Below are 112802 nucleotides of genomic sequence, written 5' to 3'. Positions count from 1 at the left end.
GTCACGGTGCTGAGATGGTGCGTGCCACGCGGCCGGGTCCTCGGGCGTCTGTAGGTTTCCCCCAAAGGCTCCGCGTCGCCGTCTCGCCCGTCGGTCGCCGTCTGGGCAGCCCCGGGCCGTTTTGCTAGCGTCACGCACATGGTTGCCCAGGCCCGGTACTTCTCGTCGCGTCGCTACGTCGACCTGCGACGCCAGGGCACGGCCACCTGTCGCCGCCCGGTGTGAGGCGGGGCGGAGGGATCCGGCTCGCCGCACGAGACGGCGCAGTGTCGGACCGGCCTCCAGGAAGATTCCCATGCCCCGTACCGCGGCTCCCCTTCTGACGTCCCCCATCCCCCGTGTCGCCGACAGCGACCGGCGCCGTACCAGTGCGAGCGTCGTCCTGCGGTCCGTGCTGGAGCACGGGCCCGTCGCCCGCAGCACCATCGCCCGGCTGACCGGCCTGTCACCGGCGTCGGTGACCGACTACTGCGCCCGGTTCGCCGAGCGGGGGCTCATCCGCGAGTCCGCCGTGCCGCGGCGGTCCAAGGGCGTGGGGCGGCCGCATCTGCCGGTCGACCTGGACGACTCCCGGTTCGTGGTGGGCGGCGTGCATGTGGCGGTGCCGTACACCACGGTCGCGCTGCTAGACCTGCGGGGGCGGGTGGTGGCCCGCTGCGAGGTCGCGCACCAGAGGACCGAGCCCGCGCGGGTGCTCGCCCGGGCCGCGGACGCGCTGGCGGCGCTGCTCGCCGGGGCCGCGGGTGGCAGGGCGCTGGGCGTCGGGTTCGCCGCGGGCGGCTGGGTGGACCGGGACTCGGGCACCGTCGTGGAGCATCCGCTGCTGGGCTGGCGCGAGGTGGCGGTGCGGGAGGTGCTCGGGGCACGCACCGGGCTGCCGGTCCATGTGGACGGCCACGCGCGGGCGTTGGTGAACGCGGAGCGGCTGTTCGGCGGTGTGCGGGGCAGCGGCAGTGTGCTGCACCTGTTCGCGGGCAACATGGTCGACGCCGCGTTCACCACCCACGACGAGGTGCACCACGGGCCGCGTTCCCAGGCCGGGAGGATCGCCCATCTGCCGGTGCCGGGCGGCACGGAGCCCTGCGCGTGCGGCCGGGTGGGCTGCCTCCAGGCCGAGTTGAGCGAACGGACGCTGTGCCGGCGGGCCCGTGAGGCGGGCGTCGCCGACGGGACGAACCCGATGCATGTGCTCGGCGCGGCGGCGGCCGGTGACCCGGTGGCCGTGCGGCTGCTGCGGGATCGCTCGCGGCGCGTGGGGCGCGCGGTGGGGTTGCTGCTCGACGTGCTCAATCCCGAGCGGGTCGTCGTGACGGAGATCGGGGCCATGCACCGCGAGGACTGTCTTGCCGCGCTGCGCGACGAGGTGGGGCCCGCACGCGCCGCGACCGTCTCACCCCTCAGTTTTCCGGATTCCGCACTGGCCGTGGCGGGTGGCGCGGTGGCTCTCGACGTTCTCTACCGGGATCCGCTGGCCGCGTCACCTGAGGCTATTTAATTCAGAAACTCGGAATGTTGACAGAGCCGGGCGCTGACCAGGAACATCCTGTTCATGAGCCCGCTCACGAGCTGTCGCACCTTCTGTTGCTGACCCGTTGACGCGCCCCCGGCGCCCCTTCGCGGAGCGCCTTCTCCTTTCTTTGTGACATTCGCGTGAATTCCTTTTGCAGGCCTGTTCCTGCCTGAATTCCGCATGCTGTGCCGCCTTCCACACCCAGGGAGCCCCATCATGTCCTCGCCCCCCGTTCCCGGTCTCGACCGGCGTCTGTTCCTGACCTCGCTGCTCGGCGTGACGGCCGCGGCGGCCGGACTGAGCGGCTGCGCGGACGACAGCGCCGCAGCCGAGGCGGCCTCCGACGCTCCCCTGGCCTCCAAGGTGCCCGCGGGGACCAGCCTGAAGATCGCCTCGTACCAGAACGCGCAGCAACTCCAGTTCAAGCTGGCGGGGTTCCGCGATCTGCCGTTCAAGGTGTCCAGCTGGCTGAACATCGGCGCGGGCCCCGATGTCATCAACGCCTTCCGCGCGAAGTCCCTGGACGTGGCCAACAACGCCGGGATTCCGCCCATCCAGGCGCATTACCAGGGCTTCGACGCGAAGATCGTGGCGATCAACATCACCCGCAAGCCCAACTACCTCTTCGCCACCAAGCCGGGCAGTGACATCCGCACGGTCGCCGGATTCAAGGGCAAGCGGCTCGCCTTCTCCCAGGGCCAGGCGCAGGGCGTCGTCCTGCTGCGGGCGCTGAAGAAGGCCGGGCTGGCCTACGACGACGTGGAGCTGGTGCCGCTGACCAGCAACCAGTTCCTCACCGCCCTGCAGTCCGGGCAGGTGGACATCGCCCCGCTCGCCAACACGCAGGCGCCCGCGTATCTCACGCAGTACAAGTCCGCCCGCACCATCACCACCGACGTGGTGGACCTGCTGAATCTGCTGTGGGCGCCGGTCTCGGTGCTCAACGACCGGGCGAAGGCCGCCGCGGTCGCCGCGTACATCCCGTACTGGGCGAAGGGCCAGGTGTGGACGTACGAGCACCCCGACGAGTGGAACGAGCAGTTCTACGTCGGGACGCAGAACCTGACCCTCGCCCAGGCCGAGGCGGTGACCGCACTGGCCAACAAGCCGCTGTTCCCGCCCCGCTGGGACGAGGCCGTCCAGTGGGAGCAGGAGACCGCCGATCTGCTCGCGGAGGGCGGCTTCGTGAAGAAGTTCGACGTCTCCGAGCTGTTCGACCACCGCTTCGAGTCCCTCGCGGCCCAGGCCGTGCCCGCGGAGTACCGGAGGTGACCGCCGTGACCACGACCACCCACACGTCGACGCAGACGTCGACCACCACGACCGCCGCCCCACCGCTCGCCCCGGTCGCAGAGGCGCACCAGGTGCGCAGGCGCCGGCGGCTGGCTCCCGGCAGGCGGTTGCCCGCCACCCGGCTCGTCGGGCCCGCGGCCGTCCTCGCGTTGTGGAGCGTCGCCTCCGCCGCCGGGCTGCTGGACCCGGGCGCGATCCCGGCGCCCTGGACGGTGCTGGAGACCGGCAGCCGGCTGTGGACGGCGGGAACGCTGCCGGACGACATCCTCACCTCGTTGCAGCGCGCGGCCACCGGGTTCGCGATCGGCCTGGTCGTGGGGATCCTGCTCGCGCTGGCGTCCGGGCTGACCCGGGTCGGCGAGGCCCTGATCGACGGGACGGTCAACCTCAACCGGGCGATCCCGACCCTCGGTCTGATCCCGCTGTTCATCCTCTGGCTGGGCATCGGCGAGACCTTCAAGATCGCCATCATCGCGATCGTCGTCTACATCCCCGTCTACCTCAACACGCACGCCGCGCTGTCCGGCATCGACAGCCGCTACGTCGAACTCGCCGAGGTGCAGGGCCTGTCGAAGCTCCGGTTCATCCGGCAGGTGGTCGTCCCCGGCGCCCTGCCCGGCTTCTTCGTCGGCCTGCGGCTCGGGGTCACCGGCTCCTGGCTGGGCCTGGTGGTGCTGGAGCAGATCAACGCCACCAGCGGACTCGGCTACATGATGTTCCAGGCGCAGAACTACGGCCAGACGGACGTCATCCTCGTCGGCCTGGTCGTCTACGGCATCTTCGGCCTGATCTCCGACAGCGCGGTCCGTATCGTCGAACGGAGGGTGCTGTCATGGCGCCGCACACTGAGCAGCTGACCCGGCCCGCCGTCCAACTGCGCGGCCTGACCAGGTCGTTCGAGGGGCGCACGGTCCTCGACGGCATCGACCTCGATCTGCCCGCCGGGCAGCTGACGGCCCTGCTGGGGCACAGCGGCTCCGGCAAGAGCACCCTGCTGCGGGCGATCGCCGGACTCGACCACGGCGTCACGGGCTCCGGGCAGCTCACCGCGCCCGAGCGGGTGTCGGTGGTCTTCCAGGACTCCCGGCTGCTGCCCTGGCTGCGGGTCCTCGACAACGTGCTGCTCGGCGCGGAGGGCAAGGACGCCGGACGCAGGGGCCGGGCGGCCCTGGAGGAAGTGGGACTGAAGGGCCGCGAGCGGGCCTGGCCGGGCGAGTTGTCCGGGGGCGAGGCCCAGCGTGCCGCCCTGGCCCGGTCCCTGGTGCGTGAGCCGGAACTGCTGCTGGCCGACGAGCCGTTCGGGGCGCTGGACGCGCTGACCCGGATCCGGATGCACGGGCTGCTCAGGGAGCTGTGGGAGCGGCACCGGCCCTCGGTGCTGCTGGTCACCCATGACGTGGACGAGGCGATCGTGCTCGCCGACCGGGTGCTCGTCCTGGACGAGGGCCGGATCGGCCTCGACCTGACCATCGACCGCGCGCACCCGCGGTCGTACCGCGACCCCCTGCTCGGCGAGTACCGGGAACGGCTGCTGGCCGCGCTCGGTGTCACGGAGGACCACCGATGACCCGCAGACAGCTCCACCTCAACGCGTTCCTGATGAACACCGGTCACCACGAGGCGTCCTGGCGGCTGCCGGAGAGCGACCCGTACGCGAGTGTCGACCTGGCCCACTACGTGCGGCTGGCGCGGATCGCCGAGCGGGGCACCTTCGACTCGCTGTTCCTCGCCGACGGCCCGCAGCTGTGGAGCAGCGTGGGACAGCGGCCCGCCGGAGCGCTGGAGCCGATCACGCTGCTGACCGCGCTGGCGACGGCGACCGAGCACATCGGCCTGATCGCCACCGCCTCCACCTCGTACAACTCGCCCTACAACCTGGCCCGCAAGCTCGCCACGCTGGACCACCTCAGCGGCGGCCGGGCGGGCTGGAACATCGTCACGACCGCCGGGGCCGAGGCCGCCCGCAACTTCGGTCTGGAAGCGGAGCCGGCGCACGCCGAGCGGTACGCCCGGGCCGCGGAGTTCCTCGACGTGGCGCTGAAGCTGTGGGACAGCTGGGAGGACGACACGATCGTCGCCGACAAGGCGGCGGGCGTGTGGGGCGACGACACGAAGATCCATCCGCCGCGGCACCGGGGGCGCTTCTTCAGCGTCGAGGGCGCCCTCAACGTGCCCCGCTCACCGCAGGGTTATCCGCTGCTCGTGCAGGCCGGCTCCTCCGAGGACGGCAAGCGGTTCGCGGCCCGTTACGCGGAGGCGGTGTTCACCGCGCAGCAGACCATCGAGGACGCGCGGGCCTTCTACGCCGACCTCAAGGCCCGGACGGTCGCGGCCGGCCGGGACGCCGACCACATCAAGGTGCTGCCGGGCATCGTGCCGGTGATCGGCTCGACGGAGGCCGAGGCGCGGGCCGGTGAGCGGGTCCTGGAGGACCACATCGTGCACGCGCACGGCGTGCGGCACCTGGAGCGGTTGCTGCACCTGGACCCGGACACCCTGGAGCTGGACGGCCCGCTCCCCTCCGGCCTGCCGCCGGAGAGCGCCATCGAGGGCGCCAAGAGCCGCTACACGCTCGTCGTGGAACTGGCCCGGCGCGAGCGGCTCACCGTGCGGCAGCTGATCGGGCGGCTCGGCGGCGGGCGCGGGCACCTCACCTTCGCGGGGACGCCCGAGCAGGTCGCCGACACCATCGAGCTCTGGTTCGGCTCGGGCGCCGCGGACGGCTTCAACATCATGCCCGCGGTGCTGCCGTCCGGCCTGGAGGCCTTCGTCGACCACGTCGTCCCGATCCTGCGCGCCCGCGGGCTGCTGCGCACCGAGTACGGCGGCACCCGCGCCACCCTGCGGGAGCGCTACGGCCTTCCCCGGCCCGCCAACCAGCACGTCGTCGCCCCCGCCCTCGTCTGACCCCTCTTCCGGTCCCTGTCGAAAGGAACCCGTCATGGCCATCGAGATCCACAAGGTCACCGCGCACATCGGCGCCCGCGTCGAGGGCGTCGACCTCACCCGGCCCCTCGACGCGGAGACCTCCACCGCCCTGCGCGAGGCGCTCAACACCCACAAGGCCCTGGTCTTCGACGCGCAGGGCCTGGACGACGCGGGCCAGCAGGCCTTCGTCCGGCACTTCGGCGACATCACCACCGCCCATCCGACGGTGGCCGCCGTCGACGGCGCCCCGAACGTGCTGCCCGTCGACAGCGAGGGCGGCCGGGCCGCCAACCACTGGCACACCGACGTCACCTTCGTCCTGAACCCGCCGCAGGCCACCAGCCTGCGCAGTGTCACGGTCCCGCCGTACGGCGGCGAGACGCTGATCGCCAGCTCCGCCGCCGCCTACCGCGACCTGCCCGCCTCGCTGCGCGCTCTCGCCGACACCCTCTGGGCCGAGCACACCAACGACTACGACTACGCGGTGCCCGAGGAGGAGGTCGACGAGGAGCAGGCAGCCCGGCGCGCCCAGTTCACCTCGATCAAGTACCGCACCGTCCACCCGGTCGTCCGCGTCCATCCGCTGACCGGCGAGCGCGGGCTGTTCATCGGCGGCTTCGCCCAGCGGATCGTGGGCCTCTCCCCGGGCGAGTCCCGCAAGATCCTCGACCTGCTCCAGGCGTACGTCATCCGGCCGGAGAACATCCTGCGCCACCGCTGGTCGCCGAACCAGCTCGTCCTGTTCGACAACCGCATCACCCAGCACTACGCCGTCGACAACTACGACGGCCTGCCGCGCCGCCTGCACCGGGTGACCGTCGCCGGGGACGTCCCGGTCGGCACCGAGGGCAAGGAGAGCTACGTCATCGAGGGCGACGCCTCGCACTACACGCCGGTAGCCGCCTAGCCACACAGAGCGACACGACTGTCCGGATGGTGGGATGCCTCTCCGTGCCGGTGGAGAGGCATCCGAGACTGGCGGCGTTTTTGCCCTCGTACGCCTCTCACCCACAGGACGAGCCGCGCCCATGCCCAGCAGCACCACCCAGGGGACGCCGACCAGTACGGACGACGCCTCCCTCTCCCATGGCCTGAAGCAGCGCCACCTGTCGATGATCGCGCTCGGCGGGGTGATCGGAGCCGGTCTGTTCGTCGGCTCCGGTGCCGGCATCGCCGCGGCCGGTCCCTCGATCGTGGTCGCCTACGCCCTCTCCGGCATCCTCGTGATGCTGGTGATGCGGATGCTCGGCGAGATGTCGGCCGCCCATCCGTCGTCGGGGTCGTTCTCGGCGCACGCGGAGCGGGCGATCGGCCCCTGGGCCGGGTTCACCGCCGGATGGTCCTTCTGGGTGCTGCTGTGCACGGCCGTCGGCCTGGAGGGCATCGGCGCCGCGAAGATCGTCAGCGGCTGGCTGCCGGGCACGCCGGAGTGGGCGTGGGTGGCGCTGTTCATGGTGGTCTTCTGCGGCACGAACCTCGCGGCCGTGAAGAACTTCGGCGAGTTCGAGTTCTGGTTCGCGGCCCTGAAGGTCGGCGCGATCAGCCTGTTCCTGGTGCTCGGCGTCCTGGCGATCGCCGGTGTCCTGCCCGGCACCGACTCCCCCGGCGCGAGCCACCTGACGGACTTCCTGCCGAACGGCGGTGAGGGCCTGGTCATCGGCCTGCTCGCGTCGGTCTTCGCCTACGGCGGCCTGGAGACGGTCACCATCGCGGCGGCCGAGTCGGAGAACCCCGTCAAGGGCGTCGCGAGCGCGGTCCGCACGGCGATGTGGCGCATCGCGCTGTTCTACGTCGGCTCGATGGCCGTCATCGTCACCCTGGTCCCCTGGGACTCCGAGGCGGTCGTGGAGAAGGGCCCGTACGTCGCCGCCCTCGACGAGCTCGGCATCCCGGGCGCCGGCCAGCTGATGAACGTGGTCGTCCTGGTCGCCCTGCTCTCGGCCATGAACGCCAACATCTACGGCGCCTCCCGCATCGCCTACTCGCTGGTGGAGCGCGGCCAGGGCCCGAAGGGGCTGGGCCGGGTCTCGGGCGGGGTGCCGCGGATCGCCGTGCTGGCGTCGTCCGTGTTCGGCTTCCTGTGCGTGCTGCTGAGCTACTGGCGGCCGAACGACGTCTTCGCCTGGCTGCTGAACATGATCGGCGCGGTCATCCTGGTCGTCTGGATCTTCATCGCCGTCTCCCAGCTGCGGCTGCGCCGCCGGCTGGAGCGCGAGGCTCCGGAGAAGCTGGCCGTGCGCATGTGGGCGTTCCCGTGGCTGACGTGGGTGGCGCTGGCTGGCATGGCCGCGGTCTTCGTCCTGATGGCCCGGGAGCCGGACACGCGCGTGCAGCTGTACTCGACGGGCGGGATGATCCTGGTCCTGGCGGCCGTCGGGTACGCCTGGCAGAAGGCCCGCGCCCGGCAGTAGGCACCTCACCCTCGAAGGCCCCCGCGACACACGCGGGGGCCTTTCACGTGCCCGGCCCGCCTCGATCATCTCTTGCTGCTAGCGTGCAGTTGCAAGTAAGTTGCAATAAGAGGTCCGGAGGGGATCCCGCCCATGCCCGTCTACACGCTGCCCGAACTGCCCTACGACTACTCCGCGCTCGCCCCCGTGATCAGCCCCGAGATCATCGAGCTGCATCACGACAAGCACCACGCCGCCTATGTGAAGGGCGCCAACGACACGCTGGAGCAGCTGGCCGAGGCGCGGGACAAGGAGACGTGGGGGTCGATCAACGGGCTGGAGAAGAACCTGGCCTTCCACTTGTCCGGGCACATCCTGCACAGCATCTACTGGCAGAACATGACCGGCCCGAAGGACGGGGGCGGCGAGCCGCTGGCGCAGGACGGGGTGGGGGAGCTCGCGGACGCCATCACCGAGTCCTTCGGGTCCTTCGCGCGCTTCAAGGCGCAGCTGTCCAAGGCGTCGGCCACCACGCAGGGTTCGGGCTGGGGCGTGCTCGCCCACGAGCCGCTGAGCGGGCGGCTGATCGTGGAGCAGGTCTACGACCACCAGGGCAACGTCGGCCAGGGCGCCACCCCGATCCTCGTCTTCGACGCCTGGGAGCACGCCTTCTACCTCCAGTACAAGAACCAGAAGGCCGACTTCGTCGAGGCGATGTGGCAGGTCGTCAACTGGCAGGACGTGGCCCGGCGTTACGAGGCGGCCAAGTCCCGGGCGGACGTGCTGCTGCCGGCGCCGTGACGACGGCGTCGTGAAGCGTCCTGCCTCGTGATCGTCTTCTCACCTTTCACGCACGGCAGGCGGAGAACGGAAGACCCCCGCGAGGACGTGACTCGCGGGGGTCTTCCGCGCGGGACGCCGGGTCGCGGCCCCGGGCTCCTCGCGCTACGGCACATCCGCCTCGCACGGCACGTTGAGCGACAGGAGTGCGGCGGACCCGTCGGGGTGCATGCGCAGTTCGCTGATCGCCGCGTTCCGCAGCCGCGGGAGCAGCCTGCGGTACTCGCTCACCGGGATCGACAGCAGCGTGCACAGCACCAGCCGCAGCAGGGTGTTGTGGGCGACGACCAGGACGCGTTGGCCCGGGTGGGCGGCCGCGATGTCTTGCAGGGCGCGCACCCCGCGAGCGGCCGCCGTCAGCGGGTCCTCGGCGCCGGGGAAGGAGTGCTCCACCGGGTCGGCACGGTAGGCCGCGGCCCACTCCGGGTCCTCGGCCTCGAACTCGGCGAGCGTACGGCCCTCCAGCACACCGAAGTCGCATTCCCGCAGGTGGGGTTCGCTCTGCGAGGTGAGGCCGAGGGCGCGGCAGGCGGGCTCGGCGGTGGCGACGGCCCGGGACAGCGGGGACGTCCAGATCGCGTCGACCGGGTGGGCGGCGGCCCACCGGCCCAGGGCCTCGGCCTGGGCGCGGCCGGTGTCGGTGAGGTCGATGTCGCTGATGCCGGCGTAGCGGTTCTCGGCGTGCCAGACGGTCTGTCCGTGCCGGACCAGCAGAAGGGTCGTACTCATGATCCGGAAGTATCCCGGCTCAGCGCGCCGAGCGCGTGCGCGGCGAGCGGGCCGGGCAGCCAGCCGCGTTCCCGCAGGGCGCCGACGAGCCGCGCGTACGGCTCGGCGAAGACCGCCGTGCGGCCCGGGCGGGGTTCCAGGACGGCCCGGACGCGGACCATGCGCTCGGCGACGTCCGCGAGCGCACCGGCCTGAGACGCCCCGTGCGCGGCCAGGGCCGCCATGCCGAGGGCCGGTTCCGTCTGCTCGGGCACCCGGGCCGGGCGGCCCAGGATGTCGGCGCGCAGCTGGTTCCAGTACGGGCTGCGGGCGCCGCCGCCCGTGAAGGTGAGCGGGCCGTCGACAGGGGCGCCGAGGTGGTGGAGGTAGTCCAGGCACAGGCGTTCGGCGAAGCCCACGCCCTGGAGCAGCGCGGCCCACAGGTCGGCGTCGCCCGCCGGGTCACCGAGGACGAACGCGGTCGCCTCGGGTGCCCGGAACGGGAACCGCTCGCCCGGCGAGACCAGGGGGTAGGCGATCGCACTCGACGGTTCGAACGTCCTGGCCGCTCCGTCCATGGCGGCGGGGTCGGCGTCCGGGAAGCGGGCGGCGAGCGCTCCGGCTCCGACGCTCGACGCCCCGCCGGGCAGCCAGGTGCCGTCCGGGGCGCGGTGGTTGTAGACCACCGCGGTGGGGTCGCGCACCGGGTCGCGGGCGGCGCCCTTGAGCACGAGCGTGGTGCCGAGCACGGAGTTCCAGGAGCCGGGCCGCAGCGCGCCCGAGGCGATCTGGGCCGCGCAGCCGTCGGTCATCCCGGCGAACACCGGCGTGCCGGCGGGGATGCCGGTGGCGTCGGCCGCGGCCGGGCAGACCTCGCCCAGGCGCGTCCCCGGGCTGACGACACCGGGCAACAGGTCGTCCGGCATGCCCAGTTCGGCCAGGGCCGCCCCGGGCCAGCGGCCGCCCTCCACGTCGTAACCCGTCTTCAGGGCATGGCTGGAATCGGCCGGGGGCGGCTCGCCCGTCAGCCGGGAGACGATCAGGTCGGGCTGGTGGGCCAGACGCAGCGAGGTGCCGCCGTACTCCCCGAGCAGCCACAGCGCCTTCGGCAGGGCCCAGGTGTCCTGGACGGCGAGCCCCGCCTCACGGGCCCGCGCGGCCTGGGCCTTCGCCCGTCCGTCGTCGTACATCAGGGCGGGGCTCACGGGGCGGCCCGAGCGGTCCGTCAGCAGCACCGTGCCGGAGGTGCCGCACACCGCGAGTCCGGCGACCTCCAGGCCCGGGGGCGCGGAGCCGAGGGCCGTCCGGGACGCCGTGCACAGCGCCGCCCACCAGCGCAGCGGGTCCTGCTCGTGCCGTACCCCGTCCCGCCGTCCGGTCAGCGGGGCCGAACCGCTGCCGAGGACCGTGCCGTCGGCGGTGACGAGCAGCACGCGGACGCTCTGCGTGCCCAGGTCCACGCCCAGCCAGCCCGCACCCTCGTCCACCATCCGGAACCTCCCGTGCCGTCGCAGCCGGAGCTGTGAACTTCTCACTGTGCCCCGATATTTTCCCGTGCGCGAGGGATTGACGCCCAACTTCAGCCGTTCCACGCTCTGTTGACGAGTCACGACTCGACGTGTTGACCAGGCTCCACGCGGAGGTACGGATGGACACGCACGTGCACGACCGCCGGCGCTTCCTCGCCCTCGCCGCCGGGGCGGCCGCGGTCCCGCTGCTGACGGCCTGCGGCGCCGGTTTCGGCGGGAACGACGACAAGGGCGACGGCTCGGCGGCGGACGACGTCACCGGTTCCTTCGACTGGAAGCGGGAGAAGGGCACCACCGTCAAGGCCCTGCTCAACAAGCACCCGTACACGGACGCCCTCATCGCCGACCTGAAGTCGTTCACCGCGCAAACCGGCATCGAGGTCGAGTACGACGTCTTCCCCGAGGACAACTACTTCGACAAGCTCACCGTGGACCTGTCCAGCGGCCGTGCCTCCTACGACGTGTTCATGCTCGGCGCGTACATGGTGTGGCAGTACGGGCCGCCGGGCTGGCTGGAAGACCTCGGGCCCTGGATGCGCAACTCCTCGGCCACGGGCGCCGAATGGGACCAGGCGGACTTCTTCCCCAACCTCCTCCAGGCCGACCAGTGGTCACTGAAGGCGGGCGCGCCGCTGGGGCAGGGCGGTCAGTACGCGCTGCCGTGGGGCTGGGAGACCAACGTCGTCGCCTACAACACCGAGGTGTTCCGCAAGCTCGGCGTGAAACCGGCCGACACCTTCGACGAGCTGGCCGAACTCGCCGGCACCATCAAGCGCAAGGCGCCCGGCGCCGGGTTCGACGGGATGTACGGGATCGCCGTGCGCGGGTCGCGGAGCTGGGCCACCATCCACCCCGGCTTCATGACGATGTACGCCCGCAACGGGCTGAAGGACTTCACCGTCGACGGCGGGAAGCTCACGCCCGCCATGAACAGCCCCGAGGCCGTGGCCTTCACCGAGGACTGGGCGCGGATGGTGAAGCAGGGCGGGCCGCCCTCCTGGACCTCCTACACCTGGTACCAGTGCTCCAGCGACCTGGGCGCGAAGAAGGCCGGGATGCTGTTCGACGCCGACACGGCCGCCTACTTCCAGGCGGTGAAGGGCGCGAGCCCCGCCTCCGGGAAGATCGCCTTCCACCCGGGGCCGAAGGGGCCGGACGGCTCACTCGCCACCAACATGTGGATCTGGTCGCTCGGCATGAACGCCAAGAGCAGGGAGAAGAGCGCCAGTTGGCTGTTCCTGCAGTGGGCGACCGGCAAGGAGCACCTGCGCGAAAGCGCCATCAGGCACAACCACATCGACCCGGTGCGCAGGTCGGTCGCCGACGACGCCGCCTACAAGGACAAGATGCGGCACCTGCCGGGCTTCCTGGAGACCTTCGAGACGGTCGTCGACCAGACGAAGATCCAGTTCACCCCGCAGGCGCAGTTCTTCGACGCGACGACCAGCTGGGCCGCGGCCCTCCAGGAGATCTACGGCGGCCAGGGCGCGAAGTCCGTCCTGGACGGGCTGGCGGACGACCTCGCCGGCAAGGTGGGCTAGCCGTGCGGCTCGCGCTGCGGCCGTACCTCCTGATCGTCCCGGCCCTGCTGCTGACCTGCGGGATCCTCTACCCCTTCGGGCTGGGGCTGTACTACACGCTGTTCGACTTCTCGGCGAGCAAACCGCAGCCGGACATGGTGCGGTTCGAGAACTACACCACCGTCTTCACCCAGGAGGCGTTCTGGAACTCGGCCTGGGTGACGGTGCTGTACGCGGTCGGGGCGGCTCTGGCGGAGACGGTGCTCGGCGTGGCCGTCGCCCTGCTGCTGCACCGGTCCACCCTGATCGGCCGGGTGCTGGAGAAGATCCTGATCCTGCCCCTGATGATCGCCCCGGTGATCGCGGCGATCATCTGGAAGCTGATGCTCCAGCCGTCGGTCGGGGTGGTCAACCACCTGCTCAAGCCCTTCGGACTGGGCGGCGTGCAGTGGACCGACACCCCGACGGGCGCGCTGCTGTCGTCGATCGCCGTGGACGTGTGGGTCTACACGCCGTTCGTGGCGATCCTCGCCCTGGCCGGTCTGCGGTCGCTGCCCGCCTCCCCGTTCGAGGCGGCGGCCGTGGACGGCGCGGGGTGGTGGTACACCTTCCGCCGGCTGACCCTGCCGATGCTGTGGCCGTACGTCCTGGTCGCGGTGATCTTCCGGTTCATGGACTCGCTGAAGGTGTTCGACATCATCTACGCCCTGACCGAGGGCGGGCCGGGTGACTCGACCGTCGTGCTCCAGATCCGGGCGTACCTGGAGGCCATCCGCTTCCAGCGCTACTCCTTCGGGATCTCCTACACGGTCGTGCTGTGGGCCGTGGTGTACCTGGCCGCGATGGTGCTGGTGAAGCACCTGGGGAAGATCCAGCGGAAGGCCGCGGAGGTCACCACATGAACAAACGCGTCCTGGGATGGCTGGGTGACGCCGCCCTGGTCCTCTACTTCGTCTTCGCGCTGTTCCCGATCGCCTGGATGGTGATCCTGTCGCTGAAACCGGCGGACCAGCTCTTCTCGACCTACTTCTCCTTCTCCCCGACCCTCGACGGCTACCGGACGGTCCTCGGCGACAGCGAGGGCATCCCGTTCGTGCGGTTCTTCGTCAACAGCCTGGTGGTGTCGGTCGGGGCGGTCGCACTGTCGCTGGTGGTGGGGCTGCCGGCCGCGTACGCCTCGGCGCGGTGGCGGTTCAAGGGCTCCGAGAACCTGATGTTCACCCTGCTGTCGTTCCGCTTCGCACCCGAGCTGACCGTGATCATCCCGCTGTTCGTCCTGTACCAGAAGCTCGGTCTCTTCGACACGTACGTCGGCATGGTGTGGGTGCTGCAACTGGTCACGCTGCCGCTGGTGGTGTGGATCATGCGGTCGTACTTCGCCGATCTGACGCCGGAGCTGGAGCAGGCGGCCCTGCTGGACGGCTACACCCGCAAGCAGGCGTTCTTCAAGGTGGCGCTGCCGCTGGTCAGACCGGGCATCGCGGCCGTGTCGCTGCTGGCGTTCATCTTCGCCTGGAACAACTTCGTCTTCCCGCTGATCCTCACCTCCAACGAGGCCCAGACGGTGACCGTCGGCGCCCTGTCGTTCCTCGGCGGGGACCGGCCCAAGTACAACCTCACGGCCGCCGCCGCGCTCGTCTCCGTCGTACCGCCGCTGCTGCTGGCCCTGACCATCCAGCGGTACCTGGTGCGGGGCCTGTCGTTCGGGGCGGTGAAGTCATGATCCGGCTGAGCGGGATCCGCAAGGCGTACGGGGGGACCGTCGCGCTCGACGGGCTCGAACTGGAGGTGGCCGAGGGCGAGTTCTTCTGCCTGCTGGGCCCGTCCGGCGCCGGCAAGACGACCACGCTCAAGACGATCGCCGGGCTCGAGCCGCCCGACTCCGGGACCGTCCTGCTCGACGGCAGGGACGTGCGGGACGTCGAGCCCTACGACCGGGGCGTGGCCATGTGCTTCGAGAGCTATGCCCTCTACCCGCACCGCTCGGCCTACGACAACCTCGCCTCACCGCTGCGCTCGCCCCGGCACCGGCTGCCCGCCGCCGAGGCCCGGCAGCGGATCGGCGCCATCGCCGAACTGCTCGGCATCTCCGGGCTGCTGGACCGGCCCGTGGGCCGGCTGTCCAACGGCCAGCGGCAGCGCGTCGCCCTCGGCCGGGTCCTGGTCCGCCCCGCCCGGGCCTTCCTGCTCGACGAGCCGCTCTCCCACCTCGACGCCAAACTCCGCCAGCAGATGCGGGCCGAGCTGAAGGCCATCGGGGCCGTGCAGCACACGACCACCCTGTACGTCACCCACGACTCGGTCGAGGCGCTCGCCCTCGGCGACCGGATCGGAGTCATCCGGGAGGGCCGGATCGTGCAGACCGGCACCCGGGAGGAGATCTGGTACCGGCCGTGGGACACCGAGGTCGCGCGGGCCTTCGGCCGGCCCCGGATCAATCTGCTGCCGGGCGTGGTGACGGAGAGCGGGGTGCGGTCGGACGGCGGGGTCGGGCTGCCGGTCCGCGCGCGGGCCGCCCCCGGCACGCAGGTGCTGGTCGGCATCCGGCCCCGGGACCTCGCCCTGCACGGCGGCGATGGCCACGAGCTGAGCGGCACCGTGTACGTCACCGAGGTGCTCGGACGGTCCGTCGAGGTCACCGTCCGGCTCGGGACCGGACAGCGGCGGGTGTCGCTGGTGGCACCCCGGACGGACGCGGCACGCCTTCGTCCGGACGATCCGGTACGGCTGGTGGTCCGGCCTGAGAACCTGCTGCTGTTCGAGGCCGACCGGCCGGAGCGACCGGGACGACGGATAGAGACACAGCCATGAGCGGCAACAGCAGTGGTGGACAGCAGGGGCCCGCGGCACGCCAGGCGGCCATGGCCGAGCAGGTGCTGGCCGACGGCTCGGCGACGGCGGCGGAGCTCGCCGAGCGGTTCGGGGTGAGCCTGATGACGATCCACCGGGACCTCGACGAGCTCGAACGGCAGGGCATCGTACGCAAGTTCCGGGGCGGGGTGACCGCGCAGCCGTCGGGGGTCTTCGAGTCGAACGTGCAGTACCGGCTGAAGACCATGCGGACCGAGAAGGCGGCTGTCGCCGAGCACGCGCTGCGGATGGTGGAGCCCGGGATGGCGATCCTGCTGGACGACTCCACGTCCGCCCTGGAGATAGCCAGACGGCTGCGCACCGCCGAGGTGACACCGCTGACGGTGGTGACCAACTTCCTTCAGGCCATCAACCTCCTCTCCGACCAGCGGGGCATCCACCTGATGGCGCTCGGCGGCGACTACGACCCGCTGCACTCCTCGTTCCTCGGGGTGTCGTGCGTGGAGGCGGTCGAGCAGCTCCGGGTGGACGTGTGCTTCGCGTCGACGTCGGCCGTGCACGGGGGATACGCGTACCACCAGGAGCAGCACATCGTGTCCGTGAAGCGGGCGATGCTCGACGCGGCGGCACGCAACGTCCTGCTGATCGACCACACCAAGCTCGGCCGGGTCGCCCTGCACCGGGTCGTCCCGCTGTCCCGCTTCGACACGGTCCTCGTGGACGACGGGGCGGCACCGGAGGCACTGCGGGATCTGGACGAGCACAAGGTCCGTTACGAGGTTTGCGCGACGAAGGGCGGCGGCCATGGCGAGCGGAACGGGACTGGAGCTACGTGAGCTGCGCAAGACCTACCGGGTGCGCGGGCGGCCCTCCGTGGACGCCGTGCGCGGCATCGACCTGAACCAGCGCTCCGGGGAACTGCTCGGGCTGCTCGGGCCGTCCGGCTGCGGCAAGTCGACCACGTTACGGATGATCGCCGGTCTGGAGTCCGTCACCGGCGGGGACATCCTGGTCGGTGGCGCCTCGGTCGTCCGACGGCCCGCGCAGCAGCGGAACATGGGCGTCGCGTTCGAGAACTACGCCCTGTACCCGCCGCTGTCGGTCGCGGAGAACCTGGCGTTCGGACTGAAGGCCCGCAGGAGGGCCGACCGCCGGGACGTCGACCGCAGGGTGAAGGAGATCGCCGAGCGGGTCGGGCTGACCGGCCTCCTCGACGCCCGCCCGGCCGGCCTGTCCAGTGGCCAGAAGCAGCGCGTGTCGCTGGCCCGGGCCCTGATCCGCGAGCCGGACGTGCTGCTCCTCGACGAGCCGCTCTCCCACCTGGACGCGGCCCAGCGGGACAGCACGCGCCGCGAACTGAAGCGCATCCAGAAGGACTTGGGCCACACCACCATCCTGGTCACCCACGACCAGGAGGAGGCCCTCTCCCTCGCCGACCGGATCGCCGTGATGAAGGACGGCGTCATCCAGCAGCTCGGCACCCCCTACGAGATCTACGACAGCCCGGCCAACGTGTTCGTGGCGGACTTCGTGGGCGAGCCCGCCGTCACCCTGCTGCCCGGCATCGCCGACGGCGACGGTCACGCCCGCCTCTCGGACACGGTGCGCCTCGCCCTGCCCGTGCCGGTCGACCCGGGCCGTGAGGTGGTGGCCGGGATCCGCCCCGAGGACGTCCGGCTCACCGGCGAAGGCGGCCTGCCCGCCCGGGTCGTGGCCCACGAGCCGCTGCTGGAGTGGGGCCTGGCGACCCTCGCCCTCGACGGGGTCGAACGGCATCTGGTCGTCCTGACCGACCCCGAGGTGCGGCTCACGCACGACGAACGGGTCCGGGTCGCCGCCGACCCCGGGCACACCCATGTCTTCGACGCCGAGACGGGAGCTTCCTTGCGATGACTGACATGAACAGCGTGCGCGTCGTGGCCGCCGGTGATCACTTCGTCCTGCCCTCGCTGATCTCACGGGCGGTGGAGCACGAGGTGGAGCGGGCCGACGTCAGGCAGCTGCGGCTCGGCTGGCCGCTGGAGCCGTTCGGGCCGGTCGCCGAGGTGCGCGAGGCCAGTGACGCCGAGGACGCGATGATCGAGGCACTGGCCGGGGCCGAGGTCCTGGTCACGCAGATGGGCCCGGTGACGGAGAAGGTCCTCGCCGCCTGCCCGGATCTGAGGCTGGTCGTGGTCTGCCGGGGCGGACCGGTCAACGTCAACCTCGACGCGGCCAGGGAGCGTGACGTGCGGGTGTGCTTCGCGCCCGGCCGCAACGCCGCCGCCACCGCCGAGTTCACCGTCGGCCTGATGCTGGCCGCCCTGCGCCGCATCCCCCAGGCCCACGACCCGCTCGTCCGGCGGGGCAGCTGGGAGGGGGCGACCTACTACACGTACGAGCACAGCGGACTGGAGCTGGAGGACCTGCCGATCGGACTGGTCGGGTACGGGGCCGTCGGCAGCCGGGTGGCGCGCGTGCTGTGCGCGTTCGGGGCGCGGGTGATGGTGTACGACCCGTATGTGCACGGCGAGATCCACGGTCTGCGCGTGGCCTCGCTCGACGACCTCCTGCGCCGCTCCCGGGTGATCACCCTGCACGCCCGGCTCACCCCGGAGACCCGGGGGCTGATCGGCGCCCGCGAGCTGGCTCTGCTGCCGTCCGGGGCGGTGGTGGTGAACGTGGCCCGGGGCCCGCTGCTGGACGAGGACGCGTTGTGCGACGCGCTGGAGAGCGGCCGGGTGTCCGCGGCGGCCCTCGACACCTACGAGCGGGAGCCGCTCCCCGCGCAGTCCCGGCTGCTGGGACTCGCCGACCGCGTGGTGCTCACCCCGCATCTGGGCGGGGCCTCACGGGCCGTCGCCGAGAAGGCGGCGCGGATCGCCGCGGAAGAGGTGGGCCGCTGGGTGCGCGGGGAGCCGCTCGCGCACTGTCTGACCTGAGGACCGGGAGGAGAGCCGCATGTACGTGGGTATCGATGTGGGCACGTCCGTGGTCAAGGCGGCGGCCTTCGACGCCGCGGGCCGTGAACTCGCCGTGGCCTCACGCCCGGTGGACCTCTCCCTGCACGGCGGAGTCGTCGAGCAGGACATGGAGGAGGTGTACGGGGCGGTCGTGGCCGTGCTCGACGAGGTCACCGCGCGGGTGCCGGGGCCGGTCGAACTGGCCGGGCTCACGGGCCAGGGCGACGGGGTGTGGCTGGTCGACGCGGAGGGGCGGCCGGTGCGGGCGGCGGCCTCCTGGATGGACGGACGGGCGCACGAACTGGTCGACCGGTGGCTGGCGGACGGCACCTTCGAGTCGGTGTTCCGGCGGACGGGCGGCGCCATGTTCCCGGGCTGCCCGGGCCCGTTGCTGGCCTGGCTCGACCGGCACGAACCGAAGGCGCTGGACGCCGCGCGGGCCGCCCTGTACTGCAAGGACGTGGTGTTCCAGCGGCTGACCGGGGCCGGTCCGGCGACGGACGTGTCGGACGCGTCGATGCCGTTCCTCGACCCGCGGACCCGGGCCTACGACGAGCAGGTCGTCGAGCTGCTGGGGCTGGCGCACCGCCGGGGCCTGCTCGCCCCGGTCAGCGACCCGGTCGCGACGGCCGAGGCGCTGGGCGAGGGCCTGCCCTCCGGGACCCGGATCGCCAACGGCCCGTACGACCTGCCGGCCTGTGCGCTGGGCGCCGGGGTGACGTCCCCGGGGGACGGACTGCTGATCGTCGGCACCTGTCTGGCCGGCCTGGTCGCCACGACCGAGCTGGACCTGACCGGGGAGCCGGCCGGCCTGTACATCTCCACCGACCGGCCCGGGTACTGGCTGCGCGCCATGCCCGCCATGGTCGGCACGGCGGCGCTGGACTGGGTGCTGTCGACGACGGGGGCGCGGCACGAGGAGGTGGACGGCCTGCTCGCCGGGACGCCGCCGGGCGCGCACGGCGTGCGGGTGCTGCCGTACTTCGCGCCCTCCGGGGAACGCGCGCCCTTCGTGGAGCCCCGGCTGCGTGCCGAGCTCACCGGCGTGTCCCTGGAGTCCACCCGGGGTGATCTGGTCCGCGCCACCTGCGAGGGCATCGGGTACGCGGCCCGGCACTGCCTGGAGGCGGCGGGCCTGACCGGGAGCCTGGCCGTGTGCGGCGGCGGCACCCGCAGCTCCGCCTGGATGCGGCTGCTGGCCGATGTGCTGGGCCGGCCGCTGCGGGTCGTCGAGGGCGAGGTGGGCGCGCGGGGCGCGGTCCTGGCGGCGGCCGAGCGGTACGGGGCCGGCCTGGACGCGCGGGCGTGGACCCGGCCGGCGGCGGTCGTCGAGCCCGATCCGGACCGGGCCGCCTTCTACACGCGGGGCTATGCGGAGCACCTGGAACGGCTCGGCGAGGCCCGGGCCCGGGCCCGTCGGTGAACCCGCCCTCGATCAAAGGGAGTCGTATGCAGCTCGGACGCAGATCCCTCCTCCTCGCGGCGGCCGCGGGACCCGCTGCTGCCGCCGTACCCGCCCCGGCGGTGGCCGGACCCGCGAGGGGCGGCCCGGTCGTCATCGGTCACCGCGGCGCGGCCGGCTGGCGCCCGGAGCACACGGAGGCCTCGTACACCTACGCCGTGCAGACCGGTGCCGACTGGATCGAGCCGGACCTGGTCCCGACGAAGGACCATGTGCTGGTGGTCCGGCACGAGAACGAGATCTCCCAGACGACGGACGTGGCCCGCCGGCCGGAGTTCGAGGGCCGCCGGACGACGAAGACGGTCGACGGGCGGGCCGTCACCGGCTGGTTCACGGAGGACTTCACGCTGGCGGAGCTGAAGACGCTGCGGGCGGTGGAGCGGCTGCCGCAGGTCCGCAACCGCAACACCGTCTTCGACGGACGCGCGGAGATCATGACCTTCCAGGAGGTCGTGGACCTGGCGCGGCGGCTGTCGCGGGAGCACGGCCGGACGGTCGCCGTCTTCCCGGAGACCAAGCACCCCACGTACTTCCGCTCGATCGGCCTGCCGCTGGAGCCGAGGCTCGGGGCCGCGATCCGCCGCAACCGGCTCGGCCGGCGCAAGTGCGTCGTGCAGTCCTTCGAGCCGACGAGCCTGCGGCGCATGACGGAGCTGGACGTACCGCTGTGGCAGGCGCTGGGGACGACGGGCGGGCCGTACGACCTGCCTTCGACGACCTACCGGGACATGATGACGCCGGCGGGCCTGGCGGAGATCGCGCGGTACGCGGACTGGATCGGGCCGGACAAGTCCTCGGTCGCCGGCACGAGCCTCGTCGCGGACGCGCACGCGGCGGGGCTGCGGATCGGGCCGTACACCTTCCGCGCGGAGAACCAGTTCCTGCCGGAACGGTTCCGGCGCGGGAGCGGAGCGAACGATTTCGGGGACGCGTTCGCGGAATACGCGCTGTACTACCGCATGGGGGTCGATGCGGTCGTCACCGACTTCCCGGACCTGGCGGTGATCGCGAGGAGGAGCGGATGACGGTGAGCCGGGCGTGCCGGACCTGCGGCACCATGCAGGAGTTCCGGATGTTCAACGCCGCCGAGCGGGCGGCGGTCCGGGCGGAGAAGGGAGCCGGGCACTTCGTGGACGACTACTGGCGCTGCACCGCGGTCGGCTGCCGGTGGTACCAGCGCTACCTCAACCGCGGCGAGGACGGCCTGCTCCCGGAGGATTTGAAGATCCAGGCCGCCCCCGCCGGATGAGCCCTACAGGTTGGAGAAGTCCGGGCCCTTGGTGCGGCTGCGCTTGATCTCGTAGAAGCCGGGGACCGAGGCCACGGCGAGGGTGCCGTCCCACAGGCGGCCGGCCTCCTCGCCCTGCGGGGCCGGGGTCACGACCGGGCCGAAGAAGGCGATCTGCTCGCCGTCGGAGCCGGGCACGGCGATGACGGGCGTGCCGACGTCCTGCCCGACCTTGTCGATGCCCTCCTTGTGGGAGGCGCGCAGCTCCGCCTCGTACGGGGTGGAGTCCCAGTGCTCCAGGAGGGAGTCGGGCAGGCCCACGTCCTTCAGCGCGGCGGCGACCGTCTCCTTGCCGGGGCCCTCGTCCCGGTTGTGGATGCGGGTGCCGAGGGCGGTGTAGAAGTCGCCGAGGATCTCGGGGCCGTGCTCCTGCTGCGCGGCTATGACGACCCGGACGGGGCCCCACGCCTTGGTCTCCAGCAGCTCGCGGTACTCCTCGGGCAGCTCGTCCAGCTTGTCCTCGTTCAGGACGGCGAGGCTCATGACATGCCAGCGCACCTCGATGTCCCTGACCTTCTCCACCTCCAGCACCCAGCGGGAGGTCATCCAGGCCCACGGGCACAGCGGGTCGAACCAGAAGTCGACGGGGGTCTTGTCCGACATGTCTCTCCTCGTGAGGGAACCGTTTCTCGGGCAACACCGGTTCGCGCTCCCGTCATTCCCGGCTGACCCGTGTCAGGTGCACGTGGCAGGATCGGTCCTGTTCAGCCGTACCCCACGACATCTGAGGAGTGCCGCCCGTGCCCGGTGAGAATCTGTCCCGCGACGAGGCCCGGGAGCGGGCCGCCCTGCTGAGCGTCGACGGGTACGAGGTGTCCCTCGACCTGCGGTCCGCGGTCGGTGAGGACCGGGGGGACGGGCCCCGCACCTTCCGCTCCGTCACGACGATCCGCTTCCGCTGCAACGAGCCCGGGGCGACCACCTTCGCCGACCTCATCGCGCCGAGTGTGACGGCCGTCTCACTCAACGGCCGCGATCTGGATCCCGGTGAGGTCTTCGACGGCTCCCGGATCGTCCTGGAGGACCTGGCCGCGGACAACGAGCTGGTGGTCGACGCCCGGTGCGCCTACTCCCGCACCGGTGAGGGCCTGCACCGCTTCGTCGACCCCGAGGACGGCGAGGTGTACCTGTACACCCAGTACGAGCCGGCCGACTCCCGCCGGGTCTTCGCCAACTTCGAGCAGCCCGACCTCAAGGCCCCCTACCGCTTCGAGGTGCGCGCCCCCGAGGGCTGGACGGTGTGGAGCAACGGGGTGGGCGAGCAGACCGACGGGGTGTGGCGGTTCGCCGAGACCAAGCCGATCTCGACGTACATCACCTGTGTGGTGGCGGGCCCGTACCACCACGTGACGGACTCCTACACGCGCACCTTCGAGGACGGCACGACGCTGGAGATCCCGCTCGGCGCCCTGTGCCGCAAGGGCCTCGCGCCCTACTTCGACGCCGACGACGTCTTCCTGGTCACCAAGCAGGGCCTGGACTTCTTCCACGACCACTTCGACTTCCCGTACCCGTTCGGCAAGTACGACCAGGCGTTCGTGCCCGAGTACAACCTGGGCGCGATGGAGAACCCGGGGCTGGTGACGTTCCGCGAGGAGTACATCTTCCGCGGGAAGGTGACGCAGGCGTCCTACGAGGCCCGGGCCAACGTCATCCTGCACGAGATGGCGCACATGTGGTTCGGCGACCTGGTCACCATGGAGTGGTGGGACGACCTGTGGCTGAAGGAGTCCTTCGCGGACTTCATGGGCGAGTTCTCGCTCGTCGGCGCGACGCGCTTCAAGAACGGCTGGATCACCTTCGCCAACCGCCGCAAGGCCTGGGCCTACCGCGCCGACCAGCTGCCCTCGACGCACCCGATCACGGCCGACATCCGCGACCTCCAGGACGCCAAGCTGAACTTCGACGGCATCACGTACGCCAAGGGCGCGTCGGTGCTGAAGCAGCTCGTGGCGTACGTCGGCGAGGAGGCTTTCCTGGAGGGCGCCCGGCGCTACTTCAAGCGGCACGCGTACGGCAACACGCGCCTCGCGGATCTGCTGTCGGTGCTGGGGGAGACCAGCGGCCGGGACATGAGCGCCTGGTCGCGGTCCTGGCTCCAGACGGCCGGGGTGAACGCGCTGACGCCGCAGGTGCTGCTCGGCGCGGACGGCCGCGTCGAGGAGCTGGCGGTGGTGCAGGAGGCGGCCGAGTCCCACCCCGAACTGCGTCCGCACCGGGTGGCGGTGGGCCTGTACCGGGTGACGGGCGAGGGGGCGCTGGAGCGGTACGCGCGCGTGGAGACCGACGTCGACGGTCCCCGGACGGTCGTGGCGGACCTGGCCGGAGCCGACGCCCCGGACCTGGTCCTGGTCAACGACGACGACCTGACCTACTGCAAGATCCGCTTCGACGAGACCTCCCTGGCGACCCTGCGTGAGCACCTGGGAGCCGTCACCGACCCGCTGGCGCGCGCCCTGTGCTGGTCGGCGCTGTGGAACATGACGCGTGACGCGCTGCTCCCGGCGCGGGACTTCGTGGACCTGGTGCTGCGCTTCGGCGGGCGTGAGTCCGAGATCGGCGTGGTGCAGATGCTGCACGCGTGGGCCGGGTCGGCGGTCACCCACTACACGGCGCCCGCCCGGCGCGAGACGGCCGCCCGGCTGCTCGCCGAGGGCGCACGGCGCGAGCTGTACGCGGCCGGGGCGGGCGGTGAGCACCAGCTCGCCTGGGCGCGGTTCTTCGCCCGGACGGCCACCTCCGAGCCCGACTTCGAGCTGCTGCGGGACCTGCTCGCGGGCACGGCGACGGTCGAGGGCCTCGACCTGGACCAGGAGCTGCGCTGGGCGTTCCTGGAGCCGCTGGCCGCGCACGGGGCCGTGGACGAGAAGGTGCTGGCCGAGGAGCTGGCGCGGGACGACACGGCCTCGGGCAAGCGCCACCACGTGCGCTGTCTGGCCGCCCGCCCGTCCGCGGCGGTCAAGGCGCAGGCGTGGGCGCAGGTCGTGGAGTCGGACGCGCTGTCCAACGCCATGGTGGAGGCGACCATCGCGGGTTTCTCGCAGGACTCGCAGCGCGAGCTGATCGCTCCGTACGCCGGGAAGTACTTCGCGGCGATCGAGCGGGTGTGGGCCGAGCGGTCGATCCAGATCGGGATGCACGTGGTGCAGGGCCTGTTCCCCTTCCTCCAGCAGTCCCGGGAGACGCTGGACGCCACGGACGCCTGGCTGGCCGCCCACGAGCAGGCGGCTCCGGCGCTGCGGCGGCTGGTCCTGGAATCGCGGGACGATCTGGCACGGGCGTTGCGTGGACAGGCGTGCGACGAGGCCGCTGACCAGTAGCTTTGGCCTGAGATCGGGGCGTTCCTCCTTCGTTACGAGATGAATGCCCCGTCAGCCGTAACCCCTGGCCCGCACCCGAACGGACCAGGGGCTTTCGGCATCCGAACATCCGTCCTTTAGGGCTGGGTTGTCCGTATTTGTCGACGGCCCTGTAACAGCGGTTCAAAGGGGGCCGGGACGCGGGAAATTGCGGGGCATGACCCACAACACCCCGCTCTCCCCCCGCCCGCTGCACGACCTGTCCGGCGGTGGCCGCCCCCGTGTGACGACGGCGGCACAGCTCCGCGCGCACGGCGTCTCCACGGCCGAGACGAACGAGCAGTGCCGTGCGGGCGGCCCCTGGCAGCAGCTCCTCCCCGGCGTCGTCCTGCTCCACCCGGGCCCGCCGACCAGCGAGGAGCGGCTGCACGCGGTGCTGATGTTCGCGGCGCGGGAGCGCGGCACCGGGGTGCCCGCCCAGCCCGGCGCGGGCCGGCCGCACGCCGGCGCCTACCCCGAGGTGATGATCACGGGCCTGGCGGCGCTGACGCTGCACGGCTTCTCCTCCACTCCCCCGCTGCCGTCCCTGGACGCGATCGACGTCCTGGTGCCGAGGCTGCGGCGGCTGCGCTCCACGGGCTGCGCGCGTATCGTCCGCACGCCCGTCATGCCCGACCCCGAGCAGGTCACCGGGGTGCCGGTGGCACCGGTCGCCCGCGCGCTGGCCGACGCGGTGGCCGAACTCGCGGACGCCGGCATCGTCCGCCGGCTGCTCACCGAGGCGGTCCGGGGCGGACACTGCGACCCGGCGGCGGTGGTCCGGGAACTGAACCAGGCACGGCTGCTGAGCCGCCCGCACGTGGTGGACGCGGTGGATTCCCTGCTCGCCGAGGGCCGGGCGATCGCCGAGAACCGTCTGTACCGGATGGTCGCCGAGTACGGTCTGCCCGACCCGGTCTGGAACGTCGACCTGCGGCTGCCCGGCGGCCCCTACCTCGGCGGCCTCGACGCGTACTGGCCCGACCAGGCGGTCGCGCTGGAACTCGACACCCGGGCGCCCCGGCAGGACGACGACGCCCTGTGGTCGGAGTACGCCCGCAAGCGCGAGCACCTGGAACGGCTCGGCATCACCGTCGTCCACATCACGCCGAGGAAGCTGCGCGACTCCCCGGAGCAGCAGGCGACGGTGATCCGCACGGCCCTGATGGCCTCGACCGACCGCGAACCGGCCGCGTACGTCGTGGTGCTGCCCCGGTAGGGCCGGACCGGGGGCGGGACCAGGAGGGGAGAGGAGGGGCCGCCGGGAAGACGGCGGCCCCTCCTCGTGCCGGAGTCACGGCGCGCTCCCTCGAGGAAGCGCGCGTCAGCCCTTCTTGAGCACCAGTTCGGTGTTGCGGTCCTCAGGGTCGCCGCCCAGGGTCGTGCTCGCGCCGGGGGCGTTGAGGGACAGCTCGCGGTAGAGGGCCGCGAGGCCGGTCTGGGAGAGGTCGGAGAAGTCGGTGCGGTGCGGGGCGGAGGACTCCACCAGCGTCGTGAACAGGGAGATCGTGCCGTCCTTGTTGTCGGTCAGCTCGATGACCCGGGCCAGCTGCGGGAAGTCGACGTGGGAGGCGGTGGAGATCTCCCAGAAGGAGCGGCCGCCGGGCGCGGAGTGCGGCGTGATGACGTTCTTGTGGATGTGGCCGTTCACCCAGGCGAGCACCCTGGGGTGACTGCCGAGCAGGGCGAGCACCTCCTGGCCGTTGTGGCGTCGCTCGTCCGGGCGGGCCGGGTCGCGGCGCAGGTTGGTCATCGTCCTGCTGGTGTGGTGGCTGAAGATCACCGCGTAGGAGTCCTTGTTGTCCCGCAGCGTCCTGTCCAGCCACTTCAGCTGGGCCGTGCCGATGGAGCCCTCGTAGTGCCCGCCGGAGTCGGTGGTGTCCAGGCTGATGCCGATGACGTCGTCGGAGATGCGGAAGGCGTAGTACTGGGTGCCCGCGTCCAGGTTGGCGGAGGAGTAGCCGTGCCCGGCCGGGCCGACGCCGCGGTAGGCCGGGTCCAGGTGCGCCTCGAGGTACTCGGCCGGGGTGAAGGGCGCGCGCCGTTCGTCGGGGGTGATGGAACGCATGCCGCGGGCGTGGGACTTCAGGAAGTCGTGGTAGGCGACGCCCCGGGGGTCCCGGGCCTTCTTGATCTGCGTCTGGAGCTCCCGGGCCTCGGCCGCGGTGACGTTCATCAGCTTCTTGCCGCCGACGGCGAGTTCGGTGAGGTACGAGTCGCCGTGCGAGGCGTAGCAGCCCATCGGCAGCGAGTCGTGGTTGCCGACCGTGGAGTACCAGGGCAGGTTGAGGCCGGGGCTGCGCACCTCGCGGATGGCCGCCTCCAGGAAGCCGTCGAGGCGGGGGAAGCCGGCCTGCTTGTCGGTGTCGCGGACGGCGGCGTCCGGCTGCCAGTACTGCTTGAGGCCGCTGTTCTGGACGCCCTCGTAGCGGCGCGGGTCACCCGTGTTGGGCGTGATGCGCCCGCCGCTCATGATCTTCAGGAACCACTCCAGCTCGGACTTGGCGTTGTTGTCCGTGTTGTCGCCGGTGGTCATGGCGAAGTGCAGCGGGGCGCCGGTGACGGGGGCGCCGCGCAGGGCGTTGATCCGTTCCACGAGCGCGATCGCGCCCTGGACGGTCAGCGCCTCGTGCGGCCGCCAGGCGTGGATGTCCGCCGAGCGCAGGTACTCCAGGCGCAGCGGGTGCTGGGCGTCGATGATGTGCAGGTCGGTGAGCTGCACGAAGGCGGCGAGCGCGGTACGGCGGGCGGCCCGGCCGGACTTGGGCGCGGCCAGCTCGGAACGGACGACCCGCTTCCAGCCGGGTCCGTCGCCCAGGCGCCGGTAGCCGGAGCTGCCGCGCGGGGCGGCGACGGACGCCACGGTGGTGCCCCTGGTGTACGGGGCCAGGGGCGCGGCCGGGGCCCGGCGCGACGAGGCGGCCACGGCGGCGTCCGCGCTCTCCTTGACGGTGGCGGCCTGGCTGTCGCTGGGCCGCAGGGCGTAGCCGACGCCCCCGGAGAGGGCGACCGCGCCGGTGGCGGCGAGGACGGAACGACGGTGGATGCCCTGGCCGGAGCCGGCGACTGAGCGTGTGCGCGACATGCGCTTCTCTCCCCGAGTGCGAACGCGTCGGCAGTGGTCGCGGGGCGTTCGTGACCCGAACTTCCCGCTCGTACTGGATCGTTGGCAGTGGGGATGACCTGTGCGTGAACGAGGCGGCAACGCGCAGCGCCGATCACCGGACGTGGATCTTGGACTACCCTGCGCGTCGTCGCCTGCTCCGGGACCGGCCCGTAACCGGTCACGCGGTGTTCATCTTCCGGGGTACCGGACCTACCGCGAGGCGTCGGCCAGCCGTCCGGTGGCCGGGCGCTCGCGCCACAGCCGCAGGGCGATGTCGACCATCGGCACCCGGACGAGACGGGGCACCGCGTCCAGGTCCTGCCAGGCGGCGAGGTCGGTGGAGCCGTTCACCTCGTTGCGCAGTTCGCCGCCGACGATCCGGCCCTCGTAGACGAACCGGACGCCGTGATGGTCGACCGGGGGCCGCAGGCCCTCGCGGAAGACGCGGTGGAAGGAGTCCACGCCGAGCAGCCCGGTCACCTCGATGCGGTACCCGGTCTCCTCCTCCACCTCCCGCACGACCGTGTCGTGGGGATCCTCGCCGTGTTCCATGCCGCCGCCCGGCACGACCCACTCGGGCGTGCCGTCCCGGGCGGGTGAGCGGGCGAGCAGGATCTGTCCGTCCCGGACGCATATGGCGTAGGCCGCCACCCTCAACTTCTGTCGCACTTGGGGACGTTAACCGATTTCTTCGTCACCTTCAGGACTGATGCTCACAAATCGCATCGCGGGTTTTCCCCATACATCCATTTCGTTTCGGTCAACCCTCCCCAAAGAACATCCCCTTGCGTAAGGCTGTGCGATCGTCCGGGCTTGCCGTTCGGACCGTCTGCGACCAGGACCGATCGGCCCCGGTCGCTTCCCGCTCGTTCCTTTACCTACAAGGGATGCCGATGACCCCTCCCACCCCGCGCGATCAGATATCGGGCCCGAGACGCGTGGCCCGCGTCGCCGTGGCCGCCGGTCTCGTCGCCGCGCTCTCCGCGGCCGGGCCCATCCCCCTGGCCTTCTCGGCCGACGCTCCCGGCACGGACGCCGCGGCCGACCCGGGCGTCAAGTCCGCGCACGCCAAGCTCGGTTCGAACGACGCGGAGCTGCTCGCGGAGGCGAAGGCCGACGGCGACAAGACCGTCACCATGATGATCGCCACCGCGCCCGGGAAGACCGAGCAGGTCGCCGGGCAGCTGGACGCGGTCAAGGGCGGCTCGGTGGGCCGGGCCGACGACAAGCTGGGCTACGTGCGCGCCACCGTCCCGACGGCCAAGGCGGACGGGGCGATCGCCGCCGCCGCCAAGCTCTCCTCCGTGCACGGCATCGACCTGCGCGAGGAGATCCCGCTGGACGACCCGACGCCGAGCGCGGACACCGCCGAGGGCGCCAAGGCCGCGAAGGGGACGTACCCGGGTCCGGGGAAGAACACCCCGGCCGAGAACCCGTACAACCCGTCCTTCGAGACGGGCGCGGTCGACTTCGTCGAGGACCACCCGAAGGCGGACGGCCGCGGTGTCACCATCGGCATCCTGGACTCCGGCGTGGACCTCGGCCACCCGGCGCTGCAGAAGACCACGACCGGTGAGCGGAAGATCGTCGACTGGGTGACGGCGACCGACCCGATCATCGACAACGACAACACCTGGCGCCCGATGGTCTCGGCCGTGTCCGGCCCGGCCTTCACCTACCAGGGCCAGTCGTACAAGGCCCCGGCGGGCTCGTACGCCGTCAGCCTCTTCAAGGAGTCGTACACCGCCGGCGGCGACGCCAAGGGCGACGCCAACCGTGACGGCGACACCACCGACGTCTGGGGCGTGCTCTACGACGCCAAGGCGGGCACGGTCCGGGTCGACCTGAACAACAACAACGACTTCGGCGACGACACGCCGATGAAGCCGTACAAGGACGGCCACCAGATCGGGTGGTTCGGCACCGACGACCCGAAGACCGACGTGGCCGAGCGCCAGCCGTTCGTCGTGGAGATCCGCAAGGACGTCCCGATGGACCCGCTGGGCGGCTCCTGGGCCGGCAAGAAGTCCGACTTCGTCAACATCGGTGTCATCGAGTCCGAGCACGGCACGCACGTCGCCGGCATCACCGCCGCCAACGGCCTGTTCGGCGGCAGGATGAACGGCGCCGCCCCCGGCGCCAAGCTGGTCTCCTCGCGCGCCTGCACCTGGTCGGGCGGCTGCACCAACGTCGCGCTCACCGAGGGCATGATCGACCTCGTCACCAAGCGTGGTGTCGACATCGTCAACATGTCCATCGGCGGCCTGCCGGCGCTGAACGACGGCAACAACGCGCGCGCCGAGCTGTACACGCGCCTCATCGACGACTACGGCGTCCAGCTGGTGATCTCCGCGGGCAACTCCGGCCCCGGCGCCAACACCATCGGCGACCCGGCCCTGGCCGACAAGGTCATCTCGGTCGGCGCGTCCGTCTCCAAGGAGACCTGGGCCGCCAACTACGGCTCGGTCGTGGAGAAGAAGTACGCCATGATGCCGTTCTCCTCGCGCGGCCCGCGTGAGGACGGCGGCTTCACGCCGACCCTGGTCGCCCCGGGCGCGGCGATCAACACCACGCAGACCTGGCTGCCGGGCTCCCCGGTCGCCGAGGCGGGCTACTCCCTGCCGGCCGGCTACTCGATGCTCCAGGGCACCTCGATGGCCTCCCCGCAGGCCACGGGCGCCGCGGCGCTGCTGGTCTCGGCCGCCAAGCAGAAGAAGATCGACCTCACGCCGGCGACCCTGCGCACGGCCCTCACCTCGACCGCCGACCACATCAAGGGTGTGCAGGCGTACGAGGAGGGCGTGGGCCTGATGAACATCCCCGACGCCTGGGACGCGATCCGCGACGACGCCACCGCGCACACGTACGCCGTGAAGGCGCCCGTCGACACGGCGTTGGACGACAAGCTCAAGACGCCCGGTTACGGCACGGGTCTGTACGACCGTGAGGGCGGCCTGAAGGCCGGGCAGAAGAAGACGTACGAGATCACCCTGACCCGTACGTCCGGCGCCGACAAGGCGATCCGGCACGAGCTGCACTTCGAGAACAACGCGGGCGGCACGTTCCGCATCGTCGGCTCCGACGAGGTGAAGCTGCCGCTGAACCAGCCGGTGACCGTCAAGGTCCAGGCCGCGCCGAAGTCCGCGGGTCTCAAGAGCGCGATCCTGGAGGTCGACGACCCGAAGACCGAGGGCATCGACGAGCAGGTCCTCAGCACGGTCGTCGTCTCCGCGCCGCTGAAGTACACCTTCTCCGCGTCGGGCTCGGTGCAGCGCAACAGCACCCAGCACTACTTCGTCACCGTCCCCGAGGGCGCCAAGGCCCTCGAGGTCGCGATGAGCGGGCTGAAGGACAAGAGCCAGACCCGGTTCATCTCCATCCACCCGCACGGCGTGCCGTCGGACCCGTCGTCGACGGTCAACTGCTACCCGAACTACGACAACCCGGCCAACACGTGCCGTCCCGACGTGCGTTCCTACGCCGACCCGCAGCCGGGCGTCTGGGAGATCGAGGTCGAGTCGCGCCGTACGTCGCCGCTGCTGGACAACCCGTACAAGCTGGACGTCGCCGTGCTCGGTGCGGCGTTCGACCCGGAGACCGTGACCGTGCCCGAGGCGAAGGTCGGCACCCCGGCCGCCGCCTCCTGGAAGGTGACGAACGGTTTCGCCGCGCTGGACGGCAAGCTGGTGGGCGGCCCGCTGGGCTCGGCCAAGGTGGCCCGCCCCTCCATCAAGCAGGGCGAGACGCAGACCACGACGGTCGAGGTGCCCGCGGGCGCCAAGTCGCTGGACGTCGCCATCGGGGGTGTCTCGGACAACGCCGCCGACCTGGACCTCGCCGTGTACGACGCGTCGGGCACGAAGGTCGGCAGCTCCGCCGACGGCGACTCGGAGGAGTCGGTCTCCGTCCCCGCCCCGGCCGCCGGGACGTACTCGATCGAGGTCGTCGGCTACTCGGTGCCGGCCGGCACCACGGAGTACGACTACCGGGACGTGTTCTTCTCCCCCTCCCTCGGCAGCATCGCCGTCGACGGGTCGGCTCCGGTGAAGCTCGGCACGGGCGACTCCGCGACGGTCTCGGGCAGCGTCACCGCCGCGGCGGCCGCTCCCGAGGGGCGTGAGTTCTTCGGCCAGGTCCAGCTGGTCAACGCGCGCGGCACGGTCGCGGGCGCGGGCAGCGTGAAGATCGAGAAGGTTCTGCCGTAGCGGTTCACGGTCACCGAGGGCGGGCGTCCGTACGGGCGCCCGCCCTTGTTGTGTCCTCTACCGGCACGGGATGGTGCGCGAGGCGGGCAGCGCCTCGGTGATCCACGCCCGTTCGCGGGCGATCTCCTTCTCCCCCGTCGTCCACACGTCCGGCTCGGCCTGTCCCTGCGGAATGCCGATCAGGACGTGGTCGCCCGCGCGCAGCCGCGGCTCCACATCGCTGCCCAGGGGGAAGTGGATCCGGTCCCGGCCCTTCGCGGGCTTGTAGTACCGGTCCACGTCCAGGGTGACGCGGTCCAGGCCGGTGCCGGGGACGGACTCGACCTCGGCGACGGTGCCCTCGACCACGAGCCGGGCGCAGGCGAGGTATCCGGCGTGACCGCGCTTGCCCCCCGCCTCGGCCTGCGGCTGCCCTGCGGAACTGTCGGCGGCGGACGAGCCGCCCCGGTCGTCCGCACTCATGCCGTCGCTGTGGACGACGAGCCAGCCCATGCCGAGGACGAGACCGGCCGCGGCGGCCGCGACGAGTCCCTTCAGGGCCACGGCCAGGGGCCCGGGGCGGGCACGGCGCGCGGACAGCGGCGTCACGGCGGCCACGCCACCGGTGCCGGGCGCGGGCGCCGGAGCCGCCGGGGGCTCGGCGAGTGCCTGCCCGATGAGCCCCAGCTGCTCGCGCAGCAGCGCCACGTCGGCGGTCGCGGTGCGGTACTCGGCCAGGAAGGCGTCGTCCGCGAGGGCCTCGCCCGCGGGCGTCTCGCCGGTGATCGCGGCCAGCAGCGCCGCCCCGTCGTGCGGGTCCCCGTCGTGCGTGTCCCTGTCGTGCTCGGCGGTCACGTCACACCACCTCGTCCTCGTGCAGGCGGGCGCGCAGAGTGCGTACCGCCGTGTGCAGCCGGCTCTTGACCGTGCCCTCCGGGACGCCGAGCTGCTCGGCGATGGACCGGACCGGCAGGTCGGCGTAGAAGCGCAGGACGACGACCTGCCGCTGGGCGTCGGGCAGCTCGTCCAGGCCCTGGGCGACGGCGACGGACAGCACACTGCTGTCCTCGCCGGAGGGGTGGGCCGGCTGGCGCAGGGCGGCCAGCCGCTCTCCGAGCCGCTCCTGGCGGCGCTTGGCCCGGTGCCAGTCCATCGCCAGGTTGGAGGCGACGACCGCCGCCCACGCCGAGACGTCCCGCGGTGCCTCCCGGCCGTCGGCGGCCCGCTCCAGCAACCGCAGCCGGACCTGCTGCACCCCGTCCGGCAGGTCCGACTGCGGCACCCCGCCGAGGGCGAGCACCGCCCGCACCCGGCGCTCCTGCGCCGGGTCCAGCGGGTCGACCTCGCCCACCGGGTCGCCGCCGGTCGCGGCGTGCCCCTCCCGGCCGCGCCGTGGCCTTCCGCGCAACAGCACAAGCCACCCCCCTCACGTCGTTTCTCCTACGACGCCGGCACGGCCCGGAACGTTCGCCCACCCGTGCGGAGACTTCCGCCGGGACGGCAGAGGCGTACATCACACTTCCGTGTGGCCGGGACCGGCATGGGCAGGCGAGCTTGCGGCGCACGACCCCCGCCGGACGAATTCCTCCAGCTCAGCGGGGTCGACACCGCAGGTCCGCAACCATGGGTCGGGACAGGCCGTCCCACTCCCCGGGCAGACCCGGGAAAGAAGTGGACAGGCGGGCCGTGGTCGGCCGCATGATGGAAAAGCCTCGGCCAAGCAACGAGCATGTGAACAGACGCAGGAGAGGGAGTCACCGTGAGGGTCGGAATCGTCGGAGCCACCGGACAGGTGGGCACGGTCATGCGCAGGATCCTCACGGAGCGGAACTTCCCGGTCACGGAACTGCGCCTGTTCGCCTCGGCCCGTTCCGCGGGCACCCAGCTGGACGGCGTGACGGTGGAGGACGCGGCGACCGCCGACTACACCGGCCTGGACATCGTGCTGTTCTCCGCCGGCGGCGCCACGTCCAAGGCACTGGCCGAAAAGGTCGCCTCGCAGGGCGCCGTCGTGATCGACAACTCCTCCGCGTGGCGCAAGCACCCCGACGTGCCCCTGGTCGTCTCCGAGGTCAACCCGCACGCGATCAAGAACCGCCCCAAGGGCATCATCGCGAACCCGAACTGCACGACCATGGCCGCGATGCCGGTCCTGCGTCCGCTGCACGACGAGGCGGGCCTCGAGGCCCTGGTCGTCGCCACGTACCAGGCGGTCTCCGGATCCGGCCTCGCGGGCGTGGCCGAGCTGCACGGCCAGGCGCAGAAGGTCGTCGCCGACGCCGAGAAGCTCACCCACGACGGTGAGGCGGTCGACTTCCCCGAGCCGGGCGTCTACAAGCGCCCCATCGCCTTCAACGTGCTGCCGCTCGCGGGCAGCATCGTCGACGACGGGCTGAACGAGACCGACGAGGAGCAGAAGCTCCGCAACGAGTCCCGCAAGATCCTGGAGATCCCCGAGCTGAAGGTCTCCGGCACCTGCGTGCGCGTCCCGGTCTTCTCCGGCCACTCCCTCCAGGTCAACGCCCGTTTCGCGCGTCCGATCTCCCCGGAGCGCGCCACGGAGCTCCTCAAGGACGCCCCGGGCGTCGAGCTCTCCGACATCCCGACCCCCCTCCAGGCCGCCGGCAAGGACCCGTCCTTCGTCGGCCGCATCCGCCGCGACGAGACGGTGGACAACGGCCTGGCCTTCTTCGTCTCCAACGACAACCTCCGCAAGGGCGCGGCCCTGAACGCGGTCCAGATCGCGGAGCTGGTGGCGGCGGAGCTGAAGGGCTAGTCCCCGGCCTGCTCGGACCCCCTGCGCACCTCGTAGAGGAAGCAGCCGTACTCGACGGCCCGGACGTGGACCAGTGCCACGGCCGGGTCGTCGAACGCTTCCCGGAGTGCCTTGCCGAAGGCGTCCGGTTCCTCGACGAGCCGCCCGCCCAGGATGTGGCCCTGCGCGGAGTAGCGGCGGACCGTGCGGTGGGCGTCGGTGAAGGGCAGGCCGTCTCCGGCCCGGCCCGCGCACGGCTCCGCGTGGATGAAGACCGGGCCCACCTCGTCGTAGGCGCCCGGAGTCGCGTGCGTCCGCGCGGCCCAGCGGCGCAGCGGGGCGTAGGACACCAGGGCGATGCGCTCGCCCGGCTCGCTGCGGCGCAGACAGCAACGCAGGGGCTCGCCGCCCTCGGTGTCGGTGAAGGGAGCCGCGGGACGGCCCGCGTCGTCCGTCGAACGCAGCTCCTTCAGGGCGTGCGGGGGGATGGCGCGTGCGGTGTACGTGGTCGTGGTCGTCGTCATGTTCCTCAGCCTCGCGCGCGCGGCGCCGGGTCACCGGCGGAATCCGGACGTCGCGTTCCCGCCCTCGGCATGGCCGGCGGCGCCGCCCCACCGCCGGCACCGCCGTGGGCCCCGGCGCGTCCGCCGTCCGGCCGCCGGTGAACGCCCCCGGCGTGACGGCCGTGTCGACGACCCCCGCGAAGAGCGCCGGTGCAGGGCCGGGCCTCGTGCTCGGTCCCGTCTTCTCCCGGCGACCGCAGACCGTCGTGGTCGCCCGGGATCACCCCTTCGCCTCCCGTACGGCCGTGACGCCGGCGGAGGGGGCCGGACGCCGCTGGTCACGGCCGCGCAGCACCGGCGCGAGGACGTGGCGTTCGTGCCGGTCGAGGGCGTGCCGCAGTCGGCGCTCGGGCTGATGCAGCACCGGGACGGGGAGTCGGCCGGGGTCCGCGCGTTCGCCCGCGCCCTCGCCTCCCGAGGGGTATCCCTAGGAGACGCCCGCGACGTCGCCCGACGCCGAGCCGCCGTGGAAAGATGGCGCAACCCACCCATAACGAGGAGATGACCGCGTGCCTGGCACAAACCTGACCCGCGAAGAGGCGCAGCAGCGGGCGCAGCTGCTCACCGTTGACTCGTACGAGATCGAGCTCGATCTCTCCGGCGCGCAGGAGGGCGGCACCTACCGGTCCGTGACCACGGTGCGCTTCGACGTGAGCGCCGAGAACGGCGCGGAGTCGTTCATCGACCTGGTGGCGCCGGCCGTGCACGAGGTGACTCTGAACGGGGACTCCCTCGACCCGGCCGAGGTGTTCGCGGATTCCCGGATCGCGCTGCCCGGCCTGCTCCACGGCCGCAACATCCTGCGGGTCGTGGCCGACTGCGCGTACACCAACACCGGTGAGGGCCTGCACCGGTTCGTCGACCCGGTCGACGACCAGGCCTACCTCTACACCCAGTTCGAGGTGCCGGACGCCCGCCGGGTGTTCGCCAGCTTCGAGCAGCCGGACCTGAAGGCGACCTTCCGGTTCACCGTGAAGGCGCCCGAGGGCTGGACGGTCATCTCCAACTCGCCCACGCCGGAGCCCCAGGACAACGTCTGGGCCTTCGAGCCGACCCCGCGCATCTCGTCGTACATCACGGCGCTGATCGTCGGCCCGTACCACTCGGTGCACAGCGTGTACGAGAAGGACGGGCAGAGCGTGCCGCTGGGCATCTACTGCCGTCCCTCGCTCGCCGAGTACCTCGACGCGGACGCGATCTTCGAGGTGACCCGGCAGGGCTTCGAGTGGTTCCAGGAGAAGTTCGACTACGCGTACCCGTTCGAGAAGTACGACCAGCTGTTCGTGCCGGAGTTCAACGCGGGCGCGATGGAGAACGCGGGCGCGGTGACCATCCGCGACCAGTACGTGTTCCGCTCGAAGGTGACGGACGCGGCGTACGAGGTGCGCGCGGAGACCATCCTGCACGAGCTGGCCCACATGTGGTTCGGCGACCTCGTGACCATGGAGTGGTGGAACGACCTGTGGCTGAACGAGTCGTTCGCCACGTACACCTCCATCGCCTGCCAGGCGCACGCGCCCGGGTCGCGCTGGCCGCACGCGTGGACCACGTTCGCCAACTCCATGAAGACCTGGGCGTACCGGCAGGACCAGCTGCCGTCCACCCACCCGATCATGGCCGAGATCCGGGACCTGGACGACGTCCTGGTCAACTTCGACGGCATCACGTACGCCAAGGGCGCCAGCGTCCTGAAGCAGCTCGTCGCCTACGTGGGCATGGACGAGTTCTTCCGGGGCGTGCAGGCGTACTTCAAGCGTCACGCCTTCGGCAACACACGGCTTTCGGACCTGCTGGGCGCGCTGGAGGAGACCTCCGGCCGCGACCTGAAGACCTGGTCGGAGAAGTGGCTCCAGGCGGCCGGCATCAACGTGCTGCGCCCGGAGATCGAGACGGACGCCGACGGGGTCGTCACCTCCTTCGCCATCCGCCAGGAGGCCCCGGCCCTGCCCGCCGGCGCCAAGGGCGAGCCGACGCTGCGCCCGCACCGCATCGCCGTCGGCCTGTACGAGCTCGACGAGGCGAGCGGCAAGCTGGTCCGCCGGGAGCGGATCGAGCTGGACGTGGACGGCGAGCTGACGGCCGTGCCCCAGCTGGTGGGACAGCGCCGCCCGGCCGTGATCCTGCTCAACGACGACGACCTGTCGTACGCGAAGGTCCGCCTGGACGAGCAGTCGCTGGCCTTCGTCACGGAGCACCTCGGCGACTTCGAGTCCTCGCTGCCGCGCGCCCTGTGCTGGGCGTCTGCCTGGGACATGACCCGCGACGCCGAACTCGCGGCCCGCGACTACCTGTCGCTGGTGCTGTCCGGCATCGGCAAGGAGTCGGACATCGGTGTCGTGCAGTCGCTGCACCGCCAGGTGAAGCTGGCGATCGACCTGTACGCCGACCCGGCCGCCCGCGAGACGCTGCTGGCCCGCTGGACCGACGCGACGCTGGCGCACCTGCGGGCGGCGGCCCCGGGCAGCGACCACCAGCTGGCGTGGGCGCGCGCGTTCGCGGCCACGGCCCGCACGCCGGAGCAGCTGGACCTGCTGGACGCGCTGCTGGACGGCTCGCAGACCATCGAGGGCCTGGTCGTCGACACGGAGCTGCGCTGGGCGTTCGTCCAGCGGCTCGCGGCGGTCGGCCGGTTCGACGAGGCCGAGATCGCGGGCGAGTACGAGCGGGACCGCACGGCCGCCGGTGAGCGTCACGCGGCCACGGCCCGGGCGGCCCGTCCGACCCCGGAGGCCAAGGCCGAGGCGTGGGCGTCGGTCATCGACTCCGACAAGCTGCCGAACGCCGTGCAGGAGGCCGTCATCGGCGGCTTCGTGCAGACCGACCAGCGCGATGTGCTGGCCCCGTACGCGGACCGGTACTTCGAGGTGGTCAAGGACATCTGGGAGTCCCGCTCCCACGAGATGGCCCAGCAGATCGCCGTCGGCCTCTACCCGACGGTCCAGGTCTCGCAGGAGACCCTGGACAAGACGGACGCCTGGCTGGCGTCCGCCGGGCCGAACGCGGCCCTGCGCCGCCTGGTCTCGGAGTCCCGCGCGGGCGTCGAGCGCGCCCTGCGGGCCCAGCGGGCGGACGCGGCGGCGGCCGGGGAGTAACCCGGCGGCTCTTCCCTCGCCGACAGAAGGGGCGTCCGGTGCACCGGACGCCCCTTCGTCTGCCCTCCCCGGTGCAGATGACGTCGCCCCACGGGACCTTGCGGCGCGAGAACTTCACTGACACAAGATGTCAGCGAACCTCTGGACAGTGGTGCCATGATCCTCAGCCACCACTCCCGCCGCGCCGAGCGGCTGCTCGTGCCCGCCGCTTTCGCCACCGCTCTGGGCAACAATGTCCAGCTCATCGTCGGGGCGCTGCTCATGATCAGGGAGCAGCGGACCATGATGGCTGTCGGCTGGCTGTTCGTCGCCGTCGCCGGGCCACAGGCGCTGCTGTCGCCGTTCTTCGGCCGGCTCGCCGACCGCTTCGACCGACGAGCCCTGTGGATCGGCTGCGATGTCACCAGCGCGGCGCTGGCCCTCGGGCTACCGCTGTGGCTGGCCTGCGGCGGCGCCCCGGGATCCGGAATCTACAGCGCCAATCTGGCGCTCGCCGTGGTCGGTGCCCTGTTCTTCCCGGCCAGCTCCGCGCTGATCAAGGAACGGGTTCCGGCGGACAGGCTGCGGCGGTTCAACGCCCGCTACGAGATGGCGACCCAGGCAGGGATGCTGCTCTCGGCGACGGTCGGCGGGCTGTGCGTCCAGGCGTTCGGTGCCGTACCGCTGCTGGTGTTCAACGCCGGAACTTTCATGGTCTCGGCGCTCTGCGTCGCTGCGGTGGGGCGTTGCCCGGACCGGGTGCCGACGGCCGCCGTCGCCGGGGAGCAGGCTCCTGCCCGGGCGGGCGCGCGTGGGCCGCTGCGGATGCGCCGCTTCATCCTGCTCTACGCCCAGGGGAGCGTGGTCGTCACGGTCTTCAACGCTCTGCTGCCCACCGCCGTGATCGGTGAACTCCACTTGGGCGCGGGGACGTTCGGTGTCGTGGACGGCCTCGGGTGCCTCGGTTTCCTGGTGGCCGCCGGTGCCTACCGGATCGTCGGCAGACGCAGTACGGACTTTCGCATCGCCGTCGTGGGCTTTCTGCTCTGCGATGTCTGCCTGGTGCTGCAGAGCCAGTTCGGGATCGCCGGATACCTCGTCGGGGTGCCACTGGGTGCGTTCTTCTTCGGGCAGGCCCGGATCGCCTCCCGCACCATGCTGATGGCCTCGGCAGACGATGCCTCGGTGGGCAGGGCCTTCGGGCTGGCGAACGGTGGCGGGCTGGCGGCCACGGTCGGGGTGATGTTCCTGGTCGCGATGGTCACCGACCACAGTGACACGCGCTACGGCTTTGCGGTCCTTGCCGCCCTTGCGCTGTCGGCGACCCTGTCCGCCGGACTGCTGCTGAGGTCGCCGGCCCCCGCCCCGTCTGATGTGTCCGCCGGTCGGTACCGGTCGAGCACGGCCGCCGCCGTCTCCGCGATCCTGCGGCGTAGCTCCTCGGGGGCGAGCACCTCGATGTCCGGCCCCAGTGACAGCAGTAGGGGCACCGCCAGGTCGACCGATTCCAGCGGTACCGTCGCTGTCACCCAGCCGTCGCCGTCCGGCGGGCCTCCCGAGGCTTCGACGGCACGGACGAGTGCCGCGTCCAGGCGGTCCGGCAGTGCGGTGAGCAGGGCCGGAGCGATCCGGAGGGAGGCCTGAAGCCGCAGCCTGCGGGCGTCGTAGGCGGTGAGGTAGTCCTGCCAGTGGGCGGCCAGGTCGAAGCCCTCGGGGCGCTCGAAGCCGTCCTCCCCGACGGTCAGGCGGAGGATCGACGACACCCGATAGGTCCGCACCGCGCCGTCCACCGCTGCGACGAGGTACCAGACGCCCGCCTTGAGGACCAGGCCGTAGGGGTGGAGTTCGCGCTCGACCTCCTGCGGCTCGGCCCAGCGGCGGTAGCGCACCTGGATTCGCCGCTGGTTCCACACGGCATCGGCGAGCGCTACGAGAACGGGTGGGGAGTCTTGCGCCCGGTACCAGCCGCGAGCGTCGAGGTGGAAGCGCTCTCGGATCCGGTCGGCTCGGTCCCGCAGGGGGGTCGGGAGCGCCGCAGCCAGTTTCAGCTGTGCCGCCGCGAGCACCTCGCCCAGCCCCAGGTCGTCCGCCGCACCGGGCAGCCCGGCCAGGAACAACGCCTCGGCCTCGTCGGCGTGCAGTCCGGTGAGCCGGGTCCGGTAGCCGCCGAGCAACTGGTAGCCGCCACGGTGCCCGGCGTCCCCGTAGACCGGAATGCCCGCGCTGCTCAGTGAGTCGATGTCCCGGTAGACGGTCCGGGTCGAGACACCCAGCTCCTCCGCGAGCTCGTCGGCCGTCAGCCTGCCCCGGTTCTGCAGCAGGAGAACGAGGGAGAGGAGCCGGGCGGCGCGCATGAACCGATCATTCCAAAGCCCCACCCCTACCGCCGCAGCGCCCCGCCCCGCACGTGCATCGGCCCGGTGTGGACGTTCCTGCCGGTGATGCCGACCGTCCGCGACGGCCGGGTGACGAACTGCCCCGCCACCGTCGCCCCGAACGCCAGCCCCATGCCCACCAGTTGCACCGGTGTCAGCGCCTGCCCGAGCGCCGCCCAGCCGACGACGGCCGCGGTCAGCGGCGAGAGCGGCCCGAGGAAGGTGACCTGGGTCGCGGTCATGCGGCCGATGCCGCGGAACCACAGCCAGTACGCGACCGCCGTGTTGGCGAGGGCGAGGTAGAGGTAGCCGCCGACCGCCGGGCCGTCCAGCGCCGGCGGAGCGCCCTCGACCAGGAAGGCGAGCGGCGCGATGAGCAGGCCGCCCGCGGTCAGCTGCCAGCCGGTCAGCGCCAGCGGTCCGACGCCCTCGGGACGGCCCCACCGCTTCGTGAGCACGGTGCCGGTCGACATCGACGCCGTGGAGGCGACGGCGGCCAGCAGGCCGAGCATGTCCAGGGCCCCGGCCGCCCGCAGGACGACGAGGCTCACCCCGAACGCGGCCACGGCCCCGGTCGCCAGCGTCCGCGCCGACGGCCGCTGCCCGAGCAGCAGCGCCGAGAGCCCGGCCACGAACAGCGGGCCGGCCGAGCCGACGACCGCCGCCAGACCCCCGGGCAGCCGGTACGCGGCGAGGAACAGCAGCGGGAAGAAGGCGCCGATGTTCAGCGCGCCGAGGACCGCCGCCTTCCACCACCAGGCGCCCCGCGGGAGCACCCGGGCCAGGGCGAGCAGCAGCAGACCGGCGGGCAGGGCGCGCACCAGGGCGGTGAACAGCGGCCGGTCGGGCGGCAGGAACTCGGTCGTGACCGCGTACGTCGTGCCCCAGGAGACGGGCGCGAGGGCGGTGAGGGTGATGAGAGCGGCGCGGGAGGCGGCCATGGCGGGCACCCTTCAAGTAGGTCGGTAGAAAGTAGCTTAGCGCTAAGCAACTTTCAGTCAAGCTACTTTCTTGCGGGTGACCGAGCGGCGGCCGATACTCGGGGCATGAGCGAACGCCCGCAGCAGCACAAGGACCCCGTCGACGCGATCATCGGCCAGTGGGCGACGGTCCGGCCCGACCTGGACACCGCGGCCATGGAGGTCTTCGGCCGGATCAGCCGGCTCTCCCACGCGATCGGCGAGCGGGTGGGGCGGGCGTACGCGGCGTTCGGCATCTCCCGCGGGGAGTTCGACGTCCTGGCGACCCTGCGCCGCTCCGGCGAGCCCTACACGCTCTCGCCCCGGCAGCTCTCCGCGACGCTGATGCTCACCACCGGCGGCATGACGGGACGCCTGGACAAGCTGGAGCGGGCGGGGCTGCTGCGCCGCTCCCCCGACCCGCACGACCGGCGCGGGCTGCACGTCACGCTCACCGACGAGGGACTGAGCCTGGTCGACGAGGCGGTCGGCGCGGGGCTCGCGGTGCAGACCGAGGCGCTGTCCGCCCTGGGCACGCGGCGGTCCGGGCAGCTCGCCGATCTGCTGCGGGACCTGCTGGCGGCGACGGACAGGTCCTGACACGCCGAGGGCGCCGCCGCGGTGATCGCGACGGCGCCCTCGGTGAGGAAACGCCGGTCAGGCCTTGACTTCGCTCTTCGCGTCGGCCTTGGTCGTGATGTTGGAGCTCGTCGGGTCCTTCTTCTTGTGCGTCTTGTCGCCGATCATCACCAGTCCGGCGATGACCAGGTAGAGCACGATGGGGGCCACGACGAAGAGGCCCAGCGTCTCGATGACGCTCAGGCCCGGGCCGGGGTCGTCACCGTCGTCGCGGGTGAGCGCGCTCGCGGGGGACGACATGAGCAGCATCATCAGCGTCGTACCGGCTGCCAGGGCGCCGGCGCGCAGGGCGTTCTTCTTGTCCACGGTGTCAAAGTATCCAACGCCGCCCGGGCACGCGCGCCCGGGGTGCCGTAAGAGGCCCTCGCCTCATGAGCCGCCCTCCCTGAGCACGTCCATCAGGGCGTGCAGCCGCGGCGAGGCCGCGAGGTCCTCCAGGGTCACCGGCCGCCCCCGCGCGTCCGCGATCGGCAGGCGCCAGTTCGGGTACTGGTCCCAGGTACCGGGCAGATTCTGCGGGCGCCGGTCGCCCACGCAGTCCGGGAGCCAGACGCCGACCATGCGGGCCGGGGTGCGCAGCAGGAAGCGGTGGACGGCCTGGATCTCGGCCTCCTCCGAGGAGGTGTCACCGCCGCCGCCCGTGCCGTGCAGCAGGCCGAGCCGGGACAGCAGGGCCAGCCACTCCCCCGTGTCGGCGGCGGCCTCGGCGCGCTCCTCCTCCAGGGGGCGGGTCAGCAGGCCCAGGCCGTCGCGGAGCTCGACGTGCTCGCCGGTGAGGCGCGCGGCCGTGGAGGGCAGGTCGTGGGTGGTGGCCGTCGCCAGGCAGTCGGAGCGCCAGCTGTCGGGGGGCAGGGGGCGGCCGTCGCCCTCCCAGTCGCGCTCGAACCACAGCACGGACGTGCCGAGCACCCCGCGCTCGCGCAGCGCCTCCCGCACGCCGGGCTCGACGGTGCCGAGGTCCTCGCCGATGACCGGCGCCCCGGCCCGGGAGGCCTCCAGCACGAGGACGGCGAGCATGGCCTCGGCGTCGTAGCGGACGTAGGTGCCCTCGGTGGGCGGGTGGCCCTGCGGGACCCACCAGAGGCGGAACAGGCCCATGACGTGGTCGATGCGCAGGGCGCCCGCGTAGCGGAACAGGGCGCGCAGCAGCTCGCGGAACGGGGCGTAGCCGGACGCGGCCAGGCGGTCGGGGCGCCAGGGCGGCAGGCCCCAGTCCTGGCCGCGGGCGTTGAAGGCGTCCGGCGGGGCGCCCACCGACATCCCCGCGGCGAAGTACTCCTGCTGCGCCCAGGCGTCGGCGCCGCCGGGGTGGACGCCGACCGCGAGGTCGTGCACGATCCCGACGGCCATCCCGGCCTCGCGCCCGGCGCGCTGCGCGGCGGTCAGCTGGGTGTCGGTGAGCCAGGCGAGCCGGGACCAGAACTCGACCCGGTCCATGAGGCCGTTGCGGGCCCGGACGGTCTCGGCCGAGCGCGGGTCGCGCAGGCCGGTCGGCCAGCGGTGCCAGTCGGAGCCGTGCACCTCGGCCAGCGCGCACCAGGTGGCGTGGTCCTCCAGGGCCTGGCCCTGCTCGGCGAGGAAGTCGCAGTAGGCGGCGCGCCGGCCGGGGCCTAGGGGGACGTCGCAGAGCAGTTCGAGCGCCTCGCGCTTGAGCTCCCATACGGCGTCCCGGTCGATCAGGGCGCCCTCGTCCAGCACCGCTTCGCGCAGCCGGCCGGCCCTCTCCAGGAGGGTGCGCAGGCGTTCGGGGTCCTCGACGTACGCGGCCTCGGGGACGTCCTCGATGCGCAGGTGCACGGGGTCGGGGAAGCGGCGCGAGGAGGGGCGGTAGGGGGAGGGGTCGGTGGGGGCGCCCGGCACGCCCGCGTGCAGCGGGTTGACCTGGACGAACCCGGCGCCGAGCGAGCGCCCGGCCCAGCCGGCCAGTTCGGCGAGGTCACCGAGGTCGCCCATGCCCCAGGAGCGGCGGGACAGCAGCGAGTAGAGCTGGACGAGCAGCCCGTGGGAGCGTCCGGCGGGGGTGGGCAGACGGGTGGGGGCGACGATCAGGTGGGCGGTGGCGGTGCGGCCGTCGGGGGTGGTGGCGGTCAGCCGGTGGACGCCGGGCGGGAGACCGTCGGCCGAGGTGCGCCGCTCGCCCTGCTCGGTGTCGATGCGCAGCCGGGTCCCCTCGGGCAGCGCGGCCAGGGCGGCCGGGGGGCTGCCGCTCCAGCCGACCACGGTCGGCGGCAGCAGCCGTTCGGCGCGTTCCCGCTCGTGGGCCGCGAGCGCGGCGCGGACGGCGCCGGGCGTGCTCGCGTCCACGCCGAGAGCGGCCAGGGTCAGGGCGACCGCGGCACCCGAGGCCGCGACCGTGCGGTCCGGGGACGGGCTGTAGGAGGTCGCGACGCCGTGCAGGGCGGCGAGGCGGGACAGGTCCTCGGAAGGGGGGTCGGCCGGCCGGGGTGCGGTCATCTACAACCTCGCGCAGTCCGGGACGAAGGCAGGGGGCTCGCTGGTCAGGGGGGCGGCTTCGGCGAGCGGCGGCTCACTGGTGAGGGGCTCGGCGTCGGGCAGCGGGGGCTCGCTGGTCAGCGGCAGTTCGGTGCAGGTGCTCTCGGAGCTGAAGACGCAGTACTGCGGGTCGTCGTAAGAGGGGTCGTCGAGGTCGGCGGACGGGTCCGCCACGGGTTTGGACGGGGCCGGGAGCGGAAGGAAAGTCATCGCAGCCACGGGGGCCTCCTTGTCGGGTACGGCGTGCAACGGGTCATCGCAGCCCTACCCAGTCGAGGCGAAGGCAGACGCCCCGGGCCGGACATCGTGTGCCTGCTCACAATTCGCTCCCCTCCACACAGTCCAGATTCCGGCATTTCCACCACAACGGCCACTCTCGTTGACACGTTCACCGGACGGGTGGTGGGCTCGTCCTGCCGGTCGAACGCATGTGGAGGGGCCCGTGGGACTGCGGCGTGGGAAGCGGGCCGCGGCCCTGGCGGTCGCCGTCGTCGCCGGGAGCCTGGTGGCCCAGCCGGCCGCGACGGCCGCTCCGCCGACTCCGGGCCGGGCGGCGGCACCGGCCCCCGAGTCCGCCGCCGGACCGGATCTCTCCGTCTGGCCGCGCCCGCAGTCGCTGCGCGCCGACGGCGCCCCGGTGCCGGTGCCGGACGACGTGGCCCTGATCACCGGCCCGGAGGCGGATCCGTACGCCGTACAAGCCCTGCGCGCGCTGCTGCGCAAGGCCGGAGCCCGCCGGATCACGGACACGGCCGGACCGGGCGCGCTGATCGTCCGGGCCCGCACGGAGCCCGTCCGCCGCGGCGACCGCCACGCCCTGCCCTCCGGTGGATACGAGCTGTCCGTGGGCCGCGACGGCGTCGCCCTCACCGGCACCGGCGAGGACGGGCTGTTCCACGCCGTGCAGACGCTGCGGCAGCTCCTGCGCCCCGACAGCACGATCGCGGCGGCCGTGGTCCGCGACTGGCCCGGCACCGCCGTGCGCGGCATCACCGAGGGTTTCTACGGCACCGCCTGGACGCACCGGCAGCGGCTGGCGCAGCTCGACTTCATGGGGCGCACCAAGCAGAACCGCTATCTGTACGCCCCCGGCGACGACCTCTACCGGCAGGCCCGCTGGCGTGAGCCCTACCCGGCGCGGCAGCGGGCCGAGTTCCGGGAACTGGCCGAGCGGGCCAGGAGCCGTCACGTCACGCTCGGCTGGGCGGTGGCCCCGGGCCAGGCGATGTGCTTCGCGTCGGACGCCGACGTGCGGGCGCTGGCGCGCAAGCTGGACGCGATGTGGGCGCTGGGCTTCCGGGCGTTCCAGCTCCAGTTCCAGGACGTCAGCTACAGCGAGTGGCACTGCGGGGCGGACGCCGACCGGTTCGGCTCCGGCCCCGATGCGGCGGCGCGGGCACAGGCCCGGGTGGCGAACGCGGTGGCCCGGCATCTCGCCCGGCGGCACCCCGGCGCCGCGGCGCTGTCCCTGATGCCGACCGAGTACTACGAGGACGGCGCCACCGCCTACCGGCGGGCCCTGGCGAGCGACCTGGCGGCGGACGTCGAGGTGGCGTGGACGGGCGTCGGGGTGGTGCCCCGCACCATCACGGGCGCCGAACTGGCCGAGGCGCGCGAGGCGTTGCGGCATCCGCTGGTCACCATGGACAACTACCCGGTCAACGACTACGACCCCGGCCGCATCTTCCTCGGACCGTACCGGGGCCGGGAGCCGGCCGTCGCGACCGGCTCGGCCGCCCTGCTCGCCAACGCGATGCAGCAGCCGGAGGCGTCCCGCATCGCGCTGTTCACCGCCGCCGACTACGCCTGGAACCCGCGCTCCTACCGCCCCGGGGAGTCCTGGCGCGCCGCGATCGCCGACCTGGCGGACGGGGACCACGGCCGCGAGCAGGCCCTGGCGGCGCTCGCCGGGAACGACGCGTCGTCGGTGCTCGGCGAGGAGGAGTCGGCGTATCTGCGCCCGCTGGCCGAGGCGTACTGGCGGTCCCGCACGGCCGGTGGCACCGGCACCGGCGGGGACGCCGCGCGACGGCTGCGCGAGGCGTTCACCGTGCTGCGCGAGCTGCCCCGGCGGCTGGCCGGCACCGGAGTCGGCTCCGAGGTCGCCCCCTGGGCACGGCAGCTGGCGTCCTACGGCGAGGCGGGTACGACCGCGCTCGCCATGCTGGACGCGCAGCGCGCCGGGGACACGGCGGCGGCCTGGACGGCGTACCGCAGGCTCGGGGCCCTGCGGGACCGGCTGGAGTCGGCGCCGGTCGAGGTCGGCACGGAAGTGCTGGACCCCTTCCTGCAACGGGCGCAGAAGTCGTACGCGGCCTGGTCGGGCATCCATCACGAGCCGCCCCGCAACCCGGGCGACGGCCGCACCCTGCGCCTCGCGCGGCCCCGGACTCTGACCGCCGTGACGGCCCTGACCGAGCCGGGCACCGAGGGCGGCATCGAGGTGCACGTGCCGGGGCGGGGCTGGCGGGAGGTGGGCCGGCTCGACCGGTCCGGGGCGAGCGAGGTGCGGCTCTCGGCGCACGCCGACGCGCTGCGCGTCACCGGCCCCGCGCCCTCCCGCGTCCACCACCTCATCCCCTGGTTCACCGACTCCCCCGCCACCTCCCTCGGCCTGCCCCGCGACCGCGCTCACGTCGAGACCGGCCGTACGGAGCGGCTGACGGCCCGGCTGAGCTCGCTGCGCCCCGCCGACGCCCACGGCAGGCTCACCGCCGAGGCGCCCGAGGGCGTCCGGGTCCGGGTGCCGCGGGCGGAGCTGACCGTGCGGCGCGGCACCACGGTGGAGGTCCCGGTCGAGGTGACCGTGGAGCGCGGCACCCCGATGCGGTCGTACGAGGTCCGGCTGGGGTTCGCGGGAGCGGGCCGCACGCTCACCGTCCGCGCCGTCCCGCCCACCGGCGGGCCCGACCTGGCCCGCACCGGCACCGCCCGTTCCTCGGGCGACGAGACGCCCGGCTTCCCCGCGTCGGCGGCGAACGACGGCGACCCGGGCACCCGCTGGTCCTCCCCCGTCGACGACGGCGCCTGGTGGCAGGTCGAGCTCGCCCGCCCGGCGCGGCTGGGACGGGTCGTGCTGCACTGGCAGGACGCCCACCCCTCGGCGTACCGCGTCCAGGTCTCCCCGGACGGCCGCCGCTGGCGCACCGCGGCCACCGTCCGCGACAGCCGGGGCGGGCGGGAGGACGTCCGCGTGGACGAGCGGGACGTGCGTTTCGTACGGGTGCAGGGCGACAGGCGGGCGACCCCGTACGGGTATTCGCTGTGGTCGGTGGAGGCGTACGCCGTCACGGACTGAGGCCTTCGAGGGCTCGGCGGCGAACCGGCCCCACCTCACTATTCACTCAGTACATGTACTCAGTGCATAATGATCGCCATGAGCACCCGCCACATCCTGCTGGGCCTGCTCGCCTCGGGTCCGAGCCATGGCTACGACCTCAAGCGACGCCACGACGAACGCTTCCCGCAGGCCCGCCCGCTGGCCTACGGGCAGGTCTACACGACCCTCCAGCGCCTCGTGCGGGACGGCCTCGCCGAGATCGACGGCACCGACTCCGACGGCGGCCCGGAGCGCACGACGTACCGGACGACGCAGGACGGGACGCGCGAACTGGCCCGCTGGGCCCGGGAGATCGCGCCGCCCGCGCCTTTCGTGGCGAACGAGATCTTCGCCAAGGTCGTGGTCGCGATCCTCTCCGGCGGCGACCCGGCCGGATACCTGGACGCCCAGCGCGCCGCGCACATGGAGCGGATGCGGGAGCTCACGGCGGTGAAGGCCGCCAAGGGAGCGGACCTCGCGACCGTCCTCTCGGCGGACTACGCCCTCAACCACCTCGACGCCGACCTCCGCTGGATGAACACCACGGCGGCCCGGCTCACCACTTTGACCGCGGAGGTCGACGCAGCATGAGCAGACCCGTGCCCCTTCTCACGGCCGGTGGTCTCACCAAGGCGCACGGCCGGACCCCCGCCCTGCGCGGCGCCTCGGTCACCCTGCACGCCGGCGAGATCCTGGCCGTGACCGGCGCGAGCGGCAGCGGCAAGTCGACGCTGCTGCACTGCCTGGCCGGCATCGTCCGCCCCGACTCCGGCTCGGTGACGTACGACGGCGCGCGGCTGGAGGACCTGTCCGAGAAGCGGCTGAGCGAGCTGCGGCGCACCGAGTTCGGCGTGGTGTTCCAGTTCGGGCAGCTCATCCCCGAGCTGACGGTCCTGGACAACGTCGCCCTGCCCTTGCTGCTGGGGGGCACCGGCCGGGCCGAGGCCCGGGCCCGGGCGGGTGAGTGGCTGGAGCGGTTCGGGGTGCGGGGCCAGGAGGACCTGCGGCCGGGCGAGCTGAGCGGCGGCCAGGCGCAGCGTGCCGCGCTGGCCCGGGCCCTGGTCACCGGCCCGAGGGTGGTCTTCGCCGACGAGCCGACGGGCGCGCTGGACTCCCTGGCCGGCGAGCAGGTCATGACGGCCCTCGTCCACACGGCCCGCGACGCGGGCACGGCCGTCCTGCTGATCACGCACGACGCCCAGGTGGCGGCGTACGCGGACCGCGAGGTCCGGCTGCGGGACGGTGCCGTGGCGGCGCTGGGGGTGACGGCGTGACATCGCTGAGAGCCGACCTGCGGCTGGCCTGGGACCTCACCCGGGGTTCCGACCGCGGTGAGTGGTGGCGGGTGAGCCTCACGGCGACCGGTGCGGCGCTCGCGACCGGGTTCGCCCTGGCAGCCGTCACCCTGGCGTCGCTGCGCGGCCAGTACCACGTGCCCGTGGCCGCGGGCCTGCTGGACCAGCCCGGCACGCGGGCCGGTGTGATCGTCACGCTCCTGCTCCTGCTCCTGCCGGTCCTGGGGTTCCTCGGCCAGTGCGCCCGCATCGGGGCAGTGCACCGCGACCGGCGGCTGGCCGGGCTGCGGCTGGCCGGGGCGGCGCCCTGGCAGGTGCGGCGGATCGCCGCGCTGGAGACCGGACTGGCCTGTCTGCTGGGCTCGGCGGTCGCCACCGTCTTCGCCGTGCTGCTCCTGCTGCGCCTGTGGCACCGGCCGACCGCCCTGGCCTGGGCGGGCATCGCCCTGGTCGCCGTCGCCGTACCGCTGCTGGGCGCGGCGGCGGGCGCGCTGGCGCTGCGCCGGGTGGTGGCCTCGCCACTCGGCTGGGTCCGCAGGGTGGCGCCGCGCACCGGGCGGGGGCCAGGGCTGCTGTTCCTGGCCGGAGTGTTGCTGGTCGGAATGGTGGCGCTGCTCGCCGTCCTCCACACGTCCTCGGCCGGCGCCCACCGGCCGAACGCCGGGATGCCGCTGGCGATGGTGGGCGTGGCCCTCGCGACCGGCGCGGGCGCGGTGTGGCTCTCCGGGGCCATGGCCATGGTCACCGGACGGATCCTGGCGGCCCGGGCCCGGTCGGCGGCGGTCCTGATCGCGGCGGAACGGCTGCGCGAGGACCCCTGGGCGGCTGCCCGTACGCACGCGGCGGTTCTGCTGGTGACGATCGTCGGGACCGGTTTCCTCGGTGTCCGAGAGGCGTTCCTCGGGCGGATGCGCTCCGGCAGGCACCTCGCCGAGAGCACGGACTACTACATCACCGGATTCGACCTCACCGGCACCGCCATCGCCGTCGCCTTCGCGATCACCGTGTCCGGTCTCGCCGTCGGCACCGCCGAGGCCCTGGTCACCCGTCGCCGGGGCCTGGCCGCGCAGGCCGCGGCGGGGGTGCCGCACGCGGTGCTGGGCCGGGCCCTGCTGCTGGAGAGCGCGCTGCCGCTGGCGCCTGCGGTGCTGCTCGCGGGCACAGGGGGCATGGCCGTCGGCACGCTGTACGCCTCGCTCGCCGACGGCGGGGGCCGGCCGGTCCCCTGGGCGGCGCTCCTGGTGCCCCTCGCCGTCTACGCCGCCTGCCTGCTGGCCTCGGCCACCGCGCTGCCCTTGCTGCGCCGATCGGTGCACCCGGGAGAACTGCGCTACACGTAGCCGCTCCCGCCCAGGGCGGACCGGCCCGGGGGAACGGGGGTTCCCCGGGCCGGCCGACAGGCCGCACGCGGCAACACGAAGGCCCGGATCGTCAGGCGGAAATGCCGTCGATCCGGGCCATGGCGTCCTCCGCGCCGTACGGCTGCAAGTACGGCAGCCAGCGCGGATCCCGGTGACCGGTCCCGATGATGCGCCAGGCCAGGCCGGACGGCGGGGCGGGTTTGTGGCGCAGCCGCCAGCCGATCTCGAAGAGGTGCCGGTCGGCCTTCACGTGGTTGCAGCGGCGGCAGGACGCCACCACGTTGTCCCAGACGTGCTTGCCCCCGCGACTGCGCGGGATGACGTGGTCGACGCTGGTTGCGACGCCACCGCAGTACATGCACCGGCCCCCGTCGCGGGCGAACAGCGCCCGGCGGGTCAGAGGAACGGGCCCCCGGTAGGGAACCCGCACGAAACGCTTGAGCCGGACCACGCTGGGTGCGGGGACTGTGACGGTCGCGCTGTGCAGATAGGCGCCGGACTCCTCGAGGCAGACGGCCTTGTTCTCGAGGACGAGGACGAGCGCGCGGCGGAGCGGTACGACGCCTAGTGGCTCGTACGACGCGTTGAGGACCAGGACATGCGGCACGGATGCCTCCTTGGACGCCGGCGGCGCGTGGCTCGCGCCGGGACGATTCGTAGTCAGTTTCCCCTCATGCCTGGTGGAAGCGCCACCATGTCCCCGTAACGGGCTGGGAGTGTTTTCGACCACATCCCATTCATCCCCAGGATCATGGCCGGTTCAAGCCCAGGTGAGCACGGTCTCTCCTTCACACATCCCGAGGGACCACACACAATGCCCCGTTAGTGTGGTGGTTCTGCCCCTTCGGTGACCCAGTCGTGACCTTGACCCCCCGAACCACCTCGCCGGGGCAGACCGCTGCACCTGGAGGTACCTGCCGTGTCCTTGTCCCTCGCGGACGCCGTCCTGATGGCCGCCGACCCCTCACCGTCACCGACCCCCTCGGTGACCGAGGTCCCGAGAGTGCCTTCGCTCGAGGACGCCCAGGAGAGCGCGACGAACGCCGCCGGCTGGGTCGAGCAGAACTGGTCGACGTGGCTCGCGATCGGTCTCCAGGTCCTGCTGATCGTGGTGATAGCCGTGGTGCTGCGCGTCGCGGTACGCCGGGCGATCACCAAGCTCATCGACCGGATGAGCCGCACCGAGCAGACGGTGGACGGCACGCCCCTGGGCGGCCTCCTGGTCAACCTGGAGCGCCGTCGTCAGCGCTCCCAGGCGATCGGCTCGGTGCTGCGCTCGGTGGCGAGCTTCCTGATCGTGGGCACCGCGGCCCTGATGATCCTCTCCGCGTTCAACATCAACCTCGCCCCGCTGCTGGCCTCGGCCGGTGTCGCCGGTGTCGCGATCGGTTTCGGCGCCCGCAACCTCGTCACCGACTTCCTCTCCGGCGTCTTCATGATCCTGGAGGACCAGTACGGCGTCGGCGACACGATCGACGCGGGGGTCGCCTCGGGCGAGGTGATCGAGGTGGGCCTGCGCGTGACCAAGCTGCGCGGTGACGGCGGCGAGATCTGGTACGTCCGCAACGGCGAGGTCAAGCGCATCGGCAACCTCTCGCAGGGCTGGGCCACGGCCAACGTCGACGTCACCGTCCACGCCGGCGAGGACCTCGACAAGGTCAAGGCCACCCTGGACGAGGTCGCCGAGAAGATGGGCGCCGAGGAGCCCTGGAACGAGCTGCTGTGGGGCCCGATCGAGGTCCTCGGCCTGGACAGCGTGCTGCTGGACTCCATGGTCGTGCGCATCACGGCCAAGACGATGCCCGGCAAGTCCCTGACCGTGGAACGCGAGCTGCGCTGGCGCATCAAGCGGGCCTTCGACGCGGCGGACATCCGCATCGTCGGCGGCGCCACGGCCCCGCTGGAGGAGCAGCCCGCGGACCCGACGGCGGGGATGGCCGCGCCGTCGGCGTACGCGAACGCCTCGTCCCCGCAGTCGGCCGCGGCCTCCCCGCTCACACCGCCCGCCCCGACGAGCACCACGAAGTAGCCCCTCGCATCGAGGAAGAGGGCGGCACCCGGTCCGGCCGGGCGCCGCCCTCTTCGCATGCCCGGACGACGACGGGCCGCACCCTCTTGACGTCCGGCCGGCCCCGGGCCTACGTTCCTCCCACCGATAGGAAACTTTCCTAACAGTGGTCGGAAGGCGCTGCGGGAGGGCCGTCCGATGGACTTCCCCGCCTGATCACTGAGAAGCTGAGCAGCCGAAGGGCAGGTGTGGACACGCATGGCAGGAACCGCCGGCACGCCGGGCACCCCGCGCGTCCTGCGCGCCATGAACGACCGGGCCGCCCTGGACCTGCTGCTGGAACACGGACCGCTGTCCCGCACCCGGATCGGCAAGCTCACCGGCCTGTCCAAGCCGACCGCCTCCCAGCTCCTGGCCCGTCTGGAGGCGGCGGGGCTCGTCCTGGCCACCGGCACCACCGAGGGCCGTCCCGGCCCGAGCGCCCAGCTCTACGCGGTCAACCCGGCGGCCGGTCACGCCGCCGGACTCGACGTCACCCCCGAGCGGATCCTCGCCGCGGTCGCCGACCTCACCGGCCGCACGGTCGGCCGCCACGAGCTGCCCACCCCCGGCAGGCGCACCGGCACCCCGGTCGTCCAGCAGGTCACCGAGGCGCTGGACGGCGCGGTCAAGGCGGCCGGTCTCGCCCGGGACGACATCCACCGCCTGGTCATCGGCACCCCGGGCGCCTTCGACCCCACCACCGGCCGGCTGCGCTACGCCTCCCACCTCCCCGGCTGGCACTCCCCCACGCTGCTGGAGGAGCTCGCCGCCGCGCTGCCGATGCCGTTCGAGTACGAGAACGACGTCAATCTGGTCGCGCTCGCCGAGCAGCGCCTCGGGGCGGCCAGGGGCCACGCGGACTTCGTGCTGCTGTGGAACCAGGAGGGCCTGGGGGCCGCCCTGGTCCTCGGCGGCCGGCTGCACCGCGGCTGGACCGGCGGCGCCGGCGAGGTCGGCTTCCTGCCGGTGCCGGGCACGCCCCTGGTCCGCCAGGTCACCAAGGCCAACAGCGGCGGCTACCAGGAGCTGGCCGGCTCCCAGGCCGTCCCGCGCCTGGCCCGCGAACTCGGCATCGAGGACATCCCGCCGGGCCCGTACGCCGAGGCCGCCGCCCGGCTGATGGCCAGGGCGGCACAGACCGGCGACGACGCCCACCGGCGTCTCCTCCAGACCTACGCGACCCGGCTGGCCACCGGTCTGGCCTCCCTGGTCTCGGTCCTGGACCCCGAGCTCGTCGTACTGAGCGGCGCGTCCCTCACCTCGGGCGGTGAGCCGCTGCGCGCCCTCGTCCAGGCCGAACTGGAGGAGCTGGCCGCCTCCCGTCCGCGTCTGGTCATGGGCGACGTGCGCGAGCACCCCGTGCTGCGCGGCGCCCTGGAGAGCGCGCTCGCGACGACGCGCGACGAGGTCTTCGACACCTCCCGCTGACCCACCCCCCTCTCGCCTTTCCCCTCCCCTCTCTTCTCTCTCCCCTCTTCCCCGTCCTCAGGGAGCTCCGCCATGCCCGGAATGTCCAGCAGAACAGCCGTCGCGCTCGCCTCCTGCGCCTCCCTCGCCCTCCTGGCCACCGCCTGCACCGGCCGGCCGGACACCGGCGCGCACGACGACGCGTCCAAGGAGACGACCCTCACCTTCTGGCACGCCTGGAGCGCGCCGTCGGAGGTGAAGGCCGTCCAGGACCTGGTCAGGGGCTTCGAGAAGGCGCACCCCAACCTCCACGTCGAGGTCGTCGGCAACATGACGGACGACAAGATGAACCAGGCCCTGCGCGCCGGCGGCGCCAAGGCCCCGGACGTGATCTCGTCGTTCACCACCAACAGCGTCGGGAAGTTCTGCTCCTCGGGCGCCCTGGTGGATCTGAACCCGTTCTTCGAGAAGTCGGGCATCGACCCGCGGCGGACCTTCCCGAAGGCCATGAACGAGTACACCCAGTTCGAGGGCAACCGCTGCGCGGTCCCCCTCCTCGGGGACGCATACGGCCTCTACTACAACAAGACGGCGTTCAAGAAGGCCGGCATCACCGCTCCTCCCAAGACCTGGTCGGAGTTCGAACGGGTGGCGAAGAAGCTGACCATCCCCCGGGGCGGCACGTACCGGCAGCTCGGCTTCATGCCGAACTACCACGGCTGGGAGACCACCACCGAGCACTACCTCGGCCAGTTCTCCCCGACGTACTTCGACAAGGACGGCACCTCGAACGTCGGCAAGGACCCGGCGTTCGCCAAGGCCTTCACGGTCCAGAAGAAGCTGGTCGACGCACTCGGCGGCTACCGCAAGCTGGAGAGGTACCGCTCCGGGCTCGGCGACGAGTGGGGCCCCGAACACCCCTTCCACACCGGCAAGGTCGCCATGCAGCTCGACGGCGAGTGGCGGCTGGGCATGGCCCTGGACGCCAAGCCGACGTTCGACATCGGCGTGGCCCCGCTGCCCGTCCCCGACGACCGGGCCGACCGGTACGGCATGGGCTACATCACCGGCACCATCGCCGGCATCGCCGCGACCAGCAGGAAGCAGAACGCGGCCTGGGAGCTGGTGAAGTACATGACCACGGACACGGACGCGGTGGTGGACTTCTCCAACGCCATCCACAACGTGCCCTCGACGCTGGCGGCCCTGAAGTCCCCGAAGCTGACGTACGACCCCCGCTTCAAGACGTTCCTTCGGATCGCCGCGCACCCGGACTCCACCACGGCCCCCGCCTCCGTCAACGGCGGTGTCTACCTCACGACGATCCAGCAGTTCGGCTACGACTACGAGAGCGGCAAGGCGACCGACCTGAAGAAGGGCCTTCGGGAAACCGCCCGGCAGATCGACACGGACATCGCACAGGCGAAGTAGGCGACGAGCACGATGAGCATCTCCACGCTGCGGGCGAAACACCGCCGCTCGGCCCTGCGCACCCTCGCCTTCCTCTCCCCCTGGCTGATCGGCTTCACGGTCTTCTTCGCCTACCCCCTGCTCTCCACCCTCTACTTCTCCTTCATGCGCTACGACGGCTTCAGGCCGCCCGTGTGGAGCGGCACGAAGAACTGGGTGTACGTCGTCGAGCACTACCCCCTGTTCTGGCCCGCCCTGCGCAACACCCTGTGGCTGGTCGTCGTCATGGTCACGCTCCGGGTCGTCTTCGGCCTGGGCGTGGGCCTGCTGATCACCAAGGTCAGGACGGCCAAGGGCGTCTTCCGCACCCTCTTCTACCTGCCCTACCTGGCCCCGCCGGTGGCGGCCACGATGGCCTTCGCGTTCCTCCTCAACCCCGGCACGGGCCCGGTCGACTCGATCCTGGAGCGGGCCGGCCTGCCCGCCCCCGGCTGGTTCAACGACCCCGCCTGGTCCAAGCCGGCCCTGACCCTGCTGGCCCTGTGGGGCATCGGCGACCTGATGGTCATCTTCATGGCGGCGCTGCTCGACGTGCCGAAGGAGCAGTACGAGGCGGCCGAACTGGACGGGGCGGGGCCGTGGCAGCGCTTCCGCTATGTGACGCTGCCGAACATCTCGCCGATCGTCGTGTTCGCGGTCGTCACCGGCGTGATCCAGACGATGCAGTACTACACGCAGCCCCTGATCGCCGGGAAGGTCGCCTCGGGCGTGATCCAGGGCGCGGGCACGCAGTTCGAGCCCGGCTACCCCGACAAGTCGACCCTCACCCTCCCCCAACTCGTCTACAACCTGGGCTTCCAGCGCTTCGACTACGGCTCGGCCTGTGTGGTCGCCCTGGTCCTCTTCGCCCTCTCCATGGCCTTCACGGCCCTCCTGATGCGCCGCAAGGGCGGTCTGATCCAGGCAGGTGAACGATGACGCAGGTGCTCGACAAGCCCCCGGAGCTGAGGACGCCCCCCTCGCCGGCGCAACGCACGGCCCATCGCAGGGCCCTGCTGGAATGGGTCGCGATCCACTCCCTCGGCATCGCGGCGGCCCTCTTCTTCACGCTCCCCTTCGTCTTCGTCTTCCTCACCTCCCTGATGAGCGACAGCCAGGCGCTCAGCCGCGACCTGGTCCCGCACACCTGGCAGTGGGGCAACTACGCCCGGGTCTTCGACACCCCCGGCTTCCTCACCTGGTGGAGGAACACCCTGATCTACGCGGGCCTGGGCACGGTCCTCACGGTCGTGTCCTCGATCCCCGTGGCCTACGCGCTGGCCAAGTTCCGCTTCCGCGGCCGCAGGACGGCCCTGATGCTGGTGATCTCGATGATGATGCTGCCGCCGCAGGTGGTCGTCATCCCGATGTACCTGTTCTGGGCGAAGCAGCTGGACCTGTCCGGGACGCTGTGGCCGCTGATCATCCCCATGGCGTTCGGCGACGCGTTCTCGATCTTCCTGCTGCGCCAGTTCCTCACGACGATCCCCGACGAGTACGTGGACGCGGCCAGGGTGGACGGCTGCGGCGATCTGCGCACCCTGCTGAAGGTGGTGCTCCCGATGGCGAAACCGGGCGTGGCCGCGGTGGCGCTCTTCCAGTTCTTCTACGCGTGGAACGACTACTTCGGCCCCCAGATCTACGCCTCGGAGAACCCGGGCGCCTGGACGCTCTCCTACGGCCTGGAGTCGTTCAAGGGCGCCCACCACACCGACTGGAACCTCACCATGGCCGCCACCGTGCTGGTCATGGCCCCCGTGATCCTCGTGTTCTTCTTCGCCCAGAAGGCGTTCGTGGAGGGTGTCACGCTCACCGGAGTAAAGGGTTAGACCTGTATGAAACTCACTGTGGTCGGCGGAGGCTCGACCTACACCCCCGAACTCGTCGACGGCTTCGCCCGCCTGCGCGACACCCTGCCCGTCGAGGAACTGGTCCTGATGGACCCCGCCCAGGACCGCCTGGACCTGGTGGGCGGCCTGGCCCGCCGTATCCTCGCCCGTCAGGACCACCCGGGCCGCGTCATCACGACCGGTGACCTCGACGCGGCGGTCGACGGCGCGGACGCGGTTCTCCTCCAACTGCGCGTCGGCGGCCAGGCGGCCCGCGAGCAGGACGAGACGTGGCCCCTGGAGTGCGGCTGCGTGGGCCAGGAGACCACCGGTGCCGGCGGCCTGGCGAAGGCCCTGCGCACGGTCCCGGTCGTCCTGGACATCGCGGACCGCGTGCGCCGCACCAACCCGGGCGTCTGGATCATCGACTTCACGAACCCGGTGGGCATCGTGACCCGCGCCCTGCTCCAGGCGGGCCACAAGGCGGTGGGCCTGTGCAACGTCGCGATCGGTCTGCAGCGCAAGTTCGCGGCCCTGCTGTCCACCGAACCCTCCGGGATCCACCTGGACCACGTGGGCCTGAACCACCTCACCTGGGAGACGGCCGTACGCCTCGGCGGCCCGGAGGGCGAGGACGTCCTGCCGGAACTGCTGGGCGAACACGGTGACACGATCGCGGCCGACCTCCGCCTGCCCCGCCCCCTGCTGGACACCCTGGGCATGATCCCCTCCTACTACCTGCGCTACTACTACGCGCACGACGAGGTCGTACGGGAGCTCGGGACCAAGCCGTCCCGCGCGGCCGAAGTGGCGGCGATGGAGCAGCGGTTGCTGACCATGTACGCCGATCCGGCCCTGGACGAGAAGCCGGAGCTGCTCGCCCGGCGGGGCGGCGCCTTCTACTCGGAGGCCGCGGTGGACCTGGCGGCGGCCCTGCTGGGCGGCGGCGGCTCGCCGTACCAGGTGGTGAACACCCGCAACCGGGGCACGCTCCCCTTCCTCCCCGACGACGCCGTGATCGAGGTGCAGGCGGCGGTGGGGACCAAGGGCGCGTCCCCCCTCCCCGTCCGGCCCGTGGACCCGCTGTGCGCGGGCCTGATGGCCGCCGTCACGGCCTACGAGGACCTGGCCCTCCAAGCCGCCCTGCGCGGCGGCCGGGACCGCGTCTTCCGCGCCCTGCTCTCCCATCCCCTCGTCGGCCAGTACGCGTACGCCGAGACGCTCACCGACCGGCTGATCGCACACAACCGGGAGCACCTCGCGTGGGCCTGACCGCACGAGTCCTCGCCATCGACGCGGGCAACAGCAAGACGGACGTGGCGATCGTCACGGCGGACGGGGACGTCCTCGCCACGGCACGCGGGGGCGGCTTCCGTCCCCCGGCCGTGGGCGTCGGCACGGCGATGGACGCCCTCGCCGAACCGGTGACACGGGCCCTCGCCGCCGCCGGACTCACCTCGGTCACGCACGTCTCGGCGTGCCTGGCCAACGCCGACTTCCCCGTGGAGGAGGACCGGCTGGCGGCGGCGCTGCGGGACCGCGCCTGGGGCACGACGGTGACGGTCCGCAACGACACCTTCGCCATCCTGCGGGCCGGTGTGACCGAACCCCGGGGTGTGGCGGTCGTCTGCGGCGCGGGCATCAACTGCGTGGGCATGCGCCCCGACGGCCGCACGGCCCGCTTCCCCGCCCTGGGCAGGATCTCGGGCGACTGGGGCGGCGGCTGGGGCCTGTCCGAGGAGGCCCTGTGGCACGCCTCCCGGGCCGAGGACGGCCGCGGCGCCCCCACCGCCCTGTCGCGCACCCTCCCCGCCCACTTCGGCCTGCCGTCCGTGTACGCCCTGGTCCAGGCGCTGCACCTGGGGGACGTCCCGGCACTTCGGCGCCACGAACTGGCCCCGGTCCTGTTCGCCACCGCCGCCGGCGGCGACACGATCGCCCGCACGATCGTGGAACGCCAGGCCGAGGAGGTGGTCGCCATGGCGGTGGTCGCCCTGACCCGCCTGGACCTCCTGGACGAGCCGGCACCGGTCCTCCTGGGCGGTGGCGTCCTGGCGGCCCGGCACGCCCAACTGAACGGCCGCATCGAGCACTTGCTGACGACCCGCGCCCCGAAGGCGACGCCGCGGGTGGTGACGGCCGCCCCGGTGCTCGGCGCGGCGCTGCTGGGCCTCGACGCCGTCGGGGCCGGGGAGGAGGCGCAGCGGAGGCTGCGGGCGCACCACGGGGTGTGAGCCGGTCGGGGCGTGCGGACCGGTCCGCGGTCCACGCGCCGCGCCCGCCTTCCGGGCGGGGCGGTCAACCTCCGTACGTGGCCTCGGATTCGCCGAGCACGGTGACGAAGTCCGAGGCCAGCCGGACCGCCTCGGCCGGTTCCAGGCCGGCGGTGGAGATCCGCACGCCCGGTGCGGCCGACAGCCTGAACCGCGCTCCGGCCGCGACCCACCAGCCGTGCGTGCGCAGCCCGTTGACCACGGCCGATTCGTCACGCACCGGCACCCACACGTTCATGCCGCTGTTCCCGTGTCCCGTGACGCCGCGCGTGCGCAGTTCCCCGATCAGCGCGTCACGGCGTCGCGTGTACGCCTGTCTCGCGCGGTCCACCAGCGCGGTGGTGCCGTCGTCGGTCAGGAGCCGGTACACCGCTTCCTGGAGCAGGTGACTGACCCAGCCCGAGGTCAGCAGCAGCCGCCCGTCGTGGCGCGCCAGGGTGACCGGGTCGCAGGCCGCCGCGGCCCACCGCAGGTCCGGGCCCAGGAACTTGCTCACCGTCCGCACGTGCACCCAGCGCGTCAGCTCCCCGGTGGCCAGCGAGTGCAGGGACGCGCCGGCGACCGCGGAAGCGTGGTCGTTCTCCACGACCAGCACATCGGGTTCCCCCCGCAGCAGGTCGACGAGCTCCGCGCGGCGCTCGGCGGAGAAGCAGCCGCCGTACGGATTCTGCGCCCTGGGACTGCACACCACCGCCCGCACACCGGCCCGCAGCGCCGCGCGCAGGGCGTCGGGGCGCAGACCCTGGTCGTCCACGGCCACGGGCACCGCCCGCAGCCCCAAGGCCGTGACCAGGTCCAGCAGATGGTGGTAGCCGGGGTCCTCCATGGCGACGGCGTCACCGGGCCGCAGCTCCACGGACAGCAGCCGTGCGATCAGGTCCAGCGCCCCGTGCGCGAAGGTCACATGGTCCACCGGCACGCCGTCCCGGCCGAGCCACTCCCGCACGGTCTCCTCCAGCCGCGCCGTCCTGGGCGTCGCGCGGTGCGAGCGGGCCACCGGGATCACCCGCTCCGACGGCAGGTGACCGGGAAGCAGCCGGTGATCCGGGTGGCCGCCCGCCAAGTCCCGCAGGCCGGCGGGGACCTTCGGCGGTCTGCGGGACGCGACCGCGGGCGCGGAGGCCACGACCGTGCCGCCCCGGCCGCGCGTCACCACGATCCCGCGGCGGCGCAGCTCCTTGTACGCCGCGCCGACCGTCCCCGGGCTCACCGAGAGCTCGTCCGCCAGCCGCCGCACCGGGGGCAGAGCGGCGCCCGGCCCCAACGCCCCCTCGACCACGGCGCGTTCCGCGGACGCGGCAATCGCCTTGGCTGTCGTCCCACTGATCCCATACTGTGTTGCCACATTCGAAATTATGTACCAGTACATAATGGCCCGCAAGGGGGAGCAGTGTTACGGATGCGCCGTGTGACCGCCTGGACGACGCGCATACCCGGCGGTCCGGACGGACGCAGAATCGTCGTGGCCGCCCTCGTCGACCGCATCGGCAGCGGGCTGTGGGCATCCGTCTCCGTCCTCTACTTCACCTACGTCTCCGGCCTCACCGTCGGCGAGATCGGCACCCTCGCCGCCACCGCCGGAGTCGTCGGCATCGCCGGAGCGCCGCTGGCCGGCCGGGTGGCGGACCGGCTGCCCCTCACCCGCGTCCTGATCGCCACACAGCTCCTGCGGTGCGCGGCCTCCCTCGCCCTGCTCACCACCGACCACTTCGCCCTGCTCCTGGCCTACTCCGCCCTCGGCAGCCTGGGAGACCGGGCCTCCAGCACCCTCACCAAGATCTACGCCATCCGCGTCGCCGGACCGGAACGCGTCCGCTACCAGGCCCTGCACCGCACCGTCGCCAACGCCGGCTGGGCCCTGGGCGGTCTCGTCGCCGCCGGCGCCCTCGCCGCCGGCTCGGTCGACGTTTACCGGTGGCTCCTCCTGGGCGACGCGCTCTCCTTCCTCGCCTGCGCCCTGACCACCCTGCGCTGCGGCGAACCGCCGTCCCCGTCCAGGACGGTCGCCGCCTCCGGCGACACCCCGGCCCCGGCCGCACCGGCGAGCCCCTGGCGCGACCGCACCTACCTCGCCTACGTCGCCACCGAGACCGTCCTGTTCGTCGACGACGCCGTCTTCAAGATCGGCCTGCCCCTGTGGATCGCCCACGCGAGTGACGTCCCGCACGGCCTCGCACCGCTGCTGATGGTCCTCAACAACGTGATGGTGGTGGGGTTGCAGGTCCCGCTCGCCCGTTTCGGCGCCACGACCGCGGCCGCCCGCTCCCTGCTGCTCCCGCTCTCCGCCACCTTCGTGCTCGGCGGAGCCGCCATGGCCCTCTCGGCGACCGGGGGCCCGGTCAGCGCCGTGGCGCTCATGACCGCCTCGGCCGTCCTGTTCACGCTGGCGGAGATGCTCCACGCCACCGTCTCCTGGGAACTCTCCGTCGCCCTCGCACCCGACGCGGCGCAGGGCACCTACCTGGGAGTCCACGGCATGGCGCAGTCCGCCCAGCGCAGCGTCGGACCCCTCGCGGTCACCGCCGCCATCGCCGCCGGGCCGCTCGGCTGGGCCGTTCTCGGTAGTGCCGTCGCCCTGACCTGTCTCGGCCAGCACCGCCTGGTCCGCGACCGCCTCGGCAAGCCCCTGATCGTGCTGGACGCCCCCGGCCGGGGCTGACCGGGCCGGGCCGGCCGGGCAGCCGCACGGGAACCGAACCCGCTCGCCGTACGTGTTCCTGAGGGGGGACGAGGGGTGGTGCGCCACGCTGCGATCCGATCAAGATCGAGGCAAGGCCGGTGCGGATGCCGGTCCCGGCAGCGATACTTGCGGCGACGGATGACCATGGGGGAGGTCACAGTGACGTACACACCGAAGAGCAGCCCGCCACCACCGGGGCCGGGGCTGCCCGTTCTGCCGGCGGTACCGGCACAGGCGGCGCCCCCGGCCCGGCCCCCCGCACACGCTCCCGCGCCCTCCCCCGCCCCGACGGGCCCCCGCCGCACCGCCTTCGCCGAGGGCGTCGACCGGCTCCGCTCGGCCGCCACCACCGAACCGGGCCGTCTGCGCATCATCGGCGCCCTCCTGGCCCTCCTCGTCGTCGCCTTCGGCGCCGTCACCGCCTGGCAGATGACCGCCCGCGCGGCCGCCGCCGACGACGTGCTCACCCGCAGCCAGCCCCTCAGTTCGGACGCCGCCGACATCTACCGCTCCCTCGCGGACGCCAACACCGCCGCCTCCAGCGGCTTCCTCGCCGGCGGCCAGGAGTCGGCCGCCAGCCGCGACCGCTACGAGCGGGACATCCGCACGGCCGCGGCGAAACTCGTCAACGCCGCCGCGAACGCCGACCCGGACTCGCCGTCCACAGCCACGATCGCGAAGCTCAACCGGCTCCTCCCGGAGTACAAGGGCCTGGTGGAGCGCGCCCGTACGTACAACCGGCAGGGCTTCCCCGTCGGCGGCGCCTACCTCCGCTACGCCAACGAGAAGATGCAGCGGCAGATGCTCCCGGCGGCGGAGGACCTCTACACGAAGGAGAACCAGCGCCTCGGCGCGGACTACGCGGCCGCCACGCCCTACCCCTGGGCGGCCATCGGCCTCGGCGTCGCCGCCCTGGCCGCCCTCGCCTGGGCCCAGCACCGCAACTACCGGCGGACCAACAGGGTCCTCAACCACGGCCTGGTCGCCGCGACCGCCACGGCGACGGTGGTGCTGCTCTGGCTGGTCGTCGGCCACACCCTCGCCCGCGCGGGCCTGAACGACTCCTTCGACCACGGCGTGCGCTCCCTGAACGTCCTGCACGACGCGCGCATCGCCTCCCTCAAGGCCCGGGGCAACGAGAACCTCACCCTGGTGGCCCGCGGCGCGGAGACGAAGAAGGTCGGCAAGGACACGTACGACGCCTACGACTACGACTTCGGCACGGACGTCAAGGCCCTCGCCACCCACCTGGCGGCGGCCGAGAAGCTCGCCGACGACACCTCGGGCGAACGCCCCGTCACCGCCGCCATGGGCAACATGCAGGTGTGGAAGAAGCGCCACACCGCGGCCCGCGAGCAGGACGAGAACGGCAACTACCAGCAGGCGCTGGACAGGGTCATCGGCGCCAAGGGCGCGACCGGCGAGTGCTTCGACAGCATCGACGAGAACCTGCGCACGGCACTCGCGCACGAGGAGACGGAGTTCAAGCGCGCGGCAGCCGACGGCCGTGACGCGCTGACGGGCATGCCGGCGGGCGTGGCCGTACTGGCGGTGCTGGGCGCCGCGGGCGCGGTCCTGGGCATCGGCCGCAGGCTGTCGGAGTACCGATGAACGGGCCAGGGGCGAAGGGAGGAACGACCGTGCGAAACCCGCTCAGGGGATGGGGCGGAGTGACCGCGATGGCGGTCGTCTGCGCCCTGGTGGCGCTGGTGGCCCTCTGCCTGCCGCTCACCACGAGCACGAAGACCGCCCAGAACACCGACGCGACCACCCACACCGCGGAGACCTGGGCGGCGGAGGAGGAGTGCGAGGCCCCCGAGAAGCAGACCCTCTCCCCCTCCTCCGCCGACGGCGACACGATCCGGGCGATCAAGGACCGCAAGGGCGAGAAGCGCAAACTGGTCGTCGGCGTCGACCAGAACAGCTACCGGTGGGGCTACCGCAACCCCAACAGCGGCAAGACCGCCGAGCTCGAGGGCTTCGACATCGACCTGGTCCACCGCATCGCCGAGGACATCCTCGGCGACCCCGACGCCGTCCAGTTCAAGGCGATCCCCACCAACCAGCGCATCCCGGCCATCCAGGACGGCACCGTGGACATGGTCGTCCGCACGATGACGATCAACTGCGCCCGCATCGCCGACGTCGCGTTCTCCGCGCCCTATTTCAAGACGGGCCAGCAGGTCCTCGCCCCGAAGTCCTCGCCCGTCAAGGGGTACGACGACACGCTCGCGGGCCGCAAGGTCTGCACGGCGGCCGGTTCCACGGCGTACTCCACGCTGGAGGCGGACCAGAAGGCCGGCGAACTGCCCGCCAGCACCGACATTTCCACCACGGTCCCGAACCAACTCGACTGCCTGGTGCGGCTCCAGCTCGGCGAGGTCGACGCCGTGGTCACCGACGGCGCCCTCGCGGCGAGCCAGGCGGCACAGGATCCGACGGTCCAGCTCAAGGGCGACGCCTTCACTGCCGAGTACTACGGCGTGGCGATGAAGAAGGACGCGGACGATCTGGTACGCCGGGTCAACCAGATCCTGGTGGACTACCGCAAGGACACCGCGAACGGCTGGCAGGCGTCCTACGACCAATGGCTGTCGGCGACTTTGGGCAAGGATGCGAAGAAGTCGGAACCCCCGGCACCGCAGTACCTCCGCACAAGCTGACGACCCGACCACGACCGGACCACGACGAAGAACCCCCCGACGGGCACAACCGCAGCGAGAGGTGATCGATGGGCGTCACGGGATCCACCGGGCCGGTGATGGACCGGGACGAGGTGGACCGTGCGCTGGCGCGGCTCGGCGCGGAGCACGAGGCGATCGAGACCTCGCTCCTCGCCCTGCAGGACCACGCGGGCCGCAGACTCCTGGAGGGCGCCGAGCTCACCGGCGTCACCAAGGAGCGCTGGACGTCCACGGAGGCGTCGATCACGCTGCTGTGGACGTATTTCGACGCCTACACCGACGCCCTGCGCACCGCCCGCGACATCCGCTCGCGCCGCCGCTGGTCCAGCCGCGAGGACCTGGTGGAGCTGACGGAGCTGCTGAACGGCGACTCGGTCACCGTCGCGGGCAGCGCGTCGGCGACGGCCAACGCCCCCACCCTGCACGGCGGTCCGACGAAGCTGAGCGAGCGTTACTCGCTCACCGCCCTCGTCGACCGCATGAACGAGCTGTACGCCACGAGCCTGGACATGGTGGTCGCCGCGGACGCGGTCTGGTCGGCCCTGCCGGCCCGGATCGACCTGCTCGCGGCGGAGCTCCAGCGCACCCGCCGGCTCGCGCACTCCGTCGGCGTGCGCCCCGGCGAGCACCCGGCCGGTGACGACCTGGAGCGCATCACGCGGATACTGACCAAGCTGCGCGAGCAGGTGGTCTCGGACCCGCTGGCGTTCTGGCTGGCCGCGGAGGGCAGTTCGGCGCCGGGCGGCGGCAGGCCGGACACGACGGTGTACGACCGCGAGGCGCGTGCCCTGGAGGAGGTGCGCCGCGAGATCGACGCGGTGCTGACGGTGCGGCAGGACGCCGAGAAGCGGATCGTGCGGCTGCGGGACCTCCTCAGCCGCGCCGACCGCACGCTCGCCGAGGCGCGCACGGCACGCGGCGAGGTGCTGGCGAAGATCGCGGCGACGGAGGTGCCGGTCGTCAGCGGCCCGCCGACCGTGCTCCAGGAGCAGGTGGCGGCGGCGGTGGAGTACCGCAGGCAGGCCCAGTGGCACCGGCTCTCCCCGCTGCTGGAGTCGCTGGAGCAGAAGGCGGAGGACGAACTGCTGCGGGCCCGCGAGTCGTTGACGGCGGTCACCGCCCCGCTGGCGGTCCGCGCCGAACTGCGCGGCCGGCTGGACGCGTACAAGGCGAAGGTCGCCCGGCACGGCTTGGCGGAGGACACGCTGCTGGTGGAGCGGTACGAGAAGGCGCGCCGCATGCTGTGGAGCGCCCCCTGCGACCTGCGCGCCGCCGAGCAGGCGGTGCTGCGCTACCAGTACGCGGTCGCCGAACTGCTGGGCGGCGGCCCTCGGGTGCCGGACGGGCCGGCGCCCGAGGACGACCGGCGGGGTCCGGGCGCATGAGTGACGAGGGGGAGTCCATGAGTCAGGCACCGCAGGAGCCACCCGGCACGGCAGGCCGCGCCTGCCAGCGCCCCGCCTGCGGCGGCAGCTACGAGGACGTGGGCGGCGGGGAGTTGTACTGCGACACCTGCGGCCTCGCCCCGGTCGTCGCGGCGGGGGGTCCCCTCTCGGGGGCAGGCATGGTGAGTTCACCGCCCACCGGCATCACCGCGGGCGGCAAGGGCGGCTCCCGCGGGTCGGCCGGCAGCGGCAGTTCCCGCTCCAGCGGCCGGAGTTCACGCACGTCGTCCCAGTCGTCGAAGTCCCGCCGCTCGGTGTCGGGGCGCCTGTCGCGGTCCCTGTCGGGGAAGTCGACGGGCCGGTCGGTGTCGGTGCGCAGCTCCGGCTCGACCACCGGTTCCGCCTCGCGGGGGCGGCTGGGCGCCGGGCTGGTGCAGGTGCCGCCGATCCCGCGGCCGGACCCGCGCGAGATGGTCCTGGACAACCCCGAGGTGCCCGAGCGGAAGCGGTTCTGCTCGCGCTCCGACTGCGGCGCCCCCGTGGGCCGGGCGCGCGGCGACCGTCCGGGCCGCACGGAGGGCTTCTGCACCAAGTGCGGCCACCCGTACTCGTTCGTGCCGAAGCTGAAGACCGGCGACGTGGTGCACGGCCAGTACGAGGTGGTCGGCTGTCTGGCGCACGGCGGCCTCGGCTGGATCTACCTCGCCGTCGACCGGGCGGTCTCGGACCGCTGGGTGGTCCTCAAGGGCCTGCTGGACACGGGCGACCAGGACGCGATGGCCGCGGCGATCTCCGAGCGGCGCTTCCTCGCGGAGATCGAGCACGCCAACATCGTGCGGATCTACAACTTCGTGGAGCACCTGGACCAGCGCACGGGCTCGCTCGACGGCTACATCGTCATGGAGTACGTCGGCGGCAAGTCCCTCAAGGAGATCGCCAACGCCCGCCGCACCGCGCAGGGCAGACGGGACCCGCTGCCGGTGGAGCAGGCCTGCGCGTACGGCATCGAGGCGCTGGAGGCGCTCGGACACCTGCACAGCCGGAACCTGCTGTACTGCGACTTCAAGGTCGACAACGCGATCCAGACCGAGGACCAGCTGAAGCTGATCGACATGGGCGCGGTGCGCAGGATGGACGACGAGGAGTCGGCCATCTACGGCACGGTCGGCTACCAGGCCCCGGAGGTGGCCGAGGTGGGCCCGTCGGTGGCCAGCGACCTGTACACGGTGGCCCGCACCCTCGCCGTCATGACGTTCGACTTCCAGGGCTACACGAACGTCTACGCCGACTCCCTGCCCGACCCGGACCACATCGAGGTGTTCCGGCAGTACGAGTCGTTCTACCGGCTGCTGGTCCGTGCCACGGATCCCGACCCGGCCCGGCGGTTCGCCTCCGCGCAGGAGATGACCGAGCAGCTGACGGGTGTGCTGCGCGAGGTCGTCTCCCTCCAGACGGGCCGTGCCCGTCCCGCCATGTCCACGCTGTTCGGGCCGGAACTGCGGGTAACGGACACCGAGTTGTTCCCGACGCTGGACGGCGAGGTGTCCCGCCTGGGGGCCCGGGCGGTGAGAACCAGGCCTCGCTCGGGTGCTGTCGCGGCGCCGCCCGTGCCGCGGTGGCCCGAGGGCCCGCACAGCCTCGTCAAGCCCGTCGACACCCCCGCCGCCGCCTTCGCCCTGCCCGTCCCCCGCGTCGACCCGGGCGACCCCAACGCCGGTTTCCTGGCGGGCCTGATGACCTCGGCGCCCGCCGAGCTGCTCGGCGCCCTGTCGGCCGCTCCGGCCCCGTCGATCGAGACGCGCCTGAGGCAGATCCGGGCCTGGCTGGAGACCGGCGATCCGGCCGCGGCGCTGGAGACGCTGGTCGCCCTGGAGGGCGAGCGGCCCGACGACTGGCGGGTGGTCTGGTACCGGGGCCTGGCCGCGCTGGTCACGGGTGACGACGAGGGCGCCGCACTCGCCTTCGACGCGATCTACGACGCCTTCCCGGGCGAGATCGCGCCCAAGCTGGCGCTGGGCCTGTGCGCGGAGGTGCTGGGCCAGCTGGACAACGCCGCCGAGTACTACCGGCTGGTGTGGTCGACCGACCCGAGCTATGTGAGCGCCGCGTTCGGCCTGGCGCGCGTCCAGCTGGCGACCGGGGACCGGCGCTCCGCGGTGCGGACGCTGGAGTCGGTCCCGGAGTCCTCCATCCACTACACGGCCGCGCGGGTGGCGGCCGTCCGGGCGCGGCTGCGGCAGCGCGCGGCGACCGCCTCCGACGCGTCGTTCCTGGAGGACCTGACGGCCGCCGCGGCGCAGGTGGAGGCGCTGGAGGCGTACGGTCTGGATCCGGCACGCCGGGAGCGGTTGTCGGCCGAAGTCCTCGGTTGCGCCCTGGACTGGGTACTCTCCGGGGGCCAGGGTTCCGCCCCTCCCGCCGCCGGGGGACGGACGCTGCTCGGCAGCGGCCTGGACGAGCGGGGCCTGCGTTTCGGTCTGGAACGCTCGTACCGCATGCTGGCCCGGCTGGCGCGGGGCGGCGAGGAGAGGATCGACCTGGTGGAACGTGCCAATCGTTACCGCCCCCGGACGTGGGTGTAGTTGATGTCGCAGATGCCCCAGCAGGCCGCTCTGTCGAAGTGTCCGAGCTGCGAGGAACCCCTCGAGTCGGGTGACCGTTTCTGCGGCGCGTGCGGATACGACCTGTCCGCCGTGCCGGCACGGCCTCAGGACAACCCGACCATCACCATGAACGGCTCGGTGCCCGCCCAGGGCGCGCCGGCCGGCGCGTACGGCGAGGCCCCCTCGGCGCCGCCCGCCGCCGCTGCCTGGCCCGCGCCCGAGCCGGACGGCGCGGGCGCCCCGGAGGCGGCGCACCTGCCGACGGACCTGCCGGGCACGGACTCCGGCGGTTCCGCGCTGCCGCCGCAGACACCCCCGCCGCCGAGCGCCCCACCGGCCGCGGGCGTGCGTTTCGACCGGCCGTCGCAGCCCGACGGGCCCGCCGCGTCGCCGGAGATCTACCAGACACAGCCCGACGAGTACCTCCTCCAGGCACCGGACCCACGGGTGTCCGCCGAGCCTGCGGCCCAGGCCGCGGGCACCGGCGGCAAGGTCTGCGTCGCCTGCCGGGCCGGCCGCGTGGACGACGACGGCTACTGCGAGAACTGCGGCCACGCCCAGCCGCGCGAACGGGACCACATGGAGCAGGAGTCCGGCCCGGTGGCCGCGGTCAGCGACCGCGGCCTGCGCCACCACCGCAACGAGGACGCGTTCGCCATCGGCACCACCGCCCTGCCCGACGGCTCCCCCGCGTCCGTCGCGATCGTCTGCGACGGCGTCTCCTCGGCGACCCGGCCCGACGACGCCTCCGCGGCGGCCTCGAAGGCGGCGGGCGAGGCGCTGCTGGCGGCCCTGCCGCGCGGCACGCACCCGCAGCAGGCGATGCACGACGCGATCCTCGCCGCCTCACGCGCCGTCAACTCCCTCGCCGCGGAACCCGCCACGGCCCGCGAGCAGGCCCCCCACCAGAACGCGCCCGCCTGCACCATCGTCGGCGCCGTGGTGACCTCGGGCCTGCTGATCGTCGGCTGGGTCGGCGACAGCCGCGCCTACTGGGTCCCGGTCGACCGCAGCGCTCCCCCGGCCCGGCTCACCGAGGACGACTCGTGGGCCGCGCAGATGGTCGCCGCGGGCCTGATGAACGAGGCCGAGGCCTACGCCGACGAGCGCGCCCACGCCATCACCGGCTGGCTCGGTGCGGACGCCTACGAACTGGAACCGCACACCGCCGCGTTCAAGCCGGACCGGCCCGGTGTGGTGGTCGTCTGCACCGACGGCCTGTGGAACTACGCGGAGGGGGCCGAGGACATGGCCCGGGTGGTCCCGCTCGACGCCGCCGCGCATCCGCTGCACAGCGCCCGGGTGCTCCTCGGCCACGCCCTGGACGGCGGGGGCCACGACAACGTAACAGTGGCGCTCGTGCCGTTCCCGGCCCTGCCCCAGGGGGCAGGATCGGCCTGAGGCCACGTACGAGGACGCCTCGGCGGACCGGAGGGGAACGGGTCCGCCCACCGTCATCACCCCGCCGCGGCGGGGGCTTTGGAGGGGGATCGAAGCAGGCATGGCCAATTTCTCGAAATCGAACGTGCCCCAGTTCTCGGTGGACGTCTACCAGAACGAGTACCTGCCGGAGGGCGCCGGCGAGGTCAACGCCATCGTCACGGTGACGGCGACCGGCGGCGGCACCATCGGCAGCGCGTCGACGGCGCCCCACCTCTACTCACCCGGCCAGGGGCCGTCCGCGGCCGTGGCGATCATGGTCGACTGCTCCGGGTCGATGGACTACCCGCCGACCAAGATGCGCAACGCCCGCGACGCCACGGCCGCGGCGATCGACACCCTGCGCGACGGCGTCCACTTCGCCGTCATCGGCGGGACGCACGTGGCGAAGGAGGTCTACCCGGGCGGCGGACGCGTCGCGGTCGCCGACGCCACCACCCGCGAACAGGCCAAGCAGGCGCTGCGCTCGCTGAGCGCGGGCGGCGGCACCGCCATCGGCACGTGGCTGAGACTGGCCGACCGCCTGCTGTCCTCCGTGGACGTCGCGATCCGGCACGGCATCCTGCTCACCGACGGCCGCAACGAGCACGAGTCGCCCACGGACCTGAAGGCCGCGCTCGACGCGTGCGCCGGGCGCTTCACCTGTGACGCACGCGGTGTGGGCACCGACTGGGAAGTGAAAGAAGTCACAGGGATCGCCTCCGCCCTGCTCGGCACCGCCGACATCGTCGCCGACCCGGCAGGACTCGCCGCCGACTTCACGCAGATGATGGAAACGGCGATGGGCAAGGAGGTCGCGGACGTCTCCCTGCGGCTGTGGACGCCGGTCGACACCACCGTGAAGTTCGTCAAGCAGGTCGCGCCCACGGTCGAGGACCTGACCGGCCGGCGCACCGAGGCGGGCCCCCGCGCCGGCGACTACCCCCTCGGTTCCTGGGGAGACGAGTCCCGTGACTACCACGTCTGCGTCCAGGTCCCGGTCGCCCACATCGGGCAGGAGATGCTGGCGGCCCGGCTCTCCCTGGTCGTTCCGCAGCCCGACGGCAGCGTCCGCAACCTCGGCGCGCAGGGCCTGGTGCGGGCCGTGTGGACGGACGACATGGTCGCCTCGACGTCGATCAACCCTCAGGTCGCCCACTACACCGGGCAGGCCGAACTGGCACAAGTGATCCAACAAGGGCTGGATCTACGCAAGTCCGGAGATATGGACGGAGCAACGGCCAAACTGGGCCGGGCCGTTCAGCTCGCGAGTGCCTCCGGGAACGCCGATACTGCGAAACTGCTTGCGAAGGTGGTGGACGTGGTCGATGCCGCGACCGGTACTGTGCGACTGAAGGCGAAGGTCGCGGAGGCTGACGAGATGACGCTCGAAACCCGGTCCACCAAGACTGTTCGTGTCAAGAAGTGATCTAGAAGAGATCGAAGGAGGGACGCGCCGACATGCCGACCTGCCCGAACGGACACCAGTCGGGTTCCGACGACTGGTGCGAGGTCTGCGGTCACCGCATGGCGGGTGCCGTGCCTCCGCCTCCTCCCCCGCCGCCGCCCGGCGGCTACGGCTTCCCGCCCCCCGCAGGCGGCCCGGGTGGCCCGCAGGGCCCCGGCGGCCAGCCCGGCGGGCGCCCGCCGCACCTGTCCGCCGTGCCCAACGCCGAGCCGGAGCTCTGCCCGCAGTGCCGTACGCCGCGTGAGGGCGGCGCGCCGTTCTGCGAGGAGTGCCGGTGGAACTTCCTGACGAACACGGCGACGTCGTACACGCCCGCGGCCCCGCCGCCCGGCCCGGGTGCGCCGTTCCAGCCACCGGGGCGGCAGGGCCCGCCCGGACCGTCGTACGGCGGCGGTGACTCCTACGAGTACCAGGGTTCGCGTCCGTCGCAGGTGAACCGTCCTGCCGAGCCGATCCCGCCGTTCGGCGGCGACTCCTCCGGCCGTCCCGGCCCGGGCGGTCCCGGCGGACCCGGCGGCCCCGGCGGCCCGCAGGGCGGTGGCTACGGCTACCCGCAGCCCGGCGCCGCGCAGACCTCGCCCGGCCCCGGCAGCCCTGGCGGCCCCGGTGGATTCGGCGGGCCCGGTGGACCGGGCGGCCCCGGTGGACCTGGCGGTCCCGGCGGCTTCGGTCCCGACCCGTCGCGACCCGGCCCTCCCGGACCCGGTGGACCCGGTGGCCCTGGCGGCTTCGGTCCCGACCCGTCGCGACCCGGCCCTCCCGGACCCGGCGGCCCCGGCGGCCCCGGTGGCCCTGGCAACCCCGGTGCTCCGCAGGCGTTCCACCAGTCCGGTCCGCCGGCCCCGCCCGGTTTCCCGCAGGAGACCCGGCGGCCCGGGCAGCAGGGCGGTCCGTCCTTCGGTGGCGGTGAGGACGACTGGGTGATCTCCCCGCCGTCGTCCGGTCCTGGCGGCCCCGGTGGTCCTGGCGGCCCCGGCGGCCCCGGCGGCCCCGGTCAGGGTGGCGGCTACGGCTACCCGCAGCCCGGCGGGACCCAGGCCCCGCCCGGCCCCGGTGGCTTCCCGCAGCAGCCGCAGGCGCCCCAGGGACCGGCGACGTGGACCGCGACCATCGGCCCGGACCGCGACTACTTCATGGCGATGATGCAGCGCTCCGGCCCCGAGGCCGCGGGCCTGAACCTGCCCGCGTACTCGCCCGAGCAGCAGCGCCGGCTCACCGGCAACCAGCTCACCATCGGCCGCCGCCGGCACTCCACCGGCGACACCCCCGACATCGACCTGTCGGTGCCGCCGGAGGACCCGGGCGTCTCGCACCAGCACGCGGTGCTGGTCCAGCAGCCGGACGGCAGCTGGGCGGTCGTCGACCAGAACTCCACCAACGGCACGACGGTCAACGGCTCGGACGAACCGATCCAGCCGTTCGTCCCCGTCCCGCTCCAGGACGGCGACCGGGTGCACGTGGGCGCCTGGACGACGATCACCATCCGGCGCGGCTGAGCGGCCTTCACGACGGGAGGGGCCAGGCGTACGGCCCCTCCGGGTCGTCCAGCCAGGCCCACTCCCGCTCGCCCCTGACCGTGACGCCGTAGCGTTCGCGCTGCGGCCTGCCTTCCTGCTCCCACAGCGCGTGCGCGTCCTGCGGATCGAGGCTGCCGCGGGTCAGGGCCAGCAGGAAGCGGAACAGGTCGTCCTGCCGGGCCCGGTGCGGCACCCCGGCCGGCTGGGCCGGCTCGCCGCCGGGCCGTCCGGTGCCGCGCAGCGGGACGAAGTAGGCGGGCGTGTGCAGGAAGCGTCCCTCGGCGTGCCCGGCACCGGACACCGTCAGCACGATCAGACCGGTGGCCAGCGGCACGAGGATCCGGCCGCCCGGGCGGCACTGGGCGATCCAGGCGCGCGGGACCGTGTTCAGGGCGCAGGTGGCGATGATCCGGTCGAACGGCGCGCGCTCCGGCACGCCCCGCGCCCCGTCCCCGGTGACGACGACCGGGTGGTGGCCGGCCGCGGCCAGGTGCCTGCGCGCCGACTCGGTGATCTCCGGGTCGAGGTCGACGGTGGTGACCTTGTCGTCGCCCAGCCGGTGCGCCAGCAGCGCCGCGTTGTAGCCGGTGCCGGCGCCGATCTCCAGGACCGTGTGGCCGTCGGCGACGCCCAGCGCCACCAGCATGTCCGCCATCAGGGACGGCTGGCTGCTGGAGGACAGCAGCTCGCCGTCGCGCAGCCGGGTGGCCAGCGGGGTGTCCTCGTAGGCGCCCCGCAGCCACCGCTCCCGCGCCCCGGGGTCGGGACTCTCACCCCAGCGGCGTTCGTAGCCGCGGGCGGCTCCGACGTAGTAGTACGGCACGAACAGGTGCCGCGGGACCGTCGCGAAGGCCGCCCGCCAGACCGGGTCGGCGGCCCACACGCCGCTCGCCTCGATCCGCCGCACCAGCGCGGCCCGCGCGGCGGTGGCGAGAGCGTCGAGTTCCGAGCCGGATGCGTAGCCGCCCATGTGTCCACAGTAGGGGCAGCGTCCCCGGGTCCTAGGTCTTGAGTCCTATGCCGGGGCGTCTGAGACCATGGAGCGCGTGAATGAGATTCGGCGCGGCACGCTTCAGGAGCAGACCTTCTACGAGCAGGTCGGCGGGGAGGAGACCTTCCGTCGGCTCGTCCACCGTTTCTACGAGGGAGTGGCCGAGGACCCGCTGCTGCGGCCCATGTACCCCGAGGAGGACCTGGGCCCGGCCGAGGACCGCCTGACCCTGTTCCTCATCCAGTACTGGGGCGGCCCCACGACGTACAGCGAGAACCGTGGCCACCCGCGTCTGCGGATGCGGCACGCGCCCTTCGCGGTCGACCGCGCGGCGCACGACGCGTGGCTGAAGCACATGCGGGTCGCCGTCGACGAGCTCGGCCTGTCCGAGGAGCACGAGCGCACGCTGTGGAACTACCTGACGTACGCGGCGGCCTCGATGGTCAACACCGCGGGCTGACGCCTGCGGCGGGTCGCCGGCAGGCGCTGCTCAGCGGACGCTGACGTCCAGCGCCCCGAGCCCGGCCCGCCGTACGGCGACGGACCCGTACGGGGTGCGCAGCCGCAGCCACGCCCCCGACGAGAACAGCCCCAGAGGCACCCCGGGCCGCAGGAACCCCAGGGACTGCGCCGCGTGCACGGCCCGCACGGGCAGCCGGGTGTCCCCGACCGTGCGGGACCAGATGTCCGCGCCGATCCGGTCCAGCTCGGCCCGCGTCCGCCGCTCGGCGGGCAGTTCCTGCGTCCGGGACCGGAACTCGGTGACGACGGCCGCGACCAGGGCCCGCAGCGCGTCCGGCTCCGGCAGGCCCGGCTCGGCCCGCCAGCCCCCGCGGGGCGGCAGCACACCGGCCCACGGCGGCCCCGTCACGGCCTGCGGCACGGTGGCGGTGACGGCCTTGTCGTCCACCGACTCCAGGAACTCACCGGCCGAGACGGTCACGTCCAGCGTGGCCTCCAGCCCCTTCTCGTACGGCTTCGCCAGCCGCACCGCCCGCACGGCGAGCACCTCGAAGGACGGCGGCCGGCCGAAGACGGCGAGCGCGGTGCCGGCGGCCTGAAGGCGCACGGCGGCTCCACGGTCGTAGTGGAGCAGCCGGGAGAGGAAGGCGGCGAGATCCGCCGCCTCCCCCTCGTCGGCGAGGTGGAGGACCGTCATGCCGCGACGGCCCCCTCCTCCGCGTCGTCCATGTACTCACGCAGGAACTCCCGTTCCTCCGCGGTGATCCGGCGCGGGCGCTGTGCCTCGAAGTCGAACGGCACGATGACCGTGGACGCCCGCACGTAGATCTGGTCGCCGTCCTTCACCTCGTAGGTGAGGGTGAAGGACGCGGCCCTTATCTCGGTGACCCACAGCTCGATGTCGACCGGGTGGTGCCGGTGGACGAGCTGCCGCTTGTAGTCGATCTCGTGGCGTGCCACCACCGACCCCTGCTTGAAGTCCTTGTCCGGCCGGAACAGGAAGTCGATACGGGCTTCCTCCAGGTAGCGGAGGAACACCACGTTGTTGACGTGGCCGTACGCGTCCATGTCCGCCCAGCGCAGCGGGCAGCGGTAGATGTGCCGCAAGATCGATCAGCCCCGGGTCAGCTTCTTGTAGGTGGCGCGGTGCGGACGGGCCGCGTCCGCCCCGAGCCGCTCGATCTTGTTCTTCTCGTACGACTCGAAGTTGCCCTCGAACCAGAACCACTTGGAGTCACCCTCGTAGGCGAGGATGTGCGTGGCGACGCGGTCCAGGAACCACCGGTCGTGGGAGACGACCACGGCGCAGCCGGGGAACTCCAGCAGCGCGTTCTCCAGGCTGGAGAGGGTCTCGACGTCGAGGTCGTTGGTCGGCTCGTCGAGGAGCAGCAGGTTGCCGCCCTGCTTGAGGGTGAGCGCGAGGTTCAGCCGGTTGCGCTCACCGCCGGAGAGCACCCCGGCCGGCTTCTGCTGGTCCGGCCCCTTGAACCCGAAGGCGGAGACGTACGCCCGCGACGGCATCTCGACCTGGCCCACGTTGATGTAGTCCAGCTCGTCGGAGACGACGGCCCACAGCGTCTTCTTGGGGTCGATGTTCTCGCGGCTCTGGTCGACGTAGGAGATCTTGACGGTGTCGCCGACCTTGATGGCGCCGGAGTCCGGCTCCTCGATGCCCTGGATCATCTTGAACAGGGTCGTCTTGCCGGCGCCGTTGGGGCCGATGATGCCGACGATGCCGTTGCGCGGCAGCGTGAAGGAGAGGTCGTCGATGAGCAGCTTCTCACCGAAGCCCTTGCTGAGGTTGTTGACCTCGACGACGACGTTGCCCAGGCGCGGCCCCGGCGGGATCTGGATCTCCTCGAAGTCCAGCTTCCGCATCTTGTCGGCCTCGGCCGCCATCTCCTCGTAGCGGGCCAGACGCGCCTTGGACTTGGCCTGCCGCCCCTTGGCGTTGGAGCGAACCCATTCGAGCTCCTCCTTCAGCCTCTTCTGCCGCTTGGCGTCCTTCTGGCCCTCGACCTTGAGGCGGGCGGCCTTGGTCTCCAGGTACTTGGAGTAGTTGCCCTCGTAGGGGTAGAGGCGACCGCGGTCGACCTCGCAGATCCACTGGGCGACGTTGTCCAGGAAGTACCGGTCGTGGGTGACCGCGACGACGGTGCCCGGGTACTTGGCCAGGTGCTGCTCCAGCCAGTTCACCGACTCGGCGTCGAGGTGGTTGGTGGGCTCGTCGAGCAGCAGCAGGTCGGGCTGCTCCAGCAGCAGCTTGCACAGCGCGACGCGGCGGCGCTCACCACCGGACAGGTTGGTGACGGGCCAGTCGCCGGGCGGGCAGCCCAGGGCGTCCATGGCCTGCTCCAGCTGGGCGTCCAGGTCCCACGCGTTGGCGTGGTCGAGGTCCTCCTGGAGCTTGCCCATCTCCTCCATGAGCTCGTCGGTGTAGTCGGTCGCCATCTGCTCGGCGATCTCGTTGAACCGGTCGAGCTTGCCCTTGATCCCGGCGACGCCCTCCTGGACGTTCTCCAGGACGGTCTTGTCCTCGGTCAGCGGGGGCTCCTGGAGCAGGATGCCGACCGTGTAACCGGGCGTGAGGAAGGCGTCACCGTTGGACGGCTGCTCGATGCCGGCCATGATCTTCAGGATCGTCGACTTGCCGGCGCCGTTCGGGCCGACGACGCCGATCTTCGCCCCCGGCAGGAAGCTGGTCGTCACGTCGTCGAGGATCACCTTGTCGCCGTGCGCTTTGCGCGCCTTGCGCATGGTGTAAATGAACTCAGCCAAGAGAAACCGTCCGGCAGCTTGAAACTGGCAGTGGGCAGATACACCCCATCTTGCCGTACCGCTAGCCCTGGGTGGAAACGCGTATGGGTGGGGGGCTGTGACCTGGGGGTTCGCGGTGGGTGGCTAAGGCTCGACTGTCACTGTCGGTCGCCGTTGGCCGGCCTCGGGCACCCTCGCACGGCCCGGGGGCGGCTCAGGGGGTGATCACCTGAGGCCGGCCTGCACCTAGTCAGCCGCCACCGGCGGCTCGGCGACAGTGCGCCCGCGTCGGTCTGCTTGGATACCGCGGATGACGACGAGTGCTCCCGCTCCGCACGCGGACGACGCCGATGCCGACCGCCTGAAGACGCTGCTGGAACGTGCCTCCACGGGCCGGGACAGTCAGGCTTGGAGCGACCTGTGGACGGAGCTCTACCACAACGGAACTCTGGATGCCGCCGACCCGCTGGTGCTGCGCACGCTCGCCGACATGGCGGAGGCCGAGGAGGCCGACGCGGCGGCTTCGGCCCTCCACCTGGCCGGCGCCCTGGTCGTCCAGGCCGACCAGCGCCACGAGACCCGGAATCTGCGGCACCGGTACGCGCCGGAGATCGCCCGCCTGCTGGGCTCCGCGAACCGGTGGCGGCGGCTCACCTCCGGCCGGAACGACTACTGCCACCTGCTCGAGGCGGTCCTGAACCTGGAGGGCGACATCCTCTGGGCGGAGGAGTTGATCTGGGGCGTGGTCAGCGAGGAATACGAGCTCGAGTGCCCCGACCCCGAGGGGTGCACGTCGCTGTGGGTGGTGATCGGAGAGCGAGGCTTTTTCAGCGTGGCGGAGGACTACGCCCTCTCGGACGACGTCGAGACCTTCCCTCTCCACCCGGCCGATCCCCGCGCCCTGGAAGGCCTCGGCCGGCGCCTCCATGACCTTGCTCTGGCCGACGGCCATGAGGACGTCGCGCGCGCCCTGACGTATGCCTTCGGTGAGGCGACGTGCCCGGAGTGTCGGCGGCGCTTCTCCGTCGTCGGACAGGTCGCCGCCGCTTTCGGCTGAGCGGTCGCCTGGGCGGAACAGGGGCCTGGGAGGACCTGGAAAAAGGACGATGCCGATGCGGCAGCACGGTCCTGACAGGTGTCAGGACCGTGCGGTGCGGGGCCCGGCCTAGTGTCGAGTCCGGTCAGCAGGGGGGACGCTCGCGCGGACGGCCGAGTGCTGCCGCGGCGCCACCCCGTTCCCGTACGCCAACGAGGAGCATCATGACAACTGCACGTCGTACGGCGCATTCCCTCGCGATCGCCGCCGCACTGATCGTCGGCAGCACCGCCCTGGCCACCGCGCCGGCTTCCGCGAAGGGAGAAGGCGCAGCCGCTCCGGCCCAGGCTCAGGCCGCCACCTGGGACGGCAACGTCTACCTCTACTACAGCGCCTCCAGCAACAGCTCCTGGAGCAAGTACGGCACCGGGGTCAACGACTTCGCGGGGCACACCTTCGCGGCCGGCGGCGAGGGCCACGGCCAGTACGTGAAGAACAACGTGTACCGCGCCTGGAACAACGACCAGAGCTTCAGGGCCCGCATCTTCTACAACGAGAACCAGAACGCCAGCGGCGACGCTCCCTACGACGACGTCTGGCCCGGAGAGTCCCGCGCGCTGAACACCGGAGTACGGAACAACAACGCGTCGCTCGGCTGGTACTACGCCGGCTGATGCCTGTCCGGGCCCGCCCGCGCACCGGCGGGCGGCCCCGTGCCGTCACCCCGCCTCCGCCTCCGCACGCCGGAAGGGATACGACGACATGTCGGCGCGAAACACACACAGGGCCCGGCGTCTCGGGGCGGCCGCCATCCTGCTCGCCGTCACAGCGGGGTGCGCACAGGGGCGGGCGGCGGAGCCGACACCGGCGGCCGCTCCATCCGGGACGCCGACAGCTTCCGGGCCGCCGCCCGTCACCGCGGTGCCGAAGATGCTGGACGTCACTTCCCTGGTACTGCCCGTCGAGCGCTACCTGTTCACTGATCACCAGGTCGGGCGCCTGTTCCGGGCAAAGGCGGTACTGACCGAGTCGTGCATGCGCCGCTTCGGTCATTCCTGGCCCGCACCCACCGGCCCCATCCCGAAGACGGGCACGCTGAACCCGGCCAACACCGCGCACCGGTACGGCATCACGGACGCGGCCAAGGCAGCGCGCTACGGCTACCACCCGGTGCCCGGCTCGATGCCGCCGCAGGTCAAGGACAAGCCCACGAGGGCCCAACCGGACGCGGAGGCGGCACTCGTGCTGCGCGGGGTCAAACAGGACGGCACACCGGCGCGCACTGACTCACGCGGTCGTCGGCTCCCGGCGGGCGGTTGCCAGGGCGAGGCCACGAAGGCGCTGTCGGGGGACCCGCAGAAGCTGGGGAACCGGGAGCTCGTCAGCGCGATCAACATCGGCAGTTACCGTGACTCACAACGCGATCCCCGTGTGGTGGCGGTCTTCCGCGCCTGGTCACAGTGCATGAAACGGCAGAACTACACCTACGCCGACCCGACCCGAGCCCCCGGCAAGGACCCCGAGTTCAGCGGTCCGACGGCCGGCCGGGCCGAGCTCGCGCTGGCGAGCACGGACGTGGCCTGCAAACGGAAGACCAACGTCGTCGGCGTCTGGTCGTCGGTCGACGCGGCGTACCAGCGGCGGGCGATGGCGGAGAAACAGCGGGTGCTCGCCGCGGTCAAGAAGGACATGCGTACTCAACTGGCCAACACCGACCGGGTACTGGCCGGGCGACGCTGACCGGGCAGGTCGAGGAGAGCCCGCGCGGGCTGCACTGGAAGACCCGCCCCCTGGTCCCGTGGGCACAAGGCCGGTCGTTCATCTGGATCGACGACGAGATCAGTGCGACGGACCGTTCGTCCGGGGTCACTCCCCCGCCGCCGCCTCCTTGCGCCGCAGCACGATCAGCGTCGTCCCGCCGATCACGACCAGGCCGATGGCGATTCCCGCGATCAGCGGCGTGATGCCGGAGCTGCCCGTTTCGGCGAGGTTGGTGTCGGTGGCCGTGCCGCCCACGGTCATCGGGCTCGGTTCGCTGAGGGTCTGGGTGGTGGTGCCGGTGTCACTGCCGCGGGTCGCGCAGTCCAGCGTGCCGGTGAAGCGCTTCTCGAAGCCGCCGGGTCCGTGGATCGTGAAGTCGTAGGCCTGGTCCTCCTGGAGGGGGACCGTCACCGTGCGGGACTCGCCCGCGGCGATAGTGTGCTCCAGACCGGCCAGTTCGAAGGTGAACGGCTCGTCGCCCTTGTTGGAGGCGATGATGTCGACCCCGCCCTCGGCGCAGTTCTTCGCCGCCGTCAGCGCCGGGACCGGCCCGTGCTTCGCCCACGTGGCCCCGGCCGTCGCGGACACCGTCGACTCGCTGGAGCCGGCCAGGATCTGCGTCTGGCTGCGGCTCTCGGAGGTGAAGGCCCGGCCGACCGGAACGGTGGTCGAGGCCTGCACGGTCAGCTCCGCCGAGCCCGCCGCCGCGTCCTCGGGCACGTCGAAGAACACCTGCCCACCGTCGGACGTGGTGGTGACGGCCTTGCCCTGCTTGTCGACGATCCGCACCCCGCTCGTCGCGGCGTCCGCGGGCGGGGTCACCGTCGCACTGCCGGCGTTGGTGCGCACCGTCACCGGCCCGAGCCGCTCACCCGGCCGGCCGGACACCGCGGGCGGCTCGAGGGTGAGCGAGGCCCGGGGCTCGGGCAGACTGCGGGCGCTCTTCTCCAGGTAGTCGGCGAGCTGCTCGGCCTGCGGGTCGAGGGCGTCGACGGAGGCGTCGTCCGAGTAGCGCCAGATCGCCACCTGTGTGCCGGCCGCCGCGTCCTGCTCGGTCAGCGCACCGCGCACACCCGCCTTCCGCGCCAGCGCGGCGAGGTCGTTCACCTGCGGGTAGGAGTTCTGCAGGATCCAACGGATCCTGCCGGCGTCCTTGTTGGCGCCCAGGGATGTGCCGCTCCAGGGCGTCTCGCGGTACTTGGCGTCCCGCTGGGTGGGGTTGTGCAGGTCGACGCAGTACGTCTGCAGCATGCCGCCGTCGTCGACGGACATCTCGAACAGGCCCGCCGAGATCTGCTGATCGCCGGTGCCGGCGTGTATCACGGCGGCGCCGTACGTCTTCAGGCCGTCTATCGTCGCGGCCGCGCCACCCTGGCTCTGCGTCGTCTCGTCAGCGGCCGCCCGGCCGGCACCGGCAAGCCCGCCCGCGGCGACAAGCCCGGACACCACCGTCGCGGTGGCGAGGCGGGTTGCCCCTCGCCTGCGTACGAACAGCTCAGAGAACGAAGCAAACACAAATTCCCCTTCGAGCAGGACCCGTTGTCGTGGGGGGACGGTCCCACCAGCAGAATCAGAGGACTCGCGAGGCACAGCAGCCTCGAGAGCCATGTCCGGCATCCTAGGGACGCGCGGGACGCCGCCCGCCGGTCAGACGGTCGGACGAGTGATCCGACTCGGAATCGTTATCGCCGAGCCCCAGGTGAGCAGGGCTTATCGACAAATCCACCGCTGGGCGTTCGGCGCGCATTCATCGATAAGCCACACTTCGGGCGGACCGGCCGATGACCGCCGTCACGTCAACGCGGCCGCCTCCTCGCGCTGTTGCGAAGGATGCTCCGCCTCTTCCCCCGAACCTTCGGGCGGAGTCTCCCAGTTGGGTTCCGGCTGCGTCGGCGACGGTGCCGTCTCCGTCCTGCCCGCGCGCCGGAAGGCCGAGGTGCCCCAGGCCAGATCGTGGCCGATCGCCACCGCGTCGATGTCCGCCGACGTCCAGCTCTGCCCCTCACGCACGTCGGTCCGCACCTTCAGCCTGCCCTGCACGATCACGGGCTCGCCCACCGTCAGCGAGGCGGCCGTGTTGGTGGCCAGCTGGCGGTTGGCCCACACGGTGAAGAAGTTGGTGTGCCCGTCCGTCCACGTGTTCTTCTCGCGGTCCCAGTAACGCGCGGTCACCGCCAGCCGGAACCGCGCCGACGGGCCGGACGCCACCTCCCGGTACACCGGCTGTGTCGCCACCCTGCCGACCGCGCAGACCATCGTCTCGTTCATCGCGAACCCTCCCTCACCCGGATCACGGCGTCCGCGCCGGGCCGACACGCGTACGGGCCCGTCCCGTACGGCTGCGTCTGCCAGACTGCCGCCGCCGGGCCGAGCCCGCTGAGCGCTGTGGACCGCCCCGGCCCTGTGGACAACGCCGCCACTCCCAGGGGTGACACAGGGGCGCCGTCGGCGTCATCGGCGTCATCGGTCAGGTGCTGCGGGTGTGCGTGGGAGGGGGAGAGCGCGCCCGCAACCCCCGCCCCGCCTCACCACTGCCTCACCGCCCCGCCACCACCCTCCCGAACTGCTCCCGGACCTCCCGGTACCGCAACAGCTCCGCCGCCACCGGATCCAGCACCCTGGCCCTCCCGCACCCGGCCGCCGCCTCCCGCAATCGGCGTTCCGCCTCCAGGCCGTAGCGCCGGGCCGGGCCGCGGGCCGCCATCCGGCAGCTCCACTCGATGAGCGGACCGCCGACGATGCCGATCACCATCAGCAGCACCGGCACTCCCAGGTTCGGCGCCATGACCCCGACGATCTGCCCCAGCAGCCACAGCCCGCCCAGGAACTGCAGGATCGTCATGGACGCCTGGATGAGGACGGCCACCGGCCACCACCCGGGCCGCGGCGGACGCCCCGTCGGCACGCCCGCCCGGGCGGTCAGCTCGTCCAGCGCCTCGGGCAACCCCTGCGCGCCGCGGACGGCCGCCTCGCGCACCGCCTGTGCCCAGGGCGCGGGCAGCCCGGCCGAGGCCCGGTCGGCGACGGTCCGCACCGCCTGTTCGACCCGCTGACGGGCGGTGGCCTCCTCGTCGGCCTGCGCGCGTGAGGGAAGCCGGCCCGTGCTGGGCTCACCGCGGTCCTGGTACCAGCGCCACAGCCGCAGCCAGGGCGTACCGCAGGCGCGGTTGGCGTTGCGCAGCCAGGCGCGTTCGGCCGCCTCGCCCGCCGCCGTGGCGCCCACCGCGTCCGCGAGCCGGTCGGAGAACTCCTCGCGGGCCTGTTCGCTGAGCCCGGTCCGCCGCTGCGTGGCGTAGACGGGCCACAGCCGCGCCGCCGCGATGTCGACGTCGGCCGAGATACGGCGGGCGGGCGCCCCCCGCTCGGACACGAACTGGCCGAGCGCCTCGCGCAGTTCGCCCACCCCGTCCCCGGTGAGGGCGGACAGGGCGAGCACGGTCGTGCCCGGTTCGCCGTACTCCCCGAGGGCGATGCCGTCCTCGTCGAGGAGCCGCCGCAGATCGTCGAGGACCTGCTCGGCGGCCTCCCCGGGCAGCCTGTCGATCTGGTTGAGGACCACGAACATCACTTCGGCGTGCGCCGCCATGGGCCGCAGGTAGCGCTCGTGCAGAACGGCGTCGGCGTACTTCTCCGGGTCGACGACCCAGATGACCGCGTCGACGAGCGCCAGGATGCGGTCCACGTGCTCGCGGTGCTGTACGGCCGCGGAGTCGTGGTCGGGCAGGTCGATCAGGACCAGTCCGCGCAGCGGCGACTCGCCGTCCCCGGTCGGCAGCGGCCGGCGGCGCAGCCGGGGCGGGATGCCGAGCCGTTCGATGAGACCGGCCGCCCCGTCGCTCCAACTGCACGCGATGGGCGCGGCGGTGGTGGGGCGGCGTACACCGGTCTCCGAGATGGTCACCCCGGCGAGCGCGTTGAACAGCTGTGACTTGCCGCTGCCGGTGGCGCCCGCGATGGCGACGACGGTGTGCTGCCCGGAGAGCCTGCGGCGCGCGGACGCCTCGTCGAGGACCCGGCCGGCCTCGGACAGCGTCCGGCTGTCGAGGCGGGTGCGGGAGAGTCCCACCAGTTCGCGCAGCGCCTCGAGCCGGGAGCGCAGCGGTCCTTCGAACACCAGGGGGGTCACCGTCGGCGGGACGGCGGAGCGGTGGTCCGTCATGGGGAGCCGGTCTCCTTCGGCTGTCTCGTTGACCCGTCGCGCGATGAGCCCGTCGTCCCAGGACTCCGCGGAGCAGGTACGCGCCGCGCGTTCGCCGGCCGAGGCGCCTCGGGAGCGGGTCCCGGCGCTGCCCGCCCGGCCGGTGCCGTCGTCCGGCTGGTCGGCGTGCTCGGTGGGGTCCTGGTCAGTGACGGCGGTCACCGGTCACCTCTCCTTCTGCAGTACGGACAGCGCGGCGATGAGTTCGGCCTGGGGTTCGGGGTGGACGTCGAGCGCGTCGAGCGGGGCGAGGCGGCGCTCGCGTTCGGCGTGCAGCACGCGGTCCACGTGCTCGGTGAGCAGCCGTCCGGCCCGGTCGCGCAGCCGCAGCGCGCCGTGGGCGCCGATCCGCTCGGCGAGTCCTTCCCCGGCCATCCGGCCGCGGCGGCCGCCCAGCAGGGAGGTGGCGACCAGGGCGGCCACCAGTTCGGGGTCGGGTGCGAGGGTGCGGTCGAGTTCGCGCACCTCGTCCTCGGCGTGCTCCTCGAGTTCCCGGCGCCAGCGCCGTACGGCGAGCCCGATGCGGTGTTCGGCGCTGTCCGCGCCGGTTTCGCGGGCGGCGAGTTCCGGGGCGGCGGAGGCCGGTTCGCGCCGCCAGGCGTCGTCGACGCGCTCGTCGGCGGCGGTGACGGCGCACAGCAGCAGCGCGCTGAGGCTTTCCACGAGCGCGTCGAGGAGTTCGGAGGCGGTGCAGTCCAGGGGGAAGGCGCGCCACCGCTTGAGCGCGTCCCCGGCGAGGACCGCCCCGTTCTGCAACCGGCCCCGCACGCGCGCGTGCTCGCTGTCGTACGCCCCTTCCACGGCGGAGGTGAGACGCAGGGCGGCCGCGTACTGCGCGGCGGCGGCACCGGCCAGCTCGGGCATCCGGGACTTCAGGGAGTCGAGGACGCCGTACGCCGTACGGGCGAGGACCTGCTGCCGGGCCGCGGGGTCCTGCACCTGGTGGATCAGCCAGGTGCGCAACTGGGCGACGGCGGTGGCCGGCAGGAGCCCGCCGCCCCAGGCGGACTCGGGCAGCTCCGGCACGGTGAAGCGCGGCACCTCGCCCAGTCCGGCCTTGGTGAGCAGGGCCCCGTACTGCCGTGACACCTCGTTGACGACCTGGTGGGGCACCCGGTCGAGCACGGTCACCAGCGTGACGTCGTAGTCCTTGGCGGTGCGCAGCATGTGCCAGGGGACGGCGTCGGCGTAGCGGGCAGCCGTGGTGACCATGATCCAGATGTCGGCGGCGCAGATGAGTTCGGCGGCCAGGACGCGGTTGTCGGCGACCAGGGAGTCGATGTCGGGCGCGTCGAGCAGCGCGAGGCCGGGCGGCAGCGTCTCGGCGGTCTCGACGCGCAGCACGCGCGCGGGGTTCTCGCCGGGGAGCAGCAGGTCGTCGGTGGACTCCTGCTGGGGCACCCACACGCGGGTGAGATCGGGCAGCACCCTCATCCCACTGAACCAGTGGTGGTCCTCCGGATGGCAGACCAGCACGGGGGTGCGTGTCGTCGGCCGCAGCACCCCCGCCTCGCTGACCCGCCGCCCTACGAGGGAGTTCACGAGCGTCGATTTGCCGGCTCCGGTCGACCCGCCCACGACGGCCAGAAGCGGCGCTTCGGGCTCCCGCAAGCGGGGCACCAAGTAGTCGTCGAGCTGCGCGAGGAGTTCGTCGCGGTTGGCACGCGCGCGTGGGGCCCCCGCCAGGGGCAGCGGGAAGCGTGCGGCGGCGACACGGTCGCGCAGGGCGGAGAGTGCGTCGAGCAGCTGAGGCCGTACGTCCAAGGTCACCACATGTGAAGAATGCCCAATTTTAGGGGAATTCTGAAGCATATGAGCATGTCTGCGCGCCGACAGAACACAAGGGACGGAAGGGACGACTGGGACACGGGCCCACTCCAGGCATAACGAGTGCACAACACCCGATGCCTCTGACGCCAAAAGCGGTGCACGATTCGTACCTGCCTGCGATTATCAGGACCGCTTCACTGAACCTCCACATCGAGCCACGGAGGCGAAGCAACAGGGGCAAGGACGCGGGAGCCCTATCCTTGTCCCCGGCAACGTCACGGATCGGCCCACACCAGGGCACCACGACAGAGGCCACCACACCCGGCCCCCGTAGCTCAGTGGATAGAGCAGGCGCCTTCTAAGCGCTTGGCCGCAGGTTCGAGTCCTGCCGGGGGCGCCACCTCCTACCAGCAAAAACGCCCCAGAGGGGATCTCCCCTCCAGGGCGTTTCGCGTCTCTGACGGCAACGCTGACGGCAACGACCCCGTCACTCGCCGGACAGCAGGTCTCCCAGCTTGTCCAGTGCGGCTCGCTTCTCCGTCATGTCGGCGTGCGCGTAGATGTTCATGGTCACATCCAGGGCGCTGTGTCCGACGATGTCCCGGACGATGTGCGGCGGGATGCCCAGACCCAGCAGCAGGGTCACGCAGGTGTGGCGGAGGTCATGGAAGCGGACGTCCAGGCCGAGTCGCTCGCGGATCGGGTAGAAGTGCCGGTTCAGGTTCCGGGGCTCGATCGGGGTCCCCCGCCGGGTGGTGAAGACCAGGCCGGTTTCCTGCCACTGCTCCCCCGCGGCTTCGCGCTCTTCCGCCTGGCGCTCACGGTGCCGGCGGAGTGCGTCGACACACACGGCCGGGAGCGGCACGGGCCGCTCCGAGCGGCGCGTCTTGGGCGCGGTGAGCGTCAGCTCTCCGTTGACCCGCTGCAGGGCCGTACGGATCTCCAAGGATCCCCCATCCAGGTCAACGTCCGACCAGTGGAGCCCGAGCAGTTCGCCACGCCGGAGCCCCAGGTACAGCGCGAGCACGTATGCCGCACTCAGCCGGTCGTCACGCACGTCGTCCAGGAGCTTCTTCCCCTCGGCGACGGACAGGCCGCGGCCGACCCGGTACCGAGGAGTCTGGACCTGCACGAGCTTGGCGACGTTGCGCTGCACCAGCTCCTCACGGACCGCATGCTGGAGGGCATTCCGAAGCACCGCGTGCAGGTACTGGACCATGCGCGGCGAGAGCCGACGCTCGCAGCACCGCTTGGGAGTGGCAGCACAGCAGCGACGGGCACCGGCCGGACGAGCGGCATCACGTCCCTGAGCGCAGCACTGGCAGGCCTGCCGAGCCCAGTCGAGGAAGAGGCGCACGTCTTTGGCTGAGAGCCGGGCGAGCTTCTTCTTTCCAAGTCGGGGCACGATGTACGCGTTCACGCACTTGCTGTAGCTGTAGACCGTCGAGGGCCGCACCTTGTGGCTCACGACGTGCTCAAGCCAGTACGGGAGATAGGTACCGAGGCTCTCGGTCGTGTCGGCCGCAGGAATGCCCTGGTCGCTCTTGGAGAGCAGCTCGGTGAGCTTCTTTCGAGCCTCCTCCCAGGTGTGGCCGTAGACCCGTCGACGCTTGTACGTGCCGTCCGGCATCAGGACATAGCCCGCTCCCTCGTACCGGCCGTCCTTGCGGCGGTAGATGGTGCCTTCGCCGTTGGGATTGCGCTTCGCCATCAGGCAGCCTCCTCAAGTTCGCGGGTTATGAAGTCGCGCAGGGCATCGGCGGGAATGCGGCGGCAACGGCCGACCGTGATGGAGATCAGCCGACGAGAGCGGATCAGGTCGTAGACGGTGGAACGGCCGAGCCTGAGCCGCGCCATGACTTCGGGCACGGTCAGCAGCTCGGGAGTGGCGGTGGTCATACGTCGGCTCCTTCCAGGGCGAGTTGATCGCGCAGGGCTTCGCGGGCGGTTTCGCGGTTGAGTTGGAGGTCGCGGGCGATGGTGGCGGCGAGGGCGGATTCGCCGGGGGTGTGGCCGTGTCCGGCGTACTGCCAGTCGGCCAGGACCAGGACGGTGTCCGGCTCGCGGTCGTCCAGGCCGAGGGCGGCGTGTTCCTGGGCAGCGCGGTAGTCGGCGCGGGTCTGGCGGAGGGCGCCGAGGGTGGTGGAGTAGCGGCGGGACTTGGAGGAGAAGTGGCCGCGGAAGCCGAGCATGTGAGCCCAGGCCCACAGGCGCCGGTCCGGGTAGAGCGGGTCAAGCTGCTTGCAGGCCTCGATGAGGCGGCGGGTGTGGTCGGGCACCTGGTGGCGGTCGAGCTCGGATAGTTCGCCGATGCGACGGTCCAGGGTGCCGGTGTTCTCGGCGGCCTTGGTGGCGTACTTGGCCACGTAGGAGGCGACGGCCTGTTCGGTGATGTCGGAGCCCTCACCGAAGGCCTTCACGGGCCGGACGTCGAGCTGGGTGCCCCAGCGGAAGGTCCGGGCGGGCTGGTCCTCGGCGGCCGGGACGGAGACCGAGGTGTAGGAGTGCGCGGCAGCTGCTCGGATCGCGTCGGCGAGGAGATCGACCGTCGCCCAGGACGGCGGGGCGGTCTCTGGCCCGTCGGGGCCGTCGATGCGGATGACGGCATGGAAGTGAAGCGCCCCGCGCTTTTGGAACTCGGCGACCTTGCCGTACGAGACGCGCGCGTGGTCAGCCAGTTCGCGGCGGGTTATGCCGGCGCGGGCGGCTATCTCGCGGCGGAGGCGGGTGGTGAAGCGCTGCCACAGGCTGCCTGCGTGGTTGTTGAAGAGGACAGCGCCCGCGTAGTCGTAGGTGGTCGGGTCGAGGGCGGTACCGAGGGCAGGGTCGTCGGCAGGATGGCGGGTGCCGCAGCGGCAGACGCCGTGGTCGGGTCGGTTGTGGACCGGGCCGAAGGAGGGGGCGGTGAGGGTGGCGAAGACGCGAGGGTGGTCGCGGACGGTGGCGGAGATGTCGCGGCGGTCGTCGCCAACCAGGCCCGCACGGATGAGGTGGTAGGTGTCACCCGCGTAGGTCCAGGCGCAGGAGGGGCAGCGGGAGGCGCGGCGGTTGCCGCATGCGACGCGAAGGCGTCCGCCCGGCTCGTTGGCGGTCGTGTAGTGGTGCAGGGTCTCGCCGGTGGTCTTGTCCTTGGTGAGGGTCCAGCCAGTGAGGTGGATGGGGTCGGCGCAGCCGCCGGTGCGGCGGATCTGCTCGTGCCAGCGGTCGTAGTCAGAGGCCGAGGCCACCCTCAGCAGGTCGCCGAGGGTGGTCGGGTCGAGCAGCAGGTCAGACACGCGCACCCTCCCGGACGCGGCGGGCGGGAACGGTGCCGTGGCCGTGGCAAACCGGGCAGTTGGCGGTGAGCGTGGGCAGGTGGCCGTGCCGGTCGCGGTCGCCAGTGGTGATGGCGGCAGTGGCGAAGCCGTCGCAGTTCGGGCAGATGCGGGCTGTCGGTGTGGTGTGGTGCGTCATGCTGGGGGTTCCTTCCGGTTGCGAGATCGGACAGGGACGGCTCCCGGAGCGGACGAGACTTGGCGGTTGACGCCGCTCCGGGAGCCGGTCAGCGCCGCTTCGCCTCCGAGGCGAGGAGCGAGCGCAGGACGACGGCGCAGACTGCGACCGAAGCGCCGGTGATGGCGACCGCCAGGAGCATGGAGACCAAGACCGCGCCCACGACCAGGACCACGGCGGTACCGCCGCCGACCAGGGCCAGCGCGGTTCCAGGGGTGAGCTGAACCGTCGGTCGAGCGGACGCGGGGGCCGGGGCCACCGGGGCGGGCTGCGAGACCTGAGCGGCCGGAACAACGGTGGTCGGCTCGACCACGGCAGGCGGCGTGACATGGCCGGTCGGGGTGGGCATGGTCGGGATCTTTGGACGGAACATCTGTGAACTCCCTTCAGGCGACGGTTACTTGATGAAGGTGTCGATGGCGGGGGCGAGGACGCTGTCGGCGAGGAGGAAGCCGCCGAGCAGCAGGACGGCGATGAGCCAGGCGGGTGGGCGAATGAGCTTGACGCCGAGGTAGCCGACGGCGAGCAGGGCGAGCCAGAGCGGTACTTCCATGGCGGAGGGCCTCCTAGCGGACGCGGCAGCGGTGGGTGCGGGCGGCGAGTTGGGCGGCGGACTGGCTGGAGTAGTCGGAGGACCAGCCGCAGCGGTCGGCGGTGCACACGGCGGCGTACTTGGTCTGGCCGTGGCGGTCGCGGTGGGTGCCGATTTGCACCGGGCCGATGCGCATCACGGAGTGGAAGTGGTCACGGGCAGGCATGACGGTGTCTCTCCCTTCGGGTCAGGCGAGTTGGGCGGCGATGGCGTCGGCCAGCTGGGGCGGGACGCCGAGGCGAGCGCGCAGAGTGTCGGTGTCGATCGGCGAGCCAGTACGGGCGTGGTGGTCGTTGGCGACCTTGCGTGCGTGGTCGACCAGCGCGGCCGGGACCGGCACAGCCGGAGCAGCGGCGACCGGGTCAGGCTCGGCAGCCGGAAGGGCCGGAGTGTCGTCGACCGCCGGAAGCGGGTCAGGCTCGGGTTCGGTCTCTGTGACCGGCGCAGGGTCGGGTTCGGTGGCCGGGGCCGTGGGTGCCGGCGGTTCGGGCGTCTGCTCTGGTGCGGAGTGGGCGAGGAGGGTGCCGCCCATGAAGGCCAATGCGGGCCAGGCGGCGACGAGGATGCGCAGCCAGGCCGGGACGTTGGTCAGGTCGAGGAGTCCGGCGGTCGCGACGTTGGCGCCCAGCGAGGCCACCAGGGCGATCACGAACCAGCACCAGGCCAGCCGCGACGGACCATCGACACGGAGCCGCCGCCAGGCAGCGACCAGGAGCAGGTCCACGCTGATCGGATAGGCCCAAGCTTTCCAGCCGTCCTGCCCGGCAGCGGCGGCCAGATCGTGCAGGTGGGCGAAGGACAACGCCCCGGCGATGACGGCCTGGACCAGGACGGCGTCGACGCGGAGAGCGGGGCGGGCCATCACGGCTCCTTCCGGTGATGTGGCATGGGAGGGGTAGGGACCTGGCGCAAAGTGGTCACGCCGACCGGTGGAGCAGGGGAAGGTCAGGCCGCGGCGGGGGCTGCCTTGGACAACGGCACCCGGGCCGAGGAGAGTGAGCCAACCGCGGGCCGGTAGGCCGCTAGGGCGGGCACATCGGGAGTGCGGGCGGCGTACCTGTTGCAGACGTTCACGGCCTGGCGCAGCGAGGTATGCGGGGCCCGGATGCGGTGCCAGCCACCGGTCGAGTCACCGGCGATCGCCAACCCGCGTGTCTCCGCGGGGATCTGGATCGCGGCCAGGACAGCGTCCGGTGAGATGTCGCCGAAGGCCATGTTCGCGGACGTTTCGTCGTTGACGCGGTGGGCGGTGCGGCCGGTGAGCTGGGCACGGAGCATGGTGATGCCCTTGCCGAGTTCGGATCCGAAACGCTGCCCGCAGATCTCCAGATAGATTCCAGCCGCGCGGCCGAGCTGGGCGAGACGGACCAGCGCGGTGATGATCCGGTCCCGGCGCTTCTCCTCCTCCTTGCTGGCGAACAGGGCGAGTTCGGCGACCTCGTCGACCAGGACCACGACCGGCACCGGCCGCAGGTCCTCGCGCAGGTCCCAGATGTCGGCGGCGATCTCCGCATCCGGCACCGCGACACTGATCCGCTGCTCAGCACGGATCAGTTGATAGACCTCCTCCATGTGGGACACCAGCGCCTCCAGCAGCTCCAGGGCGGTGTCGGGGTTGTCGGCCAAGGCGGAGAACCGGCGGGCCAGCGGGAACAGCTCAACGCCTTGCTTGCAGTCGATGCCGACCAGGGCGACGCTCATCGGGGCCAGCCCGGCGACCAGGTTGCGTTGGTAGACGGACTTGCCGGACTCCGTCGCCCCCAGGGTCAGGCCGTGGGGGACGGCGCGGTAGTCGCGGTAATGCACCGAACCGTCCTCCCGCAGCGCGACCGGCACCCGCATCGGACGCGTGTCCGTCTTGGCAGGCATCTGAACCTGCTTGAGCACGTCGTAGCCGGTCATCCGCACCTCAACCACGCCGGACCGAACCTCTCGGGACGTCACGCCGTACATCCCGAAGGAGTGGCGCAGCCGGTCCGTGGCCGCCGACACGTCGAAGGCGTCCTGGCCGGGGCGGAGCTTGAGCCGCAGGACCAGGCCGGTGCGGGTGGGCCGTAACCGCAGGATGCGCGGTACCCGGGACTCCGGAACGGGCCGGTTGGCTACCCGGGCCAGGGCCAGGCGCCAGCGCGAGGGCGGGACCGTCAGGCCGCAGGCGTCCATGACCGAGGCGTAGCGGACCAGGACCCGCACCGTGGCGACGACAACGCCGAAGGTCAGCCAGTACCAGGCGGGGCGTCGCCACCGCAGGAGACCCGCAGTGGCGACGACCACAACCACAGCGACCATGAACCAGGTCATGATCAGGCCGCCTCAGATGCCGCACCGGTGGCGGCCAGCGAGGTGACCGCGACCGCGCGGAAGGCGATCCCGTGGCGCTTCTGGCCGTTGAACTCGTTTTCCCACGGCCGGGCGATCAGACCCGTCAGCGCCACGGGGGTACCCATGGCCAGGTCACTGGAGATACCGGGCTCCGGGACGGTGATGGAAAGGATCTCGACTTCGTCGTTGGCCGCGAACATCACGTCCACGGTCATCAGCTTGACGCCGTCGGCGTCGATGGCGATCTCACCGGTACGGCGGTCCTTGACCTTGGGCTGCGGGGCCTTGGCGACCATCACGGTCGCGCCGGAGGTCTCAACGGGGATCTGACGCACAGCAGAACACTCCTCTACAGAGGCTGGACTTCGTCACTCATGTACATGAGTGACATAGAGAAGAGTGCATGACTCCTATACATGAGTCAACCCGCCGCGAGAGAGAACTCGCGACGGGCTGCGGTGAGTTGAGCGGGCGTCAGTCGGCGGCGGGGATCCGGTACTCGAAAACGAACTGGTCAGCGGCCATGAGGGTGTCGCAGACCTCGACGACGAGCCCTGCGGTGGTACGGGCCTCGCGGATCAGGTGAACTACGGGTGCACCCGGGCTGAGGGCGAGTTCGGAAGCTTCCGCCTTTGAAGCTGGCCGGGCTTGCAGCGTCTCGACGAACTCGGCGAACTCGTGCCCGTGATCCTCGAGTCGGGCGTAGATGCCGCCACCGCCCGGGTTCTCGGCGAACAGCTCCGGGATCTCCTTGACGACGTCCCACGGGAGGTACGAGGAAGCGGTCTCGACCGGAGTGCCGTTGCGGAAGTAGAGGCGTCGGCGGGCGAGCACTTGAGTGCCGGCGGGGACACCCAGCCGCTGGGCGGCGTCCGCGGGGGCCTCCATGGGGCCGATGTAGAGGACGCTCACCTTGGCGGTGGCGCCGGACTGTGCGGATTCCGCGAGGTACGCGGCTTTGCCGCCTTGGCGGAGCGAGCGCCGGAAGCGGTCCGAGGAGCGGTGCCGTACCGGCGGCCGGTCTTTCACGATCGAGCCCTTGCCGTGCCGGGTCTCGACGAGCCCGCTGGCCCGCACCTCGACCATGGCCTTGCGGATCGTGCCGCCGGAGACGCCGTAGCGCTCCACCAGTTCCGATTCACTCGGCACCATGTCGCCCGGCTTGAGCACGCCCGCCCGGATCTGCTGCACGATCTCGTCTGCGATCTGCACGTATCGAGGCCCGGACCTGCCTCCTTCTACTGCGGTTCCCATAGTCCTTTCCTGCCTCCTATGCTCCTGTACATGAGTCAATCACAGGAAGCAACCTCGCCGCCGCTGCACTCCGTATCCGTTGCGGGAGTGGTGGTGCGCGAAGATGGACGCCTCCTGGCGATCCGCCGAGCGGACAACGGAACGTGGGAGCTCCCCGGCGGTGTGCTCGAATTGGACGAGACCCCAGAGGCTGGCGTAGCCCGCGAAGTCTGGGAGGAGACAGGCATCCACGTCGAGGTGGATGAACTCACCGGCGTCTACAAGAACACGACCCGAGGCGTGGTTGCCCTGGTCTTCCGCTGCAAGCCCTCCGGTGGCGTCGAGCGCACGTCCAGCGAGTCGACAGCCGTCTCCTGGCTCACGCCCGACGAGGTCAGTGAGCGCATGTCCGAGGTCTACGCGATCAGGCTCTTGGACGCCCTAGACGGCGCTGGCCCCCACGTGCGAAGCCACGACGGCAAGCAACTCATCCCAGCGGGATAGAACTTTCCCTACTTCATCAAGGCCCGCGCACGGCGCGGGCGCGCGCCGCCTCTGCGGCGCGGCCTGCCTCCTGTCTTCGCCCCGGCTGGCCGCGCCCGGCGGCGCGCTCGGCGGCTGCGGGCATGAAGTGGGGAGAAACCCTCTGTGGCTGGGGCGGTCGGCTCCACGGCTTTAGGCAGCCAATTTGGCGCGAGCCTCGAAGATCATGGCCCAAGATCGAGCACTAACGGGCAGGCTCACAAACCTGCCCGATCCGCTGGCTAGCGTAATGGGCCATGATCACTCGCGCCAAATCAGCTCCAGCCCAAAGCCGCTCCACCGACCTTCACTTCGTCGTACCGTCACGGACTGGGTAAGCGCTTATTAAGGTTCTCCCCCGCGGCGACCGACGGACACCCGTGAGGGGCACGCTCCCGTCGGAGACCACTGCTGCAGATGCAGAAGTCAGCAGGTTTCATTAGGCTTGATACCAGTGGGGGCCGATCGATATTCGTTGATACGACGCCGATCGGAGGATGCCGTGTCGACTGATCAGAACTCCAGCAAGCCTGAGCGGCTGGAAGGGAATGAAGAACCGCCGCCTGGAGCCCCGCAGGAAATACTCGATTCTGACTCGGCTCGACAACTTCTGGTGGGATCATCGCCCGAGCTTGATAGAGAGTTGCACTACTCGTGGCACCGGCTTGGGAGGAGGGCGGAAAGGGAGTGGCTGAGATCCAGTGAAGGGAAAGCCGCCCATAATAAGAGCTCCCGGCTGCGCAATTTCAGCCTAGCTGTATTCATAATATGCACCAGCGTCAGCGTCGCCCTGATGCTTCTCGGTATCAGGTGGCGCATAAGTCTGATTGCATTCGCCGTAGGCGCACTCGTATACGTAGGCGGCCTGGCTATAGCAAATGGATCCTACCGGTCAGCGAGGAGGGCCTTCACACCCTCCGATCCCGATCAGAGCCGTGTGGCGAGCGACCAGAAGAGCGGCCGATGGCTGAGGGACCTCGACCTTCAAAATCTGATCGTGCTGAACAGGGAGCAAATGAAGCGCTACGACGATATAGCGACACAGCAGGCCAAAATGGCGGGCAGGAGTAGTCACATTGCGATGGGGTTCGGCTTTGCGACACTGATAGCAGGTGCGATTCTAGCACTACGTGTGCCGAGTGATACCGCCAAGGTTGTCGTAGCTTCCTTGGCGGCCGTTGGGACCGCCGTATCCACCTTCATCAGCAAAACATTCTTCGAGGCTCAGAAGCGAGCCATGAGTCAAATGAATTACTATTTTGAGCAGCCTCTTGTGATGAGCTACCTACTCGCTGCTGAGCGAGTATCCAACGGACTAGAGGAAGATCCTGATAGGCATAAAGCCCTCATTGAATCCGTGGTTAGGAGAATGCTTGATGCGGCTCGCTACGCGTACGAGAGGGAGGAAGGTGGCAACAAACCTATCGCGCCAAAGCGGCACGGTACCGTACCTATCGTGAAGAGTGGCGAAGAAGGGGAAGAAAGCAGGGCCCCTGAACGCACCGAACGGTGAGTCCTCAGCCGGGAGGAGGGCCTGCAGTTCATGCGTATTGGAGGTCGAACTACTAAGCGGCGCCCACGTGCGAGCGTCCCGCGACTTCGATACGTCGGGCCTAGCGTGGTAAGACGACGCTGGCGGGTCGGAGGGCAACGAGCATGCCATCTCTCAGCGACCAACCCCAAAGGATCATAAAAGCGGTTCACGAAGCGGTTGGCGGCCAGATGAACGTCCGCACTGACGCCACAGACGTAGCCACCCGGGTCGGTTTGTCTGACCAAGACCTACAGAAAGACTTGAGCTACTTGGAGGCAAAGGGCCTGCTCGTCGTCGACTGGGTGTTCGGCGGGCCATTGGGAAGAAAGCCATCGCTCATCCGCCTGACGGCGGAGGGGGTGGTGTACGCCATCGAAGCGAGCTAACTCCCGTCAAGCACATAACGTCTACTAGCCCAAGACAGAGTCCCCGCGTGAGTTATTACGGGACGAAGAGCCACACCGAAGGCCCCGGGTCCGGGCTGTACGCGTCGACGGCAGTGACGGCAGCCCTGACGGCAACGACGGCGGACGACGGTGGCCGTCAGCGGGCGAGCACAGCCGCGGTAGCAACCAAGGAGGATGCGCCGCAGGACGGTGCCCGCATCTTCTAAGCGCTTGGCCGCAGGTTCGAGTCCTGCCGGGGGCGCAAGTCTCCGCCCTCCCTTTGGGGAGGGCTTTTTGCTGGTCAGAGCAGGTATAGCAAAGGGCCCCGGCCAGCGAGCCGGACGATCACGCCATCGGCCGGTCCCGCGGCGGACTGACCACGAAGATCCACCTCGCGGCCGACGGCCGGTGCCGACCACTCGCGTTCGTCCTCACCGCCGGGCAGGCCGGCGACGCTCCCGCCTTCACCGATGCCATGGCCCGCCTACGCGTTCCCCGTCGGCGAGGACGGCCCCGCACCAGGCCGGAGGTGGTCCTGGCCGACAAGGCGTACTCCTCCCGCGCGATCCGCGACCACCCGCGCAGACGCGGTATCCGCGCGGTGATCCCTGGACGGGCCGACCAGCAGGCCAACCGGCGGCAGCGCGGACAGGCGGGCGGCAGACCACCGGCCTTCGACCACGAGGCATACAAGCAACGCAACACCGTCGAACGGTGCATCAACCGCCTGAAGCAGTGGCGCGGCATCGCCACCCGCCACGAGAAGACCGCGACCATCTACCTCGCCGGACTTCACATCGCGGGCATCTTCCTCTGGTCCGCCCGCTGATCCAAACGAAACCGCCTTGTACTACAGAGCCCCTCGACGCCCGCGAGCGCCTGCTGGGTTCCACATCGGACATGTATCACAAATGCATGCTTTTCGGCCTGTCTGTCACTGCTGCTGATGCTGCCAGCGTGCGGCACTCCACCAACACGGATGACGGCGTGATCAGGGACCTAGACGTGGATCATTGCCGTCGGAAGCCGCAGCCCGGAGCAGGCAGAACTCAGCCGGAGGCGCACCGGGGACTGCATGGCCTAGGTGCCACGATCGATCGTTTCATCGACGACGGTCGCAGTTACCTTCAGTCAGTTCATGACCTGACGGCAGATCCAGAGATGGGTCGGCTCACAGAATCCAACCTCGGCTGACCCCGCCCACCGCCATGCTTCGTAGAGCCTGCACCTGGGTGTCGTACACCCTCTCACTCCTCCGGGGTGAGCACTTCCGCGCGAACGGTCCGGCCGACGGATGACTGCGTCCGCGAGTAGGCCACCCTTCTCTCACGGGAAGAGCAGGTCTACTGTTTACTCGCCAAATTGAGATGACGTCGCAAATGCCTAGAACAGGGCATTCACGCTTTCCTGAATAGTCGTCACGTCTGCCGCAACCGCAGCGGTGGCGGCGACGCCGGGGGCTATGAAGCCGAGCCAGCGTTGAAGGATGTTACGGCGCGGCTTGTCGCGGGCCAGTTCCACCTGCACCTGTTCGGCGGCCTCGACCAGTTCCGCTCCGTCCTCGTAGTGCTCCGCGTTGCGGCGGATCTCGTCTAGCAACAGGCCGACCGCAGTGCGCAGTTCTGTGACGGCCTCGGCGTGCTCGGTCGATGTCTGAGTGCCGGTCACCGTGGCATGCCCCAAGGCGACCATGCTCTTCTCGATCCGCACATCCCGGCCGGCCTGGATGCCGGTTACGTGTCCCGCCTCCCTGTGCGACCCATGATCCGACATCACCTCACCTCTGTTTCACCGGTTGCGGGTTGTTGCCCTGGCGGCCAAGGCCTCCGGTACGCACACTGGAGCCCTTGATAGAGATGTCGCGCCCGGCAAACAGACCGGAGTTGTAAATGGAAGTCTGTCGCTGGATCAGGTCGGTGGAGTCGATGTTGTGGTCCTCCAGGAACTGCACGAGTGCGTCCAGAACACGGTGCTCGATTGTCTTGGAGTACAACTCCCGGTCCAGCGCCTGGAAGTAACGGTCGAAGTACCGGTCGGTCGCCTCCTCCCGGAGACTGAACCCCGCGCCGTAGTCGAATGACCGCATGCGAATCTGACGCTCCTGTCGGCGTTGTGTGCGGTGCCTGGCGAGAGGGGCAAAGAGGTCACCGAGAATCGCGAAGGGCGCACGGACCAGCAGGAATGGGGTGCGTACCCCGGCTACGGCAACCAGCTGGCACCACTGCCGCAATGTGGGTGAATCCAGCAGCCTGTCCACAGTCCGGTACTTCTCCCGCACAGGCGCGAGCAGACAGTTGCTGCCCTCGATGAACGCGGTGTCGCGGCCGGACAGCAGCGCGCATCTGAGGAACAGGGTGCTGACCACTTCACCGCTCCAGCCGGTGACCCGGATCGCCAGATAGGGGCGGGCGCGACCCTTACCGTCCTCACGGAGCTCGCGCAGGAGGGCGTCCGAAACCTGCGCCCCAGGCGGTCCGGCCAGGTTTCGCAGCACCTCGCCGCGGGTGCGGTCGTCGACTCCGATGAGCAGGTCGGCCCCGTTGACCAGGAGCACATCGGAGATCTCCATGCCGGGCAGCTTGAGACCCCCTACCCGGGCGGAGATATAGGCGTTGAGTTCGTGGATGGTGAAGGGGATGACCTGCTTGCCTGTCTCGGGACGTCCGGTGTTCAGGGCGAACGACCAGGTTCTGTAGGTCTCGCCGTGCCCGACGAAGGGCTCGAAGCGCGAGGAGACCATGACGTTGCCGCGATCACGGAGTTCGATGGCCTCAAGGCGAGCAGCCTCTTGGGCCCCTGGTGGGTGGGGGGCGTACTTCGGGTCGAAGTTCTCCCGCTTCAACTTCCGGGAGACGACGCCGTAGTGCACCGACAGCAGCTCGGCGGCCACGACCACCCAGGCCGTGAACAAGCCCAGGAGGAGAGATGCTCCGAAGGCGAACGGCAGAGTGATCACCATGGCGATCAGCAGCAGGAGGAGTACGACATCCCGCCGCTGCTGGCGGGCGTGGGCGGCCAGGGCATGTCGCAACACGCAGCCGAGGTCCACGCCGGGCGAGGCGGCGGCGGCACGCCGCGGCTCGTGCACGATCCGTGCCACCGCCTTGCGAGCGAGCCCGATATCGGTGTGCATCGCGGCGCACAGGTACCGGGTTACGTCGTAGGAGAAGTGCGGAGGTGCTTTCGCAGCGGACGGCGGCTGCGAGAGGGGAGGAGGAGAAACCGGCGTACGCGCCGTAGCGGACACGGGCCGGGCGGGCCGCGTGGGCGGCGGAGGAACGGGTGGGCGGCCGTCAGGTGTGCCGCCGTGTGGATCGACGGACGGGTTCATCACTTCTGCCTAGGGGAGTCGTTCGATTGCGCCTCATGCACACACTGTGTGTGCTCAACAGATCACCCGGGCATCTCCCATTCTACGCCCCTTTGCCCACTTTCATCACTTTGATTCCTCTGAGACTGAGGGTCACAGGAGACCGTCGGCGGCTGCGCCGGGCCCCTCGCGTGCCGCGCTGGCAACAGGTCCGCACTTGTCCCAAGCCGGGCAGGAACACGCTGCGTTCGCCCGCCCAAGACGTGGGGAGGGCCGTATGGCGCAGCTCTACGATCCTCACATGAGTGACCGAAGCCCCGCAGGAGAGCAACTGCGCACCCCGCGACTGTCGTTGCAGCGTCCGACCGAAGCCGACATCGACGCGATCCTGGCCATCCATCGTGACCCCGAGACGTGTCTGCACAATCCCTCCGACGCTCTCACCCGGCTCGACGAGGCCGAGGAACTCTATGGCCGCTGGGATGACCAGTGGCAGCGGTGCGGCTACGGGTACTGGGTCGTCCGACGCCACGCCCCCGCGCTGCAACTGGGCTTTTGCGGGATCAAGCCCATGGAGCTGCACGGCATGAAGGTCCTCAATCTTTTCTACCGATTCGCCACCTCGGCCTGGGGTCAGGGCTTCGCCGGCGAGGCCGCGACGGCAGTCGCCTCCTGGGCGCGCCACCACGTTCCCGACATCCCTCTGATCGCCCGCGTCCGGCCGAACAACATCGCCTCTCAACGCGTGGCCGTGCGTGCCGGACTGACCCGGGCGGAACACCTCGACGGAGCGGGATGCGACGGTTTCGACTGGATCTACGCGGCAGGGCTGCCGCACTGAGTGGCACCGAACGCCGTATCTCTGGCCGCCCAATGGTCTGCGGTCAGCCACTGGGTCGGGTGCGAGCGGCCCCTCCGGCGCTTACCTCGAAGGTAATCGCGGGCTGCGAAGCGGGCGGCTACGTTCACGTCGTCGTATTGGAGCGAACGAAGGATGCGGACGTGCCTGCATACGGCTTTGCCCACCTGCGTGGTCGCCGTCACCACCCCGATGTCATCGAGTACTTGGAACGCATCCAGGACACCCTCGACCCTTTTCACGGCAGGTTCCTGATCCACGGCCCGCCGAACGAGGTGGTGGAGGGGAGCTGGCCGGGGAGCATGGTGCTGATCGAGTTCCCGGGCCTGGCCGAGGCCCGTGCCTGGTACGCGTCCCCCGCGTACCAGAGCATTCTGCGGCTTCGGACCGACCACATCGGCGGGGACGTCGTGCTGGTCGACGGCGTCGGCGCTGGGTACGACCCGCGTGACCGTGCGATGAAACTCAAGGCGCAGACGACCGGGGAACGTGTCAGTCCACGGACTCCATGAAGTCCAGCATCCTGCGGTTGATTTCCTGCGCGTGGTCGATCTGCGGTCCGTGCCCGGTACCGGTGATGATCTCGGCACGGGCACCCGGTATCAGGCGCGGAACGCGCTCCACCTGCCGTTCGGGGTGCAGCAGGAGGCTGCGCTTGCCGAGCACCAGGTAGAGCGGCGTACGGATGGTGGACAGTTCCGCTTCGGACAGGGGAAGCGGTGCCGGGCGGCGGATGCGGTACGCGCGGATGGCGGTCCTGATCATCGTGCGCAACTCGGGCATGACCAGGACCGGTTGTTCCAGCCAGGCGGCCAGGCGCGGGCGCAGTGTTCTGGGTGCGAAGGTCGCGAAGAGGCCGGCGAAGATCCAGACGAAGAAGCGCAGCCCGACCTTCTCCAGGCCGCCGGGGTCGAGCAGGGTGACCGAGGCGAGGCGTTCGGGCCGGCGGTGCGCCTGGTTCAGGGCGAGCCAGCCTCCGTAGGAGGTGCCGACGAGGTGGACGCGTTCGAGCCCGAGCCCGTCGAGCGTCTCGTCCAGCCACTGCGCGGCCCGTTCGGGCTGATGGATCGGCTCGCGCTGCACGCTGCGCCCGGGATCACCCGGGGTGTCGACGGCGTAGACGGGGCGGTCGGCGCTGAGGGCGGGGGTGTTCGGGTACCACATGGCGGAGCAGGAGCCCGCTCCGTGCACCAGGACGACCGGGGTGCGGGACTGGGCCGCGGGGTCGGTGGGTCCGTAGCGGTACACGTGGGTGGTTCCGAACGCGGACTCCACGTCCTGCTCCGCCAGGGCGGGTGCGCCCAGCGCGTAGACGGCGTCGCAGGCGGCGAAGTAGCGGTCGCGCCAGGTGTCGCTCACATAGCGGCCGACGTCGGCCTGGGTGCGGGCAGTGGTCTGGGACACGGCCACCTCCGGAGAGTCTCGATTTTCGTGGTACGAACGTATCACAACGTTGATACGGCTGTACCATCAAAGGCCGGCGAGGCCCAGCGGACGACGAGCGGAGAACCAGCCGATGCCCAAGCGGGTGGACCATACGGAGCGGCGCACCGCGATCGCGGAGGCACTCGTCCGGGTGGCCGGACGACGCGGGCTGCATGCTGTGGGGATGCGCGATGTGGCAGCGGAGGCGGGCGTGTCACTGCGGCTGGTGCAGTACTACTTCGAGACCAAGGAGAAGTTGCTTCTCTTCGGACTGGAACACCTGACCCGGAAGTTCGGGGAGCGGCTCTCCGCCCGCATCCGAGCCGCCGGGGACGAGCCGGGACCGCGCGCGATGGTCGAGGCGCTGCTGATGACAGCGTTGCCGACCGACGAGGAGAGCCGCGTCTTCCACCACCTCTACACCTCGTACGCCGTGCTGGCCGTGACCGACCGGACGCTCGCGGCCCAGCCGTTCATCAAGGACCCCGACTCGGCCGAAGGCGCCCTGACCGACATCCTCCGACAGGCGCAGACCGCGGACCTGCTGCGGCCCGGCGTGAACCCGCAGTCGACGGCGGTCGGCCTGCTCGCGATGTCCGCGGGGCTCGGCACCAGCATCCTCGTCGGTCAGCGCAGCCCCGAGTCCGCCGCCACGGTCCTGGAGGACCATCTCGACCGCGTCTTCCGCTCGGCCGATGCGTCAGCTTGACGCGTCAGCCATCGCGGACGTGCAGCCGGAACGCCCCGTGGCCGGCGAGCGAACTTCCGTGCGGCCATGAACGGGCCGCCCGCGAACGCAGGTGAACACCCCGCGGAGGTTCCACCTGTACCGCTACCGGTCCGAGAGCAGGGATACGAAGCTCCCTAACCGGTCGGCACCGGTGCCACCGGACGGACCGCGGTGAAGTCCTGGAACTCGTCGCGGGTGGCGGAGAGCAACAGCAGCCACTCGTCGCAGCCCTGCCACGGATAGAGATCGCCGGCCCCTCCGCGCACCACCCGCGGCCCGTCCCCGGTGCGGGGGCGTGCGTCCACCGGCGCGTCCATGAAATGCGGAATCCACACATCAGCGCAGATTTCATTGGCCGACCCCATCGCCGCCAGCCCGAAGGCATTCTCAGCCGCGGCAGTGCGCTCCTCGTCGGCGAAGTCGTCGAGCACCTGGTCGTCACCCGGTTTCCCGTCCCCGCGGGAGGTCAGAGTGGTCGTGCCCGCCCGGGCCGCGTATTCCCACTCCGCCTCGCCGGGCAGCCGGAACGGCCACGTCACGAGCAGGTCATCCAAGTCGTCTTCGACGCGGGCCGTGCTCGAAGCGGAGTCGGCGAAGCTGTCCTCGTACTCAGGCAGCCAGTGCCGCACTTGCGCCACCGTAAGGGGATGCCGAGCGATCAGGAACGGCTCGACCCGCACTTCTCGCACCGGCCGGGCCCGGACAGCATCAGCGAAGAACGCTTCGAGGTCGCCCTCGGCATCGCCGGCCCGCTCGATGGCACGAACGGCCTCCAGTTCCTCGTCGGACAAGCCCATCCGGAACGTCCCACCGGGAACGGCCCGGAAGACCACTCCCGAGGGGGTGTGCCGCCAGGCCGGCCGGCCGGCCACGGTCTCTTGAGCCCACATGGCCGGACGCTAGCAGCCAGGCACTCCGGATGAAGAAGAGGGTCTCGACCTGTCGCACGGCCATGAGGAGCGGCTGCCGCGGCTGAGGGGCGCCTGGTGAGCGTGCGCCTGCGCTGCCTTCCCAAGGCGTACCGACAGCCTGACGCTGAGGGACTGCGTCAGGGGAACGGGGCCTTCCCCGCGGCCCACCCGCACGCGATCATGGCCTTCCGCCCCACTTCCGCCCGCAGACCCCCCCCACCCGCGAGCTCGACCGACCCCCACCCGCGAAAGGTGCCCCCGTGCCGCTGCGATGCGCCGTACTGGACGACTTCCAGCAGGTGGCGACCGAGGTCGCCGACTGGTCGGTGGTCACCGACGACGTGGACGTCGTGTCGTTCGACCGGCACATCGACGGCGAGGACGAGCTCGTCGCCGCCCTGGCCGGCTTCGACATCGTCGTGACGCTGCGCGAGCGCGTGCCGTTCCCCGGGTCACTGATCGCCCGGCTGCCCCGGCTGAAACTGATCGTCGCCTCCGGCATGCGCAACACCGTGATCGACTACGCCGCCGCAGAGGCGCACGGCGTCACGGTGTGCGGCACGGCCAGTTCGTCCACCCCGCCCGTCGAACTGACCTGGGCGCTGCTGCTGGGTCTCGCGCGCGGCATCGTCGAGGAGAGCGGCGCCCTGCGCTCCGGCGGCCCCTGGCAGAGCACCGTCGGCGCCGATCTGCACGGCCGGCGCCTCGGGCTGCTCGGGCTGGGGAAGATCGGCAGCCGGGTCGCCCAGGTCGGGCTGGCCTTCGGCATGCGGGTGAGCGCCTGGAGTCAGAACCTCACCCGGGAGCGCACCGACGAGGTCGGGGTCGAATGCGCGGCCTCCATGGAGGAGCTGCTGGCGGGCAGCGACTTCGTGTCGGTCCACCTCGTCCTCGGTGAGCGCACCCGTGGTCTGCTCGGCCCCGCCGAACTCGCCCTGCTCAAGCCGACCGCCTACCTGGTCAACACCTCGCGCGCGGCGATCGTCGACCAGGCGGCGCTTCTCGACGCCCTGCACGCGGGCCGGATCGCCGGCGCCGGTGTGGACGTCTTCGACGTCGAGCCGCTGCCCGCCGGCCACCCGATGCGCTCGGCCCCGCGTCTGCTCGCCACCCCGCACCTCGGTTACGTCTCCCGGGCGAACTTCGCGACGTACTACGGGCACGCCGTGGAGGACATCCGCGCGTTTCTCGACGGCGCGCCCGTGCGGCGACTCCCCTGACCGGGCGGTGGGGGCTGTCCAAGACGGGTGATCCAGCCATGATCGCCGTGACCCCCCGTCAATGGGCGCGTTGAACGGGAAGCACGGTGGCGCCACCTGCCGCCGTGGTTTCCGAGTCAGAAGGAGAACGTGATGTCTCGCATCGCGAAGGCGGCCGGTGTCGCGCTCGGCACGGGTGCCGTGGTGCTCAGCGGGGCCGGCCTGGCCATGGCCGACGCGGGTGCCCAGGCCGCGGCCGTCGGGTCCCCGGGCGTCCTCTCGGGCAACGTCGTCCAGGTTCCGATCCACATCCCGATCAACCTGTGCGGCAACACCGTGAACGTGATCGGCCTGCTGAACCCGGCGTTCGGCAACGAGTGCGAAAACAAGGACGACACCAAGGGTCACCCGGGTGGCTACGGGTACGGCAACTGATCCGTTCGCCCCTGAGCACGCCCGAAGGGCCCCGGCACGCAGTGTGCCGGGGCCCTTCGCGGTGCCGCGCCGAGGCTCCACACGGGCCGGCTCACACGGGCCGGCTCACGCGTACCGGTAGAACCGCTCGTGGTCCTCCAGCTGATCCGGCGTCACGTCCCAGGGCGGCAGCTTCTCGTGCCGCGCCACGACCCGCCGGTACTGCGCGCTGGACGGCCCGGGCGGCTTGGCCGGGAGGTAGCGGTGCTCGCGGTGCCGCCGCTGCCAGCGGGACCACACCAGGTCGACGAAGGCGTGGTGCAGCCAGAAGACCGGGTCGTTGACGGAGGCTCCGCCGACCATGGCGCCGCCGACCCAGCGGTGCACCCGGTTGTGGTTCTGCCAGGAGGCACTGCCCCGCCCGCTCCCCCACCCCTCCAGTTTGTTGCGGAAGCCCTTGGCCGTCGTCGAGTCCCAGGGGGAGGCGTCGTAGAGCGGGTCGCTCAGGGCCCGTTCCAGTTCCGCCTTGGTGGGCAGCTGGATCGGGTCGCGGGGGCGGCCCAGGTCCCGGGTGAGGAACTCCTCGTCGGTCACGCCCTCCTTGATGGTCCAGTTGCCCTCCGCGTAGGCGAACGGCCCGGTCGTCACCTGGCGGTCGGAGCGCCGCCCGGTGCCACCGAGGAGGTCGGCGGTCCAGGGCGTGGACGTGGCCGTGCGATCACGCGTCCAGTCCCAGTACGGCACCGAGACCGACGCGTCGACCCGTTGCAGCGCCCTCTCAAGGTCCAGCAGGAAGCGCCGGTGCCAGGGCAGGAAGGAGGGCGCCATGTGGGCCGTGCGCAGGCCGTCGTCGCCGTCGGAGGTGTAGTACTCGATGTGCGTGCGGACGAACTCGTCGTACTCGCCGCGCCGTTTGACCTCCAGCAAGGCCTTCACGAAGCGGCGCTTCTCGGTGCGGGTGAGGGTGCTGACGTCCTTACGCGTGTACGCCATGGTCTCCCCCGTCCTGCTGCCCGTGGCCGGGCAGGTCGCGCAGGTGGCGCCCCGGGCCCAGTTCGTCGACGGCCGCGCGGGTCGCCGCCAGGGGCGTGGGGTAGGAGCGGTAGTGGTCGACCATGCTCAGCCAGCTGCCGTCCGCGCGGCGCATCAGGTGCAGCGGCCGCCCGTCGACGGTGACGTGCCAGTCCGCGTCGCCGGTCTCCCGCTCCCGCCCGGGGAGGGGGACACCGCGGATGCGGCGGCCCCGGTAGATCTCCTCGAACATGCCGTCGTCGGCCCGCAGGTCCGTGTTCTTGCCGTCGGGCGCCGTCGGCCATGAGGCCAGGACGACGGGGGTGAGTGCGGCGCCGGTCGCCGCGGCCATCAGACCGCGCAGCAGACCCCGCCGGGTGCCTCTCGCTTCCCCGTCCTCCGCCGCTCCCACCGGTACTCCGCCGACTCCTACGACCATGTCGTGCTCCTCGTTGCGCTCGGGTTGTCACAGCGGTAACAGCCCGAAGGCCCCCGCGGTCACCACCGCGGGGGCCACACGAGAACACCCGTTGGGGTCCGAAGTCCTACAGGCCGGGGCCGACGCCCAGGTCCGCCGTGGGGACGGTCTGCACCAGCGGGGCCAGTACACCCACCTGCGGGAGCTTCGCCTGGGGCAGGCCGAAGCCGTCGGCGGTGGGCGAGGTGAGCGGGGCGTCGACGGAGGCGCCCGGGGCCAGCGTCCGCAGGTCGGAGGCGGGGGCGTCGACGCCGACGTGGTCGAAGCCGGCGCCGAGGAGGTGCGGCAGGGGCGCCCGCAGGTCCGCGCCGGGCAGCCCGCTGTGTACGGGCAGCTGCGGGACGGCCCGGTCCGGGAGGAGCCGGCCCTCGACGTAGCGGGGGCCTTCGGGCGAGCCCGGCACGGGCACGGGGAGCTGCCCGGTGACCTCGGGCAGCTCCATGTTGAGTGCCTTCTCGGCGCCGCCCAGCGGCAGGGGGACGGGGACCGCGCCGACCGCGGCGGCGGGGGTCGCGGTGGCGGCGCCGGCCGCGGCCGCCAAACACGTCATCACTGCGGCGATGGTTCCTCGGGTGGTCGACTTCATCTGGGGTGCGGTCCCTTTCACGTGTCGGGGCTCGGCGTGCGTACCGAGTAACGAGCCGGGGAACCGCACGAGCGCACAATTCCCCCGACTGCCGCAGTAATACGACGGACCGGCCCCGTCCGCGTCGGGTGCCGTCAGCGCGTCCAGAAGTCCCACCAGCGCGTGAGGACGAGCATGCCGACGATGCCGAGGTGCAGCACCGGCGGCACCCAGGTGAACTCGTCGAGGAACCGGCGCACCGCCCCGGGCGCGGGCAGGAAACCCCGGCGCACGGTGTACGACGTCACGTACCAGAACAGGGGGATCGTGGCGGCCCACGCCAGACAGCACCACAGGCACAGCGCGTTGATCCGGTACAGCGACTCGAACTGGAGCCAGGTCACGAACCCCACGCCGAAGAGGCATCCGGCGTCGAAGGACAGCCAGTACCAGCGGGGGAAGCGGGCACCGGCCAGCAGGCTCAGGCCGACGCAGACGACGACGCCGTAGGCGACCAGTCCCAGCATCGGGTTGGGGAACCCGAAGACCTCGGCCTGGTCGCTCTTCAGGACGCCGCCGCAGGACACCACCGGGTTCAGGCTGCACCCGGGGGTGAAGTCCGGGTCCTCGAGGAGCTTGAACTTGTCGAGGGTGATGACCCAGGACGCCAGCAGCCCGGCCGCTCCCGCGACGACGAGCAGCAGGGCGAACGCCCGGCCGGCGCCCGCCGTGCGCGCGGCGCCGGGCGCGGGCGGGGTCACTTCGGCAGCGGGAGACCGCCGAGAAGGCCGCCATTGGAGTTCAGCCGGGTGGTCGCCTGCTTGACGGTGCTGAGCACGGAGTCCTTGTTCTCGGTGTCGAGGGCGTTGGACTGGTGCTTGAGCGGCATCGGGTCGATGGGCTCCCTGGTGAGCGCGTTGACGGCGCCGTTGAGGCTGGTGGGGGTCACGTTGGCGGGGTCGTAGGCGGCGTGCGCGGGCGCGGCGGCGCCCGCGACGACGAGGGAACCGGCGACGACGGCGGCGGCCTTCAGGGACTTCATCGTGAATCCTTTCTTCGGCGACTGACGTCACCGGCGGTGAATTCGGACGCCGTGCCTAACGATGCCTGTCCGGAGCGGAAACCCCGTGGCCGGAACCTCATATGAGTCGACCTCATATATCTCGACATGCATCTCGGCATGCATCTCGGCATGCACCTCGACATGCATCTCGTATTCATAGGGGCCGCTGAACGAGAAGTCGTGCCGGTCCTGGGGCCGGCACGACGGTGCGATGGGCGGGGGCCCCTCAGGGGGCCTTCGGCAGGGAGGGCAGGCCGGCCAGGTCGGGGGCCGGCAGCTCACTGCCGACGAGCGTCGCGGCGACGGCGTTGACGAGCCCGGCCACGACGCTGTGGACGGCCGGGGCGACCTGGGCACTCTCGCCGGAGGTGACGGCCTTGACCAGCCCGTCGGTGGCCTTCTCCAGGGCGGCCAGGGCCTCGGCCGTGAGGCCCTCGGACAGCTCGGCGCCGTCCTCGACGGGGGCGGGCAGCGTGCTGGCCTGCGGCAGGGGGGTGTCGGAGGACGTGGCGCCCGGCGTGGCCGTGGCGTCCGGGGCCGCGGTGGTCGCGTGGTCGATGGCGTCCTGCACCGAGGTGCTGAGCTTGGCCGCCTGGGAGTGCGGCAGCTGGCCGTCGTCCGCCTTGAGCACGGCGGTCAGCAGGTCGGCGACCGGGACGAGCACGCCGCCGAGGCCGCCCAGGCTCTCCACCTGGCCGAGCAGCTCGTCCGCGTCGGGGACGGGGGCGCGGGACGCGGCGCGGGTGTGCTCCTGGGCCGATGCGCTGTCGGCGGCCACGGCCGCGGGCCCGGTCACCCCGAGCAGCAGCGTGGCGCAGAGCGCGGGGGTGGCGATTCGCCGTGCGGGCAGACGCATGGGGGGTTCCTTTCGGTGGTGCGTCGGATCTTGTGCCCACCGTGCGAGGGGTCGCCACGCTCCGCAACCGAGCGAAACGCACCAGGTCAGCGCCATGTCCCCAGGTCCGCGGCGTCCCTGCTGGTGAGGCGGCGTGCGCGCGGCCCGTCCGGCCGAGCGCCCGCCCGCCCCCGTTCGGGGCAACGCGAACCGGCCGCTCTCCCGCGTGGTCCCACGGGAGAACGGCCGGTCAGGGTTTCGAGGCGACGTCAGTCGTTCTCGCACTCGTTGCCGAACGCCGGGTTCAGCAGGCCGATGATGTCGACCGTGTTGCCGCAGACGTTGACCGGGATGTGCAGCGGAACCTGGACGACATTGCCGGACAGCACACCCGGGGAGTGGGCGGCGGCGGCCTGCGCGCCGGCGTCGGCGGCGGCGATGCCGGTGCTGCCCGCGACAGCGGCAGCGGCAGCGGAGGTCAGGACCAGGCCCTTCGCGATACGCGACATGGAGAGGTGCTCCTTGGGGTTGACACAAACATCCGGGCGGATGCCCGGCGCTGTGTCAACGCGTGGCGTGAGCGCGAGTTGTGCCGCCAAAGGGGTGATCCGACCGCAGAGGCGGTCTTCACCATTCCGACACTCACGCCCGGTTTCGCAGGAAAAGTGCGGATAGCAACTAGAGTCGCACACCTCTCAACGCACCCCTACGGCAAGCAAATCGCACTCAGGGACGAGGGAGGACACCACGGTCCGCGAACCCCTCCGGTGCGGTGGTGACCAGGTGGCCGTCCGGCTCGTTTCCCAGCGGGACGCGGCATGCGCCGGCGTGCTCTGCGGCGCTGTCGGCACCCGGCAGTTCAGGCGCGTTCCCGCCGTCCCGAGCGCCATCCGTGAGCGAGGAAAACCGCGCATGCACCTGTCACCGACCGACCCTCCGCCACGGGTCCTGCACGTCACCCAACCCGTGGACGGCGGAGTCGCCCGCGTCGTGACGGACCTGGCCGGGGCCCAGCTGGCCGCGGGCCTGCGCGTCACGGTCGCCTGCCCCGACAGCCCCCTCGCGGCCCGGCTCGCGGACCTCGGCGCGGACGTACGGCACTGGGCGGCGACGCGTGCGCCGGGGCCGTCCCTGGTGGACGAGACACGGCGGCTCGCCCGCCTCGTCGCGGACGTACGGCCCGATCTGGTGCACGCGCACAGCGCGAAGGCCGGGCTGGCCGGGCGGCTCGCCGTACGGGGACGGACCCCGACGGTGTTCCAGCCGCACGCCTGGTCGTTCGAGGCCGTCGGCGGCCCCACCGCGGCCCTCGCGCGCGGCTGGGAGCGCCAGGGTGCCCGGTGGGCGGCGCGGGTGGTGTGCGTGAGCGAGGCGGAACGCCGGCTCGGGGCGCGGGCCGGGGTCCGCGGACGGTGGAGCGTCGTCCCCAACGGCATCGACGTCGAGCGCTTCCGTCCGGCCGACGCGGACGCCGTACGGGCGCGGCTGCTGCCGGACGCCGGGCCGCGCGGGCCGCTCGTGGTGTGCGTCGGGCGGCTGTGCCGGCAGAAGGGGCAGGACGTCCTGCTGACGGCGTGGGAGCAGGTGCTGCGGCGGGTCCCCGGGGCCCGTCTGGTGCTGGTCGGTGACGGCCCGGACCACGGCCGGCTGCGGGCCCTGGCGCCGGGCTCCGTGCTGTTCGCGGGGGACGTCGCCGACGTCGTGCCCTGGTACCAGGCGGCGGATCTGGTCGTCCTGCCGTCGCGGTGGGAGGGCATGGCCCTGGCCCCGCTGGAGGCCATGGCGTGCGGGCGGCCGGTGGTGGTGACGGACGTCGGCGGGGCCCGCGAGAGCCTGCCGCCCGCCCTCGCGCCGCACTGCCTGGTCCCCGCCCTGGCCCCGGTGGCGCTGGCCGAGGCCGTCGCCGGGCTGCTGCTGGACCCGCCGCTGCGTGCCGAACTCGGCGACCAGGGGCGCCGGCACGTCCTGTCCACGCACGACGTGCGCCGCACGGCCCGGACGATCGCGGACCTGTACCGCGAACTCCTGGCCGCGCACGCCGTGTCCACCGAGCGCAGGGAGTCTGTCGCCTCGTGACCGCGGAAAGCACCGTCCCCACGTCTACCGGTCAGCCACGGGAGTCCGGATTCCCGCCCGTGTCGGTCATGCCGCCGCGCGGCGCCGCGGCGGGCTTCCGCTTCCCCGACCGGCGGCCACCGGCCCGGACCGTGTCGCCGCTGCCGCTGCTCGCCGCCGACGGCACCGCCGCCGTGCTGGGCGGCCTCGCGCTCTCCGGCACCCAGCGCCACCCACTGCTGCTGGCGGTCCTCGTGGCCGCCTCGCTGCTGCTGCGCCCGCACCGGCCCGCGCGGGTGCCGGCGGTGCTGGACGAACTGCCCGCGGTGAGCGGCCGGATCGCGGTGGCCTGGCTGGCGCTCGCGGCGTTCGTGGCGGCGTACACCCCGCAACACGTGCTGTCCGCTTCGACCCTGCTCTCCGGTTTCCTGCTGCAGAGCGCGGCGAGCTGCGCGGGGCGCGGCGCGGTGCACACGTGCCGGCGCGCCGAGCTGCTGCACCGGCCGCGGGCCGCGCTGGTGGTCGGGCCCGCCGGGACCGCGCAGCGGGTGGCCGCGGCCGTGCTGCGCCACCCCCGGGACGGGGTGCGGCCGGTGGGCGTCGTCACCGACGAGCCGGACGGCACCGGGGGTCTGCCCGTGCTGACCACCGGCGAGGAGGTCCAGCGGGCACTCATCCAGAACGGGGTGCGCGAGGTGCTGGCCGTGCACCCCTCGGTGCGGGCCGGGCAGGGGCCGCTGCTGCGGGCGCTGGCCGAGTCGGGCTGCACGGTGTGGGAGGTCGACCCGGACGTGCCCGCCTACCGGACGGGGGACCGGCTCGCCGGGTTCCCCTGCCGTCGCCTGGACCTCGGGACGGGGCGGCGCGACAGGGCGGGCAAGCGGGCCCTGGACGTCGTGGTGTCGGGCGCGCTGCTCCTGCTGGTCAGCCCGTTGCTGCTGCTGTGCGCTGTGGTGCTGCGGCTGAGCGACGGGCCGGGGGTCGTCTTCCGGCAGGAGCGGATCGGCCGGGGCGGCCGGCCCTTCACGCTGCTGAAGTTCCGCACACACCGGCCGGTCGACGCGCACGAGTCGGCGACCCGCTGGAGCGTGGCGAACGAACACCAGATGCCGTGGTTCTGCCGCTTCCTGCGCCGCACGTCCCTGGACGAGCTGCTCCAGTTGTGGAACGTGCTGCGCGGCGACATGAGCCTGGTCGGGCCGCGGCCGGAACGCCCGTACTTCGTGGCGAAGTTCGGCCAGACCCATCCGGGCTACGCCGCCCGCCACCGGGTGCGCACCGGCATCACCGGCCTGTCCCAGGTGCACGGGCTGCGCGGGGACACCTCGATCGAGGACCGGGCCCGGTTCGACAACGCGTACATCGACGACTGGTCGCTGTGGCAGGACGTCTGCATCCTGCTGCGGACGGCGGCCGCGCTCGTGCGTCCGACGGGGAGCTGAGCGCGG

The 112802-nt window shown here is 71.8% G+C and carries 103 protein-coding genes, 1 tRNA gene and 2 pseudogenes; 60 read left to right on the top strand and 46 right to left on the bottom strand.

The genetic code is table 11. From position 1 onward, the window contains the following. Nucleotides 1-295 precede the first annotated feature (295 nt). From AC0665_RS06795 to AC0665_RS06760, 8 genes are all read left to right on the top strand, one after another. On the top strand, nucleotides 296-1495 hold the full coding sequence (locus AC0665_RS06795) for an ROK family protein (protein WP_478602279.1): 1200 nt from the start codon (nucleotides 296-298) through the stop codon (nucleotides 1493-1495). Between the two features lie 231 nt (nucleotides 1496-1726). After that, the gene (locus AC0665_RS06790) at nucleotides 1727-2782 is read left to right on the top strand and encodes an ABC transporter substrate-binding protein (protein WP_468409076.1); all 1056 of its coding nucleotides are present in this window, start codon (nucleotides 1727-1729) and stop codon (nucleotides 2780-2782) included. Further along, the gene (locus tag AC0665_RS06785; RefSeq protein ID WP_478602277.1) at nucleotides 2779-3660 is read left to right on the top strand and encodes an ABC transporter permease; all 882 of its coding nucleotides are present in this window, start codon (nucleotides 2779-2781) and stop codon (nucleotides 3658-3660) included. The genes AC0665_RS06790 and AC0665_RS06785 overlap by 4 nt, the downstream gene beginning before the upstream one ends. Continuing rightward, on the top strand, nucleotides 3636-4370 hold the full coding sequence (locus AC0665_RS06780) for an ABC transporter ATP-binding protein (RefSeq protein WP_363118821.1): 735 nt from the start codon (nucleotides 3636-3638) through the stop codon (nucleotides 4368-4370). The genes AC0665_RS06785 and AC0665_RS06780 overlap by 25 nt, the downstream gene beginning before the upstream one ends. Further along, nucleotides 4367-5710, top strand: a complete 1344-nt coding sequence (locus AC0665_RS06775; RefSeq protein ID WP_478704568.1) for an LLM class flavin-dependent oxidoreductase — start codon at nucleotides 4367-4369, stop codon at nucleotides 5708-5710. Before AC0665_RS06780 ends, AC0665_RS06775 begins: the two co-directional genes overlap by 4 nt. 34 nt (nucleotides 5711-5744) lie before the next feature. After that, a complete protein-coding gene (locus tag AC0665_RS06770; RefSeq protein ID WP_478507905.1) occupies nucleotides 5745-6638 on the top strand; it encodes a TauD/TfdA dioxygenase family protein in 894 nt (297 codons plus the stop codon). 121 nt (nucleotides 6639-6759) lie between these two features. Then, nucleotides 6760-8142 (top strand): amino acid permease, encoded by a 1383-nt coding sequence (locus AC0665_RS06765; protein ID WP_468409087.1) that lies wholly within the window; start codon nucleotides 6760-6762, stop codon nucleotides 8140-8142. 132 nt (nucleotides 8143-8274) lie between these two features. Further along, the gene (locus AC0665_RS06760) at nucleotides 8275-8922 is read left to right on the top strand and encodes a superoxide dismutase (protein WP_468409089.1); all 648 of its coding nucleotides are present in this window, start codon (nucleotides 8275-8277) and stop codon (nucleotides 8920-8922) included. 144 nt (nucleotides 8923-9066) lie between these two features. Here AC0665_RS06760 and AC0665_RS06755 read toward each other — a convergent pair whose 3' ends face one another. Further along, complete coding sequence (locus AC0665_RS06755) at nucleotides 9067-9690, bottom strand: histidine phosphatase family protein (protein WP_468633654.1); 624 nt, start codon at nucleotides 9688-9690, stop codon at nucleotides 9067-9069. Continuing rightward, nucleotides 9687-11159, bottom strand: coding sequence for an FGGY-family carbohydrate kinase (locus AC0665_RS06750; RefSeq protein WP_478704567.1), 1473 nt, complete (start codon nucleotides 11157-11159; stop codon nucleotides 9687-9689). Before AC0665_RS06750 ends, AC0665_RS06755 begins: the two co-directional genes overlap by 4 nt. Nucleotides 11160-11317: 158 nt before the next feature. Between AC0665_RS06750 and AC0665_RS06745 the strand changes: the two genes are divergently transcribed. The 10 genes from AC0665_RS06745 to AC0665_RS06700 are packed head-to-tail and all read left to right on the top strand — an operon-like array spanning nucleotide 11318 to nucleotide 21182. Then, nucleotides 11318-12739 carry an ABC transporter substrate-binding protein gene (locus AC0665_RS06745; protein WP_478704566.1) on the top strand — a complete coding sequence of 474 codons (1422 nt, stop codon included), beginning with the start codon at nucleotides 11318-11320 and terminating at the stop codon, nucleotides 12737-12739. 2 nt (nucleotides 12740-12741) lie between these two features. Continuing rightward, nucleotides 12742-13620 carry a carbohydrate ABC transporter permease gene (locus AC0665_RS06740; protein WP_363118829.1) on the top strand — a complete coding sequence of 293 codons (879 nt, stop codon included), beginning with the start codon at nucleotides 12742-12744 and terminating at the stop codon, nucleotides 13618-13620. Next, nucleotides 13617-14441: a carbohydrate ABC transporter permease gene (locus tag AC0665_RS06735; RefSeq protein WP_478602264.1), complete on the top strand. Its 825-nt coding sequence runs from the start codon at nucleotides 13617-13619 to the stop codon at nucleotides 14439-14441. Before AC0665_RS06740 ends, AC0665_RS06735 begins: the two co-directional genes overlap by 4 nt. Further along, a complete protein-coding gene (locus AC0665_RS06730; protein ID WP_478704565.1) occupies nucleotides 14438-15529 on the top strand; it encodes an ABC transporter ATP-binding protein in 1092 nt (363 codons plus the stop codon). Before AC0665_RS06735 ends, AC0665_RS06730 begins: the two co-directional genes overlap by 4 nt. Beyond that, nucleotides 15526-16365: a DeoR/GlpR family DNA-binding transcription regulator gene (locus AC0665_RS06725; protein WP_478704564.1), complete on the top strand. Its 840-nt coding sequence runs from the start codon at nucleotides 15526-15528 to the stop codon at nucleotides 16363-16365. The genes AC0665_RS06730 and AC0665_RS06725 overlap by 4 nt, the downstream gene beginning before the upstream one ends. Beyond that, nucleotides 16334-17422, top strand: coding sequence for an ABC transporter ATP-binding protein (locus AC0665_RS06720; protein WP_478704563.1), 1089 nt, complete (start codon nucleotides 16334-16336; stop codon nucleotides 17420-17422). Before AC0665_RS06725 ends, AC0665_RS06720 begins: the two co-directional genes overlap by 32 nt. Next, the gene (locus AC0665_RS06715) at nucleotides 17419-18450 is read left to right on the top strand and encodes a 2-hydroxyacid dehydrogenase (RefSeq protein WP_478704562.1); all 1032 of its coding nucleotides are present in this window, start codon (nucleotides 17419-17421) and stop codon (nucleotides 18448-18450) included. The genes AC0665_RS06720 and AC0665_RS06715 overlap by 4 nt, the downstream gene beginning before the upstream one ends. A gap of 19 nt (nucleotides 18451-18469) precedes the next feature. Then, a complete protein-coding gene (locus AC0665_RS06710) occupies nucleotides 18470-19894 on the top strand; it encodes an FGGY family carbohydrate kinase (protein ID WP_478602256.1) in 1425 nt (474 codons plus the stop codon). Nucleotides 19895-19920: 26 nt separating this feature from the next. Further along, nucleotides 19921-20958, top strand: coding sequence for a glycerophosphodiester phosphodiesterase family protein (locus tag AC0665_RS06705; protein WP_478704561.1), 1038 nt, complete (start codon nucleotides 19921-19923; stop codon nucleotides 20956-20958). Then, nucleotides 20955-21182: a hypothetical protein gene (locus tag AC0665_RS06700; protein WP_478704560.1), complete on the top strand. Its 228-nt coding sequence runs from the start codon at nucleotides 20955-20957 to the stop codon at nucleotides 21180-21182. Before AC0665_RS06705 ends, AC0665_RS06700 begins: the two co-directional genes overlap by 4 nt. 3 nt (nucleotides 21183-21185) lie before the next feature. Here AC0665_RS06700 and AC0665_RS06695 read toward each other — a convergent pair whose 3' ends face one another. Further along, a complete protein-coding gene (locus AC0665_RS06695) occupies nucleotides 21186-21824 on the bottom strand; it encodes a mycothiol-dependent nitroreductase Rv2466c family protein (protein WP_468409115.1) in 639 nt (212 codons plus the stop codon). Nucleotides 21825-21961: 137 nt separating this feature from the next. On the opposite strand from AC0665_RS06695, the gene pepN (AC0665_RS06690) reads away from it, so the two are divergent. Both pepN (AC0665_RS06690) and AC0665_RS06685 read left to right on the top strand, forming a co-directional pair. Next, nucleotides 21962-24541 (top strand): aminopeptidase N, encoded by a 2580-nt coding sequence (pepN, locus tag AC0665_RS06690; protein WP_478704559.1) that lies wholly within the window; start codon nucleotides 21962-21964, stop codon nucleotides 24539-24541. 196 nt (nucleotides 24542-24737) lie between these two features. Beyond that, the gene (locus AC0665_RS06685) at nucleotides 24738-25778 is read left to right on the top strand and encodes a hypothetical protein (RefSeq protein ID WP_468633631.1); all 1041 of its coding nucleotides are present in this window, start codon (nucleotides 24738-24740) and stop codon (nucleotides 25776-25778) included. A 105-nt stretch (nucleotides 25779-25883) separates the two neighbouring features. On the opposite strand, the gene AC0665_RS06680 is transcribed toward AC0665_RS06685, so the two are convergent. Next, nucleotides 25884-27644 (bottom strand): TIGR03767 family metallophosphoesterase, encoded by a 1761-nt coding sequence (locus tag AC0665_RS06680; RefSeq protein ID WP_478602249.1) that lies wholly within the window; start codon nucleotides 27642-27644, stop codon nucleotides 25884-25886. A 231-nt stretch (nucleotides 27645-27875) separates the two neighbouring features. After that, on the bottom strand, nucleotides 27876-28334 hold the full coding sequence (locus tag AC0665_RS06675) for an NUDIX hydrolase (protein ID WP_468633627.1): 459 nt from the start codon (nucleotides 28332-28334) through the stop codon (nucleotides 27876-27878). Nucleotides 28335-28558: 224 nt separating this feature from the next. Here AC0665_RS06675 and AC0665_RS06670 point away from each other — a divergent pair, with 224 nt between their 5' ends. Then, the gene (locus AC0665_RS06670; protein WP_478704558.1) at nucleotides 28559-31870 is read left to right on the top strand and encodes a S8 family serine peptidase; all 3312 of its coding nucleotides are present in this window, start codon (nucleotides 28559-28561) and stop codon (nucleotides 31868-31870) included. Nucleotides 31871-31927: 57 nt separating this feature from the next. Here AC0665_RS06670 and AC0665_RS06665 read toward each other — a convergent pair whose 3' ends face one another. After that, nucleotides 31928-32704 (bottom strand): hypothetical protein, encoded by a 777-nt coding sequence (locus tag AC0665_RS06665; protein ID WP_478704557.1) that lies wholly within the window; start codon nucleotides 32702-32704, stop codon nucleotides 31928-31930. Nucleotide 32705: 1 nt separating this feature from the next. Beyond that, entirely contained in the window at nucleotides 32706-33260 is a 555-nt protein-coding gene (locus AC0665_RS06660) for an RNA polymerase sigma factor (RefSeq protein WP_363118924.1), read from the bottom strand. 348 nt (nucleotides 33261-33608) lie between these two features. Here AC0665_RS06660 and AC0665_RS06655 point away from each other — a divergent pair, with 348 nt between their 5' ends. After that, complete coding sequence (locus AC0665_RS06655; RefSeq protein WP_478602243.1) at nucleotides 33609-34625, top strand: aspartate-semialdehyde dehydrogenase; 1017 nt, start codon at nucleotides 33609-33611, stop codon at nucleotides 34623-34625. Here AC0665_RS06655 and AC0665_RS06650 read toward each other — a convergent pair. Together AC0665_RS06650 and AC0665_RS06645 are read right to left on the bottom strand one after the other, a co-directional pair. After that, nucleotides 34622-35128 carry a DUF1203 domain-containing protein gene (locus AC0665_RS06650; protein WP_478704556.1) on the bottom strand — a complete coding sequence of 169 codons (507 nt, stop codon included), beginning with the start codon at nucleotides 35126-35128 and terminating at the stop codon, nucleotides 34622-34624. The genes AC0665_RS06655 and AC0665_RS06650 overlap by 4 nt on opposite strands. 259 nt (nucleotides 35129-35387) lie before the next feature. Continuing rightward, nucleotides 35388-35531: a hypothetical protein gene (locus tag AC0665_RS06645; protein WP_478602239.1), complete on the bottom strand. Its 144-nt coding sequence runs from the start codon at nucleotides 35529-35531 to the stop codon at nucleotides 35388-35390. A gap of 145 nt (nucleotides 35532-35676) precedes the next feature. On the opposite strand from AC0665_RS06645, the gene pepN (AC0665_RS06640) reads away from it, so the two are divergent. Together pepN (AC0665_RS06640) and AC0665_RS06635 are read left to right on the top strand one after the other, a co-directional pair. After that, nucleotides 35677-38259 carry an aminopeptidase N gene (pepN, locus tag AC0665_RS06640; RefSeq protein WP_478602237.1) on the top strand — a complete coding sequence of 861 codons (2583 nt, stop codon included), beginning with the start codon at nucleotides 35677-35679 and terminating at the stop codon, nucleotides 38257-38259. A gap of 156 nt (nucleotides 38260-38415) precedes the next feature. Continuing rightward, nucleotides 38416-39438: pseudogene (locus tag AC0665_RS06635) on the top strand (MFS transporter); the annotation flags it as partial. Between the two features lie 83 nt (nucleotides 39439-39521). Here the strand turns inward: AC0665_RS06635 and AC0665_RS06630 are convergent. Beyond that, nucleotides 39522-40592 carry a helix-turn-helix transcriptional regulator gene (locus AC0665_RS06630; RefSeq protein ID WP_478602235.1) on the bottom strand — a complete coding sequence of 357 codons (1071 nt, stop codon included), beginning with the start codon at nucleotides 40590-40592 and terminating at the stop codon, nucleotides 39522-39524. Between the two features lie 26 nt (nucleotides 40593-40618). Next, nucleotides 40619-41554: an EamA family transporter gene (locus AC0665_RS06625; RefSeq protein WP_478602233.1), complete on the bottom strand. Its 936-nt coding sequence runs from the start codon at nucleotides 41552-41554 to the stop codon at nucleotides 40619-40621. A gap of 105 nt (nucleotides 41555-41659) precedes the next feature. Here AC0665_RS06625 and AC0665_RS06620 point away from each other — a divergent pair, with 105 nt between their 5' ends. Continuing rightward, on the top strand, nucleotides 41660-42172 hold the full coding sequence (locus AC0665_RS06620) for a MarR family winged helix-turn-helix transcriptional regulator (protein WP_478704555.1): 513 nt from the start codon (nucleotides 41660-41662) through the stop codon (nucleotides 42170-42172). A 57-nt stretch (nucleotides 42173-42229) separates the two neighbouring features. Here the strand turns inward: AC0665_RS06620 and AC0665_RS06615 are convergent, their stop codons facing one another. The 3 genes from AC0665_RS06615 to AC0665_RS06605 form a co-directional block, all read right to left on the bottom strand. Further along, nucleotides 42230-42517, bottom strand: a complete 288-nt coding sequence (locus AC0665_RS06615; protein WP_363118851.1) for a hypothetical protein — start codon at nucleotides 42515-42517, stop codon at nucleotides 42230-42232. A 63-nt stretch (nucleotides 42518-42580) separates the two neighbouring features. Further along, a complete protein-coding gene (malQ, locus tag AC0665_RS06610) occupies nucleotides 42581-44665 on the bottom strand; it encodes a 4-alpha-glucanotransferase (protein WP_478704554.1) in 2085 nt (694 codons plus the stop codon). Further along, on the bottom strand, nucleotides 44666-44923 hold the full coding sequence (locus AC0665_RS06605) for a hypothetical protein (protein ID WP_363118853.1): 258 nt from the start codon (nucleotides 44921-44923) through the stop codon (nucleotides 44666-44668). Between the two features lie 223 nt (nucleotides 44924-45146). Between AC0665_RS06605 and AC0665_RS06600 the strand changes: the two genes are divergently transcribed. The 4 genes from AC0665_RS06600 to AC0665_RS06585 all read left to right on the top strand — a co-directional run bounded on the left by AC0665_RS06600 (nucleotide 45147) and on the right by AC0665_RS06585 (nucleotide 50658). Beyond that, on the top strand, nucleotides 45147-48002 hold the full coding sequence (locus tag AC0665_RS06600; protein WP_478704553.1) for a beta-N-acetylglucosaminidase domain-containing protein: 2856 nt from the start codon (nucleotides 45147-45149) through the stop codon (nucleotides 48000-48002). A gap of 78 nt (nucleotides 48003-48080) precedes the next feature. After that, nucleotides 48081-48614: a PadR family transcriptional regulator gene (locus tag AC0665_RS06595; RefSeq protein WP_478704552.1), complete on the top strand. Its 534-nt coding sequence runs from the start codon at nucleotides 48081-48083 to the stop codon at nucleotides 48612-48614. Then, nucleotides 48611-49297, top strand: coding sequence for an ABC transporter ATP-binding protein (locus AC0665_RS06590; RefSeq protein ID WP_468409149.1), 687 nt, complete (start codon nucleotides 48611-48613; stop codon nucleotides 49295-49297). Before AC0665_RS06595 ends, AC0665_RS06590 begins: the two co-directional genes overlap by 4 nt. Beyond that, nucleotides 49294-50658, top strand: coding sequence for an FtsX-like permease family protein (locus AC0665_RS06585; protein ID WP_478704551.1), 1365 nt, complete (start codon nucleotides 49294-49296; stop codon nucleotides 50656-50658). Before AC0665_RS06590 ends, AC0665_RS06585 begins: the two co-directional genes overlap by 4 nt. A gap of 91 nt (nucleotides 50659-50749) precedes the next feature. Here AC0665_RS06585 and AC0665_RS06580 read toward each other — a convergent pair whose 3' ends face one another. Then, nucleotides 50750-51286, bottom strand: coding sequence for an HNH endonuclease (locus tag AC0665_RS06580; protein WP_033314199.1), 537 nt, complete (start codon nucleotides 51284-51286; stop codon nucleotides 50750-50752). A 342-nt stretch (nucleotides 51287-51628) separates the two neighbouring features. On the opposite strand from AC0665_RS06580, the gene AC0665_RS06575 reads away from it, so the two are divergent. The 7 genes from AC0665_RS06575 (at nucleotide 51629) to AC0665_RS06545 (ending at nucleotide 59648) form a co-directional block, all read left to right on the top strand. After that, nucleotides 51629-52708 carry a mechanosensitive ion channel family protein gene (locus AC0665_RS06575; RefSeq protein ID WP_478602797.1) on the top strand — a complete coding sequence of 360 codons (1080 nt, stop codon included), beginning with the start codon at nucleotides 51629-51631 and terminating at the stop codon, nucleotides 52706-52708. 237 nt (nucleotides 52709-52945) lie between these two features. Next, entirely contained in the window at nucleotides 52946-54157 is a 1212-nt protein-coding gene (locus AC0665_RS06570) for an ROK family transcriptional regulator (protein ID WP_468409154.1), read from the top strand. Between the two features lie 72 nt (nucleotides 54158-54229). Then, nucleotides 54230-55567 (top strand): ABC transporter substrate-binding protein, encoded by a 1338-nt coding sequence (locus AC0665_RS06565; protein ID WP_468409156.1) that lies wholly within the window; start codon nucleotides 54230-54232, stop codon nucleotides 55565-55567. A 12-nt stretch (nucleotides 55568-55579) separates the two neighbouring features. After that, complete coding sequence (locus AC0665_RS06560) at nucleotides 55580-56524, top strand: carbohydrate ABC transporter permease (RefSeq protein WP_468409158.1); 945 nt, start codon at nucleotides 55580-55582, stop codon at nucleotides 56522-56524. Beyond that, complete coding sequence (locus tag AC0665_RS06555; protein WP_478704550.1) at nucleotides 56521-57414, top strand: carbohydrate ABC transporter permease; 894 nt, start codon at nucleotides 56521-56523, stop codon at nucleotides 57412-57414. The genes AC0665_RS06560 and AC0665_RS06555 overlap by 4 nt, the downstream gene beginning before the upstream one ends. Before the next feature lie 6 nt (nucleotides 57415-57420). Next, entirely contained in the window at nucleotides 57421-58686 is a 1266-nt protein-coding gene (locus AC0665_RS06550) for a 6-phospho-beta-glucosidase (protein ID WP_478704549.1), read from the top strand. Beyond that, nucleotides 58677-59648, top strand: a complete 972-nt coding sequence (locus tag AC0665_RS06545) for an N-acetylglucosamine kinase (protein WP_478602216.1) — start codon at nucleotides 58677-58679, stop codon at nucleotides 59646-59648. The genes AC0665_RS06550 and AC0665_RS06545 overlap by 10 nt, the downstream gene beginning before the upstream one ends. A 64-nt stretch (nucleotides 59649-59712) precedes the next feature. Here the strand turns inward: AC0665_RS06545 and AC0665_RS06540 are convergent, their stop codons facing one another. Further along, nucleotides 59713-61032: an aminotransferase class I/II-fold pyridoxal phosphate-dependent enzyme gene (locus AC0665_RS06540; protein ID WP_478704548.1), complete on the bottom strand. Its 1320-nt coding sequence runs from the start codon at nucleotides 61030-61032 to the stop codon at nucleotides 59713-59715. A 54-nt stretch (nucleotides 61033-61086) separates the two neighbouring features. Between AC0665_RS06540 and AC0665_RS06535 the strand changes: the two genes are divergently transcribed. From AC0665_RS06535 to AC0665_RS06500, 8 genes are all read left to right on the top strand, one after another. Then, nucleotides 61087-62346 carry an MFS transporter gene (locus AC0665_RS06535; RefSeq protein WP_478704547.1) on the top strand — a complete coding sequence of 420 codons (1260 nt, stop codon included), beginning with the start codon at nucleotides 61087-61089 and terminating at the stop codon, nucleotides 62344-62346. 180 nt (nucleotides 62347-62526) lie between these two features. Further along, nucleotides 62527-63978 carry a hypothetical protein gene (locus AC0665_RS06530; protein WP_478704546.1) on the top strand — a complete coding sequence of 484 codons (1452 nt, stop codon included), beginning with the start codon at nucleotides 62527-62529 and terminating at the stop codon, nucleotides 63976-63978. Next, nucleotides 63975-65030 (top strand): glutamate ABC transporter substrate-binding protein, encoded by a 1056-nt coding sequence (locus AC0665_RS06525; RefSeq protein ID WP_478704545.1) that lies wholly within the window; start codon nucleotides 63975-63977, stop codon nucleotides 65028-65030. Before AC0665_RS06530 ends, AC0665_RS06525 begins: the two co-directional genes overlap by 4 nt. Nucleotides 65031-65098: 68 nt before the next feature. After that, complete coding sequence (locus tag AC0665_RS06520; protein WP_468409173.1) at nucleotides 65099-66436, top strand: coiled-coil domain-containing protein; 1338 nt, start codon at nucleotides 65099-65101, stop codon at nucleotides 66434-66436. A 17-nt stretch (nucleotides 66437-66453) separates the two neighbouring features. After that, nucleotides 66454-69018, top strand: coding sequence for a serine/threonine-protein kinase (locus AC0665_RS06515; protein WP_478704544.1), 2565 nt, complete (start codon nucleotides 66454-66456; stop codon nucleotides 69016-69018). A 3-nt stretch (nucleotides 69019-69021) separates the two neighbouring features. After that, complete coding sequence (locus tag AC0665_RS06510) at nucleotides 69022-70440, top strand: PP2C family protein-serine/threonine phosphatase (protein WP_478704543.1); 1419 nt, start codon at nucleotides 69022-69024, stop codon at nucleotides 70438-70440. Between the two features lie 100 nt (nucleotides 70441-70540). Continuing rightward, the gene (locus AC0665_RS06505; RefSeq protein ID WP_468409179.1) at nucleotides 70541-71887 is read left to right on the top strand and encodes a vWA domain-containing protein; all 1347 of its coding nucleotides are present in this window, start codon (nucleotides 70541-70543) and stop codon (nucleotides 71885-71887) included. Between the two features lie 32 nt (nucleotides 71888-71919). After that, entirely contained in the window at nucleotides 71920-73422 is a 1503-nt protein-coding gene (locus tag AC0665_RS06500) for an FHA domain-containing protein (protein ID WP_478704542.1), read from the top strand. Between the two features lie 7 nt (nucleotides 73423-73429). Here the strand turns inward: AC0665_RS06500 and AC0665_RS06495 are convergent, their stop codons facing one another. Beyond that, nucleotides 73430-74413: a methyltransferase domain-containing protein gene (locus tag AC0665_RS06495; protein ID WP_478704541.1), complete on the bottom strand. Its 984-nt coding sequence runs from the start codon at nucleotides 74411-74413 to the stop codon at nucleotides 73430-73432. 67 nt (nucleotides 74414-74480) lie between these two features. Here AC0665_RS06495 and AC0665_RS06490 point away from each other — a divergent pair, with 67 nt between their 5' ends. Continuing rightward, the gene (locus AC0665_RS06490; protein WP_363118873.1) at nucleotides 74481-74894 is read left to right on the top strand and encodes a globin; all 414 of its coding nucleotides are present in this window, start codon (nucleotides 74481-74483) and stop codon (nucleotides 74892-74894) included. 30 nt (nucleotides 74895-74924) lie between these two features. On the opposite strand, the gene AC0665_RS06485 is transcribed toward AC0665_RS06490, so the two are convergent. From AC0665_RS06485 to ettA, 3 genes are read right to left on the bottom strand one after another with little or no spacing between them, the layout of a single operon-like run. Further along, nucleotides 74925-75593, bottom strand: coding sequence for a DUF8185 domain-containing protein (locus AC0665_RS06485; protein WP_478704540.1), 669 nt, complete (start codon nucleotides 75591-75593; stop codon nucleotides 74925-74927). Next, nucleotides 75590-76003, bottom strand: coding sequence for an acyl-CoA thioesterase (locus AC0665_RS06480; RefSeq protein ID WP_363118875.1), 414 nt, complete (start codon nucleotides 76001-76003; stop codon nucleotides 75590-75592). The genes AC0665_RS06485 and AC0665_RS06480 overlap by 4 nt, the downstream gene beginning before the upstream one ends. A gap of 6 nt (nucleotides 76004-76009) precedes the next feature. Continuing rightward, nucleotides 76010-77674: an energy-dependent translational throttle protein EttA gene (gene ettA / locus AC0665_RS06475; protein WP_468409186.1), complete on the bottom strand. Its 1665-nt coding sequence runs from the start codon at nucleotides 77672-77674 to the stop codon at nucleotides 76010-76012. A gap of 289 nt (nucleotides 77675-77963) precedes the next feature. Here ettA and AC0665_RS06470 point away from each other — a divergent pair, with 289 nt between their 5' ends. The 3 genes from AC0665_RS06470 to AC0665_RS06460 all read left to right on the top strand — a co-directional run bounded on the left by AC0665_RS06470 (nucleotide 77964) and on the right by AC0665_RS06460 (nucleotide 80429). Further along, entirely contained in the window at nucleotides 77964-78710 is a 747-nt protein-coding gene (locus AC0665_RS06470) for a hypothetical protein (RefSeq protein ID WP_478704539.1), read from the top strand. A gap of 203 nt (nucleotides 78711-78913) precedes the next feature. Continuing rightward, on the top strand, nucleotides 78914-79363 hold the full coding sequence (locus tag AC0665_RS06465; protein ID WP_366052127.1) for a hypothetical protein: 450 nt from the start codon (nucleotides 78914-78916) through the stop codon (nucleotides 79361-79363). 256 nt (nucleotides 79364-79619) lie between these two features. Continuing rightward, nucleotides 79620-80429, top strand: a complete 810-nt coding sequence (locus tag AC0665_RS06460) for a hypothetical protein (RefSeq protein ID WP_478704538.1) — start codon at nucleotides 79620-79622, stop codon at nucleotides 80427-80429. Nucleotides 80430-80555: 126 nt separating this feature from the next. On the opposite strand, the gene AC0665_RS06455 is transcribed toward AC0665_RS06460, so the two are convergent. The 4 genes from AC0665_RS06455 to AC0665_RS06440 all read right to left on the bottom strand — a co-directional run bounded on the left by AC0665_RS06455 (nucleotide 80556) and on the right by AC0665_RS06440 (nucleotide 86421). Further along, entirely contained in the window at nucleotides 80556-81965 is a 1410-nt protein-coding gene (locus AC0665_RS06455; RefSeq protein WP_478704537.1) for a Cys-Gln thioester bond-forming surface protein, read from the bottom strand. Nucleotides 81966-82241: 276 nt separating this feature from the next. Then, nucleotides 82242-82718 carry a single-stranded DNA-binding protein gene (locus AC0665_RS06450; RefSeq protein WP_478602190.1) on the bottom strand — a complete coding sequence of 159 codons (477 nt, stop codon included), beginning with the start codon at nucleotides 82716-82718 and terminating at the stop codon, nucleotides 82242-82244. A gap of 268 nt (nucleotides 82719-82986) precedes the next feature. Beyond that, nucleotides 82987-84810: a YfjP family GTPase gene (locus AC0665_RS06445; protein WP_478704536.1), complete on the bottom strand. Its 1824-nt coding sequence runs from the start codon at nucleotides 84808-84810 to the stop codon at nucleotides 82987-82989. 3 nt (nucleotides 84811-84813) lie between these two features. Beyond that, nucleotides 84814-86421: a dynamin family protein gene (locus AC0665_RS06440; protein ID WP_468633566.1), complete on the bottom strand. Its 1608-nt coding sequence runs from the start codon at nucleotides 86419-86421 to the stop codon at nucleotides 84814-84816. Between the two features lie 321 nt (nucleotides 86422-86742). On the opposite strand from AC0665_RS06440, the gene AC0665_RS06435 reads away from it, so the two are divergent. Continuing rightward, nucleotides 86743-86818, top strand: a tRNA-Arg gene (locus AC0665_RS06435). Between the two features lie 87 nt (nucleotides 86819-86905). Here AC0665_RS06435 and AC0665_RS06430 read toward each other — a convergent pair. The 11 genes from AC0665_RS06430 to AC0665_RS06380 all read right to left on the bottom strand — a co-directional run bounded on the left by AC0665_RS06430 (nucleotide 86906) and on the right by AC0665_RS06380 (nucleotide 94078). Then, entirely contained in the window at nucleotides 86906-88129 is a 1224-nt protein-coding gene (locus AC0665_RS06430; protein ID WP_478704535.1) for a tyrosine-type recombinase/integrase, read from the bottom strand. After that, nucleotides 88129-88317 carry a helix-turn-helix domain-containing protein gene (locus AC0665_RS06425; RefSeq protein ID WP_397669897.1) on the bottom strand — a complete coding sequence of 63 codons (189 nt, stop codon included), beginning with the start codon at nucleotides 88315-88317 and terminating at the stop codon, nucleotides 88129-88131. Before AC0665_RS06425 ends, AC0665_RS06430 begins: the two co-directional genes overlap by 1 nt. After that, a complete protein-coding gene (gene repSA, locus AC0665_RS06420) occupies nucleotides 88314-89693 on the bottom strand; it encodes a replication initiator protein RepSA (RefSeq protein ID WP_478704534.1) in 1380 nt (459 codons plus the stop codon). Before repSA ends, AC0665_RS06425 begins: the two co-directional genes overlap by 4 nt. Next, on the bottom strand, nucleotides 89686-89871 hold the full coding sequence (locus AC0665_RS06415) for a hypothetical protein (protein ID WP_468409201.1): 186 nt from the start codon (nucleotides 89869-89871) through the stop codon (nucleotides 89686-89688). The genes repSA and AC0665_RS06415 overlap by 8 nt, the downstream gene beginning before the upstream one ends. Nucleotides 89872-89959: 88 nt before the next feature. After that, nucleotides 89960-90283 (bottom strand): SpdD-like protein, encoded by a 324-nt coding sequence (locus AC0665_RS06410; protein ID WP_478704533.1) that lies wholly within the window; start codon nucleotides 90281-90283, stop codon nucleotides 89960-89962. Between the two features lie 24 nt (nucleotides 90284-90307). Then, a complete protein-coding gene (locus AC0665_RS06405; RefSeq protein WP_365253092.1) occupies nucleotides 90308-90463 on the bottom strand; it encodes a hypothetical protein in 156 nt (51 codons plus the stop codon). A gap of 13 nt (nucleotides 90464-90476) precedes the next feature. After that, entirely contained in the window at nucleotides 90477-90668 is a 192-nt protein-coding gene (locus AC0665_RS06400; RefSeq protein WP_031108984.1) for a mobile element transfer protein, read from the bottom strand. Nucleotides 90669-90689: 21 nt separating this feature from the next. After that, entirely contained in the window at nucleotides 90690-91364 is a 675-nt protein-coding gene (locus AC0665_RS06395; protein ID WP_468409206.1) for a DUF2637 domain-containing protein, read from the bottom strand. Nucleotides 91365-91447: 83 nt separating this feature from the next. Continuing rightward, entirely contained in the window at nucleotides 91448-92803 is a 1356-nt protein-coding gene (locus tag AC0665_RS06390) for an FtsK/SpoIIIE domain-containing protein (protein ID WP_478704532.1), read from the bottom strand. 2 nt (nucleotides 92804-92805) lie between these two features. Beyond that, nucleotides 92806-93159, bottom strand: coding sequence for an SCO3933 family regulatory protein (locus tag AC0665_RS06385; protein ID WP_467764778.1), 354 nt, complete (start codon nucleotides 93157-93159; stop codon nucleotides 92806-92808). 139 nt (nucleotides 93160-93298) lie between these two features. Then, nucleotides 93299-94078 (bottom strand): GntR family transcriptional regulator, encoded by a 780-nt coding sequence (locus AC0665_RS06380; RefSeq protein ID WP_306928107.1) that lies wholly within the window; start codon nucleotides 94076-94078, stop codon nucleotides 93299-93301. Nucleotides 94079-94096: 18 nt separating this feature from the next. On the opposite strand from AC0665_RS06380, the gene AC0665_RS06375 reads away from it, so the two are divergent. From AC0665_RS06375 to AC0665_RS06360, 4 genes and pseudogenes are all read left to right on the top strand, one after another. Next, the gene (locus tag AC0665_RS06375) at nucleotides 94097-94561 is read left to right on the top strand and encodes an NUDIX hydrolase (RefSeq protein ID WP_391251561.1); all 465 of its coding nucleotides are present in this window, start codon (nucleotides 94097-94099) and stop codon (nucleotides 94559-94561) included. A gap of 520 nt (nucleotides 94562-95081) precedes the next feature. Beyond that, nucleotides 95082-96092, top strand: coding sequence for a TRADD-N-associated membrane domain-containing protein (locus AC0665_RS06370; protein WP_478704531.1), 1011 nt, complete (start codon nucleotides 95082-95084; stop codon nucleotides 96090-96092). A 143-nt stretch (nucleotides 96093-96235) separates the two neighbouring features. Beyond that, entirely contained in the window at nucleotides 96236-96499 is a 264-nt protein-coding gene (locus AC0665_RS06365) for a hypothetical protein (RefSeq protein ID WP_478704530.1), read from the top strand. 334 nt (nucleotides 96500-96833) lie between these two features. Then, nucleotides 96834-97328, top strand: a pseudogene (locus AC0665_RS06360) (IS5 family transposase); the annotation flags it as partial. Nucleotides 97329-97882: 554 nt separating this feature from the next. On the opposite strand, the gene AC0665_RS06355 reads toward AC0665_RS06360, so the two are convergent. Next, entirely contained in the window at nucleotides 97883-98272 is a 390-nt protein-coding gene (locus AC0665_RS06355) for a hypothetical protein (RefSeq protein ID WP_478602186.1), read from the bottom strand. 4 nt (nucleotides 98273-98276) lie between these two features. Further along, the gene (locus AC0665_RS06350; RefSeq protein ID WP_478602184.1) at nucleotides 98277-99632 is read right to left on the bottom strand and encodes a hypothetical protein; all 1356 of its coding nucleotides are present in this window, start codon (nucleotides 99630-99632) and stop codon (nucleotides 98277-98279) included. Nucleotides 99633-100086: 454 nt separating this feature from the next. Here AC0665_RS06350 and AC0665_RS06345 point away from each other — a divergent pair, with 454 nt between their 5' ends. Both AC0665_RS06345 and AC0665_RS06340 read left to right on the top strand, forming a co-directional pair. Further along, nucleotides 100087-100650 carry a GNAT family N-acetyltransferase gene (locus AC0665_RS06345; RefSeq protein ID WP_478704529.1) on the top strand — a complete coding sequence of 188 codons (564 nt, stop codon included), beginning with the start codon at nucleotides 100087-100089 and terminating at the stop codon, nucleotides 100648-100650. A gap of 161 nt (nucleotides 100651-100811) precedes the next feature. After that, a complete protein-coding gene (locus tag AC0665_RS06340) occupies nucleotides 100812-101180 on the top strand; it encodes a DUF1330 domain-containing protein (protein WP_468633562.1) in 369 nt (122 codons plus the stop codon). On the opposite strand, the gene AC0665_RS06335 is transcribed toward AC0665_RS06340, so the two are convergent. Then, nucleotides 101161-102072 carry an alpha/beta fold hydrolase gene (locus AC0665_RS06335; RefSeq protein ID WP_478704528.1) on the bottom strand — a complete coding sequence of 304 codons (912 nt, stop codon included), beginning with the start codon at nucleotides 102070-102072 and terminating at the stop codon, nucleotides 101161-101163. The genes AC0665_RS06340 and AC0665_RS06335 overlap by 20 nt on opposite strands. A 112-nt stretch (nucleotides 102073-102184) precedes the next feature. Between AC0665_RS06335 and AC0665_RS06330 the strand changes: the two genes are divergently transcribed. Further along, a complete protein-coding gene (locus tag AC0665_RS06330) occupies nucleotides 102185-102802 on the top strand; it encodes a TetR/AcrR family transcriptional regulator (protein ID WP_478704527.1) in 618 nt (205 codons plus the stop codon). A gap of 155 nt (nucleotides 102803-102957) precedes the next feature. Here the strand turns inward: AC0665_RS06330 and AC0665_RS06325 are convergent, their stop codons facing one another. Next, a complete protein-coding gene (locus tag AC0665_RS06325) occupies nucleotides 102958-103713 on the bottom strand; it encodes a formylglycine-generating enzyme family protein (RefSeq protein WP_478602174.1) in 756 nt (251 codons plus the stop codon). A 281-nt stretch (nucleotides 103714-103994) separates the two neighbouring features. Here AC0665_RS06325 and AC0665_RS06320 point away from each other — a divergent pair, with 281 nt between their 5' ends. Both AC0665_RS06320 and AC0665_RS06315 read left to right on the top strand, forming a co-directional pair. Next, nucleotides 103995-104954: a D-2-hydroxyacid dehydrogenase family protein gene (locus AC0665_RS06320; RefSeq protein ID WP_478602172.1), complete on the top strand. Its 960-nt coding sequence runs from the start codon at nucleotides 103995-103997 to the stop codon at nucleotides 104952-104954. A 132-nt stretch (nucleotides 104955-105086) separates the two neighbouring features. Beyond that, complete coding sequence (locus AC0665_RS06315; RefSeq protein ID WP_468409230.1) at nucleotides 105087-105368, top strand: chaplin; 282 nt, start codon at nucleotides 105087-105089, stop codon at nucleotides 105366-105368. Nucleotides 105369-105473: 105 nt separating this feature from the next. On the opposite strand, the gene AC0665_RS06310 is transcribed toward AC0665_RS06315, so the two are convergent. The 7 genes from AC0665_RS06310 to chpG all read right to left on the bottom strand — a co-directional run bounded on the left by AC0665_RS06310 (nucleotide 105474) and on the right by chpG (nucleotide 109808). Next, on the bottom strand, nucleotides 105474-106340 hold the full coding sequence (locus tag AC0665_RS06310) for a tyrosinase family protein (RefSeq protein ID WP_478602169.1): 867 nt from the start codon (nucleotides 106338-106340) through the stop codon (nucleotides 105474-105476). Further along, the gene (locus AC0665_RS06305) at nucleotides 106324-106797 is read right to left on the bottom strand and encodes a tyrosinase cofactor (protein WP_478704526.1); all 474 of its coding nucleotides are present in this window, start codon (nucleotides 106795-106797) and stop codon (nucleotides 106324-106326) included. The genes AC0665_RS06310 and AC0665_RS06305 overlap by 17 nt, the downstream gene beginning before the upstream one ends. A gap of 106 nt (nucleotides 106798-106903) precedes the next feature. Then, nucleotides 106904-107422, bottom strand: coding sequence for a hypothetical protein (locus tag AC0665_RS06300; protein ID WP_478704525.1), 519 nt, complete (start codon nucleotides 107420-107422; stop codon nucleotides 106904-106906). A gap of 134 nt (nucleotides 107423-107556) precedes the next feature. Beyond that, complete coding sequence (locus AC0665_RS06295) at nucleotides 107557-108162, bottom strand: vitamin K epoxide reductase family protein (protein WP_363118908.1); 606 nt, start codon at nucleotides 108160-108162, stop codon at nucleotides 107557-107559. After that, nucleotides 108159-108443 (bottom strand): hypothetical protein, encoded by a 285-nt coding sequence (locus AC0665_RS06290; RefSeq protein ID WP_107455048.1) that lies wholly within the window; start codon nucleotides 108441-108443, stop codon nucleotides 108159-108161. Before AC0665_RS06290 ends, AC0665_RS06295 begins: the two co-directional genes overlap by 4 nt. Nucleotides 108444-108690: 247 nt before the next feature. Continuing rightward, the gene (locus tag AC0665_RS06285) at nucleotides 108691-109320 is read right to left on the bottom strand and encodes a hypothetical protein (RefSeq protein ID WP_478507959.1); all 630 of its coding nucleotides are present in this window, start codon (nucleotides 109318-109320) and stop codon (nucleotides 108691-108693) included. 248 nt (nucleotides 109321-109568) lie between these two features. Then, nucleotides 109569-109808: a chaplin ChpG gene (gene chpG / locus AC0665_RS06280; protein WP_062926927.1), complete on the bottom strand. Its 240-nt coding sequence runs from the start codon at nucleotides 109806-109808 to the stop codon at nucleotides 109569-109571. 403 nt (nucleotides 109809-110211) lie between these two features. Between chpG and AC0665_RS06275 the strand changes: the two genes are divergently transcribed. Both AC0665_RS06275 and AC0665_RS06270 read left to right on the top strand, forming a co-directional pair. Beyond that, the gene (locus AC0665_RS06275; protein WP_478704524.1) at nucleotides 110212-111375 is read left to right on the top strand and encodes a glycosyltransferase; all 1164 of its coding nucleotides are present in this window, start codon (nucleotides 110212-110214) and stop codon (nucleotides 111373-111375) included. After that, nucleotides 111372-112796, top strand: coding sequence for a sugar transferase (locus tag AC0665_RS06270; protein WP_478602161.1), 1425 nt, complete (start codon nucleotides 111372-111374; stop codon nucleotides 112794-112796). The genes AC0665_RS06275 and AC0665_RS06270 overlap by 4 nt, the downstream gene beginning before the upstream one ends. The last annotated feature ends 6 nt before the right edge of the window (nucleotides 112797-112802 follow it).

The organism is Streptomyces sp. NPDC043685 (genome assembly GCF_056436585.1).
This window is presented reverse-complemented; position numbering and strand designations above follow the sequence as displayed.

Bases quoted from the DNA above. Each gene is read 5' to 3' on its own strand.
- AC0665_RS06715 (WP_478704562.1), top strand. From the start codon at position 17,419: ATGACTGACATGAACAGCGTGCGCGTCGTGGCCGCCGGTGATCACTTC.
- AC0665_RS06450 (WP_478602190.1), bottom strand. From the start codon at position 82,718: ATGAACGAGACGATGGTCTGCGCGGTCGGCAGGGTGGCGACACAGCCG.
- AC0665_RS06745 (WP_478704566.1), top strand. From the start codon at position 11,318: ATGGACACGCACGTGCACGACCGCCGGCGCTTCCTCGCCCTCGCCGCC.
- AC0665_RS06285 (WP_478507959.1), bottom strand. From the start codon at position 109,320: ATGCGTCTGCCCGCACGGCGAATCGCCACCCCCGCGCTCTGCGCCACG.
- AC0665_RS06510 (WP_478704543.1), top strand. From the start codon at position 69,022: ATGTCGCAGATGCCCCAGCAGGCCGCTCTGTCGAAGTGTCCGAGCTGC.
- AC0665_RS06620 (WP_478704555.1), top strand. From the start codon at position 41,660: ATGAGCGAACGCCCGCAGCAGCACAAGGACCCCGTCGACGCGATCATC.
- AC0665_RS06710 (WP_478602256.1), top strand. From the start codon at position 18,470: ATGTACGTGGGTATCGATGTGGGCACGTCCGTGGTCAAGGCGGCGGCC.
- AC0665_RS06495 (WP_478704541.1), bottom strand. From the start codon at position 74,413: ATGGGCGGCTACGCATCCGGCTCGGAACTCGACGCTCTCGCCACCGCC.
- AC0665_RS06465 (WP_366052127.1), top strand. From the start codon at position 78,914: ATGACAACTGCACGTCGTACGGCGCATTCCCTCGCGATCGCCGCCGCA.
- AC0665_RS06755 (WP_468633654.1), bottom strand. From the start codon at position 9,690: ATGAGTACGACCCTTCTGCTGGTCCGGCACGGACAGACCGTCTGGCAC.
- AC0665_RS06695 (WP_468409115.1), bottom strand. From the start codon at position 21,824: ATGTCGGACAAGACCCCCGTCGACTTCTGGTTCGACCCGCTGTGCCCG.
- AC0665_RS06730 (WP_478704565.1), top strand. From the start codon at position 14,438: ATGATCCGGCTGAGCGGGATCCGCAAGGCGTACGGGGGGACCGTCGCG.
- AC0665_RS06490 (WP_363118873.1), top strand. From the start codon at position 74,481: ATGGAGCGCGTGAATGAGATTCGGCGCGGCACGCTTCAGGAGCAGACC.
- AC0665_RS06395 (WP_468409206.1), bottom strand. From the start codon at position 91,364: ATGGCCCGCCCCGCTCTCCGCGTCGACGCCGTCCTGGTCCAGGCCGTC.
- AC0665_RS06590 (WP_468409149.1), top strand. From the start codon at position 48,611: ATGAGCAGACCCGTGCCCCTTCTCACGGCCGGTGGTCTCACCAAGGCG.
- AC0665_RS06685 (WP_468633631.1), top strand. From the start codon at position 24,738: ATGACCCACAACACCCCGCTCTCCCCCCGCCCGCTGCACGACCTGTCC.
- AC0665_RS06550 (WP_478704549.1), top strand. From the start codon at position 57,421: ATGAAACTCACTGTGGTCGGCGGAGGCTCGACCTACACCCCCGAACTC.
- AC0665_RS06760 (WP_468409089.1), top strand. From the start codon at position 8,275: ATGCCCGTCTACACGCTGCCCGAACTGCCCTACGACTACTCCGCGCTC.
- chpG (WP_062926927.1), bottom strand. From the start codon at position 109,808: ATGTCGCGTATCGCGAAGGGCCTGGTCCTGACCTCCGCTGCCGCTGCC.
- AC0665_RS06765 (WP_468409087.1), top strand. From the start codon at position 6,760: ATGCCCAGCAGCACCACCCAGGGGACGCCGACCAGTACGGACGACGCC.
- AC0665_RS06705 (WP_478704561.1), top strand. From the start codon at position 19,921: ATGCAGCTCGGACGCAGATCCCTCCTCCTCGCGGCGGCCGCGGGACCC.
- AC0665_RS06735 (WP_478602264.1), top strand. From the start codon at position 13,617: ATGAACAAACGCGTCCTGGGATGGCTGGGTGACGCCGCCCTGGTCCTC.
- AC0665_RS06415 (WP_468409201.1), bottom strand. From the start codon at position 89,871: ATGACGCACCACACCACACCGACAGCCCGCATCTGCCCGAACTGCGAC.
- AC0665_RS06380 (WP_306928107.1), bottom strand. From the start codon at position 94,078: ATGGGAACCGCAGTAGAAGGAGGCAGGTCCGGGCCTCGATACGTGCAG.
- AC0665_RS06400 (WP_031108984.1), bottom strand. From the start codon at position 90,668: ATGCCTGCCCGTGACCACTTCCACTCCGTGATGCGCATCGGCCCGGTG.
- AC0665_RS06350 (WP_478602184.1), bottom strand. From the start codon at position 99,632: ATGCACACCGATATCGGGCTCGCTCGCAAGGCGGTGGCACGGATCGTG.
- AC0665_RS06330 (WP_478704527.1), top strand. From the start codon at position 102,185: ATGCCCAAGCGGGTGGACCATACGGAGCGGCGCACCGCGATCGCGGAG.
- AC0665_RS06575 (WP_478602797.1), top strand. From the start codon at position 51,629: ATGGCCGCCGACCCCTCACCGTCACCGACCCCCTCGGTGACCGAGGTC.
- AC0665_RS06555 (WP_478704550.1), top strand. From the start codon at position 56,521: ATGACGCAGGTGCTCGACAAGCCCCCGGAGCTGAGGACGCCCCCCTCG.
- AC0665_RS06700 (WP_478704560.1), top strand. From the start codon at position 20,955: ATGACGGTGAGCCGGGCGTGCCGGACCTGCGGCACCATGCAGGAGTTC.
- AC0665_RS06790 (WP_468409076.1), top strand. From the start codon at position 1,727: ATGTCCTCGCCCCCCGTTCCCGGTCTCGACCGGCGTCTGTTCCTGACC.
- AC0665_RS06770 (WP_478507905.1), top strand. From the start codon at position 5,745: ATGGCCATCGAGATCCACAAGGTCACCGCGCACATCGGCGCCCGCGTC.
- AC0665_RS06670 (WP_478704558.1), top strand. From the start codon at position 28,559: ATGACCCCTCCCACCCCGCGCGATCAGATATCGGGCCCGAGACGCGTG.
- AC0665_RS06460 (WP_478704538.1), top strand. From the start codon at position 79,620: ATGCTGGACGTCACTTCCCTGGTACTGCCCGTCGAGCGCTACCTGTTC.
- AC0665_RS06275 (WP_478704524.1), top strand. From the start codon at position 110,212: ATGCACCTGTCACCGACCGACCCTCCGCCACGGGTCCTGCACGTCACC.
- AC0665_RS06355 (WP_478602186.1), bottom strand. From the start codon at position 98,272: ATGTCGGATCATGGGTCGCACAGGGAGGCGGGACACGTAACCGGCATC.
- AC0665_RS06515 (WP_478704544.1), top strand. From the start codon at position 66,454: ATGAGTCAGGCACCGCAGGAGCCACCCGGCACGGCAGGCCGCGCCTGC.
- AC0665_RS06305 (WP_478704526.1), bottom strand. From the start codon at position 106,797: ATGGTCGTAGGAGTCGGCGGAGTACCGGTGGGAGCGGCGGAGGACGGG.
- AC0665_RS06505 (WP_468409179.1), top strand. From the start codon at position 70,541: ATGGCCAATTTCTCGAAATCGAACGTGCCCCAGTTCTCGGTGGACGTC.
- AC0665_RS06725 (WP_478704564.1), top strand. From the start codon at position 15,526: ATGAGCGGCAACAGCAGTGGTGGACAGCAGGGGCCCGCGGCACGCCAG.
- AC0665_RS06795 (WP_478602279.1), top strand. From the start codon at position 296: ATGCCCCGTACCGCGGCTCCCCTTCTGACGTCCCCCATCCCCCGTGTC.
- AC0665_RS06410 (WP_478704533.1), bottom strand. From the start codon at position 90,283: ATGTTCCGTCCAAAGATCCCGACCATGCCCACCCCGACCGGCCATGTC.
- AC0665_RS06470 (WP_478704539.1), top strand. From the start codon at position 77,964: ATGACGACGAGTGCTCCCGCTCCGCACGCGGACGACGCCGATGCCGAC.
- AC0665_RS06425 (WP_397669897.1), bottom strand. From the start codon at position 88,317: ATGACCACCGCCACTCCCGAGCTGCTGACCGTGCCCGAAGTCATGGCG.
- AC0665_RS06405 (WP_365253092.1), bottom strand. From the start codon at position 90,463: ATGGAAGTACCGCTCTGGCTCGCCCTGCTCGCCGTCGGCTACCTCGGC.
- AC0665_RS06625 (WP_478602233.1), bottom strand. From the start codon at position 41,554: ATGGCCGCCTCCCGCGCCGCTCTCATCACCCTCACCGCCCTCGCGCCC.
- AC0665_RS06365 (WP_478704530.1), top strand. From the start codon at position 96,236: ATGCCATCTCTCAGCGACCAACCCCAAAGGATCATAAAAGCGGTTCAC.
- AC0665_RS06750 (WP_478704567.1), bottom strand. From the start codon at position 11,159: ATGGTGGACGAGGGTGCGGGCTGGCTGGGCGTGGACCTGGGCACGCAG.
- AC0665_RS06565 (WP_468409156.1), top strand. From the start codon at position 54,230: ATGCCCGGAATGTCCAGCAGAACAGCCGTCGCGCTCGCCTCCTGCGCC.
- AC0665_RS06535 (WP_478704547.1), top strand. From the start codon at position 61,087: ATGCGCCGTGTGACCGCCTGGACGACGCGCATACCCGGCGGTCCGGAC.
- AC0665_RS06525 (WP_478704545.1), top strand. From the start codon at position 63,975: ATGAACGGGCCAGGGGCGAAGGGAGGAACGACCGTGCGAAACCCGCTC.
- AC0665_RS06560 (WP_468409158.1), top strand. From the start codon at position 55,580: ATGAGCATCTCCACGCTGCGGGCGAAACACCGCCGCTCGGCCCTGCGC.
- AC0665_RS06390 (WP_478704532.1), bottom strand. From the start codon at position 92,803: ATGACCTGGTTCATGGTCGCTGTGGTTGTGGTCGTCGCCACTGCGGGT.
- AC0665_RS06720 (WP_478704563.1), top strand. From the start codon at position 16,334: ATGGCGAGCGGAACGGGACTGGAGCTACGTGAGCTGCGCAAGACCTAC.
- AC0665_RS06430 (WP_478704535.1), bottom strand. From the start codon at position 88,129: ATGGCGAAGCGCAATCCCAACGGCGAAGGCACCATCTACCGCCGCAAG.
- AC0665_RS06680 (WP_478602249.1), bottom strand. From the start codon at position 27,644: ATGTCGCGCACACGCTCAGTCGCCGGCTCCGGCCAGGGCATCCACCGT.
- AC0665_RS06500 (WP_478704542.1), top strand. From the start codon at position 71,920: ATGCCGACCTGCCCGAACGGACACCAGTCGGGTTCCGACGACTGGTGC.
- AC0665_RS06485 (WP_478704540.1), bottom strand. From the start codon at position 75,593: ATGACGGTCCTCCACCTCGCCGACGAGGGGGAGGCGGCGGATCTCGCC.
- AC0665_RS06775 (WP_478704568.1), top strand. From the start codon at position 4,367: ATGACCCGCAGACAGCTCCACCTCAACGCGTTCCTGATGAACACCGGT.
- AC0665_RS06310 (WP_478602169.1), bottom strand. From the start codon at position 106,340: ATGGCGTACACGCGTAAGGACGTCAGCACCCTCACCCGCACCGAGAAG.
- AC0665_RS06290 (WP_107455048.1), bottom strand. From the start codon at position 108,443: ATGAAGTCCCTGAAGGCCGCCGCCGTCGTCGCCGGTTCCCTCGTCGTC.
- AC0665_RS06375 (WP_391251561.1), top strand. From the start codon at position 94,097: ATGCTCCTGTACATGAGTCAATCACAGGAAGCAACCTCGCCGCCGCTG.
- AC0665_RS06570 (WP_468409154.1), top strand. From the start codon at position 52,946: ATGGCAGGAACCGCCGGCACGCCGGGCACCCCGCGCGTCCTGCGCGCC.
- AC0665_RS06325 (WP_478602174.1), bottom strand. From the start codon at position 103,713: ATGTGGGCTCAAGAGACCGTGGCCGGCCGGCCGGCCTGGCGGCACACC.
- AC0665_RS06520 (WP_468409173.1), top strand. From the start codon at position 65,099: ATGGGCGTCACGGGATCCACCGGGCCGGTGATGGACCGGGACGAGGTG.
- AC0665_RS06650 (WP_478704556.1), bottom strand. From the start codon at position 35,128: ATGACGACGACCACGACCACGTACACCGCACGCGCCATCCCCCCGCAC.
- AC0665_RS06780 (WP_363118821.1), top strand. From the start codon at position 3,636: ATGGCGCCGCACACTGAGCAGCTGACCCGGCCCGCCGTCCAACTGCGC.
- AC0665_RS06630 (WP_478602235.1), bottom strand. From the start codon at position 40,592: ATGCGCGCCGCCCGGCTCCTCTCCCTCGTTCTCCTGCTGCAGAACCGG.
- AC0665_RS06595 (WP_478704552.1), top strand. From the start codon at position 48,081: ATGAGCACCCGCCACATCCTGCTGGGCCTGCTCGCCTCGGGTCCGAGC.
- AC0665_RS06300 (WP_478704525.1), bottom strand. From the start codon at position 107,422: ATGAAGTCGACCACCCGAGGAACCATCGCCGCAGTGATGACGTGTTTG.
- malQ (WP_478704554.1), bottom strand. From the start codon at position 44,665: ATGACCGCACCCCGGCCGGCCGACCCCCCTTCCGAGGACCTGTCCCGC.
- AC0665_RS06315 (WP_468409230.1), top strand. From the start codon at position 105,087: ATGTCTCGCATCGCGAAGGCGGCCGGTGTCGCGCTCGGCACGGGTGCC.
- AC0665_RS06345 (WP_478704529.1), top strand. From the start codon at position 100,087: ATGGCGCAGCTCTACGATCCTCACATGAGTGACCGAAGCCCCGCAGGA.